At 67.5% G+C, this 110,189-nt stretch carries 110 protein-coding genes, 4 tRNA genes and 2 riboswitches (2 of these 116 only partly in view); of the genes, 65 read left to right on the forward strand and 49 right to left on the reverse strand.

All coding sequences use genetic code 11. From position 1 onward, the window contains the following. A protein-coding gene (locus V2S85_RS00545) for a Flp family type IVb pilin (RefSeq protein ID WP_330700939.1) crosses the window boundary here: on the reverse strand, positions 1-67 show its start. 131 nt of this gene lie to the left of the window's left edge; only the first 67 of its 198 coding nucleotides appear in the window; the start codon lies at positions 65-67; the stop codon falls past the left edge of the window. 121 nt (positions 68-188) lie between these two features. Here V2S85_RS00545 and V2S85_RS00550 point away from each other — a divergent pair, with 121 nt between their 5' ends. From V2S85_RS00550 to V2S85_RS00560, 3 genes are all read left to right on the forward strand, one after another. After that, positions 189-635, forward strand: coding sequence for a (deoxy)nucleoside triphosphate pyrophosphohydrolase (locus tag V2S85_RS00550; RefSeq protein ID WP_330701374.1), 447 nt, complete (start codon positions 189-191; stop codon positions 633-635). Between the two features lie 64 nt (positions 636-699). Further along, positions 700-776 (forward strand) — tRNA-Arg (locus V2S85_RS00555). A 49-nt stretch (positions 777-825) separates the two neighbouring features. Then, positions 826-902 (forward strand) — tRNA-Arg (locus V2S85_RS00560). A gap of 157 nt (positions 903-1,059) precedes the next feature. Here V2S85_RS00560 and V2S85_RS00565 read toward each other — a convergent pair. Further along, the gene (locus tag V2S85_RS00565; protein ID WP_330700940.1) at positions 1,060-1,689 is read right to left on the reverse strand and encodes a hypothetical protein; all 630 of its coding nucleotides are present in this window, start codon (positions 1,687-1,689) and stop codon (positions 1,060-1,062) included. A 370-nt stretch (positions 1,690-2,059) separates the two neighbouring features. Between V2S85_RS00565 and V2S85_RS00570 the strand changes: the two genes are divergently transcribed. The 4 genes from V2S85_RS00570 (at position 2,060) to V2S85_RS00585 (ending at position 6,228) form a co-directional block, all read left to right on the forward strand. Next, positions 2,060-3,595: a phospholipase D-like domain-containing protein gene (locus tag V2S85_RS00570; RefSeq protein WP_330700941.1), complete on the forward strand. Its 1,536-nt coding sequence runs from the start codon at positions 2,060-2,062 to the stop codon at positions 3,593-3,595. Then, positions 3,592-4,212: a GTP cyclohydrolase I FolE gene (gene folE / locus V2S85_RS00575; RefSeq protein WP_330700942.1), complete on the forward strand. Its 621-nt coding sequence runs from the start codon at positions 3,592-3,594 to the stop codon at positions 4,210-4,212. The genes V2S85_RS00570 and folE overlap by 4 nt, the downstream gene beginning before the upstream one ends. A 17-nt stretch (positions 4,213-4,229) precedes the next feature. Beyond that, positions 4,230-4,691 carry a GFA family protein gene (locus V2S85_RS00580; RefSeq protein ID WP_330700943.1) on the forward strand — a complete coding sequence of 154 codons (462 nt, stop codon included), beginning with the start codon at positions 4,230-4,232 and terminating at the stop codon, positions 4,689-4,691. An 88-nt stretch (positions 4,692-4,779) separates the two neighbouring features. Next, positions 4,780-6,228: a hypothetical protein gene (locus V2S85_RS00585; protein ID WP_330700944.1), complete on the forward strand. Its 1,449-nt coding sequence runs from the start codon at positions 4,780-4,782 to the stop codon at positions 6,226-6,228. Here the strand turns inward: V2S85_RS00585 and V2S85_RS00590 are convergent. Both V2S85_RS00590 and V2S85_RS00595 read right to left on the reverse strand, forming a co-directional pair. Beyond that, positions 6,191-6,883, reverse strand: coding sequence for an SDR family NAD(P)-dependent oxidoreductase (locus V2S85_RS00590; RefSeq protein WP_330700945.1), 693 nt, complete (start codon positions 6,881-6,883; stop codon positions 6,191-6,193). The two genes, V2S85_RS00585 and V2S85_RS00590, sit on opposite strands and share 38 nt — an antisense overlap. Before the next feature lie 454 nt (positions 6,884-7,337). Beyond that, positions 7,338-7,817: a peroxiredoxin gene (locus tag V2S85_RS00595; protein WP_330700946.1), complete on the reverse strand. Its 480-nt coding sequence runs from the start codon at positions 7,815-7,817 to the stop codon at positions 7,338-7,340. 354 nt (positions 7,818-8,171) lie between these two features. Between V2S85_RS00595 and V2S85_RS00600 the strand changes: the two genes are divergently transcribed. From V2S85_RS00600 to V2S85_RS00620, 5 genes are all read left to right on the forward strand, one after another. Further along, a complete protein-coding gene (locus V2S85_RS00600) occupies positions 8,172-8,660 on the forward strand; it encodes an S-adenosyl-L-homocysteine hydrolase (RefSeq protein ID WP_330700947.1) in 489 nt (162 codons plus the stop codon). A gap of 253 nt (positions 8,661-8,913) precedes the next feature. Next, positions 8,914-10,323 carry an adenosylhomocysteinase gene (ahcY, locus tag V2S85_RS00605; RefSeq protein ID WP_008829668.1) on the forward strand — a complete coding sequence of 470 codons (1,410 nt, stop codon included), beginning with the start codon at positions 8,914-8,916 and terminating at the stop codon, positions 10,321-10,323. A gap of 193 nt (positions 10,324-10,516) precedes the next feature. Further along, entirely contained in the window at positions 10,517-11,494 is a 978-nt protein-coding gene (locus V2S85_RS00610; protein ID WP_330700948.1) for an ABC transporter ATP-binding protein, read from the forward strand. Beyond that, on the forward strand, positions 11,491-12,276 hold the full coding sequence (locus tag V2S85_RS00615; RefSeq protein WP_330700949.1) for an ABC transporter permease: 786 nt from the start codon (positions 11,491-11,493) through the stop codon (positions 12,274-12,276). The genes V2S85_RS00610 and V2S85_RS00615 overlap by 4 nt, the downstream gene beginning before the upstream one ends. 18 nt (positions 12,277-12,294) lie before the next feature. After that, positions 12,295-13,329: a DUF481 domain-containing protein gene (locus V2S85_RS00620; RefSeq protein ID WP_330700950.1), complete on the forward strand. Its 1,035-nt coding sequence runs from the start codon at positions 12,295-12,297 to the stop codon at positions 13,327-13,329. Positions 13,330-13,336: 7 nt separating this feature from the next. Here V2S85_RS00620 and thiL read toward each other — a convergent pair whose 3' ends face one another. From thiL to V2S85_RS00645, 5 genes are all read right to left on the reverse strand, one after another. Continuing rightward, positions 13,337-14,296 carry a thiamine-phosphate kinase gene (thiL, locus tag V2S85_RS00625; protein WP_330700951.1) on the reverse strand — a complete coding sequence of 320 codons (960 nt, stop codon included), beginning with the start codon at positions 14,294-14,296 and terminating at the stop codon, positions 13,337-13,339. Positions 14,297-14,311: 15 nt separating this feature from the next. After that, complete coding sequence (gene nusB, locus V2S85_RS00630; RefSeq protein ID WP_008829494.1) at positions 14,312-14,755, reverse strand: transcription antitermination factor NusB; 444 nt, start codon at positions 14,753-14,755, stop codon at positions 14,312-14,314. Beyond that, positions 14,752-16,041 carry a histidinol dehydrogenase gene (hisD, locus tag V2S85_RS00635; protein ID WP_330700952.1) on the reverse strand — a complete coding sequence of 430 codons (1,290 nt, stop codon included), beginning with the start codon at positions 16,039-16,041 and terminating at the stop codon, positions 14,752-14,754. The genes nusB and hisD overlap by 4 nt, the downstream gene beginning before the upstream one ends. Then, a complete protein-coding gene (hisG, locus tag V2S85_RS00640) occupies positions 16,041-16,694 on the reverse strand; it encodes an ATP phosphoribosyltransferase (RefSeq protein WP_271183439.1) in 654 nt (217 codons plus the stop codon). The genes hisD and hisG overlap by 1 nt, the downstream gene beginning before the upstream one ends. A 220-nt stretch (positions 16,695-16,914) precedes the next feature. Next, the gene (locus V2S85_RS00645) at positions 16,915-17,187 is read right to left on the reverse strand and encodes a BolA family protein (protein WP_330700953.1); all 273 of its coding nucleotides are present in this window, start codon (positions 17,185-17,187) and stop codon (positions 16,915-16,917) included. A 40-nt stretch (positions 17,188-17,227) separates the two neighbouring features. Between V2S85_RS00645 and V2S85_RS00650 the strand changes: the two genes are divergently transcribed. The 3 genes from V2S85_RS00650 to V2S85_RS00660 all read left to right on the forward strand — a co-directional run bounded on the left by V2S85_RS00650 (position 17,228) and on the right by V2S85_RS00660 (position 19,654). Further along, positions 17,228-17,818 carry a J domain-containing protein gene (locus V2S85_RS00650; protein WP_330700954.1) on the forward strand — a complete coding sequence of 197 codons (591 nt, stop codon included), beginning with the start codon at positions 17,228-17,230 and terminating at the stop codon, positions 17,816-17,818. A 125-nt stretch (positions 17,819-17,943) separates the two neighbouring features. Next, positions 17,944-19,071, forward strand: coding sequence for a dihydropteroate synthase (gene folP / locus V2S85_RS00655; protein ID WP_330700955.1), 1,128 nt, complete (start codon positions 17,944-17,946; stop codon positions 19,069-19,071). A 226-nt stretch (positions 19,072-19,297) separates the two neighbouring features. Continuing rightward, positions 19,298-19,654 carry a hypothetical protein gene (locus V2S85_RS00660; protein WP_330700956.1) on the forward strand — a complete coding sequence of 119 codons (357 nt, stop codon included), beginning with the start codon at positions 19,298-19,300 and terminating at the stop codon, positions 19,652-19,654. A gap of 96 nt (positions 19,655-19,750) precedes the next feature. Here the strand turns inward: V2S85_RS00660 and V2S85_RS00665 are convergent, their stop codons facing one another. After that, complete coding sequence (locus tag V2S85_RS00665; protein ID WP_330700957.1) at positions 19,751-20,503, reverse strand: SDR family NAD(P)-dependent oxidoreductase; 753 nt, start codon at positions 20,501-20,503, stop codon at positions 19,751-19,753. Between the two features lie 129 nt (positions 20,504-20,632). After that, the gene (locus V2S85_RS00670) at positions 20,633-22,051 is read right to left on the reverse strand and encodes a sigma-54 dependent transcriptional regulator (RefSeq protein WP_330700958.1); all 1,419 of its coding nucleotides are present in this window, start codon (positions 22,049-22,051) and stop codon (positions 20,633-20,635) included. A 208-nt stretch (positions 22,052-22,259) separates the two neighbouring features. On the opposite strand from V2S85_RS00670, the gene V2S85_RS00675 reads away from it, so the two are divergent. The 4 genes from V2S85_RS00675 (at position 22,260) to V2S85_RS00690 (ending at position 25,380) form a co-directional block, all read left to right on the forward strand. After that, entirely contained in the window at positions 22,260-22,388 is a 129-nt protein-coding gene (locus tag V2S85_RS00675; protein WP_330700959.1) for an aa3-type cytochrome c oxidase subunit IV, read from the forward strand. A 13-nt stretch (positions 22,389-22,401) separates the two neighbouring features. Then, on the forward strand, positions 22,402-23,535 hold the full coding sequence (locus V2S85_RS00680) for an NAD(P) transhydrogenase subunit alpha (protein WP_330700960.1): 1,134 nt from the start codon (positions 22,402-22,404) through the stop codon (positions 23,533-23,535). Between the two features lie 148 nt (positions 23,536-23,683). After that, positions 23,684-23,968 (forward strand): NAD(P) transhydrogenase subunit alpha, encoded by a 285-nt coding sequence (locus V2S85_RS00685; protein WP_330700961.1) that lies wholly within the window; start codon positions 23,684-23,686, stop codon positions 23,966-23,968. Next, positions 23,968-25,380 (forward strand): NAD(P)(+) transhydrogenase (Re/Si-specific) subunit beta, encoded by a 1,413-nt coding sequence (locus tag V2S85_RS00690; protein ID WP_330700962.1) that lies wholly within the window; start codon positions 23,968-23,970, stop codon positions 25,378-25,380. The genes V2S85_RS00685 and V2S85_RS00690 overlap by 1 nt, the downstream gene beginning before the upstream one ends. A 483-nt stretch (positions 25,381-25,863) precedes the next feature. Here the strand turns inward: V2S85_RS00690 and V2S85_RS00695 are convergent, their stop codons facing one another. Further along, entirely contained in the window at positions 25,864-26,535 is a 672-nt protein-coding gene (locus tag V2S85_RS00695) for a DUF4328 domain-containing protein (RefSeq protein WP_330700963.1), read from the reverse strand. Between the two features lie 114 nt (positions 26,536-26,649). Continuing rightward, entirely contained in the window at positions 26,650-27,567 is a 918-nt protein-coding gene (locus V2S85_RS00700) for an SDR family NAD(P)-dependent oxidoreductase (RefSeq protein ID WP_330700964.1), read from the reverse strand. Positions 27,568-27,703: 136 nt separating this feature from the next. On the opposite strand from V2S85_RS00700, the gene purS reads away from it, so the two are divergent. Continuing rightward, positions 27,704-27,940, forward strand: coding sequence for a phosphoribosylformylglycinamidine synthase subunit PurS (purS, locus tag V2S85_RS00705; RefSeq protein ID WP_330700965.1), 237 nt, complete (start codon positions 27,704-27,706; stop codon positions 27,938-27,940). Then, entirely contained in the window at positions 27,940-28,617 is a 678-nt protein-coding gene (gene purQ, locus V2S85_RS00710; protein WP_330700966.1) for a phosphoribosylformylglycinamidine synthase subunit PurQ, read from the forward strand. Before purS ends, purQ begins: the two co-directional genes overlap by 1 nt. Before the next feature lie 586 nt (positions 28,618-29,203). Here the strand turns inward: purQ and V2S85_RS00715 are convergent. From V2S85_RS00715 to V2S85_RS00725, 3 genes are all read right to left on the reverse strand, one after another. Continuing rightward, positions 29,204-29,725 (reverse strand): nuclear transport factor 2 family protein, encoded by a 522-nt coding sequence (locus tag V2S85_RS00715; protein ID WP_330700967.1) that lies wholly within the window; start codon positions 29,723-29,725, stop codon positions 29,204-29,206. A 13-nt stretch (positions 29,726-29,738) separates the two neighbouring features. Continuing rightward, positions 29,739-30,551, reverse strand: a complete 813-nt coding sequence (locus V2S85_RS00720) for an SDR family NAD(P)-dependent oxidoreductase (protein ID WP_330700968.1) — start codon at positions 30,549-30,551, stop codon at positions 29,739-29,741. 106 nt (positions 30,552-30,657) lie between these two features. Then, the gene (locus V2S85_RS00725) at positions 30,658-31,035 is read right to left on the reverse strand and encodes a hypothetical protein (RefSeq protein WP_330700969.1); all 378 of its coding nucleotides are present in this window, start codon (positions 31,033-31,035) and stop codon (positions 30,658-30,660) included. A 129-nt stretch (positions 31,036-31,164) separates the two neighbouring features. Here V2S85_RS00725 and efp point away from each other — a divergent pair, with 129 nt between their 5' ends. The 4 genes from efp to V2S85_RS00745 all read left to right on the forward strand — a co-directional run bounded on the left by efp (position 31,165) and on the right by V2S85_RS00745 (position 33,154). Continuing rightward, positions 31,165-31,728 carry an elongation factor P gene (efp, locus tag V2S85_RS00730; RefSeq protein WP_008828401.1) on the forward strand — a complete coding sequence of 188 codons (564 nt, stop codon included), beginning with the start codon at positions 31,165-31,167 and terminating at the stop codon, positions 31,726-31,728. A 2-nt stretch (positions 31,729-31,730) separates the two neighbouring features. Beyond that, entirely contained in the window at positions 31,731-32,159 is a 429-nt protein-coding gene (locus tag V2S85_RS00735; protein WP_330700970.1) for a hypothetical protein, read from the forward strand. Between the two features lie 43 nt (positions 32,160-32,202). Beyond that, positions 32,203-33,024 (forward strand): inositol monophosphatase family protein, encoded by an 822-nt coding sequence (locus V2S85_RS00740; RefSeq protein WP_008828399.1) that lies wholly within the window; start codon positions 32,203-32,205, stop codon positions 33,022-33,024. A gap of 46 nt (positions 33,025-33,070) precedes the next feature. Continuing rightward, a tRNA-Leu gene (locus V2S85_RS00745) sits at positions 33,071-33,154 on the forward strand. Positions 33,155-33,199: 45 nt separating this feature from the next. Here V2S85_RS00745 and V2S85_RS00750 read toward each other — a convergent pair. From V2S85_RS00750 to V2S85_RS00760, 3 genes are all read right to left on the reverse strand, one after another. Next, on the reverse strand, positions 33,200-33,466 hold the full coding sequence (locus V2S85_RS00750) for a hypothetical protein (protein WP_330700971.1): 267 nt from the start codon (positions 33,464-33,466) through the stop codon (positions 33,200-33,202). A 133-nt stretch (positions 33,467-33,599) separates the two neighbouring features. After that, positions 33,600-34,535, reverse strand: coding sequence for an AEC family transporter (locus V2S85_RS00755; RefSeq protein ID WP_330700972.1), 936 nt, complete (start codon positions 34,533-34,535; stop codon positions 33,600-33,602). A gap of 254 nt (positions 34,536-34,789) precedes the next feature. Beyond that, positions 34,790-35,257 carry an Hsp20 family protein gene (locus V2S85_RS00760; protein WP_330700973.1) on the reverse strand — a complete coding sequence of 156 codons (468 nt, stop codon included), beginning with the start codon at positions 35,255-35,257 and terminating at the stop codon, positions 34,790-34,792. A 152-nt stretch (positions 35,258-35,409) separates the two neighbouring features. Between V2S85_RS00760 and grxC the strand changes: the two genes are divergently transcribed. From grxC to V2S85_RS00780, 4 genes are all read left to right on the forward strand, one after another. Beyond that, positions 35,410-35,673, forward strand: coding sequence for a glutaredoxin 3 (grxC, locus tag V2S85_RS00765; RefSeq protein WP_330700974.1), 264 nt, complete (start codon positions 35,410-35,412; stop codon positions 35,671-35,673). A 16-nt stretch (positions 35,674-35,689) separates the two neighbouring features. Beyond that, positions 35,690-36,529: a carbon-nitrogen hydrolase family protein gene (locus V2S85_RS00770; RefSeq protein ID WP_330701375.1), complete on the forward strand. Its 840-nt coding sequence runs from the start codon at positions 35,690-35,692 to the stop codon at positions 36,527-36,529. Continuing rightward, entirely contained in the window at positions 36,526-37,023 is a 498-nt protein-coding gene (locus V2S85_RS00775; RefSeq protein ID WP_330700975.1) for a DUF1178 family protein, read from the forward strand. Before V2S85_RS00770 ends, V2S85_RS00775 begins: the two co-directional genes overlap by 4 nt. A 39-nt stretch (positions 37,024-37,062) precedes the next feature. Further along, positions 37,063-37,139, forward strand: a tRNA-Arg gene (locus V2S85_RS00780). Between the two features lie 113 nt (positions 37,140-37,252). Here V2S85_RS00780 and V2S85_RS00785 read toward each other — a convergent pair. Beyond that, on the reverse strand, positions 37,253-38,308 hold the full coding sequence (locus V2S85_RS00785; RefSeq protein ID WP_330700976.1) for an NAD(P)-dependent alcohol dehydrogenase: 1,056 nt from the start codon (positions 38,306-38,308) through the stop codon (positions 37,253-37,255). Positions 38,309-38,576: 268 nt separating this feature from the next. Here V2S85_RS00785 and V2S85_RS00790 point away from each other — a divergent pair, with 268 nt between their 5' ends. From V2S85_RS00790 to V2S85_RS00800, 3 genes are all read left to right on the forward strand, one after another. Then, positions 38,577-39,980 (forward strand): M20/M25/M40 family metallo-hydrolase, encoded by a 1,404-nt coding sequence (locus V2S85_RS00790; protein ID WP_330700977.1) that lies wholly within the window; start codon positions 38,577-38,579, stop codon positions 39,978-39,980. A 5-nt stretch (positions 39,981-39,985) separates the two neighbouring features. Continuing rightward, positions 39,986-41,287: an amidohydrolase family protein gene (locus tag V2S85_RS00795; protein WP_419198156.1), complete on the forward strand. Its 1,302-nt coding sequence runs from the start codon at positions 39,986-39,988 to the stop codon at positions 41,285-41,287. 88 nt (positions 41,288-41,375) lie between these two features. Next, positions 41,376-42,296, forward strand: coding sequence for a calcium-binding protein (locus V2S85_RS00800; protein ID WP_330700978.1), 921 nt, complete (start codon positions 41,376-41,378; stop codon positions 42,294-42,296). A 117-nt stretch (positions 42,297-42,413) separates the two neighbouring features. Here the strand turns inward: V2S85_RS00800 and V2S85_RS00805 are convergent, their stop codons facing one another. Together V2S85_RS00805 and V2S85_RS00810 are read right to left on the reverse strand one after the other, a co-directional pair. Beyond that, a complete protein-coding gene (locus V2S85_RS00805; RefSeq protein WP_330700979.1) occupies positions 42,414-44,027 on the reverse strand; it encodes an NAD(P)/FAD-dependent oxidoreductase in 1,614 nt (537 codons plus the stop codon). Further along, positions 44,024-45,205: an aromatic ring-hydroxylating dioxygenase subunit alpha gene (locus V2S85_RS00810; RefSeq protein WP_330700980.1), complete on the reverse strand. Its 1,182-nt coding sequence runs from the start codon at positions 45,203-45,205 to the stop codon at positions 44,024-44,026. Before V2S85_RS00810 ends, V2S85_RS00805 begins: the two co-directional genes overlap by 4 nt. 36 nt (positions 45,206-45,241) lie before the next feature. On the opposite strand from V2S85_RS00810, the gene V2S85_RS00815 reads away from it, so the two are divergent. After that, on the forward strand, positions 45,242-45,859 hold the full coding sequence (locus V2S85_RS00815; RefSeq protein WP_330700981.1) for a TetR family transcriptional regulator C-terminal domain-containing protein: 618 nt from the start codon (positions 45,242-45,244) through the stop codon (positions 45,857-45,859). Here the strand turns inward: V2S85_RS00815 and V2S85_RS00820 are convergent. The 3 genes from V2S85_RS00820 to V2S85_RS00830 all read right to left on the reverse strand — a co-directional run bounded on the left by V2S85_RS00820 (position 45,856) and on the right by V2S85_RS00830 (position 51,658). Next, positions 45,856-47,130 carry an amino acid permease gene (locus V2S85_RS00820; RefSeq protein WP_330700982.1) on the reverse strand — a complete coding sequence of 425 codons (1,275 nt, stop codon included), beginning with the start codon at positions 47,128-47,130 and terminating at the stop codon, positions 45,856-45,858. The two genes, V2S85_RS00815 and V2S85_RS00820, sit on opposite strands and share 4 nt — an antisense overlap. Positions 47,131-47,149: 19 nt before the next feature. Further along, positions 47,150-49,594 (reverse strand): TonB-dependent receptor, encoded by a 2,445-nt coding sequence (locus V2S85_RS00825; protein WP_330700983.1) that lies wholly within the window; start codon positions 49,592-49,594, stop codon positions 47,150-47,152. 285 nt (positions 49,595-49,879) lie between these two features. Next, on the reverse strand, positions 49,880-51,658 hold the full coding sequence (locus V2S85_RS00830) for a tetratricopeptide repeat-containing sulfotransferase family protein (protein WP_330700984.1): 1,779 nt from the start codon (positions 51,656-51,658) through the stop codon (positions 49,880-49,882). A gap of 177 nt (positions 51,659-51,835) precedes the next feature. Here V2S85_RS00830 and V2S85_RS00835 point away from each other — a divergent pair, with 177 nt between their 5' ends. Beyond that, positions 51,836-52,051 carry a hypothetical protein gene (locus tag V2S85_RS00835; RefSeq protein WP_330700985.1) on the forward strand — a complete coding sequence of 72 codons (216 nt, stop codon included), beginning with the start codon at positions 51,836-51,838 and terminating at the stop codon, positions 52,049-52,051. A gap of 151 nt (positions 52,052-52,202) precedes the next feature. After that, complete coding sequence (locus V2S85_RS00840; RefSeq protein ID WP_330700986.1) at positions 52,203-54,008, forward strand: DEAD/DEAH box helicase; 1,806 nt, start codon at positions 52,203-52,205, stop codon at positions 54,006-54,008. Between the two features lie 226 nt (positions 54,009-54,234). Here V2S85_RS00840 and purL read toward each other — a convergent pair whose 3' ends face one another. Next, positions 54,235-56,394, reverse strand: a complete 2,160-nt coding sequence (gene purL, locus V2S85_RS00845; RefSeq protein WP_330700987.1) for a phosphoribosylformylglycinamidine synthase subunit PurL — start codon at positions 56,392-56,394, stop codon at positions 54,235-54,237. A gap of 170 nt (positions 56,395-56,564) precedes the next feature. Between purL and V2S85_RS00850 the strand changes: the two genes are divergently transcribed. From V2S85_RS00850 to queA, 5 genes are all read left to right on the forward strand, one after another. Beyond that, a complete protein-coding gene (locus V2S85_RS00850; RefSeq protein ID WP_330700988.1) occupies positions 56,565-56,810 on the forward strand; it encodes an exodeoxyribonuclease VII small subunit in 246 nt (81 codons plus the stop codon). Continuing rightward, complete coding sequence (locus tag V2S85_RS00855; RefSeq protein WP_330700989.1) at positions 56,807-57,715, forward strand: farnesyl diphosphate synthase; 909 nt, start codon at positions 56,807-56,809, stop codon at positions 57,713-57,715. The genes V2S85_RS00850 and V2S85_RS00855 overlap by 4 nt, the downstream gene beginning before the upstream one ends. Further along, positions 57,715-58,233, forward strand: a complete 519-nt coding sequence (gene coaD / locus V2S85_RS00860) for a pantetheine-phosphate adenylyltransferase (protein ID WP_330700990.1) — start codon at positions 57,715-57,717, stop codon at positions 58,231-58,233. Before V2S85_RS00855 ends, coaD begins: the two co-directional genes overlap by 1 nt. Positions 58,234-58,345: 112 nt before the next feature. Then, positions 58,346-59,050 carry a peptidylprolyl isomerase gene (locus V2S85_RS00865; protein WP_330700991.1) on the forward strand — a complete coding sequence of 235 codons (705 nt, stop codon included), beginning with the start codon at positions 58,346-58,348 and terminating at the stop codon, positions 59,048-59,050. Positions 59,051-59,179: 129 nt separating this feature from the next. Next, positions 59,180-60,214: a tRNA preQ1(34) S-adenosylmethionine ribosyltransferase-isomerase QueA gene (gene queA / locus V2S85_RS00870; protein WP_330700992.1), complete on the forward strand. Its 1,035-nt coding sequence runs from the start codon at positions 59,180-59,182 to the stop codon at positions 60,212-60,214. A gap of 36 nt (positions 60,215-60,250) precedes the next feature. Here queA and V2S85_RS00875 read toward each other — a convergent pair whose 3' ends face one another. Then, positions 60,251-60,949 (reverse strand): glutamine amidotransferase, encoded by a 699-nt coding sequence (locus V2S85_RS00875; RefSeq protein WP_330700993.1) that lies wholly within the window; start codon positions 60,947-60,949, stop codon positions 60,251-60,253. A gap of 503 nt (positions 60,950-61,452) precedes the next feature. Between V2S85_RS00875 and V2S85_RS00880 the strand changes: the two genes are divergently transcribed. The 5 genes from V2S85_RS00880 (at position 61,453) to V2S85_RS00900 (ending at position 69,568) form a co-directional block, all read left to right on the forward strand. Continuing rightward, positions 61,453-62,769 (forward strand): amidohydrolase, encoded by a 1,317-nt coding sequence (locus V2S85_RS00880; RefSeq protein ID WP_330700994.1) that lies wholly within the window; start codon positions 61,453-61,455, stop codon positions 62,767-62,769. 104 nt (positions 62,770-62,873) lie between these two features. After that, a complete protein-coding gene (locus V2S85_RS00885; protein ID WP_330700995.1) occupies positions 62,874-64,259 on the forward strand; it encodes a TIGR03013 family XrtA/PEP-CTERM system glycosyltransferase in 1,386 nt (461 codons plus the stop codon). Further along, the gene (prsK, locus tag V2S85_RS00890) at positions 64,259-66,358 is read left to right on the forward strand and encodes an XrtA/PEP-CTERM system histidine kinase PrsK (protein ID WP_330700996.1); all 2,100 of its coding nucleotides are present in this window, start codon (positions 64,259-64,261) and stop codon (positions 66,356-66,358) included. The genes V2S85_RS00885 and prsK overlap by 1 nt, the downstream gene beginning before the upstream one ends. Then, positions 66,358-67,737 (forward strand): PEP-CTERM-box response regulator transcription factor, encoded by a 1,380-nt coding sequence (gene prsR, locus V2S85_RS00895; RefSeq protein WP_330700997.1) that lies wholly within the window; start codon positions 66,358-66,360, stop codon positions 67,735-67,737. The genes prsK and prsR overlap by 1 nt, the downstream gene beginning before the upstream one ends. Positions 67,738-67,744: 7 nt before the next feature. Then, a complete protein-coding gene (locus V2S85_RS00900; RefSeq protein WP_330700998.1) occupies positions 67,745-69,568 on the forward strand; it encodes a tetratricopeptide repeat protein in 1,824 nt (607 codons plus the stop codon). Between the two features lie 53 nt (positions 69,569-69,621). Here the strand turns inward: V2S85_RS00900 and panB are convergent, their stop codons facing one another. Then, positions 69,622-70,491 carry a 3-methyl-2-oxobutanoate hydroxymethyltransferase gene (gene panB, locus V2S85_RS00905; protein WP_330700999.1) on the reverse strand — a complete coding sequence of 290 codons (870 nt, stop codon included), beginning with the start codon at positions 70,489-70,491 and terminating at the stop codon, positions 69,622-69,624. Positions 70,492-70,676: 185 nt separating this feature from the next. Here panB and V2S85_RS00910 point away from each other — a divergent pair, with 185 nt between their 5' ends. Continuing rightward, positions 70,677-72,197, forward strand: a complete 1,521-nt coding sequence (locus V2S85_RS00910) for an amino acid permease (RefSeq protein WP_330701000.1) — start codon at positions 70,677-70,679, stop codon at positions 72,195-72,197. A 387-nt stretch (positions 72,198-72,584) separates the two neighbouring features. Here V2S85_RS00910 and V2S85_RS00915 read toward each other — a convergent pair whose 3' ends face one another. The 6 genes from V2S85_RS00915 to V2S85_RS00940 form a co-directional block, all read right to left on the reverse strand. Continuing rightward, positions 72,585-73,265, reverse strand: coding sequence for an inner membrane-spanning protein YciB (locus V2S85_RS00915; protein WP_419198149.1), 681 nt, complete (start codon positions 73,263-73,265; stop codon positions 72,585-72,587). Beyond that, positions 73,262-74,215, reverse strand: a complete 954-nt coding sequence (gene ftsY / locus V2S85_RS00920) for a signal recognition particle-docking protein FtsY (RefSeq protein ID WP_330701002.1) — start codon at positions 74,213-74,215, stop codon at positions 73,262-73,264. Before ftsY ends, V2S85_RS00915 begins: the two co-directional genes overlap by 4 nt. Continuing rightward, complete coding sequence (locus V2S85_RS00925; protein WP_330701003.1) at positions 74,212-75,390, reverse strand: MiaB/RimO family radical SAM methylthiotransferase; 1,179 nt, start codon at positions 75,388-75,390, stop codon at positions 74,212-74,214. Before V2S85_RS00925 ends, ftsY begins: the two co-directional genes overlap by 4 nt. After that, positions 75,387-76,217: a diaminopimelate epimerase gene (dapF, locus tag V2S85_RS00930; RefSeq protein ID WP_330701004.1), complete on the reverse strand. Its 831-nt coding sequence runs from the start codon at positions 76,215-76,217 to the stop codon at positions 75,387-75,389. The genes V2S85_RS00925 and dapF overlap by 4 nt, the downstream gene beginning before the upstream one ends. Before the next feature lie 174 nt (positions 76,218-76,391). Then, entirely contained in the window at positions 76,392-78,011 is a 1,620-nt protein-coding gene (locus V2S85_RS00935; protein WP_330701005.1) for a putative bifunctional diguanylate cyclase/phosphodiesterase, read from the reverse strand. A gap of 139 nt (positions 78,012-78,150) precedes the next feature. Continuing rightward, a complete protein-coding gene (locus tag V2S85_RS00940) occupies positions 78,151-79,086 on the reverse strand; it encodes an isopenicillin N synthase family dioxygenase (protein ID WP_330701006.1) in 936 nt (311 codons plus the stop codon). A 99-nt stretch (positions 79,087-79,185) separates the two neighbouring features. On the opposite strand from V2S85_RS00940, the gene V2S85_RS00945 reads away from it, so the two are divergent. The 3 genes from V2S85_RS00945 (at position 79,186) to V2S85_RS00955 (ending at position 80,308) form a co-directional block, all read left to right on the forward strand. Continuing rightward, positions 79,186-79,593: an EVE domain-containing protein gene (locus V2S85_RS00945; RefSeq protein ID WP_330701007.1), complete on the forward strand. Its 408-nt coding sequence runs from the start codon at positions 79,186-79,188 to the stop codon at positions 79,591-79,593. A gap of 138 nt (positions 79,594-79,731) precedes the next feature. Continuing rightward, positions 79,732-79,914, forward strand: coding sequence for a CsbD family protein (locus V2S85_RS00950; RefSeq protein ID WP_330701008.1), 183 nt, complete (start codon positions 79,732-79,734; stop codon positions 79,912-79,914). Between the two features lie 163 nt (positions 79,915-80,077). Continuing rightward, the gene (locus tag V2S85_RS00955; protein ID WP_330701009.1) at positions 80,078-80,308 is read left to right on the forward strand and encodes a hypothetical protein; all 231 of its coding nucleotides are present in this window, start codon (positions 80,078-80,080) and stop codon (positions 80,306-80,308) included. Positions 80,309-80,327: 19 nt separating this feature from the next. On the opposite strand, the gene V2S85_RS00960 is transcribed toward V2S85_RS00955, so the two are convergent. Beyond that, complete coding sequence (locus V2S85_RS00960) at positions 80,328-81,641, reverse strand: MFS transporter (protein ID WP_330701010.1); 1,314 nt, start codon at positions 81,639-81,641, stop codon at positions 80,328-80,330. A 123-nt stretch (positions 81,642-81,764) separates the two neighbouring features. Here V2S85_RS00960 and pgsA point away from each other — a divergent pair, with 123 nt between their 5' ends. From pgsA to V2S85_RS00980, 4 genes are all read left to right on the forward strand, one after another. Then, positions 81,765-82,358: a CDP-diacylglycerol--glycerol-3-phosphate 3-phosphatidyltransferase gene (gene pgsA, locus V2S85_RS00965; protein WP_330701011.1), complete on the forward strand. Its 594-nt coding sequence runs from the start codon at positions 81,765-81,767 to the stop codon at positions 82,356-82,358. Positions 82,359-82,453: 95 nt separating this feature from the next. Further along, the gene (locus tag V2S85_RS00970; protein ID WP_330701012.1) at positions 82,454-82,936 is read left to right on the forward strand and encodes a hypothetical protein; all 483 of its coding nucleotides are present in this window, start codon (positions 82,454-82,456) and stop codon (positions 82,934-82,936) included. A 17-nt stretch (positions 82,937-82,953) separates the two neighbouring features. Beyond that, positions 82,954-84,063 (forward strand): hypothetical protein, encoded by a 1,110-nt coding sequence (locus V2S85_RS00975; protein WP_330701013.1) that lies wholly within the window; start codon positions 82,954-82,956, stop codon positions 84,061-84,063. A gap of 85 nt (positions 84,064-84,148) precedes the next feature. Further along, positions 84,149-85,360 carry an MFS transporter gene (locus V2S85_RS00980; RefSeq protein ID WP_419198150.1) on the forward strand — a complete coding sequence of 404 codons (1,212 nt, stop codon included), beginning with the start codon at positions 84,149-84,151 and terminating at the stop codon, positions 85,358-85,360. 4 nt (positions 85,361-85,364) lie between these two features. On the opposite strand, the gene V2S85_RS00985 is transcribed toward V2S85_RS00980, so the two are convergent. From V2S85_RS00985 to V2S85_RS00995, 3 genes are all read right to left on the reverse strand, one after another. Beyond that, complete coding sequence (locus tag V2S85_RS00985; protein ID WP_330701014.1) at positions 85,365-86,261, reverse strand: hydrogen peroxide-inducible genes activator; 897 nt, start codon at positions 86,259-86,261, stop codon at positions 85,365-85,367. A gap of 330 nt (positions 86,262-86,591) precedes the next feature. Continuing rightward, positions 86,592-87,788 (reverse strand): ribonuclease D, encoded by a 1,197-nt coding sequence (gene rnd, locus V2S85_RS00990; RefSeq protein ID WP_330701015.1) that lies wholly within the window; start codon positions 87,786-87,788, stop codon positions 86,592-86,594. Positions 87,789-87,853: 65 nt separating this feature from the next. Then, positions 87,854-88,204 (reverse strand): hypothetical protein, encoded by a 351-nt coding sequence (locus V2S85_RS00995; RefSeq protein ID WP_330701016.1) that lies wholly within the window; start codon positions 88,202-88,204, stop codon positions 87,854-87,856. 267 nt (positions 88,205-88,471) lie between these two features. Here V2S85_RS00995 and aspS point away from each other — a divergent pair, with 267 nt between their 5' ends. Next, positions 88,472-90,286 carry an aspartate--tRNA ligase gene (aspS, locus tag V2S85_RS01000; protein ID WP_330701017.1) on the forward strand — a complete coding sequence of 605 codons (1,815 nt, stop codon included), beginning with the start codon at positions 88,472-88,474 and terminating at the stop codon, positions 90,284-90,286. Between the two features lie 37 nt (positions 90,287-90,323). Here aspS and V2S85_RS01005 read toward each other — a convergent pair whose 3' ends face one another. Continuing rightward, positions 90,324-90,821, reverse strand: coding sequence for a hypothetical protein (locus V2S85_RS01005; RefSeq protein ID WP_330701018.1), 498 nt, complete (start codon positions 90,819-90,821; stop codon positions 90,324-90,326). A 297-nt stretch (positions 90,822-91,118) separates the two neighbouring features. Further along, positions 91,119-91,219, forward strand: a riboswitch (glycine riboswitch). Position 91,220: 1 nt separating this feature from the next. Further along, positions 91,221-91,341, forward strand: a riboswitch (glycine riboswitch). A gap of 34 nt (positions 91,342-91,375) precedes the next feature. On the opposite strand from V2S85_RS01005, the gene gcvT reads away from it, so the two are divergent. The 5 genes from gcvT to V2S85_RS01030 all read left to right on the forward strand — a co-directional run bounded on the left by gcvT (position 91,376) and on the right by V2S85_RS01030 (position 96,572). Beyond that, positions 91,376-92,530 (forward strand): glycine cleavage system aminomethyltransferase GcvT, encoded by a 1,155-nt coding sequence (gcvT, locus tag V2S85_RS01010; RefSeq protein WP_330701019.1) that lies wholly within the window; start codon positions 91,376-91,378, stop codon positions 92,528-92,530. An 11-nt stretch (positions 92,531-92,541) separates the two neighbouring features. Further along, entirely contained in the window at positions 92,542-92,913 is a 372-nt protein-coding gene (gene gcvH / locus V2S85_RS01015) for a glycine cleavage system protein GcvH (RefSeq protein ID WP_330701020.1), read from the forward strand. Between the two features lie 160 nt (positions 92,914-93,073). Next, positions 93,074-94,444, forward strand: coding sequence for an aminomethyl-transferring glycine dehydrogenase subunit GcvPA (gene gcvPA / locus V2S85_RS01020; protein ID WP_330701021.1), 1,371 nt, complete (start codon positions 93,074-93,076; stop codon positions 94,442-94,444). Continuing rightward, positions 94,441-96,039, forward strand: a complete 1,599-nt coding sequence (gene gcvPB, locus V2S85_RS01025; protein ID WP_330701022.1) for an aminomethyl-transferring glycine dehydrogenase subunit GcvPB — start codon at positions 94,441-94,443, stop codon at positions 96,037-96,039. The genes gcvPA and gcvPB overlap by 4 nt, the downstream gene beginning before the upstream one ends. A 5-nt stretch (positions 96,040-96,044) precedes the next feature. Then, positions 96,045-96,572 (forward strand): DUF1453 domain-containing protein, encoded by a 528-nt coding sequence (locus V2S85_RS01030; protein ID WP_330701023.1) that lies wholly within the window; start codon positions 96,045-96,047, stop codon positions 96,570-96,572. A 5-nt stretch (positions 96,573-96,577) separates the two neighbouring features. Here V2S85_RS01030 and V2S85_RS01035 read toward each other — a convergent pair whose 3' ends face one another. The 3 genes from V2S85_RS01035 to V2S85_RS01045 form a co-directional block, all read right to left on the reverse strand. Continuing rightward, the gene (locus tag V2S85_RS01035; RefSeq protein ID WP_271183387.1) at positions 96,578-96,709 is read right to left on the reverse strand and encodes an entericidin A/B family lipoprotein; all 132 of its coding nucleotides are present in this window, start codon (positions 96,707-96,709) and stop codon (positions 96,578-96,580) included. A 121-nt stretch (positions 96,710-96,830) separates the two neighbouring features. Beyond that, the gene (locus tag V2S85_RS01040; RefSeq protein ID WP_008833469.1) at positions 96,831-96,962 is read right to left on the reverse strand and encodes an entericidin A/B family lipoprotein; all 132 of its coding nucleotides are present in this window, start codon (positions 96,960-96,962) and stop codon (positions 96,831-96,833) included. Positions 96,963-97,034: 72 nt separating this feature from the next. Continuing rightward, entirely contained in the window at positions 97,035-98,000 is a 966-nt protein-coding gene (locus V2S85_RS01045) for a DMT family transporter (RefSeq protein WP_330701024.1), read from the reverse strand. A gap of 44 nt (positions 98,001-98,044) precedes the next feature. Between V2S85_RS01045 and V2S85_RS01050 the strand changes: the two genes are divergently transcribed. The 3 genes from V2S85_RS01050 to V2S85_RS01060 all read left to right on the forward strand — a co-directional run bounded on the left by V2S85_RS01050 (position 98,045) and on the right by V2S85_RS01060 (position 99,607). After that, entirely contained in the window at positions 98,045-98,251 is a 207-nt protein-coding gene (locus tag V2S85_RS01050) for a hypothetical protein (protein WP_330701025.1), read from the forward strand. A 116-nt stretch (positions 98,252-98,367) separates the two neighbouring features. Then, positions 98,368-98,991, forward strand: a complete 624-nt coding sequence (locus tag V2S85_RS01055) for a YceI family protein (protein WP_330701026.1) — start codon at positions 98,368-98,370, stop codon at positions 98,989-98,991. Positions 98,992-99,178: 187 nt separating this feature from the next. Then, entirely contained in the window at positions 99,179-99,607 is a 429-nt protein-coding gene (locus V2S85_RS01060) for a hypothetical protein (RefSeq protein WP_330701027.1), read from the forward strand. Between the two features lie 64 nt (positions 99,608-99,671). Here V2S85_RS01060 and V2S85_RS01065 read toward each other — a convergent pair whose 3' ends face one another. Then, positions 99,672-101,183 carry a CpaF family protein gene (locus V2S85_RS01065; RefSeq protein ID WP_330701028.1) on the reverse strand — a complete coding sequence of 504 codons (1,512 nt, stop codon included), beginning with the start codon at positions 101,181-101,183 and terminating at the stop codon, positions 99,672-99,674. A 128-nt stretch (positions 101,184-101,311) separates the two neighbouring features. Between V2S85_RS01065 and V2S85_RS01070 the strand changes: the two genes are divergently transcribed. After that, positions 101,312-101,572 carry an HNH endonuclease gene (locus V2S85_RS01070; RefSeq protein WP_330701378.1) on the forward strand — a complete coding sequence of 87 codons (261 nt, stop codon included), beginning with the start codon at positions 101,312-101,314 and terminating at the stop codon, positions 101,570-101,572. Positions 101,573-101,720: 148 nt separating this feature from the next. On the opposite strand, the gene ilvC is transcribed toward V2S85_RS01070, so the two are convergent. The 4 genes from ilvC to miaA form a co-directional block, all read right to left on the reverse strand. Then, the gene (gene ilvC, locus V2S85_RS01075) at positions 101,721-102,740 is read right to left on the reverse strand and encodes a ketol-acid reductoisomerase (RefSeq protein WP_008833476.1); all 1,020 of its coding nucleotides are present in this window, start codon (positions 102,738-102,740) and stop codon (positions 101,721-101,723) included. A gap of 81 nt (positions 102,741-102,821) precedes the next feature. After that, on the reverse strand, positions 102,822-103,340 hold the full coding sequence (ilvN, locus tag V2S85_RS01080) for an acetolactate synthase small subunit (RefSeq protein WP_036524725.1): 519 nt from the start codon (positions 103,338-103,340) through the stop codon (positions 102,822-102,824). Between the two features lie 14 nt (positions 103,341-103,354). Next, on the reverse strand, positions 103,355-105,097 hold the full coding sequence (gene ilvB, locus V2S85_RS01085) for a biosynthetic-type acetolactate synthase large subunit (RefSeq protein ID WP_330701029.1): 1,743 nt from the start codon (positions 105,095-105,097) through the stop codon (positions 103,355-103,357). Between the two features lie 171 nt (positions 105,098-105,268). Then, positions 105,269-106,249, reverse strand: a complete 981-nt coding sequence (gene miaA / locus V2S85_RS01090; protein WP_330701030.1) for a tRNA (adenosine(37)-N6)-dimethylallyltransferase MiaA — start codon at positions 106,247-106,249, stop codon at positions 105,269-105,271. Between the two features lie 61 nt (positions 106,250-106,310). On the opposite strand from miaA, the gene serB reads away from it, so the two are divergent. Beyond that, the gene (gene serB / locus V2S85_RS01095; protein WP_330701031.1) at positions 106,311-107,135 is read left to right on the forward strand and encodes a phosphoserine phosphatase SerB; all 825 of its coding nucleotides are present in this window, start codon (positions 106,311-106,313) and stop codon (positions 107,133-107,135) included. Between the two features lie 101 nt (positions 107,136-107,236). Here serB and V2S85_RS01100 read toward each other — a convergent pair whose 3' ends face one another. Together V2S85_RS01100 and V2S85_RS01105 are read right to left on the reverse strand one after the other, a co-directional pair. Then, positions 107,237-107,698: a GreA/GreB family elongation factor gene (locus tag V2S85_RS01100; RefSeq protein WP_330701032.1), complete on the reverse strand. Its 462-nt coding sequence runs from the start codon at positions 107,696-107,698 to the stop codon at positions 107,237-107,239. Beyond that, positions 107,695-109,578 (reverse strand): ABC-F family ATP-binding cassette domain-containing protein, encoded by a 1,884-nt coding sequence (locus V2S85_RS01105; RefSeq protein ID WP_285018382.1) that lies wholly within the window; start codon positions 109,576-109,578, stop codon positions 107,695-107,697. Before V2S85_RS01105 ends, V2S85_RS01100 begins: the two co-directional genes overlap by 4 nt. A 392-nt stretch (positions 109,579-109,970) precedes the next feature. Between V2S85_RS01105 and V2S85_RS01110 the strand changes: the two genes are divergently transcribed. Further along, on the forward strand, positions 109,971-110,189 hold the 5' portion of the coding sequence (locus V2S85_RS01110; protein WP_330701033.1) for an FtsB family cell division protein. It continues 93 nt past the right edge of the window; 219 of the gene's 312 nt are visible here — the first part of the coding sequence; it begins with the start codon at positions 109,971-109,973; the stop codon falls past the right edge of the window.

The raw sequence follows: 110,189 nt of genomic DNA on the forward strand, positions 1-110,189 counted from the left end.
CCGTCGAGGCGCCCTTGCGGTCCCCGATGATAGTCCTGGCATTCCTGAAGAGGCGATGGATCCGCATATGCACCGTGCTAGTTCGCGCGAGGACCGTCTGATCCCACGGCGGCGTTAATTAGGAATTAAGGCAGGAGGCCATGCTGGAAACCGCACCGACACCCCCGATCGCGCCTTTGCTCGTGCCCCTGATCGTTGTCGCCGTCGCGCTCGTCGCCCCTGAGGGCCACGCGCGCTGCGGCAGCGTGCTTATGCAGCAGCGCGCTTTCGCCGGGGTGCATGGGGGCCTATGGGAATTTCCCGGAGGCAAGGTCGAGCCGGGGGAAAGCCCCGAGGACGCACTCGTGCGCGAACTGGCGGAGGAACTGGGCGTGACCGTCGCCGCCGCCGACCTGGCGCCGGTGGGATTCGCCTCGGGCCGCACCGCGGCGCCGGCGCAGGGCGGGAAGGGGCCGGCGCGCCCGCTCGTGATCCTGCTCTACATGTGCGGCGCCTGGCAGGGCGAGCCGCGCGCGCTCGAGGCGGCCGACGTGGCCTGGACGGCGCCCGATGCGATCGGCGCGCTGTCGATGCCGCCGCTCGACTACCCGCTGGCCGAGGCTCTCAGCCGCCATTTGCAAGCCTGTGGAAAATAATCCGTCCTATGGGAATATAGGCGTTGACCGATCCCGATTCCCCTCCTAGAGGCAGCCCTCCAAGGCGCCCGTAGCTCAGCTGGATAGAGCATCAGACTACGAATCTGAGGGTCGGACGTTCGAATCGTTCCGGGCGCACCACTCTCCCTCCGGGGAGGCGAAGTGGTATCCTTGGGTTGAAAATTGGCATGCGCCCGTAGCTCAGCTGGATAGAGCATCAGACTACGAATCTGAGGGTCGGACGTTCGAATCGTTCCGGGCGCACCATTTTCCCAACGAACACCCCGCCCTGACCGGCGGGGTTTTTCGTATGTGCCGCCGTCGCGGCCATCAGCCGGCTGCAGCATCAAAAAAGCCGGGCACGATCGCATCGCACCCGGCTCGTTTGCGGCCCCGCCCTGCGGCGGGGTGCTATTTCGAAAGCTTACTGGCCTTCGGGGGCAGTGCCCGCAGCGGCAGCGGCGCCGCCGGCGGTCGCGGCGGCATCCGCACCCGGCTGGCCAGCGGCGGCCGACTGGGTCGCCTTGGCGAAGTCGGCGGCAGTCATGCCCAGCGCCAGCGAACCGTCGGCGCCGAGGCCGAGGTAGGACTTCTTGAGCTGCGCGGCCGAGCCGCCGCTGAGCGCCAGAGTGACGTTGTCACCCTCGACCTTGCTGACGGTGCCGAGCACGACGCCGTCACTGCTCTTGATCGGGGCGTCGGCGACGATCGCGGAATCCTTGGCGGCGGTGTTCTCGGCCTTGGCGCCGTTCACGGCCGATTCCAGCTCGGCCTTGGTCATGCCGATGGTCAGGCCCTTGTCGCGCGTCACGAAGGCGTTCTTGGGCAGGCCCGCGCGGGCGGTGCCGGTGGATACGGTGACGATGTCGCCCTGGACGGCCTCGACGGTGCCGACTTCGCCGCCGGCGGCGTCGAAGACCTTGGCGCCGGCGGTCGGATTGGCCGGGGCGCTCGCCGATGCGGCCGGGGCGGCTGCCGGTGCCGCCTGGGCCATCACGGCGGCGGGAGCGAAGGCGGCCGCGGCGATCGCGGCAGTGATGAGGGTTTTCTTCATGGCGTACTCCTTGTTTGCCGGGCGTGGGAGGTCACCCGGAACAAGCCCCCCTGGAGGGGCGAGAAATGCGACCCGGCGAACCGGGTTGGCGACCCCATCCGGCTTGCGCCGGTCCTGCCGCAGGCGATGCCTCTCGATTGCGGCGGGCGGGGTCCGGATAGGTATAGTCAGGCAAATCCGGCACCGGGTGAACGGTTGCGTCAACAAGGGGCGAGTCGAGCCATGGGCGCGATGAACCGGGTTCGCCTTGTGGAAAACTGCGGATTTCCGCCAGTTTCGATCGCGCCATCGTCTTGAGGGCACGTTTCCAGGGAACATCCGCAGGCTTCGCGGCTTGAACCGCGCGGTGGAAGCTCCAGCAGGAATGGCGATGGAAAACGAGCGGGACGGGGGCATTTCGCCCTCGGTGTGGCGCTATGCGAAGGCATCGCGCGCCTATGTGGTGATCGATGCGGCGGACTACTTCAAGGTGATCCGCGAAACCATGGAGGCGGCGCGCCAGCGCATCTTCATGATCGGGTGGGATTTCGATTCCCGGATACTGCTGTCGTCCGGACGGCGCTGGTGGCAGCGCGGGCGGCGGCGCAAGTTCCCGGCGCGGCTCGGCTCGTTCATGCTGTGGCTGGTCCGGCGCAATCCCGATCTCGAGATCAAGCTGCTGAAATGGAACTTCGCCATGGTGAAGTACCTGTTCCGGGGCACCATGCTGTTCGACGTGCTGCGCTGGGCCCGGCATCCGCGCATCGACTTCAAGTTCGATTCGGCGCATCCGGTCGGCTGCAGCCATCACCAGAAGATCGTGGTGATCGACGACAAGGTCGCGGCCTGCGGCGGCATCGACATGACCTCGGACCGCTGGGACACGCCCGATCACCTGCCCCGCGATCCGCGCCGGCGGAGGCCGACCGGGCGGCTCTACGGCCCCTGGCACGACGTGACGATGATGATGGAGGGCGAAGTCGCCGCCACTCTGGGCGAACTGGGGCGCGAGCGCTGGAAGCGCGCGGGCGGAGAGGCGATCGCGCCGTGCCGGGCGCAGGAGGAAAGCCCCTGGCCGCAAGGGCTGGAGGCGGAGTTCGAGGACGTCGAGATCGGCATCGCCCGCACCCGCGCCGAGTACGAGGGCTGCCCGCAGGTCAGCGAGATCGAGCAGTTGTTCGTCGAGCAGATCGCCCGCGTGAAGCGCTTCATGTATGCCGAGACGCAGTACTTCGCCTCGCGCGCGATCGCCGAGGCCATCTGCAGGCGCCTGACCGAGGAGAACCCGCCCGAGTTCTTCATCGTCAACCCGCGCACCGCCGACGGCTGGCTGGAGCAGAAGGCGATGGACACCGCGCGCGTCCAGCTGGTCGAGACCCTGCAGGAGGCCGATCATGCCGGGCGCTTCCGCATCTACAACCCGATCACCACCGCCGGCGAGCCGATCTACGTCCATGCCAAGCTGACGATCATCGACGACGAAATCCTGCGCGTCGGTTCGGCGAACATGAACAACCGCTCGATGGGCCTGGACAGTGAATGCGACGTCTTCATCGACCTCGCCCGGCCGGCCAATGCCCATGTCGATCCCGCGAAGATCACCGCGCTGCGCCTGCGCCTGCTGGCCGAGCACTGCGGCATCGCCGAGGAAGAGGTCGCCGCCGGGATCGAACGGCACGGCGCGATGGCGGCCATGGTCGATGCGCTCAATCGCGACGGTCCCAAGGCCGGAAAGAAATATCTCGAACCCTTGCCCTTGAAGAACTTGTCGGAAGCTGAAAGAGCGCTTGGCGAAAGCGGGGTGCTCGATCCGGAACGCCCCGGCGAAATGTTCGAACCCATCGCGCGACGCGGCTTGTTCCGAAGGAAGGGACACCTGATGCGTATGCGCCTGATGAGGAAGCTGAGAAGGAGCAAGTCGGGATGAGCAGTCTGGTCGGTCCGGACGAGGACAATCCGCGCTACGACCCGTTGCGCAAGCCCGATGTGCCCGAACACGTCCAGGACGCCATCCGCACCCTGATCGAGTGGGCCGGCGACGATCCCACGCGCGAAGGACTGGTCGATACGCCCAAGCGCGTGGCGCGCGCCTGGCTGGAATACTGCCAGGGCTACCAGGAGGATCCGGCGGTCCACCTCAGCCGCATCTTCGAGGAAGTGGGCGGCTACGACGAGGTGGTGCTGCTGAAGGACATTCCCTTCCAGTCGCACTGCGAGCACCACATGGCGCCGATCATCGGCAAGGCCGCGATCGCCTACCTGCCGCGCAACCACGTCGTCGGCATCTCCAAGCTGGCGCGTGTGCTGCACGGCTTCGCGCGCCGCCTGCAGATTCAGGAGCGCCTGACCGCCGAAGTCGCCCAGTGCATCTGGGAGCACCTGAAGCCGCAGGGCGTCGCCGTCGTGATCGAGGCGAACCACGCCTGCATGACCGCGCGCGGCGTGCGCACCCCCGGCGTCGGCATGATCACCAGCCGCATGATGGGCACTTTCCTGGAGGACGAACGTTCCCGCAAGGAAGTGCTCAGCCTGATGGGCTACTGAATACGCGGAGAGGCGTCATGGGTCACGCGCAGGTACTCGAGGGCGGTTGCCGTTGCTCGCGCCTGCGCTTTCGCCTGACCGCGCCTCCGCTGATGGAAAGCCTGTGCCATTGCCATGGCTGCCAGCGGATGACCGCCAGCGCCTTCTCCACGACGATCTCGGTGCCCGAGCACGGCTTCGAGGTCGTCACCGGCGAGACCGAGATCGGCGGCATCCATGGCGACGAGGCGCATCACCACCACTGCATCTGGTGCAAGTCCTGGGTCTTCACCCGGGTCGAGCCGGGGCTCGGCTTCGTCAACGTGCGCGCGACGCTGATCGACGATCCGCACGCCTTCGCGCCTTACGTCGAGATGCAGGCGGCCGAAAAGCTGGCGTGGGTGGAGACGCAGGTGGAGCGTCGCTACGCGCGCTTTCCGGCGCTGGAAGACTATCCCGCGCTGATCGCCGACTATGCCGCGTGGCGGGCAGGGCGCTGAAACCCGAAGATCACGCCCGCGCGAAGATTACGCTTGAACGCCGCCGCGCCTGAGGCAAGAGGCGCTTGATACGGGGCGGGCAGGCGAGATGATCGAGCGCAATCAAGGCAGACAGGACCGGGGCCGGGCAGTCGCGTCGCTGCTGCCGCTGGTTCCGGCCGCCATGCTGCTGGCGCTGTTGCTGCGCCGGGTCTGGGACGTCGACATCTTCTGGCAGCTCAAGCTGGGCGAACTGATCCTCGACCATCATGGTCCGCTGGCGGGCGAGCCGTTCTCGGCGCTGCACCTTGGCGAACCGCTGCCCGCCGTCGCCTGGGCGGGGCAGGCGGTCATGGCGCTGGTGCGGCGGATCGGCGGCTGGGACTTGCTGCGGGTGTTCGACGCGCTGGCCTGGCTCGGCGGCTTCTGGGCCGTCGCCGCCGCCTGCCGCCTGCGCGGGGCGCCGCCGCGCGCGGTAATGCTGGCGCTGGGCCTTGCGTTCCTGGCGGCGCTGCCGACCGCGAGCATCCGCCCGCAGAGCTTCGGGTGCCTGTGCTTCGGGCTGCTGCTGGCGCTGCAGCGGCTGGGTTTGCGGCCGCTGGCGATGATCGCGCTGGGCGCGCCGCTGCTGGTCCTGTGGCAGAACCTGCACCCTTCGGTCAGCATCGGCGTGGCGGCGATGGGGCTGGCCGCGCTGCCGGGCTGGATCGGCTGGCTGCGCGGGCGCGCGGCGCCGCCGCTGGCGGCGACCGCCCTGGCGCTGGCCGGCGTCGCGGCGATCTTCGCGACGCCCGATGCCCTCTCCGTCCTCGCCACGTCCGCCGTCAATGCCGAGGCGAGCATCGCCATCGGTGCCAGCGAGTGGCTGCCGCTGTGGATCCCCGGCAACTGGAGCAACGCCGTGCCGGTGGCGGTGGTGGCGCTGGTCGCCGCCTGGCTGGGGCTGCGCAGCCGCCGCGTCGATGCCGGCGAGCTTGCCGTGGCGCTGGGGCTCGCGGTCATGACGCTGACCGCCTATCGCTTCGTGCTGTTCTGGGCGGTAGCGATGGTGCCGGTGATCGCGCGGGCGGCATCGCCGGCGGGGGAAGGCCCGCATCGGCGCGAAGTCGCCGCAATCCTCGCCGCGATCCTCGCGGTGGCCGTGGCCGCGCCGCTGGCCATGCCGACGCGCTTTGCGGAGACACTGCCGCTGGCGGCGGTCGAGCATTTGCGGCGGCATCACGTACGCGGCACCGTCTATGGCGATTTCCCGTTCGGCGGCGTCATCATCGACACCGGCTATCCCGACTGGAAGGTCGCCTACGACGGGCGCTACTATCGCTATTCGCGGCAGGAATGGCAGTACAACGGCGGCATCGAGAACGGCATCGTCCCGCTGGTCGACGTCGTGCGCAAATGGAACCCCGCCGCCTTCGTGCTGGACGAGACTCACAACGCCCCGCTGGCCGAGGCGCTCGCCCGCAGCCGGGCCTGGCGGCGCGTCTATGCGGACGGCAGGTTCGTCGTCTACGTGCCCCGCATCATCCGCCGCGTGTCACGGGAACCAGCGCGCCGGTGATCGCGCCGCCATCGGCGGAGGCGAGGAAGGCGATGACGCGGGCGATGGCGGCGGGCTGGACCCATGCGGAGAAGTCGGCGCCCGGCATGTCGGCGCGGTTGGTCGGCGTGTCGATGATGCTGGGAAGCACGGCGTTGACGGTTACCCCGGTGCCGCCCAGTTCCTCCGCCAGCGCCTCGGTCAGCCGGTGGACGCCCGACTTGGAGGCGGCGTAGGCGCCCATGCCGGCGCCTGCCTTGATGGCCGCGCCGGCACCGATGTTGACGATCCGCCCGGCGGCCGAGGCCTTGAGCGCGGGCAGGGCGAGCTGGGTGATGGTGGCGGCGGTCAGCAGGTTCATCGCCTGCATCCGTCCCCAGGTGGCGATCGCGCCGCCTTCCAGCATTTCCCAGCTGAAGCCCCCGGCGACGTTGACCAGCACGTCGATCCCGCCATGCGTGCCGAGCACCTGGTCGAGCGCGCGCTGCGTGGCGGCCGCATCGGTCAGGTCGACGCCGCCGATGTCGAGCATGCCCTCCGGAGTCTCGCCGGGCGCATTGGGGGCTTCAGGCGAGAAGTCGATGCGCGCGACCCGGTCGCCGGCCGCCGCGAAAGCCTCGGCCACCGCTTGTCCCAGAACCCCGAAGCCGCCGGTGACGATGATCGAGCGTGCCATGATCTCTCCCTGTCGATATGTGGGCCGATATGTTGCCGGCCGAGTGCTAGGTCGTAAACTCATAAACGGCACCATCGAGGTTTGAGGCAAAATGGCTCAGCGCAAGGAGGCAGGGCGAAGGAATATGTCGATATTTCAAGACCTGCGGACGCAGCGCTGGGCCATTTTGGTCAAATCCCTTCGGGACGCCGGAATGGCTTCCATCTCGAACCGAAGTGCCCTTGGACGGGCAACCAGCCCGTCCGGCGGTCCCTTCGGCCCGAGTTGTTCGCCATTCCGGCGCCTCGATGGTGCCGTTTATGAGTTTACGACCTAACCCTCTCGCCCCGCCGCGCCAAGGGCCGCGCGCATTCCAACGCCGGGCCGATGCCGCGCCAATGCCGTGCCGCCCGTGCCGGACACGAAAAAGGCGGCCCTCCCGAAGGAAGGCCGCCTTTTCGCGCTATGACAACCCTCAGAGCTGGCCGAGCAGGTAGTCGGCCGAGCTTACCTCGAACGTGCCGGGCGCCTCGACGTTGAGCTGCGCGACGACGCCATCGTCGACGACCATCGAGTAGCGCTGGCTGCGCGTGCCCATGCCGAAGCCCGACCCGTCCATGACGAGGTCCACGGCCTTGGCGAAATCGGCATTGCCGTCCGCCAGCAGGGTGACGTTCTCGGCTTCGGTGACCTTGCCCCAGGCGCCCATCACGAAGGCGTCGTTGACCGAGACGCAGGCGATCTCGTCGATGCCCTTGGCCTTGAGGTCGGCGGCCTTCTCCACGAAGCCGGGCAGGTGCTTGGCCGAGCAGGTCGGGGTGAAGGCGCCGGGCACCGCGAACAGCGCGACCTTCCGGCCGGCGAAGTATTCGGCCGACTGCACCGGCTCGGGGCCGCTTTCGCCGACCTTGATGAGCTTTACGTCGGGCAGGGTGTCACCGATGGCGATGGTCATGGCATTGGTCCTTTCATGACGGGAAAACGGTCTTGCCGCACAGATATGGGCGCCGCGCAGATATAGGCCGAGTGGCCGCGCGGGCAACGGCATGGCGGCAGGAATTTCGATTCGCCGCCTGCGAGGTGCACGAAACGCGGCGGGCGTGGCGGGGCGTGGCGCGGGGGTGTCCCCTCGCCGGCGTCCACAAGTGCGCATGGTTGGGGCTCTGATATGTACACTCGTGAACGCGCAAGTCGATATTACGGCCGGGAAATCGCGATTAACGCGCGCTAACCACGGTTCTTCAGACACGGGTAAATGCAATCGATGACATCGTCTTCTCGCGGGGATCGTCTCGCGGGGAAAAGGGCAATGAACAGGATCGGAATCACGCGGCCGTGGCTGGCCGCGCTAATGGCGCTCGCCTTTGGGCTGGGCGGGGCGGGGGTGGCCGAGGCCGCTCCGGCTTCCGCCGCGACCACGCCGAGCGAGGCGCATAAGCTTCGGCGCATGGACATCATGCTGATGGTGACCGGGCTGCGCTGCCGCACCACGGCGGACGACTTCATGGAGGACTACGGCAGGTTCACCAGCAGTCACATGGCCGAACTCAACGAAGCCAATGCCCAGCTCCGCGCCGAGCTGGGCGAAGGCGCCGAGGTTTCGGGCGGGCCGCTCGACCGGATGAGCGTGGTCATGGCGAACGAGTACGGCGCCGGTCACCCCTGGCTCTCGTGCCACCAGCTGCGTTCGATCACGCAGGGGCTGGCCACGGTGCAGGGCCGCGCAACCTTGGTGGAAGTCGCGGGGCAGCTCTTGGAGCGCCAGCCGCCCATCCTCATGGCGCTGGCCATGCGCTGATATCAGATCGAACCACACTCCGTCACTGCGAGCGTAGCGAAGCAATCCACGGATGGCCCACGGCGCTGGATTGCCTCGCTGCGCTCGCAATGACGATCCGAGACAAAGGCATCGTGCGTCAGACAGAACATATAAAGCTATCTTTATATTTGCCTCGCTGATGCGGAGCGGGTAGGGACGCGGCAGTACCGGCGCCGCCTGCGGGGGCTTCCCGCGCGCGGCGCCGGCGTGACGCAATCTTCAGGAGTCCCACGTGGCCACCACCCCCGACTACGCCATCACCGACATCGGCCTTGCCGACTTCGGCCGCACCGAGATCGCCATCGCCGAGACCGAAATGCCGGGCCTGATGGCGCTGCGCGAGGAATTCGGCGCGTCGCAGCCGCTCAAGGGCGCGCGCATCACCGGCTCGCTGCACATGACGATCCAGACCGCCGTGCTGATCGAGACCCTGGTGGCTCTCGGCGCGGAAGTGCGCTGGGCCACCTGCAACATCTTCTCGACGCAGGACCACGCCGCCGCCGCCATCGCCGCCGCCGGTATCCCGGTCTACGCGATCAAGGGTGAATCGCTGGCCGATTACTGGGACTACGTCGGCAAGATCTTCGACTGGTCGAGCGAGGGCAATCCCGACCTCACCGCCAACCTGATCCTCGACGACGGCGGCGACGCCACCATGTTCGCGCTCTGGGGCGCGCGCGTCGAAGCGGGCGAGACGCTGTTCGAGCCTTCGAATGCCGAGGAAATCGAGTTCGTCCGCGCGCTGAACGCTTTCCTCAAGGCCAAGCCGGGCTACCTCACCGCCTCGGTCAAGGCGATCCAGGGCGTCTCGGAAGAGACCACCACCGGCGTCCACCGCCTCTACCACCTCGCCAAGGACGGCAAGCTGCCGTTCCCCGCGATCAACGTGAACGACAGCGTCACCAAGTCGAAGTTCGACAACCTCTACGGTTGCCGTGAATCGCTGGTCGACGCGATCCGCCGCGCCACCGACGTGATGCTGGCCGGCAAGGTCGCCTGCGTCGCCGGCTTCGGCGATGTCGGCAAGGGCTCGGCCGCTTCGCTGCGCAACGGCGGCGCGCGCGTCCTCGTCACCGAGATCGACCCGATCTGCGCGCTGCAGGCCGCGATGGAGGGCTACGAGGTCGTGACCATGGAGGACGCGGTTTCGCGCGCCGACATCTTCGTGACCGCCACCGGCAACGAAGCCGTCATCACCGGCGAGCACATGGCCGCGATGAAGGACAAGGCGATCGTCTCGAACATCGGCCACTTCGACAGCGAGATCCAGATCTCGGCGCTCGACAACTACGAGTGGAAGGAAGTCAAGCCGGGCACCGACCTCGTGACGTTCCCGGACGGCAAGCAGATCATCGTGCTCGCCAAGGGCCGCCTGGTGAACCTGGGCTGCGCCACCGGCCACCCCAGCTTCGTGATGTCGGCCAGCTTCACCAACCAGACGCTGGCGCAGATCGAACTGTTCACCAAGAACGACGCCTACAAGAACGACGTCTACGTGCTGCCCAAGCACCTCGACGAGAAGGTCGCCGCGCTGCACCTCGAAAAGCTGGGCGTGAAGCTCACCAAGCTGTCGAAGAAGCAGGCCGACTACATCGGCGTGCCGGAAGCGGGCCCGTTCAAGCCGGATCACTACCGGTACTGATCTGACGCTACTGATCGGTCCCAAGCTGAACGAAGAGGGCGCTTCCGCGAAGGAGGCGCCCTTTTTCGTGCGCGCGGCGAAGCATCCCTGGTTCGACCCATCGCCAAGGGACGGTCTCGCTCATCGCGGCATTGCATGAAGTTGCACGGGAAAGGGCTTGGAACCTGCGCGATTCATCCCCATTCATGCGCCCATGCAGCCCGTTCTCGAAATCAGCCGCCTGACCAAGACTTATGCAGGCGGGTTCACCGCGCTCAAGGGCGTGGACCTCACCATCAACAAGGGAGAGATTTTCGCCCTGCTGGGCCCCAACGGCGCCGGCAAGACCACGCTGATCGGCGCCGTCTGCGGCATGGTGCGGCCGACCTCCGGCACCATCACCGCGTTCGGCGAGGACATGGGGCGGCACTGGCGCCGTTTGCGTGCCCGCATCGGCCTGGTGCCGCAGGAACTGGCGACCGACATGTTCGAGCCGGTGCTGCGCTCGGTCAATCACTCGCGCGGGCTGTTCGGCCTGCCACCCGACCCCGCCCTGATCGAGGAGATCCTGCGCGCGCTCAGCCTCTGGGAAAAGCGCGACGAGCAGATCCGCAATCTCTCGGGCGGGATGAAGCGGCGCGTGCTGATCGCCAAGGCGCTGGCGCACGAACCCGAATTGCTGTTCCTCGACGAGCCGACGGCGGGCGTCGACGTCGAACTGCGCCGCGACATGTGGAAGCAGATCGCCCTCCTGCGTGAGCGCGGCACTACCGTGATCCTCACCACCCACTACATCGAGGAGGCCGAGGAGATGGCCGACCGCGTCGGCATCATCCGCAAGGGCGAGATCCTGATGGTGGACGAGAAGGCGGCGATGATGGAGCGTCTTGGCCGCACCGAGGCGCTGATCTCGCTCGCGCAGCCGCTGGCCGAGGTGCCGGCCGCGATCGCCGCCTATCCGGTGACGTTGTCGGAGGACGGCGGCATGCTCGTCTATCGCGGCGGCGGCGGGGAGGGCGCCTCGGCCGGCACCGCAGAAGTGGCCGAACTGACCAAGGCACTGACCCGTTCCGGCATCGACTACACCGCGATCGACATCCACGAATCGAGCCTGGAGGACATCTTCGTGAACCTGCTCGAAGGCCCCGATGCGCCGACGTCGGAAACCAGCGCCCAGGAGACCGCGGCATGAGCCTGTTCAACGCGCGCTCCGCCTGGACCATCTACAAGCAGGAACTGATGCGGGCCTTCCGCACGGCGATGCAGTCCATCCTTGCCCCGGTGCTGACCACCACGCTCTATTTCGTCGTCTTCGGCGCCGCCATCGGCGGGCAGATGAGCGCAGGCGGCCACGGCGGCCTGAACGGGGTCAATTACGGCGCCTTCATCGTCCCCGGCCTGCTGCTGCTCACGATCCTGGGCGAAAGCGTCTCGAACGCCAGCTTCGGCATCTACATGCCGCGCTTCACCGGCGCGATCTACGAACTGCTCTCGGCCCCCGTCGGCGTCATCGAGACGCTGCTGGGCTTCGTCGGCGCGGCGGCCACCAAGTCGCTGATCCTCGCCGCGATCATCCTCGCGACCGCAAGCTTCTTCGTCGATTATTCGATCGCGCACCCGGTCTACGCCTTCTTCTATGTCCTGCTGGTCTCGGCCAGCTTCTCGCTGTTCGGCTTCATCCTGGGCATCTGGGCGGACAGTTTCGAGAAGCTGACGATCGTGCCGCTGCTGATCCTCACGCCGCTGACGTTCCTGGGCGGCACGTTCTACTCGATCGACATGCTGCCCGATCCGTGGCGGCAGGTGGCGATGGCCAATCCGGTTGTCTACCTCGTCAACGGGCTGCGTTGGACGTTCTACGGCAGCTCGGACGTGCCGATCGGCCTGTCGCTGGGGCTGACCTTCGCATTCCTCGCGGTCTGCGTCGGTATCATCACCTGGATCTTCCGGAGTGGCTGGCGTTTGCGCACGTAAGCGGTTAGCAATCGCAGCATGACGATGCGCCTCCCGCTCCTCGCCACGCTCCCCCTGCTGTCACTCGCCACGCCTGCGCACGCGCAGGTGTTCGAGTTCGAGCAGCCGCTCGTGCTGATCCCGCTTCCGCCGCCGCCGCTGGTGCTCGACCTGCCGGACTATCCCGAGTACGTGCCTTACGTCAGGGCCGAGCGGCCGCGTCTGCCGCAGGCGGTGCGCACGCTGCTGCAAGCGGCGATGAAGACCGACGACAGCGCCTCGGTCGCCACCCTCGTCAAGTTCGCGATGCAGACGCAGCCGTACGACAAGGACGAGATCCGCGACATGCAGAAGGCGTTCAACGATCGCCGCGCCAAGGAGATCGCCGCCAAGACCGAGGCCGACAATGCCCGCATCCGCGCCTCGGGCGTGCTGGAATTGTGGAAGGGGCAGATCGAGCTGGGCGGTTTCCGCTCCACCGGCAACACCGACAACTTCGGCGTGACCGGAGCGCTGAAGCTCAATCGCAAGGGCCTGAAGTGGGAGCACATCATCACCGCGACGGCGAGCTACCAGGAAGATTCGGGCTCGGTCACGACATCCCAGTACCTCGCCAGCTACCAGCCGCGCTTCACCCTCAACGCCGACTTCTTCAGCTATGGGCGCATCCAGTACGAACGGGACCGCATCCAGGGCTACGAGAACCGCTACACCGCCTCGAGCGGTCTAGGCTACCGGATCGTCAGCCGCCCGAAGATGACCCTGTCGATCGAGGCGGGCCCGGCCGTCCGCCGCACCGACTACGTCGATGACGCTTCGCGCACCGACTGGTCGGCGGCGACGTCGCTGGACTTCGACTGGACCTTGTCCACCGGCATCAAGCTGACCGAGGATGCGACCAGCTACATCGGCTCGGACAACAACACCTTCACGTCGCTCACCGCGGTCGAAGCGGCCATGGCCAAGGGCCTGAAGGCCAAGATATCCTATTCGATCGAGCACGAGACCTCGCCGCCGTCGGGATCGCTCAAGACCGATACGATCTCGCGCTTCTCCTTGGTCTACGGGTTCTGACGGCAACCTAGTGCTGGTAGCCGAGGCTTTCGGGTAGCGGCTGCGGCACGCCGTGATCGTTCAGTGACAAGCCGGCGCCGACTTCGACGGCCCCGATATGCGTGACTTGCGCGCCAAGGGCATGCGCTGCGTCGAGAAGCGAGGCGGTATGCTCCGCAGGCGCCGTGAACAGCAGTTCGTAGTCGTCCCCGGCAGTCATCGCCGCCAGCCGTGCCGCCGGCGTCCTGCCGGCCACCGCGCACAGGGCCGGGGAAAGCGGCAGGGCCTGTGCCTCCAGGGCGATGCGCACTCCGCTCGCCTCGGCCATTCGCGCGGCATCGACCAGTACGCCGTCGGAAACGTCCATCATCGCATGCACGAGCGGGGCGAGCGCCACGCCAAGGCGCGGTTCGGGCGCGGGGCGGCGGTAGCGGGCGATCAGCGCGGCGATGCTGGCGGCATCGCCCGATACCTCGCCAAGGGCCGCCTTCAGGCCGAGCCCGGCGTCGCCGATGGTGCCGCTCACCCAGACCAGGTCTCCCGCCAGCGCCGCCGTGCGCGAGGGCACCGGGCAGTCCGCTGGCCCCGTTCCCAGCGCCGTGAGCGAGAAGCTGCGCGGCGCGCCTTCGGGCATGCGCACGGTGTCGCCGCCCAGCAGGGGAATGGCGAAGCGGCGGCAGGCCTCGTCCAGTCCGGCGAGGAACGCCGTGTCCCAGGCGGCTTCACCCAGCGCGTGCGAATAGAGGCATCCGATCGGTGCCGCGCCCTTGGCGGAAAGGTCGGAGACGTTCACCGCCACCAGCTTCCACGCCACGTCCTGCGGCGGATCGTCGGGGAGGTAATGGACGCCCTCGACGACGGTATCCATCGTCAGCACCAGCGCCTCGCCGCCGATCCGGAGCACGGCGGCATCGTCCGCCAGCCGCCGTGCGGCGGGGTCGGTGGCGATGGCGCGCAGGGCGTGGATGAAGGCGGCTTCGCCGGTCATCCGAGGATCATGCCGTCAGCGGACCGACTTCGCCACCGAATCGAGCACGCCGTTGAGGAACTTCGCCTCGCGCGGGTCGAAGAAGGCATGGCAGACGTCGAGGTATTCGCTGATCGCCGCGCCGGTCGGAATGTCGGCGCGCGCCATGAGTTCGTAGGCGCCCGCGCGCATGATCTGCAGCATCGTCTTGTCGAGACGGCCGAGCGACCAGCCCTCGGTCAGCTTGGAGGCCAGCAGTTCGTCGATCTCGTCGCGGCGGGCGATGGTGCCTTTCACCACGTCGTCGAAGAACGCGACTTCGGCCTGCGCGAACTGCGCGTCGTCGATCTCCATGCCCAGGCGGTGGCGGTGGAATTCGTCGAGCAGGGAGGCCATCGGGGTGCCTTCCATGTCGAACTGGTACAGCGCCTGGACGGCGGCGAGGCGCGCGGCGGCGCGCTTCTGCTTGGGATTGCTCATGGGTTCAGCCTTACGGAAATGGAGCGCGCGTGCGCGGGAAGCCCTTCGGCCTCGGCAAGGGCGACGGCGGCGGGGCCGATGGCCTCCAGCGCCGCGGCGTCAAGCTGGATGAAGCTGGTGCGCTTCATGAAATCGAGGACCGAGAGGCCCGAGGAGAACCGCGCCCGGCGCCCGGTGGGCAGGACGTGGTTGGGACCGGCGACGTAATCACCGACCGCCTCGGGAGTCATGCGGCCGAGGAACACGGACCCTGCGTGCCGGATGCGGCGCATAAGGCTTTCGGGATCGTCAGTGGCGATCTCGACGTGTTCGGCCGCCAGTGCATTGGCGAGCGCGGGGGCTTCGTCGAAGCTGGCGACGTCGATGATGACGCCGTTGACGCTCCAGCTTTCGCGGGCGGTCTTCTCGGTGGCGAGCGCGACAAGTTCGAGTTCGACTGCCTTGGCCACGGCATCGGCATAAGCCGCGTCGTCGGTGATGAGGATCGACTGCGAGGTCGGGTCGTGCTCGGCCTGGCTGAGCAGGTCGGCGGCGATCCGGCGGGGTTCGTTCTTCGCATCGGCGATGACGAGGATTTCGCTGGGGCCAGCGACCATGTCGATGCCGACGACGCCGTAGAGCTGGCGCTTGGCCTCGGCCACCCAGGCGTTGCCGGGGCCGGTCACGACATCGACGGGGGCGATGCGGTCGGTGCCATAGGCCAGCGCGCCGACGGCATGGGCACCGCCCACGCGCCACACTTCGTCCACGCCCGCAAGGTGCGCGGCGGCGAGGACGAGCGGATTGACCTCGCCCTTCGGCGTCGGGGTGACGACGACGAGACGCTCGACCCCGGCGACTTTGGCGGGGATGGCGTTCATCAGCAGCGAGGACGGATAGGCTGCCCGCCCGCCGGGAACGTATAGGCCCGCCGCGTCCACCGCATTCCACGTCGCGCCAAGGCGCACGCCGGCGGCGTCGGTGTAGTCGCGGTTCTCGGGGAGTTGCGCGGCGTGGTAGGCGCGGATGCGCTCGGCGGCGAGTTCCAGCGCCGCGCGCAAGGTCGGATCGAGCGCGTCGAAGGCGGCCTTGCAGGCCTGTGCATCGACATTCCAGCCGGTCTGGTCGAGATCGTGGCCGTCGAACTTCGTGGTGAGTTCAGCCAATGCGGCATCGCCACGCGCGCGCACGTCCCGGAGGATCGCGGCGACGTCAGCGGCCACGTCCACCGCGCTTTCGCGGCGGTCGGACACGACGCGCGCGAAGGCCTCCGCGAAACCGGCGTCCGTGCTGGACAGGCGCAGCATCAGGCGGCTTCCTTCTCGGCCACCAGCGCGCGGAAGGCCTCGACCAGCGCGGCGACGCGCTCGTCGGTCTTGAGGGCGGCGCGGTTGACGATCAGGCGCGCGGAAATGTCGAGAATGCGGCTCGTCTCGACGAGGCCGTTCTCCTTCAGCGTACGGCCGGTGGAGACGAGATCGACGATCCGGCTCGACAAACCGAGGCAGGGCGCCAGTTCCATCGCGCCGTTCAGCTTCACGACTTCGGCCTGCACGCCCAGCTTCTCGAAGTGGCGGCGGGTGAGGTTCGGGTACTTGCTGGCGATCCGCAAGTGCGAGGGCAGCGCGCCGCCGGTCTCGCCCACCTTTTCGGCGACGGAGAGGCGGCAGTGGCCGATGTTCAGGTCCACCGGCGCGTAGAGATCGGAATACGCGAACTCCTCCACCACGTCAGAGCCGACGATGCCGACTTGCGCGGCGCCGTGCGCGACGAAGGTGGCGACGTCGAAGGCGCGCACGCGTATCAGGCGCATGTCGCTGTTTTCGCAGGCGAAGGAGAGCGCGCGCGACTTCTTGTCATGGAATTCCGCCTCGGGAATCACACCGGCGCGCGCCATCAGCGGCAGCGCTTCGTCGAGGATTCGGCCCTTGGGCACGGCGAAAGTCAGAGGTGTCGGCATGGTGCGCGCCTTAGTCGCGCATTCGCGTTTGGGCAACCGGGGTGTTTGCCATGAGGGGGAGGCCAGGCAAAACCCCGTCATCCCGGCGAATGCCGGGACCGCGGGCAATTCTTCAGACGCGAACTCCCGTAAAACTCTTCTCGCCGGGAGGGGGCTGTTCACGGCCCGCGGTCCCGGCATTCGCCGGGATGACGAGAGCGTGTCCCGCCACCCGGTTCACTCATTCCCCCGGCGCACTCGCCTTGATCGCCACGGCATGCACGCGGTTGCCGGGAATGTCGCCCAGCGCCGCATTGACCAGCCGCTGGCGCTGCAGGCGCGAGACACCGGCGAACTGCGCGCTCTCGATCAGGATGGTGAAGTGCGATTCGCCGCTGCCGTCGTCGCCGGTGTGGCCGCGGTGCGTGGCGGAATCGTTGACCACGTCGAGCGACGTGGGGGCGAAGGCAGCGGTCAGCAGTTGCCGCATTTCCTGTTCGAGTGGTCCGGACATGGGCTTCCATTTAGGCGATCGATGTCCCATCTGGAAGCCGGTGAGACAGCATAGATTTCATGGAAGGTTCGAATCGACCGGTCGCGAATGCACCTGGCCGGGCTGCCGGGAGGCGGGGGAGTTCCGCGCGCCCGGCGGCCGCGCCTCGGGTTTCGACGGGCCGGGCGACTACCGCTGGTTCTGCCTCGACCATGTGCGGGAATTCAATTCGGGCTACGACTATTTCGAGGGCATGGAGGCCGAGGAGATCATGCGCGCGCAGTCGCCGCTCCACGGCTGGGAGACGCAGACTCGCGCCTTCCGCCCCGATGCCGGCGTGGACGGGGCGCCGCACTGGGCCAGCTTCTCCGACCCGCTGGAGGCGATCCAGGCGCGGGCGCGGGCTCATGTGAAGCGCCGCCAGGCCGACCTGAAGCCCGAAAACGCCCGCTTCACGCCCAACGAGCGCCGCGCGCTGCAGACGCTCGGACTGGACGGCGACATCGATCGCAAGACCCTGCGCTTTCGCTACACGCGCCTGCTGCGACAGTATCATCCCGATCATAACGGCGGCGATCACGGCCACGCCGAGCGATTGCAGGCAGTGGTGGAGGCCTATCAACTGCTCCGGAACGCGGCAGCCTTCGCTTAGAACGTGATGACTTTGCTTCGCTCGCAATGACGGATGATGGTTCCATCCATGTCATCGCGCTATCAGTCCATAGGACTTCGCGAAAACCGGTTCTGCATCGTCCTTGCCCGCGCTAAGGCGGCGCCATGACCCGCAAGCTCTACATCCGCCCGATCGCCCTTGCCGACAGTCCGCAGAGCGAGGAGGGCGAGGCCGTCCGGCTCGGCGGCGCGATGGTCTGGGCAAGCCGCTTCGCGATCTTGGTGCGCGAGAACGGCCGCGTCATCTCGCGTGAGCGCGTCCCGGCGGCGCGGATGCCCGGCGCGCTGGCCGCGCTTCCCGCCGATCTCGGCGCGGCGGCCGAGGCGCAGTGGGCGAACTTGCGCAAGGTCCGTGCGCCGCTGCGCCTGACCGTGAAAGGTGGCGGCGAGCGGACGATCCGGCTCGACCAGCCGCAGGTCATGGGCATCCTCAACATGACGCCCGACAGCTTTTCCGACGGCGGCCGGTTCCTCGACGACGTCGAGGTCGCCTCGGCCCATGCCGCGGCGATGCTGGAGGCGGGGGCGGCGATCGTCGATCTCGGCGGCGAGTCCACCCGCCCCGGCGCGGCGGCGGTCTGGGAAGGCGACGAACTCAAACGCGTGGTGCCGATGGTCGAGCGCCTGGCCGCGATGGGCGCCGCGATCAGTGTCGATACGCGCCGGCCGGCGGTCATGGAAGCGACGCTGGCGGCGGGGGCGCATATCATCAACGACGTCTCGGCGCTGCGCTACGACCCGCGCAGCCTGGAACTCGCGGCCTCTTCCGGCGCGCCGGTGATGCTGATGCACGCGCCGGGCAAGGCCGACGACCTGCATTCGGGCGCGGTCTTCGACGATGTCGTGCTCGACGTGTTCGACTGGCTGGCAGCGCGCCGCGACGCCTGCCTGGCCGCCGGCATCGCGGCCGATCGGATCATCCTCGACCCCGGTTTCGGCTTCGGCCTCACGCTGGCGCAGAACCTGGCGCTGTTCAACGCGCTGCCGCTGTTCCATGCGCTGGGCCATCCGCTGCTGGTGGGGGTGAGCCGCAAGCGGATGATCGGGGCGCTTTCGAACGAGGCTCCGGCACATGAACGGCTCGGCGGCTCGGTCGCGCTGGCGGTCAAGGCGATCGATGCCGGCGCTCACCTGCTGCGGGTCCACGACGTCGCCGAGACGGTGCAGGCGGTGCGCGTCTGGCGGGGCCTGCGCGATGCGGCGCTGACCGACTTCTCGCAACTGCCGGATTGAGCGATACAAATCTGGACGGCGCATGAACCGCGCATTTCCGCCGGATGAACGCGCAGGCCAGGTTATGTGACCCCGTTCGCACAAGGCCTTGCTGCAGTGCGAAACGTCCTGCGGAGGGCCCGCTTCGTCCCTTTCGCGGACGCCGATCGCGCTCGTGCCCGTTTGTCCTTCCGAGCGCCGGGCAATCCCGCCGGGCGCACTGGAAAGCGACAAAGGGGTTCAGCCCATGAAGCAGACCATGATCTTTCGCGCCGCCGCCGTGGCCCTCGCCATCGTTCCCGTTTCTGCCATGGCCGTTGTGCCGGCGATGTACGAGGAGCGCGTCGCCCGCGTCGAGGAGAACCGCATCATCCAGACGCCGATCGGCGGCATCGAGAACAAGCATTGGTTCAACTACCGCGCCAACGTCAACGAGAGCCAGAAGGAACTCGCGACCGACCTGCGCAAGGCCAGCGACATCGAGGACCAGCGCGACGCATGGGAGGAGTACGGCTCCGAACTGCGCCATGAGCGCGGCTCCTACGTGAAGACCATGGCCAAGCGCGGCTACCGCGTACCGCAGGTCTATATCGAGGATCTGTAACGCGCTGCCCCGCGATACACGTCCAGGCCCCGCGTCAGGACGGTACTCCAGGCCCGGGCCGTGCATCGCGCGCGGCCCGGTTCGCCATGCGGACTCCTAAAGCGAATATCCGCCGTCGGTCACCAGCACCGACCCGGTGATGGTCGCGGCATCGTCCGAAAGCAGGAAGCCGATCTGCGCCGCGATCTCCTCACGGCGGGCAAAGCGGCCGAGCGGCGTCGCCATGCTGCCCATGCTGGCGATGGCTGCGTCGCGGCCCTGCCGCGCGGCCATGTCCGCGAACATCGGCACATCGTCCCAGATCGGCGTATCGACGCCGCCGGGCGCGACCGCGTTGACCCGGATGCCGAGCGGCGCCCCTTCCTTCGCCGCCACTTTCGCAAGCTGGATCACCCCCGCCTTGCTGGCGCCATAGGCCGCCGTGCCCGGCTCTGCCTTGATGCCGCTGGCGGATGCGGTCAGCACCACGCTGCCGCCGTTCTGCCGCATCGCCCGCATCGCGCCGCGCAGCGACAGCACCATGCCGTCGAGATTGGTCGCCATGACCCGCCGCCACTGCGCGAAGTCGAGGTCGATGATGCCGCCCGATGCCGCGATGCCCGCATTGAGCACGGCAAGGTCGAGCCCGTCGCATCGTTCTGCGACATGCTCCCACAACGCCGGGTCCGCCACGTCGCCCGCGCAGGCGATGCGTTCGCAGTCCGGCGCCAGGCTTTCCAACCCGGTCGCGTCGATGTCCACGAGGATGAACCTGCCTATGCCCCTTGCCGCCAGCCATTCGACGCAGGCCGCGCCGATGCCCGATGCCGCGCCGGTGACGAGCGCGGTCTTTCCCTGAAATCCAGGCATGAGAATAGTCCCTGAAAACTTGTGTCCTTGCGGCCATGCATGCAGCCGCTTGCGATCGGCCCGCCGGGGCGGTGTCACTGGACCAAGTCGGGAAACTCCTGTTTGTTGCGCGCCGCCGTTATCGCGGCGTCAGGCCGCGTTGTCGATGCCCAGTTCGGTCAGCTTGCGGTAGAGCGTCGAGCGCCCGATGCCGAGGCGGCGCGCCACTTCGGTCATGCGGCCGCGATAGAGGCCGATGGCGAGGCGAATCACGTCGGCCTCGATCTCGTCCAGCGGGCGCAGGTTGCCGTCGGGCGTATAGAGCATCACGCCGGAGCTTTCCGGCATCTGCGGGGCTGTGGATGTCCCTGTGCCCAGTATGTTGAGAAGCTGTGGAAAATCTTCCGAAGTCAGCGCGTCGCCGTCGCAGAACACCGCCGCGCGGAACAGCACCGCCTGCAACTGGCGCACGTTGCCCGGCCAGTCGTAGGCGGCCAGCAGCGACAGCGCGCCGTCGGTGATCCCCAGTTCGCGCAGGCCCGGCTGTTCGCCGATGCGGGCGAGGAAGAAGCGGGTGAGGGCGGGGATGTCCCCGGTGCGCTCGCGCAGGGGCGGCAGCAGCACTTTGGTGGGCGAGAGCGCGCCGAGCAGTTCGGGCAGGAAGTGGCCCTGGTCGGCAAGGTCGGCGAGCGGCAGGTTGCTGGCCGCGATCACGCGCACGTCGACGCGGAACGAATGGCGCGCCCCGATCGGGCGGCAATCGCCCTTCTTCACCGCTTCGAGCAGGCGCTCCTGCACCGATTCGGGCAGGCGGTCGATCTCGTCGAGCGCCAGCGTGGCGCCGTCGCAGTGCTGCAGGGCGCCGATCTGGCGGTCGAAGGCGCCGGGAAAGGCGCCTTTCTCGTGGCCGAACAGCACCGATTCGATCGAGTTGGCGGGCACGCCGCCGATGTTGATGATCCGCAGCGGCAGGCGCGAGCGCGGCGAAGCGGCGTGCATCGCGCGGATCAGCATTTCCTTGCCCGAGCCGCTCTCCCCCTCGATCAGCACCGGGCCATGGCCGCGCGCGGCCTTGGCGGCGACGGCGAGCGCCTTGCGAAAGTTGGGCGCCGCCCCGATCATCGATTCGAAATCGGGGTTGGACGGCATCTTCTCGGTCAGCGGCGCCAGTTCGTCGCGCGGGGCCTCGCGGGTGGTGGCCGAGCGCAGGGCGTGCATCAGCCGGTCGGGGGCGACGGGTTTGACGAGGTAGTCGGTCGCCCCGGCGCGCATCGCCTCCACCGCCAGCAGCGGCGAGGTGCTGGCGGTCAGCATCAGGATCGGCAGCGCCGGGCGCCGCGCCTTCAACTCGGAAATCAGCGCGCAGGCGTCGTCTCCGGGCACCCACTGGTCGAGGACGATGGCCGAAAGCTGCATGCCCTGGCGCGTGCCGAGGGTGGCGATCGCCGTCTCGGCATCGCGCACGATCAGCGTGCGCCATCCCTCTCGCGCCGCGAGGGCCGAGATGAGCCGGCTCTGCGCGGGCTCGTCGTCGATGAGCATGAGGAGGCGCTGGTCAAGATCCGCCATGATGTTGCCGCTTCGCGTCGCCTCTTCAAATTGAGCGGCCATCGTTAATGGCAACGGGTAAATACGTGCTTAAGGCTGAATGCGAAACACGCGGAGCCGCACTTTCATCATGAGTTAGCACACCGCCATGGATCTTCTTGCCCCTTGAGCCCCGGCCTGCGGGCGGTTAGTGTCTCTCCAAAGCGAACGGTTTTGGGGTACAGAGACAATGGCTTCGGGCAACGACATGAAGGCGGCAACGGAAACCTACAACGGCTTCATCAAGGCGACGACCTGGGGCGCCGGGGTCATCATCGTCATCACCGCGCTCGTCGTCGGCCTGATCGCTTCCGCGTAAAGGACCGGTAGGCTTGGCCTTGCAGCGCCGGATCGCGGTCCTTGCGGAGCGCGCCATCGGCGAGACCCGCGTGGCGGCGACGCCTGAGACCGTAAGGAAGCTCGCCGGGCTCGGCGCACTTGTCGCCGTGGAAGCGGGGGCGGGGCGTGCCGCCAGCATTTCCGACGACGATTATCGCGCCGCCGGGGCGCAAGTCGGCCCGGTCGATGCGGTGCTGGCCGGGGCGGACATCGTCTTCGGGGTACAGGGGCCGGATCCGGCCCTGCTCGGCGGGGTCGCTCCGGGGGCCTGGGTCGTCGCGATTCTCGATCCCTTCGCGCAGCGGTTGCGGGTGGACGCCTATGCCGCCGCCGGGCTGGAGGCGCTGGCGATGGAGTTCATGCCGCGCATCACCCGCGCGCAGTCGATGGACGTGCTCTCCAGCCAGTCCAACCTTGCCGGGTACAAGGCGGTGCTGGTGGCCGCCAACGCCTACGGGCGCGCCTTTCCGATGATGATGACGGCGGCGGGCACGGTCAGTGCGGCCAAGTGCTTTGTCATGGGCGTGGGCGTCGCCGGCCTGCAGGCCATCGCCACCGCGCGGCGCCTGGGCGCGCAAGTCTCTGCCACCGACGTGCGTTCCGCCACGCGCGAACAGATCCAGTCGCTCGGCGCCAAGCCAATCTTCGTCGAGAGCGTCGCGGGGATCGAGGGCGAGGGTTCGGGCGGCTACGCGGGCGAAATGAGCGAGGCCTACCAGCAGGCACAGGCCGAACTGGTCTCGGCCCATATCGCGAAGCAGGACATCGTCATCACCACCGCGCTGATCCCAGGCCGCGCCGCGCCGCGCCTCGTCACCGATGCGCAAGTGGCCTCGATGAAGCCGGGCAGCGTGATCTTCGATCTTGCCGCGCCGCAGGGCGGCAATGTCGAGGGCACCGTGCCGGACCAGGTGGTCGAGCGGCACGGGGTCAGGATCATCGGCTATTCCAACACGCCTGCGCACCTGCCGGCGGATGCCTCGGCGCTGTATTCGCGCAACCTGTTCAACTTCGTCTCGGCGTTCTGGGACAAGGAACTCGGCGGCCCGGTGCTGGACGCGGAGATCGGCGACGCGGTGCGCCTGACGCGCGGCGGTGCGGTGGTGAATGCGAGGCTGACGGGTTGAGCGAGGTGCGCGTACCGGCTTGCGACGTCCTGCGCGATCCCCTGGAGATGGCGCGTCCCATCGCCAGCCACGGCGCCGTGCTTCCCCTTCCGCCAGCGCTGCGCGCTGCCACCTCCCCCGGCGGGGCAGGATTGTCTGGAGTAGACTGATGGACTTCGTCTCGATCCTGTCGATCTTCGTGCTGGCCTGCTTCGTGGGCTACTACGTCGTCTGGTCGGTGACCCCGGCGCTGCATACGCCGCTGATGGCGGTGACCAACGCGATCTCCTCGGTGATCGTCGTCGGCGCCCTGGTGGCGAGCGCGGCACCGGGTTCGCCGGTGGGCAAGTGGCTGGGGCTGGGCGCGGTCGTCCTCGCCAGCGTCAACATCTTCGGCGGCTTCGCCGTCACCGAACGGATGCTGGCGATGTACAAGAAGAAGGACCGCAAGTGATGGCGCCGCACGCGATGAATCCCTGGGTCGCGGTCGCCTATCTGGTCGCGGGCGTCTGCTTCATCCTGGCGCTGCGCGGGCTCTCGTCCCCGGCGACGAGCCGCAGGGGTAATCGCTACGGCATGTTCGGCATGGGGATCGCCGTCGTCACCACGCTGGTCACGCACGAGATCGCCAGCCTGCCGGAGATCCTCGGCGCCATCGCGATCGGCGGCGGCATCGGCTTCGTGATCGCGCGGCGGATCCAGATGACGGCGATGCCGCAGCTCGTCGCCGCGTTCCACTCGCTGGTCGGGCTGGCGGCGGTGCTGGTGGCGGCGGCGGCATTCCTCAACCCCGCCGCGTTCGGAATCCTTGACGATAGCGGTGCGATCCTGGCCGTAAGCCGGGTGGAAATGGCGCTGGGCTCGGCCATCGGCGCGCTGACGTTCTCGGGCTCGGTGATCGCCTTCGCCAAGCTCAACGGCAACATGAGCGGCACGCCGATCCTGCTGCCGGGCCGTCATGCCATCAACGCCGCGATCCTGCTGGCGCTGGTTTTCTTCATCTACGGGTTCTTCGATTCGCAGTCCCCGGTCGACTTCTGGCTGGTGACGGGGCTGGCGTTCCTGATCGGTTTCCTGCTGATCGTGCCCATCGGCGGGGCGGACATGCCGGTCGTCGTCTCGATGCTCAACAGCTACTCGGGCTGGGCGGCGGCGGCGATGGGCTTCACGCTGCACAACACCGCGATGATCGTGACGGGCGCGCTGGTGGGCTCCTCGGGCGCGATCCTGTCCTACATCATGTGCAAGGCGATGAACCGCAGCTTCGTGTCGGTGATCGCCGGCGGCTTCGGCGCCGAGGCCGCCGCGGGCAGCGGCGAGGCCAAGGAACAGCGCCCGTGGAAGCGTGGCTCGGCCGAGGACGCGGCATTCCTGATGAAGGAGGCCGAGAGCGTCATCATCATCCCCGGCTACGGCATGGCGGTGGCGCAGGCCCAGCACGTCCTGCGCGAGATGGCGGACCAGCTCAAGAAGCACGGCGTCGGCGTGAAATACGCGATCCATCCGGTCGCGGGGCGCATGCCGGGCCACATGAACGTGCTGCTGGCGGAGGCCAACGTGCCGTACGACGAGGTCTTCGAGCTTGAGGACATCAACGGCGAGTTCGCGCAGGCCGACGTCGCCTTCATCATCGGCGCCAACGACGTGGTGAACCCGGCCGCGAAGACCGACAAGTCCTCGCCGATCTACGGCATGCCGGTGTTCGACGTGGACAAGGCGAAGACGATCTTCTTCATCAAGCGCTCGATGGGCGGGCAGGGCTATGCGGGCGTCGACAACGACGTGTTCTACATGGACCAGACGATGATGCTCCTCGCCGACGCGAAGAAGATGGTCGAGGACATCAACAAGGCGCTGGCGGAGTAGGCGGGTGAGGGCGTTGGCGGCGGCTTGCGCCTCGTCGTAGTCATACCGCGCCTGCCGGAAAGCCCTGTTCTCAACCCCGCTCAGGCTGAGAGGGGTTGGAGTAAGTACGGGAAGCAAGATGACGTCAGCTTGTGCTCCGTTGTGGATGTTACGGGGAATAAGGAAGAGTGGTTCACGCGAAGGCGCGAAGGTTTCGCTTTGAGCCGCAGGCTCATTGCATCGTCGCACCGTTGGACTGAGCGTAAACCGCAGCTTTGAGGACAACAGGCAGTTTCGCCGCCAGCGCTTATCCTTCGCGGCTTTGCGTCTTCGCGTGATACCTTTTCGTCATCCCGGCGCATGCCGGGACCATGGGCGGTCTTTAGGCGTAACCTCGTCTCAGGTCGCCTCGACGGCAACTATTACCGCAAGACTTGCCCACGGTCCCGGCGTGCGCCGGGATGACGGGACGATCGCAACCCACCCAAACCCGCCGTCACCCTGCTATAGAAATGCCAGTCGGTCGTCGGAGAGGGTCTGCTGGGCGCGGGTTACCTTGCCGACGATGCGGAAGAGGAAGAACGCGGAGAGGCACCATAGCGAGGTGCCGGTGATGTTGAGCGCCTCGTTCACGCCGCGCGGGGTGGTTATTTCCAGGTTTGTCAGGGCGTTGAACACCAGGATGCTGTCGATCAGGACGATCACCAGGGTGCCCGCGACGAAGCCCAGCCACCAGATGCCGACGTCGCCGACGCTGGCTTTCGCCTGCCATTCGTCCTCGCCGTGGCTGCGGTTCCACAATTCCCGCATGGCACCGAACGGCACCCAAAGGCCCACTAACGGCACGAAGAAGCTTCCCACCGACCAGCCCGCGCGCGCCTCCAGCCCCGAAAGGCCCGCATCGTGCAGGTTGGCGATCGCCTTGTGGAACCACAGCAGGAAGAACAGCGCGCTGGGCAGGAAGGCCAGTATGCCGATCGCCGCGGCCAGACCGGTGAGTTGCGCCGCCATGAACATCGCGGCGCCGTAGACGCCGGTGGCGACGAAGCTCAGCGCCCAGATGGCGAGCAGCGTCTGTACCAGCCATACCGCGAGGTAGATGCCGATCGTCACCCTCGCGATGCGCGACAAGGTGCGCAGGCGCCGCGTTTCGCGCTGCGCGAGATAGCCGCTCATGCCAGCACCGCAGCGCGGGCAGCGTTATAGATGTTCCTATGCAAGGCTTTCCCCCGATTGCCTGCCTGCGGTTTGCGGGGCCAACGCGGGGGCGTCAATGGGGATTACGTCTAGTTAATCCTGCGCTTTCAGCAGCATCGAAAGGGCGTGGTGGGCCTGGTCCATTCCGGTCTCGAAGGGATGGTCGCCCGAGCGGTCGGCGATGCGGGGCCAGGCGGCGGCCAGATCCTCGGCGGAGCGGGCGCCTTCGGGCAGCAGCAGGCCGTCGTTCATGGTCAGCCAGGCGCGCTGGAAGACGCCGCCGCCCGCCGCGAGGATCACGTCGGTCGGCGCATCACGCGATGTCAGGAAGATCGCGGCGGGCACCACGTTTTCGGGCTCGAACGCCTTGTAGGCTTCCTCCGGGAAGATGTCGGCGGTCATGCGGGTGCCGGCCGTCGGCACTATCGTATTGACGCGGATGCCGTATTTCGCGCCCTCCAGCCGCAGCGTGCGGGCGAGGCCGAGCACGCCCGCCTTGGCCGCGCCGTAGTTGGCCTGGCCGAAGTTGCCGCCGAGCCCGGTGGACGAACTCGTCATCAGCACGCGGCCGTAGGCCTGCTCGCGCATCATGTCCCACACCGCCTTGGTGGCGAAGGCGCTGCCGAGGAGGTGGACGCGCACGACCTGCTCGAAATCGGCGGGGTCCATCTTGGCGAACGTGCGGTCGCGCAGGATGCCGGCGTTGTTGACGAGGACGTGGACGCCGCCCCAGGCCTGCTTCGCGCGGGCGGCCATGGCCTCCATCTGCGCGTAGTCGGACACGTCGCCGCCATCCGCCATGGCCTCGCCGCCGGCCTCGCGGATTTCCTCCACCACGCTGAGCGCGGCGTCCGATTGCCCCGATCCGTCACGCGCGGCGCCAAGGTCATTGACCACGACTTTGGCGCCGCGCCGCGCCAGTTCGAGCGCATAGGCGCGGCCGAGCCCGGTGCCTGCTCCGGTGACGACGGCGACCTGATCGGCGAAGGACATGGGGAGGGTGCTGGTCATCGCGCGGTGATGGCAGGTCGCGCCGTCCCGTTCAACGGTGCGTGCAGCGCGCGCGTTCAACCTTGCCCCGGCGCGCCCGAAGGGTCATAGGCGCATCCAACGAATCTGCCTGCTGTCCATGCGAAAGGCCCGCCCGATGAAAGTCCGCGTCCACGTCAGCCTCAAGTCCGGTGTCCTCGACCCGCAGGGACGGGCGATCCATCACTCGCTCGAGGGCCTCGGCTTCTCCGGCGTCAACGACGTGCGCGCCGGCCGCCTGTTCGAACTGGACGTCGCCGAGACGGTGACCGACGAGGCGCTCGACGAGATGTGCCGCAAGCTCCTCGCCAACATGGTGATCGAGAACTACCGCATCGAGAAGGTGGCCGCCTGATGTCCTTCACTTCCGCCGTCATCACCTTCCCGGGCTCGAACTGCGACCGCGACATGGCGACGGCGCTGGAGAAGGTTTCGGGCACCGCGCCTCACCGCGTCTGGCATGGCGACAGCGAGCTGCCTTCGGGGCTCGACTTCATCGCGGTTCCGGGCGGCTTCTCTTATGGCGACTATCTGCGCTGCGGCGCGATCGCCTCGCGCTCGCCGATCATGCAGGCGGTGATCGCGGCGGCGGACAAGGGCGTGCCGGTGCTGGGCGTGTGCAACGGCTTCCAGGTCCTGACCGAAAGCGGCTTGCTGCCGGGCGCGCTGCTGCGCAATGCCGGGCTGAACTTCGTATGCCGCGAAGTCGGCCTCGAAGTGGCCAATGCGCAGTCGCTGTTCACCAATGCCTACGAAGCGGGGCAGGTGATCCGCATCCCGGTGGCGCACCACGACGGCAACTATTTCGCCGACGAGGACACGCTGGACCGCCTGGAAGGCGAAGGCCGCGTGGCGTTCCGCTATGCCGAGCAGGTCAACGGTTCGGCGCGTTCGATCGCGGGCGTGCTGAATGCCGCCGGCAACGTGCTGGGCATGATGCCGCACCCCGAGCGCGCGATAGAGACGACGCACGGCGGCACCGACGGGCGCGGCCTGTTCGAGAGCGCCATTCGCGGGCTGGTCGCGGCCTGAGCCCAGGATGATCGTGAATCGGCATTGCGACCCCCGGCGTGTGCCCGGGGCGCAATGGCGAACGATGGTTCAATCCGATGTCATCATGCCCCGTGGCTGCGCGGGCGAAGTCGTCGTTCAAGCACTATCGTCATCCCAGCGAAGGCTGGGACCACTATGGCCATGATGGGTCCTATCGGCAAGGCGGTGCGAGCTTCATCCCGGCCTCGCCGAAACGCGGCGACATGACGATAGCGGTCCCAGCCTTCGCTGGGATGACGATCTGATTTCGGAACGGCGGTTTCCCAGCATTTTAGGCCAAAATCCAGACGGTCGGGAAACGCCCCCTTGCGGAAGTTGAATATCACAGCCATTCTGTTGGCATGAAGATCGCCGAACGCATCCTGTTTGCCTCCGCTGGAGCACATTGCGCAGCCGCTTTCACGGGATTAGCCGTTGATTGGCGAACATTCTATTACGGCTCGTTGATGACTGGCTCACTCGCGGCACTCTTCCTGTCCGTTTCTTGGTTCCGGCAACGTCGAACGGCTTCCAAGGGCAACTAACCACCCAAATCCGCTATTTGATCAGTTCTTGAACGTGCTCGTTAGCGGGCGCCGCGCCGGAACAGCGGTTGCAGGCATTGCGCATAGCTCGGGTCGCGGTCGGCGAGGCCGAGGAGGCCGCCGCCGTCGAAGGGGCGGCGCAGCTTCAGGTCGTATGTGACCACGCGCTTCGCGAAGCGCCAGCGGCCGTCCGGGCAGCGGCGATAGTCGTCGATGTACCGCACCGCCATGAAGTCCTCTTCCCGTCCGCCCCCGCGCGTCGGAATGAGGTGGAGGGCGAGGGCGTAGACTTCGCCTTCGGCGCTGTCTGCATCCACCGCGATGAGGTGGTTGCAGACGTGATGGCCTGAATAGGGCATGTGCGGGAAGGCACCGGCGATGAAGTCGCAATAGTCCTTCGCCGGCCCGTCGAAGGTGTCGCCGTGGGTATCGGTGGCGTCCTCGGTGTAGAGGTCGCGCAGCAGAGCGATGTCCTGCCGGTCGATCGCGCGGGAATATAGCAGCACCAGTTCGCGAATCGCTTCCTTGTCGATGAGCGCCTGCATGGCCGCCTGGTCGATCATGGCCTGTCTCCCGTCACAGCAGCGCGCCCCCGTCCACCGCGTAGACCTGCCCGGTGATGAAGCTGGCCCGCGCCGAGGCGAGGAAGGTGACCATCGCCGCCATTTCCTCCGGCGCCGCGAAAGGGCGGCCGACGAACGTGCGGCGCTGGCGCAAGGCGCGGTCTTCCTCGCCGACGCTGGCGGCACCCTTGGAGAACAGCCCGGTCTCGGGGTTGAAACGGCTACCGCTGCTGAGGCTGGCCGGGTCGGTCGGGATGGTGGCATAAGGCGCGACGGCGTTGACGCGGATGCCGTGCGCGCCGAGTTCCTTGGCGAGCACCGCCGTGAAGCTGTGCACCGCGCCCTTGGCGGCCGAATAGACCGGCAGCATGTAGTCCCCCACCAGCGCCGCCGTCGATCCGACATTGACGATCGCTCCGGTCTTGCGGCCGATCATGCCGGGCAGGACGGCGTGCGTCATGCGCAGCACCGTCCCGAAGTTGAGGTTGATGTCCGCCATCCACTTCGCGGGATCGGAATCGGCGAAAAGCCCCTGGTCGACATTGCCGCCGACATTGTTGACGAGCACCGAGACAGGGCCGAGCATCTCGGCGGCTTCCAGCACTTTCGCGGGCGAGGCGGGATCGAGCATGTCGGCGGCGACGAACACCGCATCGGGCGCGCCGCGCGCCTTGCAGTCGGCCGTCAGCCGCGTGCCGGCGGCATGGTCCCGGCCCACGAGTACGGGAATCGCCCCCTCGGCCGCCAGGTCCAGCGCCACGGCGCGGCCGATGTTGGCGGTCGCGCCGGTGACGATCGCGACTTTGCCCTGCAACTGTAGATCCATCGCCCGCTCCCGCCGTCCCCGGCCTGTCTTCCGCCAAGAGCTAGGGCGCGCATGCGCCGGGGGCAAACCGCGGAGGCGATGGAAGCGGGGCGGCGGCGCAGGGCTTTCAGTGGTGCGAACTGCGCACGCAGCGCATTTCGCCGTCGCTGCCGTTGTCCTCCACCTTGCGCAGGAAGTTGCCCGAGACCTTGTGCAGCTTCAGGCCCTTGAGCTTGCCGCCGGTCATGGTGACGTACTGCCCGGTCAGCAGGTAGCTGCCGCGAATGCCGCCGGCCTTGTAGGCGGAGGCATTGACCACACGGAATTCGTATTCCGGCAGTGGCTTGCCGACGAGCCCGCCGGCATCGCCCGCCATCTCGCAAGTGTAAGTGCCGATCGGCAGGGTCGAGATCAGACCGCCGCGCACAGGGGGCGGCGTCGGCTCGGCGGAGGCGCAGCCGGCGACGAGGGCCAACAGCACGACGGGAAGGGAGGCACGCTTCATGGCATTCGGGTAGCATTGGCGCGAAGCAATTGCCATGCCTCGCGACCTCGTCTAAGGGCGCATCCTTTCGAGGGTCGCGCCTGCTGTGGCCCCGCGATTCAGCTCTTTCCCATCCTGAAGGCCAGAACCATGAAGATCAGTGGCGTCGATATCCGTCCCGGTAACATCCTTGAATATGAAAAGGGCATCTGGAAGGTTGCGAAGACGCAGCACACGCAGCCCGGCAAGGGCGGCGCCTTCATGCAGGTCGAGATGAAGAACCTGATCGACGGCCGCAAGACCAACGTGCGCTTCCGCAGCGCCGACACCGTCGAGCGCGTCCGCCTGGACACCAAGGACTTCCAGTTCCTCTACGCCGAGGGCGACGACCTGGTGTTCATGGATACCGAGAACTACGACCAGATCTCGCTTCCCGCCGATCTGCTGGGCGATGCCGCTGCGTTCCTTCAGGACGGGATGCAGGTCAGCCTGGAAATGTGGGAAGAGCGCCCGATTTCGGTCCAGCTCCCCGAGCAGGTCGAAGCCACCATCGTCGAAGCCGACGCCGTGGTGAAGGGCCAGACCGCCTCGTCCAGCTACAAGCCCGCCGTGCTCGACAACGGCGTGCGCGTGATGGTGCCGCCGCACATCGAAAGCGGCACGCGCATCATCGTGGACGTCTATGAAAAGACTTACGTGAAGAAGGCAGATTGACCATGAACAAGCTTGCCCTGACCACCCTGACCGCCGCCCTGGCGATCGCGGGAACTTCCATGTCCTCCGGCGCTTCGGCGGCCACCAAGGCCGCCGCGAAGCCCGCCGCCAAGCCGGCTGCCGCCGCTGCTCCCGCAGCCGGCGCCAATGGCCCGGCGCAGCACGCGATGCTCTACCTCAAGGTGCTTATCAGCGGGCTGCAGTCGGACAAGGTCGAGGAACCGGTCAAGGGCGCGCTCGTGGGTTGCCTCTACGACAATTCGCTCGGCAAGATCACCGAATCGATGGACAAGGTGATCGCCGAGAATCCCGGCAAGATCAGCCGCGAAAACCCCAGCCAGGTGCTGAGCGTCATGGCGCAGATCTGCGGCTTCAAGCCGACTGCCGCAGCCGGCGCTGCTGCCCCCAAACCCGCGCCGCAGGGCCGTTGATAGTTCGGGCCCGCTGACGGGCCCACAGGAGTGAAGTACAGTCATGGCCGCCATTTCCGGTCTCATCCGCGTCATCGAGAAGGCCGCCCGCAAGGCCGGCAACCGCCTGCGTCGCGACTTCGGCGAAATCGAGCACCTGCAGGTCAGCCGCAAGGGCCCTGCGGACTTCGTGTCGAAGGCCGACCAGGCTTCCGAGCGCACCATCTGGGACGAACTGCGCGCCGCGCGGCCGGACTGGGGCTACCTGTTCGAGGAAGCCGGCGAGATCGAGGGCGACCCGACCAAGCCGCGCTTCATCGTCGATCCGCTCGACGGCACGACCAACTTCCTTCACGGCATCCCGCACTTCGCGATCTCGATCGCGGTGCAGGAGCCGCGTCTGGACGGCAAGGGCTGGGGTGAGGTCACCGCGGGCCTGATCTACAACCCGGTCACCGACGAAAGCTACTGGGCCGAGAAGGCACGCGGTGCGTGGCTGCACGACCGCCGCCTGCGCGTCTCCTCGCGCCGTCACCTCGACGAGAGCCTGATCGCCACCGGCATTCCCTTCGCAGGCCACGGCGATCACGGCGTGTGGACCAAGATCTACCACGGCCTCGCGCCGCAGGTGGCGGGCATCCGCCGCTTCGGATCGGCCGCGCTCGACCTCGCATGGGTGGCCTCGGGCCGCTACGAGGGATTCTGGGAATCGGATCTCAAGCCGTGGGATACCGCAGCGGGCTGCCTGCTCGTGCGTGAGGCCGGCGGTTTCGTGTCGGACTGGAAGGGCCGTTCGAACCCGATCTGCGACACCGAGATTCTGGCCGGCAACGACGTCCTGCACTCGCGTCTCCACAAGATCGTGGCGACTGCGCTCAAAGCATGACTTGAGTACGGAGCGCGGCCCCGCTAAGCCGCGCTTCGAAATGCTTGCCCCTGTGGCGGAATGGTAGACGCGAACGACTCAAAATCGTTTGTCGAAAGGCGTGCCCGTTCGAGTCGGGCCAGGGGCACCATTTCCTTTTTTCGTCGTTCAATGGAGCGACGTTGCGCGTCGCCTTTCACCAGAGCGAAAGGACGACGAGCGCCAGCAGCAGCGCGATCGTCGTTGCGGCTGCCCACCGCGCCGGACGATACCGCGCGATCAGCCGGTCCAGCGCCCATGCCATCGCCGCGCCCAGTCCCGTTCCGGCAAGGATGCCGCCGAGCAGGCCCCATTCGCCGATCGCGAGCAGCAACACCAGTGCGAACACCGCGACCGGGAAGACGCCTGCCAGGGTTCGGGCCAGGGTTCGGGCCAGGGTTCGGGCCAGAGTCCGGACCTGCACCAGCAGCCGGGTGCGCCATGCAGCGGGTCTTCGGTGTCGGATGCCCTCGGCCATGGACGCAAGGTAGCGCTTGCCGCTGCGCGATGCCAGCCGGTGTGCCGCGCGTATCCGTCGGTCCGGCCAGTTCGCGTCTTCAGCCTGTCACGGCGAGATAGGCCGATACCGTCAGGATCGACAGGATGGTGGAGATCAGGATCACCCGCGCGGTCACGCTGGCTTCGCGGCGATAGAATTCGGCCAGCATGAACGGCCCGGTGCCGGTCGGCAGCATCGCCAGCAGCACGGCGGCATGGCGCGCCGGCGGGTCGAGCGGGAACAGCGTGACCGCCAGCAGCCAGGCGAGGGCGGGCTGGACGACCAGCTTGAGCGTGACCAGCCCCGCCGTCAGCAGGCCGGTGCCTTGCGCCGCTTCGCGCTTCTCGCCGAGGAACAGCCCCAGCCCGACCAGCGCGGCCGGCGATGCGGCGGCGCCCAGGAGCTTGAGGAAGGCGCCGAGCGGGGCGGGCACGGCCAGGCCGGTCGCCGGAAAGAAGCAGGCGATGACCGGCGCCACGATCAGCGGGTTCGTCGCCAGCGACCGGCCGACCTTGGCGGCGACCCGCAAGGGGTGGCTGCCGACGTGGAGGCGAATCTCGATCAGCACGATCGCACCCGCGAACAGGACGCAGGCGACGATGATCGTCGCGATCAGCGTCAGCGCTTTGCTGGCGGGCCCGAGCGCGGCGAGCAGCAGGGGAAATCCCAGGAACCCGGTGTTCGGGTATGCCGCAGCCAGCCCGAGCACGGGCCCGTCCGCCTCGAACCCCGCGCGGCGAGCGTGCAGCAGGACGGTCAGGGCGAAGATCGCCAGGGTGCTCACGGTGAACACGGCGACGAAATGGGGCTGCCACAAGGTGCCCCAGTCCGACTTGGCGACGATCTCGAACAGCAGCGCGGGCAGCGCCAGATAGACCACGAAGCGGTTGAGTTCGCCGCTGGCCTGCGGGCCCATCACGCCGATGCGGCGGACCAGCCAGCCGGCGAAGATCAGCGAGAAGATCGGCAGGACGATCCCGAGGATCGCACTCATGGGCAGGCATTCCGGAGCATGACGCATGCGCGTAACGTCCGGGGCGCCACCGGGCGAGCGCTAATTCGGCGCCAGCCGTGCGTTATGCGCAAGCCGCCATGCAAAAGGGGCCGCCATGAAAAAGGGGCCGCCATGAAAAAGGGGCCGCCATGAAAAAGGGGCCGCCATGAAAAAGGGGCTGCCATGCAAAAGGGGCGGCCCGATCGTGCGGGCCGCCCCCCAAGGGACGTATGCGTTAGGGACGATGCCGTAGATCAGGCCGCGGCGGTGCTTTCCCCGTCGCCTTCGACGACGGAAAGGCGATTGCCGCCGATCGCGACCTTCTTGGGCTTCATGGCCTCGGGAACCTCGCGCACGAGGTCGATGACGAGCAGCCCGTCGGCGAGGTCGGCGGCATCGACGCGGACGTAGTCGGCCAGTTCAAAGCGACGCTCGAACCCGCGCTGGGCGATGCCGACGTGCAGCATCTCGCCATCGGCGGCCTCATCGGGCTTGTGGCCCTTGACCACCAGCAGGTTGGCCTGCGCGGTGATGTCGATGTCGGCCGGCTTGAAGCCCGCGACCGCAAGGGTGATGCGATAGGCGTCCTGGCCGCGGCGTTCGATGTTGAAGGGGGGGTACTTGTCGCCCGAAGTGGCACGCGCCTGGTTCTCGATCATGTCGAAAAGGCGGTCGAAGCCGACCATGGTGCGGCGATAGGGCGAGAAATCGATGCGGTTCATGACAAAAATCCTCCAATGAGCAATCTTCGTGGGGTGAGGCCCGAAAAATCCCGGCGCCTCGTCGATGAGTCATGCCCATGGCGGGCCATGACTCGACACACTAGATATGATAGCGAGCCGCCCTTTCAAGGGTCGCCTGAATGGAGTTTGGCATGAGCCAGCCGAAGATCGAGATCTACACCAAGTGGGGCTGCCCCTACTGCGTCGCCGCCAAGTCGCTGCTCGACAAGAAGGGTGTCGCCTACGAGGAATACGACCTGACGATGGGTGGGCCCAGGCGCGCCGAGATGCTCGAGCGCGTCCCCGGCGCCAGCACGGTTCCGCAGATCCTGGTCGATGACAAGGCCTATGGCGGGTTCGACGATATCAACGCGCTCGACCGCGAGGGCAAGCTCGACCCGATCCTCGGCCTGTGATGCGCAGGCGATGACGATGACGCGCGCCGCGCTGTTCCAGATGACCACGGGGATCGACCCGCTGGCGAACGCCGAGGCGATCGCCGCGGCGGCGCGCGCGGCGCGCGGCGGGGGCGCCGCGATGCTGTTCACGCCTGAGATGTCGGGCCTGCTCGATCGCAAGCGCGACCGTGCCCGCGCGGCGATCCGCCAGGAGGGCGACGACGTCGTCCTGGCGGCGGCGCGGGAAGCGGCGCGCCGCGAAGGGCTGTGGATCCACCTCGGCTCGCTCGCCATCGCGCGCGAGGACGGCAAGTGGGCCAACCGCGCCTTCGTGATCGACGACAGCGGCGAGATCCGCGCCCGCTACGACAAGATGCACATGTTCGACGTCGATCTCGCCACGGGCGAAACGTGGCGCGAATCGAATGCCTATACGCCCGGTGACGCGGTGGTGACGGTGGAGACGCCGCTTGGCCGGCTCGGCCTCGCGATCTGCTACGACATCCGCTTTCCCGCGCTGTTCGAGGCGCTGGGCCAGGCGCGCTGCGACCTGATCGCCTGCCCCGCCGCCTTCACCGTGCCGACCGGGCGCGCGCACTGGCACCTCCTCCAGCGCACCCGCGCGGTGGAGGCCAGCGCCTTCGTCCTGTCGGCCGCGCAAGTCGGGCTGCACGAGGACGGGCGCGAGACGTACGGCCACTCGCTCGCGGTCGATCCCTGGGGGGAAGTGCTGCTGGACATGGGCGGCGCCGACGATGGCGGCACGGCGGGCGTGGGCTTCGTCGATATCGATCCCGGCCGGATCGCCGACGTGCGCGCGCAACTGCCGAGCCTGGCCAATCGGCGGCCGATCACCGGACAGGCACGGCCATGATCGTCTACGACCTGGAATGCCGCGACGGCGCCCATCGTTTCGAGGGCTGGTTCAAGTCCTCGGAAGACTTCGCGCGCCAGCACGAACGCGGACTGGTCGCGTGTCCGCATTGCGGTTCGGATCAGGTCGGCAAGGCCGTCCAGGCCCCGCGCCTGTCGCGCAAGGGCAACCAGTTGCCCGATCGCGTTCCTTCTCGGTCGAAGGCGGTCGTTCCGCAGTCTCCCGCACCGGAGGCGCCGAGCGATGGGCCGTCGCCCGCGCAGGCTGCGGAGATGATGCGGGCGCTGGCGACGATGCAGGCGGAGGCTCTCAAATCCTCGCGCTATGTCGGCGGCAGTTTCGTCAAGGATGCCCGCGCGATGCACTACGGCGAAGCCGAGGCGGAGACGATCCACGGCCAGGCGACGGTCGCCGAGGCCAGGGAATTGCTCGAGGAAGGCATCGGCCTGATGCCGCTGCCTTTCCCGGTCGTGCCGCCGGAGCAGGCGAACTGATTGCCAAGCCGCGCGGCAGAGGCTAGGAGGCCCCGGCGTGCGCCCGTAGCTCAGCCGGATAGAGCACCAGATTCCTAATCTGGGGGCCATGGGTTCGAATCCCGTCGGGCGCACCAACCTCCTGCCTCTTGCGGCATGCCCGCCCTGGCGGGAAGCTCCCTTTCACACTGCTTTCGCCGCAAGGGCGCGACTGCGTCGGTGGCAGCCGCGCCCTTCGGCCGGGTCGTCGTCAGGCCGCTTCGAGCGAAGCGCTGTCGATCACGAAGCGATAGCGCACGTCGCTGCGCAGCATGCGTTCGTAGGCTTCGTCGATCTGCTGGATGCGGATCATCTCGATATCCGAGACGATGCCGTGCTCGGCGCAGAAATCGAGCATTTCCTGGGTTTCGGCAATGCCGCCGATGAGCGAGCCTGCGATCGTCTTGCGGCCGAAGATCAGCCCGCCGACGGTGGGCGAGGGGTGGGGATGCTCAGGCACGCCGAGCATGACCAGTGCGCCGTCGCGCTTGAGCAGGTTCACGTAAGTATCGAGATCGTGGCTGGCCGCGACGGTGTCGATGATGAGGTCGAACGTCCCGGCGTGGGCGGCCATTTCCTCGGGCTCGCGGGTGACGACGGCGGCGTCGGCGCCAAGGTCGGTCGCGTCCTTGCGCTTGGCCGGGGTCGAGGTGAAGGCGATCACTTCGGCGCCCATGGCATGCGCGATCTTGATCGCCATGTGGCCGAGGCCGCCGATGCCGACGACGCCGACCTTCTTGCCCGGACCGGCGTTCCAGTGGCGCAGCGGCGAATACGTGGTGATGCCGGCACACAGCAGCGGCGCCACGGCGGCGAGTTGCTCGGCCGGGTGGCTGATCGACAGGACGAAGCCCTCGTCGACGACGATGCCGCGCGCATAGCCGCCCAGGGTGTGCCCCGGCGCATCGGCGCTGGACGCGTTGTAGGTGCCGGTGAAGCCGTTCTCGCAGTACTGCTCCAGATGGTCGTGGCACGAGCCGCAATGCCCGCAGCTGTCGACCATGCAGCCCACGCCGACGGTCTGGCCGACGGTGAAGCGGGTCACTTCGGCGCCGACGCTGCGCACGGTGCCGACGATCTCGTGGCCGGGCACGCAGGGGAACAACGTGCCGCCCCATTCGGCGCGAACCGTGTGCAGGTCCGAATGGCAGACGCCGCAGTAGGTGATCTCGATCTCGACGTCGCGCGGGCCGGGCTCGCGGCGCTCGATGGTCATGGCTTCGAGCGGCTTGTCGCCGGCATGGGCGCCATAGGCTTTGACTTGCATGGGTGTTCCTTGCTGTCGGAGGGGACGAATGGGATCAGTAACCGGCTCGAGCCGGAATGCTGCATCTGCGTGATAGGCGCTTTTTCCCGCCGGTATTAGAGCGCCATGCGTTCATGGAGCGATGAGCCATGTTCATGATTGCGTCCTGCCATGCGGGATGTTCGCATGCCATTGCGCAAGCGGCGCCGGGCGCACAGGATGGCCTTGCCGGTGCCCGGCGATTCTTCGCCCCGGGCCGGTCAAGACGAACATCAGGGGCTTCGACGCGATGCGCTATTCTCTTCCGGTACTGCTGTCGCTCGGCGCGAGCCTGCTGGTCACCACGGGCGCGCAGGCCAAGGGCCATCCCGAGGCGGAGAAGCAGGTGCTGGACTTGTCGAAGCAGGCGATCGCCCTGCGCTCGGTCAGGGGGCCGGGCAACAAGACCGGCGAAGTCGCCGCGCTGTTCCGCGATGCACTACTCAAGGCCGGCTGGCAGCCCGGCGACATCGAGATCGTGCCGCTGGACGACACCGCCTACCTGATTGCGACCTGGCCCGGTTCCGACCCGTCGCTCAAGCCGATCGTCATTTCCGCCCACATGGACGTGGTGGAGGCCAGGCCGGCGGACTGGGAGCGCGATCCGTTCACCCCGGTGGTCGAGAACGGCTACCTCTACGGGCGCGGGGCCAGCGATACCAAGTTCGAGGCCGCGCTGGCGCTGTCCTCGATGATCGAACTGCGGCGCGAGGGGTTCAGGCCGAAGCGCAGCATCGTCATCGCCTATTCCGGTGACGAGGAGACCACCATGGATACCTCCAAGGTGATCGCCCAGCGCCTGAAGAACGCCGAACTCGTGCTCAACGTGGACGGATCTTCGGGATCGCTGTCGGAAAAGACCGGCAAGCCGCTCTACTGGAGCTGGCAGGGGGCCGAGAAGACTTACGTCGACTACACCGTGACGGTGACCAGCGCCGGGGGCCACAGTTCCGCGCCGCGCGCCGAGAACGCGATCGTGCAATTGTCCGAGGCGATGACGCGGATCGGCGCCTATCGCTTCAAGCCGGAACTCAACGACGTCACCCGCGCCTACTGGAGCGGCGCCGCGAAGATCGAGCCCGACGCCGAACTGGCCGCGGCGATGAAGGCCTTCGTCGCCAATCCCGACGATCCGGCCGCGCTCGCGGTGCTGCGCGCCAATCCGGCGACCGTCGGCAAAGTCTCGACGACGTGCGTGCCGACGATGATCTCGGGCGGGCATGCGCAGAACGCGCTGCCGCAGAGCGCGGTCGCCAACATCAACTGCCGCATCTTCCCCGGCCACACCCGCGCGCAGATCATGGCCGAGCTGGAAAAGGTCGCGGCGATGCCGGCGGCGAAGTTCGCCGACGTCACCGGCGACGATTCGATCGAGGCGCCCGCCTCGCCGGTGCGGCCGGACTTCGTGGCGGCGGCCGGCAAGGCGGTGAAGGCGGCGTGGGGGCCGGTACCGATCACCCCGTCGCAGTCCTCGGGCGCGTCGGATTCGATGTGGTATCGCGCGGTCGGCGTGCCCAGCTATGGCGCCAGCGCCTCGATGATAAAGGATTCCGACGAGTTCGCGCACGGTCTCAACGAGCGGATCGGGCTGCTCAACATCGCGCCGGGCGTGGTCTACTACACCACGCTGCTCAAGGATCTGGCGGGCAAGTGAAGCGGCTGGCGCTGCCCGGTCGGTATCTGGGCGCGTGTCTGGCCGCGTGCCTGGGCACGCTTCTCGCCGGGCTCGCGGTGCCGGCTGCGGCGGCCTCGCTCTACGTTCGGGCCGGGCGGCTGGTCGATGTCGAGAGCGGGACGGCGAAGGCGGGGCAATGCGTTCTGGTCGAGGGGGAGCGGATCGCCCGCGTCGAACCCTGCGCGCCGCCGCCGCCGGGCGCGCAAGTGCTCGACTGGTCGGCCTATACGGTGCTGCCGGGGCTGATCGACCTGCACACCCACCTCGCCGACGTGAGCGGGAGCGCCGATGTGGCCGCGCCGCTCAAGACCTCGCCGCAGGCGACGGCGCTGCTGGGGGCTTATCATGCCCGGCAGACGCTGGAGGCCGGCTTCACCACCGTCCGCGACGTCGGCACCTATCGCGGGCTCACCGACGTCGCCTTGCGTGATGCGATCGCGGCAGGGCTGGTCCCGGGGCCGCGCATGTACGTGGCGGGCGCCTACATCACCGTGCCGGGCGGCGGCGGGGAACTCAACGGCGTCGTGCCGAACGACCAGCTTCCGGCCGACATGCGCCTCGGCGTGGTGCGCAATGCCGGCGAGGCGCGCGAGAAGACGCAGTACCTGTTCGACCACGGCGCCGACTTCATCAAGATGATCGCCACCGGCGCGGTGCTGGCGATGGGGACCGAGCCGGGGCAGGTCGAACTCTCGGACGACGAGATGCGCGCTGTGGTCGAGGTCGCGCGGGCGCATGGCAGCTACGCCACCGCCCATGCCCATGGCGCGGAAGGGATCAAGGCGGCGATCCGCGCGGGCGTGCGCAGCATCGAGCATGCCAGCCTCATCGACGACGAGGGGCTGGCGATGGCCAGAAAGGCCGGCGTCTGGCTGGTGATGGACATCTACGACGGCGACTGGATCGACCAGCAGGGCACCCGCGAAGGCTGGCCCGCCGAATACTTGCGCAAGAACCGTGAGACCACGCAGGAACAGCGCGACGCTTTCGCCAAGGCGGTGCGGATGGGCGTGAAGCTGGCTTTCGGCACGGATGCGGGGGTCTATCCGCATGGGCTCAACGCGCGGCAATTCGCCTACATGGTCCGTTATGGAATGACCCCGGCGCAGGCGATCCGCGCCGCCAGCCTCGATGCCGCGACGCTGATCGGGCACGAGAAGGAACTCGGCTCGATCGCGCCGGGCAAGTTCGCCGACATGATCGCGGTCAGCGGTGACCCGCTCGCCGACGTGCGGGTGCTGGAAAGCGTGGCGCATGTGATGAAGGGCGGCGCGGCGGTGAAGTGAGCGAAAGCTCCGGCGCGGATTAAATTTCCGCCACCCCCGGGACTTTCGGCGCGTTGCAGGGCTAACTCCATCGCTGGGAGGCCGCACCATGTTGAACACCCTTTCCCGCAGGCAGGTGATGGCCGGACTGGCCGTGTTGCCGTTCATGCGCGCGCCGGTTCTGGCCGCGACCTTGCGGGTCGAGCGGATCATGGTGCAGGGGCGGCCGCAGGACACCGGCTCACTCTACAAGGTGCGCAACATCGTGCCCGCGCTCGACCAGCTGGGCGGCGTGCGCAGGATGCGCTGCCGGGAGCCGTACTCCGGGACGCCCGGCTGGAACACCTATGTCGGCCTCGCGCGGGAGGGTGTGCGGTTCTGCTTCACGCTTTCGGTGCGGGCGATCGCGACGACGCTGGCGGACCTGAAGGCGTTTCTCGTCGCCGCGCCCGGCTCGATCTGGGCGATCGAGTTTCCCAACGAGCCCGATCTCAACCCGGTGACCTACAAAGGCCAGAGCGATCCCCGGCTGGGCTTTCGCACCGGCGATGCTCCGGCGCTGATGGCCTTCATCGCCGACTTTACCGCCGCCCTGCGCGCCGATCCGGCGCTGGCGGCGATCCCGCTGATCGCCAGCAACGACTACATGCAGGCCGAGCAGGGCGCCTTCGCCGACTTCGGCAACGCGCACGTCTATCCGCGCGCGGCGACGGCGGTGGGCGATCGCCTGACGCGCTTCGGAGAACAGGTGGCGGCGGGCGGCCATGCGCAGGGCGTGCTTACCGAATGGGGCCGCACGACCGGCGGGGACGCGAAGAACGCCACCGCGCCGCCGGTCACGCTTGACCAGCAGGCGACCCTGCTCGCCTCCGATGTCGCGGCGGCGCTGGAGCGTCCTTTCGTCCACACGATCAGCCTCTACGAACTGTTCGCCTGGGGCGGGACGAGCGAGATGAACAACTTCGGCCTGTTCAACGCCGACCTCACGCCCCGCCCCGCCGTCGCGACGATCCGGGCGGTGATCGGCTGATCTTCACTTGGTCATTGCGAGCGCAGCGAAGCAACCCAGGGCAACATAAACCGGCGTGGATTGCTTCGCTGCGCTCGCAATGACGAAAGAAGTTGGCTGCGATGACTGGCAGCCCCGTCAGCGGAATCGCCGGAACGCACCGCCCAGGCCCCGCTTGTCGGCGAGCACCTCGTGCGCGCAGTTGTGCCCCGGCGCACCGGTGACGCCGCCGCCGGGATGGGTGCCCGCGCCGCACATGTAGAGCCCCTTGATCGGCCCGCGATAGGCGCCGTGGCCCAGCACCGGGCGCGCGGACCACATCTGGTCGAGCGTCAGGTTGCCATGCATGATGTCGCCGCCGACGAGGCCGAACTTGCGCTCCAGCCCCTTCGGGCTGAGCACCTGCCGCCCGAGGATCGAGGCGCGGAAGCCCGGCGCATATTCCTCCACCGTATCGATGATGGTGTCCGCGGCCTTGTCCTCCTCGGCGTCCCAGTCGCGGCCATCCGGCAGTTCGGGCGCGAACTGCTGGCAGAACAGGCTGGCGACATGCTGGCCCGGCGGGGCGAGGCTGTCGTCGATGGTCGAGGGGATCAGCATCTCGACGATCGGTTTCCGCGACCAGCCGAGCTGCTTGGCGTCTGTAAAGGCGCGGTCCATGTAGTCGAGCGTCGGCGCGATGATGATGCCCGACTGGTGGTGTTCGCCGGGCTCGGGCAGGCAGGTGAAGCGCGGCAGTTCGGACAGCGCCACGTTCATGCGGAAGGTGCCGCTGCCGGCCTTGAAGCCCTTCATCCGCCGCGCGAAATCGGCGTCGAGGTCGCTTGGCGCGATCATCCTGCCGTAGAGCAGCTTGGGCCCCACGTTGGCGATCACGCGCGGGCCCATGACCTCCTCGCCGCTTTCCAGTCGCACGCCCGCGACCTTGCCGCCATCGACCAGCACTTGCGCGACGGGCGCTTCCAGGCTGATCTCGACGCCGAGGTCGCGGCAGACTTTCGCCATGATCTGCGTGATCGCGCCCATGCCGCCGACCGAGTGACCCCAGGCGCCCTTCTTGCCGTTCACCTCGCCGAAGACATGGTGCAGCAGCACGTAGGCGCTGCCCGGCGTATCGGGCGAGGCATAGTTGCCGACCACCGCATCGAACCCGAAGGCGGCCTTGACCGCCTCGCTCTCGAACCAGCCGTCGAGCAGGCTGCGCGCGGACTTGGTGAACAGGTCCAGCACGTCGCGCTGCGCCGTGATCGAGAGGCCCGCCAGCTTGCGCCCCTGCAGCGCCGCATCGACCAGCGCGCGCCAGCCGCCGCCGGCCTCGGGCGGGGTCTTTAGTGCAAGGTCGCGCAGCACTTCGGCCACGCCTTCGAGCGCGTCGTAATAGGCGGGGAGCACAGCGGCGTCGTGCTCGGAAAAGCGGCGGAATTCCGCCTGCGTGCGCTCCAGCCCGCCGCCCAGCTTGAGGTGGCCGCCATCCTCCTGCGGCAGGAAGTTGCTGATCGGCCGCTCGATCACACGGTAGCCGTGATCGGCCAGGCGCATGTCGGCGATGACCTTGGGCTGCAGCAGGCTGACGGTGTAGCTGGCGACCGAGTTGCGGAAGCCGGGGTGGAATTCCTCGGTCACCGCGGCGCCGCCGACCACGTCGCGCCGTTCCAGAACCCGCACCCGCAGGCCGGCGCGGGCGAGGTAGAAGGCGCAGGTCAGGCCGTTGTGGCCGGCGCCGATGATGATCGCGTCGTAACGGGTGGTCATGCGGTCTTGCTCCAGCCGGGGGCGGGGGAATGTTCGAGGCGTGCGGCCGGGATCAACGCGCGCATGCGCCTGCAGAAGTGGCGCAGGCACACTTCCTTGTCGGACAGCGGCCCGATCGAGAAGCTGCGCGAGGCCATGCCCGCCTGCACGCGGGCGATGAGCGCGGTATCCTCGGCATTGACCTCGCGGTTGATGCGCCAGTTGAGGTAGCGCGCGGCGCGCATCTCGCGGCGGTCATCGTCGAGGACATAGCTGATCTCGCGGATCAGGCTGGTCGTCGGGCTGACCGGCAGCCACTGCATGAAATCGACCTGGTCCGGGTAGATGTCGAAGGCGACGTTGGGCCACAGCTTGAAGTAGAGCCAGTGGCGCTGCCGCTTGGCCGGAAGGTGCGGGACGGGGGGCAGCAGCCGCTGGTACATCCGCTCCGACCAGTTGCGCGAGGGCGCCTCCATCAGGTCGCCCCACATGCGATCGACGTGATCCGTGGCCTCGACGCCGTAGCTGCGGCCGAACAGGCGGGTGAGGCCGGGGTGGGCGACGGGGATGTGCAGGCCGTCGGAATAGTTGTCGCCGATGTTCTTCCAGTTGACCGCGCGCGGGCGCAGGGTGACGCGGCCCAGCGCCTTGAGTTCCTCGAAGCGATAGGGCGCGACCATGGCCTCGTACGGGGCCATCATCCGCGCCACCGAGGGGCCGCCGTCGTCCACCAGCCGCACGAACACGAAGCCGCGCCAGACCTCGCTCTGCACCGGCGAAAGGCCATGGCGGGCCTTGTCGAAGGCGGGGTAGCTGGCGCTGTCGGGCACGCCGGTGAGGGTGCCGTCGAGTTCGTAGACCCAGGCGTGATAGGGGCACACCAGCTTCCGGGCGCAGCCGCTGGCGCCATCGACGATGCGCGAGCCGCGATGGCGGCAGACATTGGTGAAGGCCCGCAAGGCACCGTCGGCACCGCGCACGACGACGACGCTTTCGCCGATGTAGTCGAGCGTGTGCCAGTCGCCGGGCCGGGGCAGGTCGCTTTCGTGGCACACCACCTGCCAACTGGGCGCGAAGACGCGTTCCTTTTCCGCTTCGAAGAATTCGGCGTCGGAATACGTCCAGGCCGGCAGGCTCCAGCCTTCCAGCGGATCGGTCATGGGATGGTCTGCGGCCAGAGACGCCCCTGTGGTTGCCATTTCGCGCTCCTTGCTATACGATCGTATAACAAGCCTATGGACGATCATCAATCCTTCTCTCGGGCCTCGTCCGGGGCCTTCACCCGCGAACATCCCGACGACCGCCGGCGCAGTCTGGTGGAGGCGACCGCGCGGTGCCTTGCGCTGCATGGCGTCGCGGGCACTTCGGTGCGGGCGATCTGCGCGGAGGCGGGGGTCTCGCCGGGGCTGCTGCGGCACTATTTCGGCGGGGTCGGACAGGCGATCGCCGAGGCCTATCGCTGGGCCGGAGGCCGGGTCGAGGCGGCGCTGGCCGAGGCGGTCGCGGCGGCGGGCGAGGATCCGCGCGCGCGGCTGCTCGCGTACTTGGCCGCCAGCTTCCGGCCGCCGATCGCCGATCCGGGGCTGCTGGCGACCTGGCTGGCGTTCTGGAGCATGACCCCGGTGGATGCGGGAATCGGTGCGCTCCACGCCGAAATCTATGCGGAGTTCCGGGGGGGCATCGAGGCGCTGATCCGAGCGCTGCGTCCCGACATCGCCGACGCCCGCCTGCCGGCGGTGGCGCTGACCGCGCTGATCGACGGGCTCTGGCTGGAACTGAGCCTGGGCAAGGCGCCGTTCACGCCGGAGGAAGCCGAGATGCTGGTGGAGAAATGGCTCGACGCGCTGCTCTAGCCGTCGCGGCGCGTCCATAGCCACAGCGGCAGGCCCAGCGCCATGAGGATGAAGCTCAGGCCGCTCGCCCCGATCCCGGCGCCCCACAGGGTCCATAGCGCGTAGGCTGCGCCGATCGCGGCGAACGGGCGGCAGACGCGCAGCTTCCATGCCGCCATCGCGCAGGCGAGGTAGAGCCATAGCGTCGCCGAGGTGGACAGCAGCAACAGGTACTCGAACAGCCCCTGCATCGAGCGCGAGCCGTTCATGACCACGAACAGCGTGGCGATTCCGGTGGAGACCAGCAGCGCGCGCCGGGGCGTGCCGGCCGCATCGGTTGCGGCGAACCAGCGCGGCAGCAGGCGGCGGGCGGCCATGTCGCGCGACATTTCCGCCTCCAGCAAAGTCCAGCCGTTGAGCGCGCCGATGCAACTGACGACCGCGAACACGGTGACCAGCGCCGCCGCCGTGCCGTTCCAGTAGCGCGCCACGAACGTCGCGAACGGCGCTGGCGAGGCGGCGGCGACCGCCATCGGCAGCAGCAGCGCGATCGCCGAGCATACCAGCAGGTAGAGCGCGCCGGTCAGCGCCGTGCCCCACAGCGTGGCGCGGGCGATGTTCACTTCCGGATCGCGCACCCGTGCGGCGGCGATACTGGCGGATTCGAAGCCGAGCAGCGCCCAGAGCGTCAGCGTCGCCGCCGCGTTGACCGAGCCCGGCGTCACCGGGACGGCATCGACGGGCAGGATGTGCGCCTCTCCGCGCCCGAGTAGCAGCGCGGCGATGACGATCACCACCAGCAGCGGCACGACCTTGAGCGCCATCGTCACCACCTGAAAGCCCCCGGCGGCGCGCACCCCGCGCAGGTTCACCAGCGCCGTTAGCCAGACCAGCCCGAGCGCGGCCAGCGCCGGACGGAACGGCGCCCCGGCAAGCCCGGGCGTGATCGCCGAGAGATAGCTGACGGCGGCGACCGCGATGGTCGCCACCGTCGTCCAGATCGAGACGAGGTAGATCCAGCTGATGAAGAAGCCCGCCGTGGCCCCGAACGCGGCCGAGACGAAGCCCGAGGGACTGCCCGCATCCGGCAGCGCCCGCGTCAGCCGTGCGAAGACATAGGCCAGCACCATCGCGCCCGCCGTCGTCACCACCCAGCCGGCCACCGCGTTCCAGCCGAAGGGGGCGAGGCTGGCGGGCAGCAGGAACACGCCCGAGCCGATCATGTTGCCCATGACCAGCGCCATGGCCGCCACGAGGCCGAGGCGGCCGTCCTGTCCTTTGGGCAGGTTCAACCCTTCGGTATCCCGGCGATCAGAAATCCCGGCCGATCTTGAGCCCGATCACCCTCGGCCGGATCACGTAGTCGTAGAAAACGCCGCCGGTACTGCTGGCACCATCGGGATCGCCGCAGGTCGTCTCCAGGCACTGGACCGAGCTGTTGATGACGCCGTTGCTGTCGAACAGGTTGCTCGCGAAGAGTTCCGCCCGCCAGTTGTCGCCCTTGAGCCCGACGCTGAAATCGGCGGTGGTATAAGCGGCGAACTCGCCCTTGATGGCGTTCTCGGCGTTGCGCAGGTCGCTGCGGCGCTTGCCGATGTAGTTGACCGCAAGCTGGACATGGCCCTTCCATTCGCCCGCCGGGAATTCGTAGCGGGCGATGGCGTTGCCCTTGAACCTGGCGGTGATCGGCAGGCGCGTGCCCTTGGGGGCAAGGGTGTCGTTGATCTCGCTGTCGTCGTCGATCGCGCCGCTGCCGTCGAGGTCGACGTTCACCGAGCAGTCGAAGCTCGGCGTCGCGATCTTGCAGAAGTCCTTGCGGATGGTCGCATCGTTGAAGCTGCCGCCGAGGCTCAGCGACAGGCCGTTCCTGCGGTAGCCGAGGTCGAACTCGATGCCCCGGATGCGCGCGACGCCGGCGTTGCGGATCAGCGTCAGCCCGTTTTCGCCCAGGAACGAGAGCTGGATGTCGTTCCAGTCCTCTTGGTAGACCGCGCCGTTGAAGCGGATCGGGCCCAGCATCGTCTTCCAGCCGATCTCGTAGTTGTCGAGCTTGTCCGGGCCATAGGGCGGCAGCGTCGATCGCCGGTTGATGCCGCCGGGCCGGAAGCCGCGCGACCAGGTGGCATAGACCAGCGCGTCGGGCGAGAACTTGTAGGTCAGGTTCAACTTGTGGATGAAGTCGGTGTCCGAGGTCGACTTGTCGAGGTTGGTGCAGGGCGATCCCTTGACCTTGGCCTCGGCGAAGCAGGCGGCGACGCCGGTGCGGCTGGAGAAGCCGTCGCTGTAGCCGAAGAAGCCGACCAGCGAGTTCTTGTAGTTGTAGACGCGCAGGCCCCCGGTGGCGGTCAGCTTGTCGGTGATGTCGAAGCTCAGTTCGCCGAAGGCGGCATAGTCCCGGTCGACGCGCTTCTGCTTGGTCAGCCAGATGTCGCTGTCGGTGCCGGGCACGGTGATGGCATCGGCGATGCCGTCGATGATGTAGTTCTGCGTGATGAGGTGCGACTGGCGCTGCGCGAACAGGCCCGCGATCAGGCGCAGGCGGCTGTCCTGCGGTGAGGAGATGCGCACTTCGCCGAACTGGCGGCGGTATCTGTCGCGCCCCTGGATGTACTGGTTGGGGCTGACGAGATCGCCCGCGTTGTCGTAGAGATAGGCGCCCGAGCCGTAGAGCGCGTCATAGAAGTACGAGTAGTCCGAATAGTCGGATTCGGTGCGGTCCTTGCGGTTGAGGATGCCGCCGGTCGCCACCAGATCCCAGTTGCCCACCTTGCCCTCGACGGTGAGCGCGGCCTGGTACCATTCGTCCTTGCTGCCTTCCGGATTGTACTGGACGGTCTGGAGCTTCCCGCTCACCGCGCTGGAACGTTCCTGCGCGAAGCTGCCGTGGGTCTTCTGGACCTGGCCCATCAGCGTCGGGGTGATCGTCCAGTCGTCGTCCAGTTCAATGCCCAGCGCCATGCGGGCGCCGTAGGTATCGACGTCGTTGTAGTCGCTCTTGACGTACCGCGCATTGTCCTGGGTGATGCCCGAGACCGGGTAGGTACGGCTGCCGGCGACGTTGTCGATATAGCCGCCGTCATGGCGATACCAGCCGACCACGCGCAGCGCCGAGCGGTCCGACAGCCTGAGGTTCACGAACCCCTGCGCGACGCCGCCCATGTCGCCGTGCGCGACCGAATTGATCTCGAAATCGCCGGCGCCGTAAGTACCAGAGTAATCAGGCTTGTTGGTGACGATCTTGATCGTGCCGGCCATCGAACTGGCGCCGTAGAGCGTGCCCTGCGGCCCCGCCAGCGCCTCCACCCGGGCGATGTCGTAGGCGTGGATGTCGAGCGCGCCCTGGATCGTGGTGATCGGCATCTCGTCGAGGTACGTGCCCACCGTCGGCAGCGAGGCCGAGTGGTTGGCGTTCTCGCCCGAGGCGACGCCGCGGAAGTAGACCTGGCTGAAACCGGGCTGGACTGTCTGGATCGTCACCGAGGGGATGTACTTGACCGCGTCCTGCAGTTCCTTGACCTGCAGGTCGCGCAGCTTCTCGGTGCCCAGCGCGGTGATCGCGATCGGCACGTCCTGCAGGTTCTCGGTGCGTTTCTGCGCGGTGACGAGGATGACGTCACCCTCTTCGGACTTGGCGGCCGGAGCACCGGCGGCGGCACTCTGCGCAAGCGCGGGTTGCGCTGCAGCAAGAGCGGACGAACCCAGCAGCGCGACCATGGCGCTGCGACGACAACCCAAACGCGACGTGACCACTCGCATTTCCCCCTGTGCTTGCCCTATGCGGAAGCGGCCACAATTCATGAGCTTTGACAATAGGTCGGGCGGGTAATGCTTATTGTGCAGTGCAATCTATGACATTTTCGCCACAATTCTTCAGGCGCGTGGTGCCGGGCGGGCGCACTGCTTCATAGGGTGGCTTGGCGACGGACTTCGGAAAGCTTGGGTGCGACCCTTCGACAAGCTCAGGATGAGCGAAGGCGGCGCAGACCTCAAATCCCGCTCAGGCTGAGCTTGTCGAAGCCCCCGCCGCACGGCGCTGCGAACCTACCGGTCGTACCGTTCCGGCAGATCCCCCAGTGCTGCCTTGAGCGGACCGAGCCAGGCCTCGTAGGGCCGCCACTGGCCCACTCCGTCGCGATTGATCGGGCGGCGCACCTGTTCGCTCGATGCGGTGCGCACGGCGCGGGTGTTGGTGTGGAACTGCAGGCACGCCTCCTCGAATTCCAGCCCGAGGTGCGCGAGCAGGGCGCGGACCTCGCTTTCGGGATCGTCGAGCAGCCGCTCGTGGATCACCCGGTGGACGCGGCCGGGCATGACCGCGTCGTAATGCGCCATCGCCCGCACATAGTCGGCATAGTAGCGCCCGATGTGCGCCAGGTCGTAGGAGAACGCCTGCCCGCGGGCGAAATGCTGGCGGAAGTTCGAAAAGCAGCAGTCCAGCGGTTCGCGCCGGGCATCGATGATCCGGGCGTTGGGCAGGATCGCCGCGATCAGGCCGAGATAGGCCCAGTTGTTGGGCAGCTTGTCGATGTAGAACGGCTTGTCGGTCTTGCGCTGGATGCGCGTGCGATCGAGGAATTCCGCGCCCAGTTCGGCGCGCCGCGCATCGGACATGGCGGCCACGGCACGCGGCCAGTCGCGCAGCGAGCCGCCATGGGCATGCGCCTCACGCAGGGCGATGGCGGGAATGTCGGGCAGTTCCATCGTGCCCTCGACTTGCGAATGGCTGGCGAGGATCTGCTCGATCAGCGTCGAGCCCGCGCGCGGCAGGCCGAGGATGAAGATCGGCTCGGGCGAGGGGTGTCCCGCCTGCCGCCAGCGCGCCGCCAGTTCGGGCGTGATCGTGGCGATCGCGGCATCGACCTGCGCTGCGATCGCCTCGGGATCGTGGTCCAGTTGCTCGCTCCGGATACGGTTGCCTTGCGCATAGTGCGCGAAGGCGCGCTCCGCCTCGCGCTGGTCGTCGAGCGCCTTGCCGAGCGCGAAATGGAGGTGGAGCCGGTCGTCGTCGGAGAGGTCGTCGCGTTCCAGCGCGGCCTCCATCGCCGCGACGTCGCCGTCCTCGAAGCGCCAGGTCTTGAGGTTCGCAAGGCTCCACCAGACTTCGCCGAGGCCGGGCTCGATGGTGATGGCGCGGCGATAGGCGGCGACGCTGGCGGCCTGTTCGCCCAGCGTCTTGAGGATATGGCCGTGGCTCATCCACAGCTTGGCGTGATCGGGGAAAGTCTCGGTCAGCCGCGCATAGAGGTCGCGTGCCTGCTCGTAGTCGCCGATGCGGCCCAGCGTGGCCGCGCGCAAGTTGAGGTCGCCCGCCTGCGCGCCGCCTGCCGCCAGCACCGCGTCCAGTTCGGCGAGGGCCTCGGCGAAGCGGGCCTGGCGATAGAGCACGATCGCCAAATTGGCGCGCGCCGCCGTGAAGCCGGGCGCCAGTTCGAGGGCGCGGCGCAGCAGTGCCTCGGCGTCGCGGTTGCGGCCGATGCGGCCGGCCAGTTCCGCCATCATCCGGATCGCGGCCACGTCGGTGGGCTGTTCGCGCAGCCTTTGGCGCAGGCCGCTCTCGGCGACCGGGAGGTCTCCGGCGACGAGCGCGCGGGCGATGGCGACGAGTTCGGGATCGCGCGAGGAGGCGCGGATCGCCTCGCCTTCGGCCAGCGCCGCCTCCTCGTCATGGCCGAGGGCGCGCAAGGTCTTGCCGAGCAGGCGATGGGCCGGGGCGTCGTCGGGCCGGCGCAGGATCGCGTCACGCAGCAGGGGCAGGGCGCGCGCGGGGTCGGTGGCGACGAGCGCGCCGATCGAAGGCGCGGCGGGAGCGGAAGGGTTCATGCCGGGGCGAGTATGGGCAAGTGCGCCAGCGTGCTCAAGGGCATCCGGGGCGCATGCAGGGACGGGGCTGGCGATCTTGCGGAATTATGACAAGATCACCGCCGGCTTGATCGCCGCATGACGGATCGTTAGCCGGGCCATCCGCAAGCCGGGCCGGCTTTGCCAAGGGGTGATTTCATGCGCTATGGCGTTGTCCGAAAAGGACTTTTTCGAACCAGCCTGCCAGGGCTCGGCGAGTGCGCGCGGGTCGACATGAGCGCCGGCGACGCCGCCCCGTTCCTCGAACGCGAGATGTACGTCCAGCTCGGCTTCGAACCGAGCTTCGACCAGTTGCCCGAACGAGAGGTGGATGCCCGGTCGTCGCCCCGGTCGCTCTGGGGTCAGGGCGTCTGAGGGGCGAATCGCTCGCAAGTGAATTTGGAGCGCGCATATCTGCGCACTTTGGTCTATGGGGCGCTCAACCGGTGCGCCTGAGGGCGTCCACGCAGCCCTCCCGATGCTCTTTGAAAGCCGCCTTGGTGCGGCAGGACTCGTTGACCTTATAATGACTTTTCCGCAGATTCCCGCGCTTCTCGCCGAAGCTCTCACTGGCCATGGCTATGAGACCCTGACCCCGGTCCAGGCCGCCGTCACCGAGTCGGAGGCCAAGGGCCGCGACCTCGTCGTGTCGGCCCAGACCGGTTCGGGCAAGACCGTCGCCTTCGGCCTCGCCATGGCCGACGAACTGCTCGCCGACGATCAACTGGCCTTCGCCGCCCGGCCGCTGGCGCTGGCGATCGCGCCGACGCGCGAACTGGCGCAGCAGGTCAGCCGCGAGCTGGAATGGCTCTATGCCAAGACCCACGCCCGCATCGTCACTTGCGTCGGCGGCATGGACCCGGTGAAGGAGCGCAAGCAGCTCGAGCGCGGCGCGGCGATCGTCGTCGGCACGCCGGGGCGCCTGCGCGATCACCTCGAGCGCGGCAAGCTCGACCTCTCGGACTTGCGCGCCGTGGTGCTGGACGAAGCCGACGAGATGCTCGACATGGGCTTCCGCGAGGATCTGGAGGAACTGCTCGATGCGACGCCGGAAACCCGCCGCACGCTGCTGTTCTCGGCCACCATGCCGCGCCCGATCGAGGCGCTGGCCCAGCGTTACCAGAAGAACGCGCTGCGCATCTCCACCGTCGGCGAGAACCGCGGCCACGGTGATATCGCCTACAAGGCGGTGACCGTCGCCCCTTCGGACATCGAGCATGCGGTGGTGAACCTGCTGCGCTTCTACGATGCCGAGACCGCGATCCTGTTCTGCGCCACGCGCGACAACGTGAAGCATCTGCACGCCACTTTGGTTGAGCGCGGCTTCTCCGCCGTGGCGCTCTCGGGCGAGCATTCGCAGAACGAGCGCAACAACGCGCTGCAGGCGCTGCGTGACCGCCGCGCCAAGGTCTGCGTCGCCACCGACGTCGCCGCGCGCGGCATCGATCTGCCGTCGCTCAGCCTCGTCGTCCACGTCGAGATCCCGCGCGATGCAGAGACCCTGCAGCACCGTTCGGGCCGTACCGGCCGCGCCGGCAAGAAGGGCACGGCGGTCCTGCTGGTGCCGTATCCGCGCCGCCGCCGCGTCGAGATGATGCTGCGCGGCGCCCGCATCGAGGCCGAGTGGGGTGAGGCCCCGACGCCCGAGGCGATCCGCGCACAGGACCGTGACCGCCTGCTCGAAAAGCTGCTCGCGCCCGTCGAAGTCGAGGACGACGACCGCGAACTGGCGAAGGTCGTGCTGGAAACGCTGAGCGCCGAGGACGTCGCCGCCGCGCTTGTGCGCGCGCACCGCGCCGCGATGCCGCAGCCCGAGGAACTGCTCGGCAATTCGCCCGAATCCCGGCAGAAGCGCGAGCGTCCGGGCTTCGACGACGTCGTCTGGTTCCGCATGAACGTGGGCCGCGACGAGCGTGCCGAAGCGCGCTGGATCCTGCCGGTGCTGTGCCGCCGCGGCCATGTCACCCGCGATGCGGTCGGCCAGATTCGCATCAACGGCGACCAGACCTACTTCCAGATCCCCGTCGCGCAGGCCGAGCAGTTCGAGCGCGCCGTCGCCCGCACCGCGCGCGAGGACGGTGAGTACGAAGCCACCATCCTCATCGAGCGTGCGCCCGATGCGCCGCGTGACGCCGCCCGTCACCGCAGCCGCGACCGCGAAGGCCCGCAGGGTCGTGGCCGCCGTCCGCACGGCAATGGTCCGCGTTCGGACGGTCCCGGCGGCGAAGGTTCCGCCCCGTATCGCGCGCGCCCGACCGGTCCGCGCCAGGACCGTCCGGCGGGTGGCGGCGGCGGCAAGCCGTTCCACAAGAAGCCGAAGAAGAGCTGGTAAGGTACTGAAAACACGGGGGGCGACCCTTCGACAAGCTCAGGGTGAGCGGGGTTGGTGTAAACCGCCCCGTTCCCAAGGTGGCGCGAGTTCGAAGGGAAACCTCCCGTCCCCGCTCAGGTTGAGCTTGTCGAAGCCCCATCGGCCAGACGCGAAGCAAAAGAAAACCCCGGCCGCTCCTTCGAGCGCCGGGGTTTTATTGTGTCCCGAAGGACCGGGGGAAGGGCGCTCAGCCCTCCATCCAGTCCTTGAAGAAGGCCTCGTTGGCTTCACGCAGCGCGGCGATCTCCACGCCCGCGACCGCGGTGCCGCCGACGGTGCCGATCTTCACCGCTTCCGGCAGGACAGTTCCCGCCGGTGCGGTCACGACATAGCGCGACTGGTCCTCGCCGAACGCCTGCGCGGTGGTGAGGTCCGCGTCCAGCGTGCAGCCGAGGCCGCTTGCCAGCGCCATCTCGGCCAGCGCGACGATCAGGCCGCCGTCGCTGACGTCATGGACTGCCGTGACCTTGCCTTCGCCGATCCAGCCGCGGACCATGCCGCCGTTGTGGGCTTCGGCCTTCAGGTCGACCTTCGGTGCATCACCGGCTTCATGGCCTGCGATGTCCTTGAGCCAGAGCGACTGACCAAGGTGCGTTCCTTCGCCGCCGAGCAGGAAGATTTCCTCGCCCTCGGCCTTGAACGCCACTGTTGCCATCTGGTCATGGTCGGCGAGGATGCCGACGCCGCCGATCGCCGGGGTCGGCAGGATCGCAGAGCCGCCGCCGGTGGCCTTCGATTCGTTGTAGAGCGAGACGTTGCCCGAGACGATCGGGTAGTCCAGCGCGCGGCACGCATCGCCCATGCCGTTCAGGCAGCCGACGATCTGCGCCATGATCTCGGGGCGCTGCGGGTTGGCGAAGTTGAGGCAGTTGGTGATCGCCAGCGGCAACCCGCCGACCGCGCTGATGTTGCGGTACGTCTCGGCGACCGCCTGCTTGCCGCCCTCGTAGGGGTCGGCGTAGCAATAGCGCGGGCTACAGTCGGTGCTGATCGCCAGCGCCTTCTGCGTGCCGTGGACGCGCACGACGGCTGCGTCGCCGCCGGACTTCTGCATGGTGTCCGCGCCGACCTGGCTGTCGTACTGCTCCCAGATCCACTTGCGCGACGCGAGGTCCGCGCCGCCCATCAGCTTGATGAGGTCGGCGCCGAGATCGGTGCTTTCCGGCACTTCGCCGAGGGCCGGGACGGCTGCCCAGGCCTTGTATTCCTCAGGCGAGACGTAAGGACGCTCGTACTCCGGCGCATCATCGGCGAGGGGGCCGAGCGGGATGTCGCAGACCACTTCGCCGTTGAATTCCAGCACCATGTGGCCGGTATCGGTGACTTCGCCGATTACCGCGAAGTCCAGTTCCCACTTCTTGAAGATGGCCTCGGCCATGGCTTCCTTGCCGGGCTGGAGCACCATGAGCATGCGCTCCTGGCTTTCGCTGAGCATCATTTCGTAAGGCGTCATCGCCTCTTCGCGGCAGGGCACCTTGTTCATGTTTAGGCGAATGCCGGCGCCGCCCTTGCTGGCCATCTCGACCGACGAGGAGGTGAGGCCGGCCGCGCCCATGTCCTGGATCGCGACGATCGCGTCGGTCGCCATCAGTTCGAGGCAGGCCTCGATCAGCAGCTTCTCGACGAAGGGATCGCCGACCTGCACGGTGGGGCGCTTTTCGTCGATGTCGTCGCCGAAGTCGGCCGAGGCCATGGTGGCGCCGTGGATGCCGTCGCGGCCGGTCTTGGAACCGACGTAAACGATCGGATTACCGAGGCCAGTGGCGGCGCAATAGAAGATCTTGTTCGTATCGGCGACGCCGACGGTCATCGCGTTGACGAGGATGTTGCCGTCGTAAGCCTTGTGGAAGTTCGTCTCGCCGCCCACCGTAGGCACGCCCACGCAGTTGCCGTAGCCGCCGATGCCCGCGACGACGCCCTTGACGAGGTGCTTCATCTTGGGGTGGTCCGGACGGCCGAAGCGCAGGGCGTTCATGTTCGCCACCGGGCGCGCGCCCATCGTGAAGACGTCGCGCAGGATGCCGCCCACGCCGGTCGCAGCGCCTTGATAAGGCTCGATATAGCTGGGGTGGTTGTGGCTTTCCATCTTGAAGATGGCGGCCTGGCCGTCGCCGATGTCGATCACGCCGGCGTTCTCGCCGGGGCCGCAAATCACCCAGGGCGCCTCGGTGGGGAGCTTCTTGAGGTGGAAGCGGCTCGACTTGTACGAGCAGTGCTCCGACCACATCACCGAGAAAATGCCGAGTTCCACGAGGTTCGGCTCGCGGCCCAGCGCATTCAGGACGCGCTCGTATTCTTCGGGATTGAGGCCATGCGCCTCGACGACGTCAGGGGTGATTCCGCTCATGGGGGAGCCCTTAGCCGCGTCTTTCCGGCTGCGCCAGAGCGTATGGACATAACGGCACTCAACGGCACCTAAAGGGGGTCTAGCTATACCAGAGTGGCCGATACTCCCTGGTGACGGGTAAATACCGCCGCCACCTTGACCGTTACTGCGCCGAGCGCCATTGCTTGCCCATGGAATCCGAAACTTCGACCATCGACACGCTCAGCTTCGAGGACTCCCTTCGCGCGCTGGAGACCATCGTGCGCCAGCTCGAAAGCGGCGACGTGCCACTGGAAGATTCGATCTCGCTCTACGAAAAGGGCGAGAAGCTGCGCCAGCATTGCCAGAAGCGCCTCGACGCCGCGCAGGCGCGGATCGAGCGTATCGTCGCCGGGCCGGACGGCGCGGCGGCGGGCACCCAGCCTTTCGACCTGTGACCGAAGTGGCCGCGCCCGATTCGCTGCTGGCCGATGGCCTCGCGCGGATCGCCGAGGAGATCGACGGCGCCTTCGACGCGCTGCTCGCCGTTCCCGACGATGCCCGCGCGAAGCTGGTGGAGGCGATGCGCTATGCCGCGATCGGCGGGGGGAAGCGGCTGCGTCCGCTGCTGCTCGCCAGCGTCGCCGAGATGTACGGCGTCCAGCGCGAAGCCGCGATCCGGGCGGGCATCGCCATCGAATCGATCCACGTCTATTCGCTGATCCACGACGATCTGCCGTGCATGGACGATGACGCCCTGCGGCACGGCAAGCCGACGCTTCATCTGGCGTTCGACGAGGCCACTGCCGTGCTTGCAGGCGATTCGCTGCACGCCTTCGCTTTCGAGGTCCTGTCCGATCCGGCGACCACGCCTGATCCCTTTACCCGCATCGAACTCGTCCGCACGCTTGGCCACGCCAGCGGCGCGCAGGGGATGGCGGGCGGCCAGATGATGGACCTCGTCGCCGAGACCAGCGAGTTCGACCTGCAGACCGTCACCCGCCTCCAGCAGCTCAAGACCGGCGCGCTGCTTGGTGCGGCGGTGGAGATGGGCGCGATCCTCGGCCGCATTCCGCCGGAGGGGCGCACACATCTGCGCGGCTATGCCCGCGACATCGGGCTGGCCTTCCAGATCGCCGATGATCTCATCGACCACGAGGGCGACGCCGCTCTCGCCGGCAAGGCCGTGGGCAAGGACGCGGCGGCGGGCAAGGAAACCTTCGTCTCGCTGCTCGGCCCCGAACGCGCCCGCGAACAGGCGCGCATGCTGGTCGAGCAGGCGATTGGCCACCTGGCCCAGCACGGCCGGGAAGCGGACCTCCTTCGCGCCGTCGCGCGCTATATCATCGAGAGGGATCACTGATGGCTTCGGCTGAGCGTATCGGCGTCTACCCCGGCACTTTCGACCCGATCACGCTGGGCCATGCCGACATCATCCGGCGCGGCGCCAAGCTGGTCGACAAGCTGATCATCGGCGTCACCACCAACCCGTCGAAGAACCCGCTGTTCACGCCGGACGAGCGCATGGCCATGGTCGAGCGCGAGGTCGCGGCGATGGGGATCGACAACGTCAGCGTCGTCGGCTTCAATGCGCTGCTGATGAAGTTCGCCCAGAAGCAGGGTGCCAGCGTGATCGTGCGCGGCCTGCGCGCGGTGGCGGACTTCGAGTACGAATACCAGATGGCCGGGATGAACCAGCAGCTCAATTCCACCATCGAGACAGTGTTCCTGATGGCGGACGTCAGCCTGCAGCCGATCGCGTCCAAGCTGGTCAAGGAAATCGCGATGTTCGGGGGCGACATCGCGAAGTTCGTCAGCCCGGCGGTACGTGAGGACGTCGTCGGGCGGATCGCGCAAAACGGACTATTGGGGGACTACTGAGCTTGCGCGGATGGGCGGGTCCGCGTGGAAATCATTCATTGTGCCGACAGCGGGGGCGCTTTATCGCGTCCGATTACGCGGCTCGGCCGTTCATTGCCCAGGTGACAGATACATGAAGTTTCGCCTTCCCCTGACCGCGCTGATGCTCGGCGCCGCCCTCGTTGCGGCCCCGGCCATCGCGAAGGACAAGGACAAAAAGGACGAGGTGGCGGCCACGCCGACGCCTCCTGCACCTTTGCCGACGGTGATCGACACCGACGTCACCCACGATCCCCAGGACGTCCTGCTGCTCGACCTGTCGGACGGCGGGCGCGTGGCCATCCGCCTCATGCCGAAGTGGGCGCCGCACCATGTCGAGCGCATCAAGACGCTGACCGAGCGCGGCTTCTACAACGGGCTCATCTTCCACCGCGTGATCGATGGCTTCATGGCCCAGACCGGCGATCCCACCGGCACCGGCCAGAGCGGCTCGGACCTGCCGGACCTGCAGTCCGAATTCAATTCGATGCCGCATCTGCGCGGCACCGTGTCGATGGCGCGCACCAACGATCCGAACAGCGCGAACAGCCAGTTCTTCATTGTATTCTATCCGCGCTTCGCGCTTGACCGGAAGTACACCGTGTTCGGCCGCGTGATCGGCGGCATGCAGTACGTCGATGCGATCCAGCGCGGCGAGCCGCCCGAGAACCCGACCAAGATTGTCCAGGCCTCGCTCGCCTCGGACAACAAGCCGGCACCGGCCGCGCCGGTCGCTCCCGCGGCGCCCGCGCTGAAGGCGCCTTCGGTGTCGGACCTGAACAACTCCAAGTCGAACTGAGGGGGCACTCTTCGTCCCGACCACTGCTCGTCATTGCTTCGCTTCGCTCGCAATGACGAAAACAAAGGCAGCAGGGAAGGGGCCGGGCATAGCCTTGCCCCGAACCCCGCTCTGGTCTAGCGCGCCGCCATGCGCGTGGACCTTTTCGACTTCGACCTGCCGACCGACCTGATCGCCCTGCGTCCGGCCCGCCCGCGCGACGCGGCGAAGCTGCTGGTGGCCGATGGCGATGCCCCTTTCGCCGATCATCACGTCCGCGACCTGCCCGGACGGCTTCGCGCGGGCGACGTGCTGGTGTTCAACGATACCCGCGTCATCCCCGCGCAGCTGGAGGGCACGCGCGGCGAGGCCAGGATCGGCGCGACCCTGCACAAGCGCATCGACTTGCGCCGCTGGCAGGCCTTCGTGCGCAATGCCAAGCGCCTGCGCCCCGGCGATCGCATCGCCTTCCCGGCCGAGGTTTCCGCACTGGCCGAGCAGCGGCACGAGGACGGCAGCTGGACGCTGCTGTTCGAGGGTGACGAGCCGGTGGAAGTGCTGCTCGAACGCGCCGGCCGCATGCCGCTGCCCCCTTACATCGCCGGCAAGCGCCCCACCGACGAGGCCGACGCCAGTGATTACCAGACGATGTTCGCGCGTGAGAAGGGGGCCGTCGCCGCCCCCACGGCGGCGCTGCACTTCACGCCCGAGCTGATCGAGGCGCTCGACGCGGCGGGCGTGGTGCGCGAGACGCTGACGCTTCACGTCGGCGCCGGAACCTTCCTGCCGGTCAAGGCCGACGACACCGCCGACCACCGCATGCACGCCGAATTCGGCCGTATCGACGCGGAGACGGCGGACCGGCTCAATGCCGCGCGTGCCGCCGGCGGCCGGGTGATCGCGGTGGGGACGACCTCCCTGCGCCTGCTGGAGAGCGCGACCGGGGAGGACGGCGTGATCCGCCCGTTCGAGGGAGACACCGCGATCTTCATCACGCCGGGCTACCGCTTCCGGGCGATCGACGGGCTGATGACCAACTTCCACCTGCCCAAATCGACCCTGTTCATGCTGGTCTCGGCGCTGATGGGGCTGGACAAGATGCAGGCGGTGTATGCCCACGCGATCGCGGAAGGTTACCGTTTCTACAGCTACGGCGACTCCAGCCTGCTGCTGCCTGAAGGATAATCGGGCGCCGCGGGCGTGATGCCGGCGGCGTCCGGCTCAGTCCAGCTGGGCCAGCCAGTCGGCGATCATCGCGCGTCCGGCCGCGACGGCGCCGGGGCCGAGTTCGTCGTGCGTGCGGCGCAGTGCCCGTGGGCAGCCGCCGGCTTCGACCACCGCTTCGGGCCACTGCTCGATCCAGGCGTCGAAGCGGGGATCCTCGCCCATCTCGGCATGGAACTGCAGGGCGAGCTGCGTGCGGCCGCGCCGGAACGCCTGGTGTTCGTAGAGGCTGGTGGACGCGAGCAGTTCGACGCCCTCGGGCCGGGTGAAGGTATCGCCGTGCCAGTGCAGCACGGGCACCTCGCGGACGTGGCGAAGCGGGCTGTCGGCGGCGTGCCGGTGCACCTGCACGGGGTGGAAGCCGACTTCCTTGGCGGGGCCGGGATAGACTTTGGCGCCCAGTGCCTCGGCCATCATCTGCGCGCCGAAGCACACGCCCAGCGTCGGCCGGTCCGCCTCGAGCCGCAGCGCCAGGCGGCGCAGCTGGCAGGAGATCCAGGGATGGCGATCCTGCTCGTAGACGCCCATGGGCCCGCCCATCATGATGAGCAGGTCCGGTTCGCGCAAGTCGAGCGAGGAGAATCCCGGATCGCTGACGTCGATGCGGCTCACCTCGTAGCCGGCGTCCTCGATGGGCTTGCGATAGCCTGCGACCCCTTCGTGGGGAACGTGGCGGATGATGAGCGCGGTCTTCACGGGGCTTGTCTGGCACAACTCATGTTAACGGGCGACATCGAAATCCGGCTGGAGAGTTGCGGATCCGATGCCGCCCGAGGGGGTCATAGGCCAAGGCGCGACCAGAAGTCGCCCGCGTTGCGGATCGCGGCGGCGCCATCGCCCGGCACCGGCCCGGCGGCGCGCCATGAAGGATGCGGCAGTCGCGAATCAGGAGAGGATGTACGGGAACGAAGCACCCGGGTAGTGATGCGAGGGATCGAATCTAGCATTTCGTATCTCCATCAGGAGGCACGAAGCCGGCGTTGTCGCCTGGGTTTCGTGCGCTTTAGCGGTTGGTGACGCGGAGCAAGCTGACAGCCATCAAATGCCGCGGAAGCACAGGCGGGCCCTGCGCTTCGACATTCAATCTACGTATTCAGTAGAGAATGTCGATCGGGTGTTTCTTTCCGGCCTGCGAGAAAAACTTCATGCCCGTTTGCGGAACCCTTGCGGCGTCGGCGGGAACGGGTAGCCTTCGCATCATGCGCGCGCTTCTCCTTGCTTCCGCCGGTGCCCTTGCGGCTGCCTCGTCGCCCGTTCTGGCCGATCCGATCGCCGACACGGTGGCGCGCGACATGCCGGGCCTGATGGAGACCTATCGCGATCTCCATGCCAATCCGGAACTCAGCTTCCAGGAAGTCCGCAGCGCCGGCATCATGGCGGCCGCCGCGCGCAAGGCGGGCTTCACGGTGACCGAGAAAGTCGGCCGCACCGGCATCGTCGCGGTGCTGCGCAACGGGCCGGGGCCGACGGTGCTGATCCGCGCGGACATGGACGGCCTGCCGGTGATCGAGCAGACCGGACTGCCCTTCGCCTCGACCCGGCGGGGCACTTCGACCGCCGGGGTGGAAAGCGGGATCATGCATGCCTGCGGCCATGATACCCACATGACCGCGTGGATCGAGATGGCCCGGCTCCTGGCGGCGAACAAGGCGCAGTGGTCGGGCACCCTGGTGATGATCGGCCAGCCCGCCGAGGAGATGGGGCTGGGCGCGCTGGAGATGCTCAAGGATGGGCTCTACACCCGGTTTCCCAAGCCGGACTACACGCTGGCCTTCCACGATACGCCCGAGCTTGCCGCCGGTGTCGTCGGCGCGGCGAAGGGCTGGGCGCTGGCCAACGTCGACAGCGTCGACCTGCTGGTGCGCGGCGTCGGCGGGCACGGCGCCTATCCGCAGACCACGCGCGATCCCATCGTGCTGGCCAGCGCGATCGTGATGAAGCTGCAGACGCTGGTGAGCCGGGAGAACAATCCGCTCGATCCGGTGGTGGTGACGGTGGGATCGTTCCACGCCGGCACCAAGCACAACATCATCTCCGACCAGGCGAAGCTGGAACTGACGGTGCGCAGCTATTCGGACGAGACCCGCGCGCGCCTGCTCGACGGCATCGCCCGGGTCGCGCGCGGCGAGGCGATCGCCTCGGGCATTCCCGAGGATCTGATGCCGACGGTCTCGGTGAAGGAGCCGCATACCCGCGCCACCTGGAACACCCCCGAGTTCGCGGAAAGCGCGGTGGCCGATCTCAAGGCGCGGATGGGCGATGACAAGGTCGTCATCACGCCCTCGGTGATGGGGGGAGAGGACTTCGGCGAACTGCGCCGCGCCGACGAGGCGCAAATCAAGTCGGTGATCTTCTGGGTCGGCGGTGCCGATCCGGCCAGGCTCGCGGCGGCGAAGGCGGGCGGGCCGCCGATGCCCTCGCTGCACAGCCCGTTCTGGGCCCCGCAGGCGGACAAGGTGATCGCCTCTGCGTCGCAGGCGCTGACGTATACCGCGCTGAGACTCATGCCGAAATAACGGGGCCTTCCGGTCGGTGTAAGATTTACCGACATTTTACGCCTTTGCCCTAGTCCTTGCGCCGAGTGCCGGAATTCGGCCCGCGAAGGATGGCAAAAGCGACGATGATTCGTCTGTTCAAACACTATATCCCGCATGCGGTGCTGCTGCTCTGGCTGGTGGACGTACTGCTTCTGGCCCTCGCCAACGAGACCTCGTGGCGGCTGCGTGCCGAGCAGATCGGCATCGATCCGGCGCCGCTGGCCGATCGCCTGCTGGCGCACGGCGCCTTCGCGGCGGTGCTCTCGCTGTCGATGGTGGCGGTGGGGGTCTACGGCGCCGAGGCGCTGCGGTCGATGCGGTTCGCCTCGGCCCGGTTGCTGGTGGCGATCTCGCTGGGCGTGATCGCGCTGTCCTTCGTCGATTTCCTCGTCGGCGGACAGAACTTCTGGCGCTCGACCCTGGCCTATTCGATGGCCTTCGCGATCGTGCTGATGATCCTCAACCGGCTCCTGCTCGGCGGTTTCCTCGGCACCACCGCCTTTCGCCGCCGCGTGCTGGTGCTGGGCGCGGGCGAGCGCGCGCAGCGACTGCGGCACCTGGGCGAGCGGCCCGAGAGCGGCTTCGTCATCGTCGGCTACGTCGGCATGAGCGATTCCGCCCACGTCGTCGAGGAAGCGATCCAGCGCTCGGCGATCCACAACCTGACGCGCTATGTCGAGAACCTGGGCGTCAGCGAAGTGGTGCTGGCGCTGGAAGAGCGCCGCAACGCGCTGCCGCTCAAGGATCTGCTGCGCATCAAGACCGCCGGCGTCCACGTCAACGAGTTCTCCAGCTTCCTCGAGCGCGAGACGGGCCGCGTCGATCTCGACACCGTCAACCCGAGCTGGCTGATCTTCTCCGACGGGTTCTCTTCGGGCCGCGCGCTTTCCAGCGGGGCGAAGCGGGTGTTCGACATCGCCGTCAGCCTGCTGCTGCTGCTGGTCACCGCGCCGGTGATCGTGCTGTTCGCGCTGCTGGTGAAGATCGACAGCAAGGGCCCGGCGTTCTACCGCCAGCCGCGTGTCGGCCTGTTCGGGCAGAACTTCGACGTCATCAAGCTGCGCTCGATGCGCACCGATGCCGAGGTGGCGGGCGCGCAGTGGGCGTCCAAGGACGACCCGCGCGTCACCCGGATCGGCAAGTTCATCCGCAAGGTGCGGATCGACGAGCTGCCGCAGGCCTGGACCGTGCTCAAGGGCCAGATGAGCTTCGTCGGCCCCCGCCCCGAGCGTCCCGAATTCGTCGCCGACCTCGAGGACCAGCTGCGCTACTACGCCGAACGGCACATGGTGAAGCCCGGCATCACCGGCTGGGCGCAGATCAATTATCCTTACGGCGCCTCGATCGAGGATTCCCGTCACAAGCTGGAATACGACCTCTACTACGCCAAGAACTACACGCCGTTCCTCGACTTCCTCATCATCCTGCAGACCTTGCGGGTGGTGCTGTGGAGCGAGGGAGCGCGCTGATGCAGGCCATGGGCTTGTGGGCGACGCTGGGCGTCGGCCTCGACCTCACCGGCGCCATCGCGCTGGCGAGCGTGGCGATCTGGCTGTTCCCGCGCCGCGAAAGGTTCGGCGCGGCGGGAACCGCGATGGTGGCGGCGCTGCTGTTCACCGCGCTGTGGAGCCTGGCGAGCGCGGCGGCGATCGCCAGCCCGGCGGTGACTTTCGCCCCGGCGCTGGCCGAGAGCGCCCGCAACCTGGGCTGGCTGGTCGTCGTCTATCGCCTCTTCGCCAGTGACGGGCGCGACGCCAGCGTGGCGCCGATCCGTCCGGTGATCCTGGCGCTGGGCGTGGTCGAGATCGTCCACCTCGCCGTCAATTCGGGCCTCTCGCGGCTGGAGATCGACCGCGAGGTGCTGGCCATCGCCTTCGAGTTCAACGTGATGTTCCGGCTGCTGGTGACGGTGGGCGGGCTGGTGCTGGCGCACAACCTCTATGCCGGTGCGCCGCGCGAATCGCGAGCCGCGCTGCGCTGGCCGGCGATCGGGCTGGCGCTGCTCTGGGCTTTCGACCTCAACCTCTACACCATCGCCTATCTCGCCGGCGGCTGGCCTTACGAGATCGCCGCGCTGCGCGGGCTGCCGGCCGCCGCGCTGGCGCTGTGCATCGCCATCGGCGGCGCAGGCAATCGCGACGACTTGCGCATCCGCCCTTCGCGTGCGGTGACGTTCCAGACGTTCTCGCTGCTCGTCATCGGCATCTATCTGGTGGCGATGGTCGCGGTGGCGCAGTGGCTGTCCTATGCGGGCGGAAACTTCGCGCGGCTGATCGAGCTGGCCTTCCTGACGATGGGCAGCGCCTTCGCGCTGGTGGTGCTGCCGTCACGGCGGGTGCGCGGCTGGTTCAAGGTGATGCTGGCCAAGCACTTCTTCCAGCACCGCTACGACTACCGCGAGGAATGGCTGCGCTTCACCCGCACTATCGGCAGCGACCAGACGGCGCCGCTCGGCGAGCGCGTGGTGCAGTCGATCGCGGACGTCTTCGAAAGCCCGGCAGGCCTGCTGCTGACCCCCGGTGACCTTGGCGAACTGACGCTGGCGGCGCGCTGGAACTGGCGCGAGATCGAAGTGCCCGCGATGGCGATGCCGCCGCAGGATATCGCCTGGTTCGAACGCAGCGGCTTCATCGCCGATCTCGACGACGTGCGCACCGGCCATCAGCGCGGTGCGCAAGTGCCCGGCTGGCTGCTCGACCATCCGCGTGCCTGGGCGCTGATCCCGCTGGTCCATTACGAGCGGCTGGTCGGCATGGTGGTGCTGGCCCGCCCGCAACTGGCGCGCAAGTTCGACTGGGAGGACTTCGACCTCCTGCGCGTCATCGGCCAGCAGGTGGCCAGCTACCTGTCGGAGAACGCCAGCCAGCAGGCGCTGGCCGAAAGCGCCCGCTTCGAGGACTTCCACCGCCGCATCGCCTTCGTGATGCACGATATCAAGAACCTCGCCAGCCAGTTCAGCCTGCTCGCGCGCAATGCCGAGCTGCATGCCGAGAAGCCCGCCTTCCGCGCCGACATGCTGGTGACGCTGCGCAATTCGTCCGACAAGCTCAATGCGCTGCTGGCGCGCCTCTCGCGCTATGGGTCGGGCGGCGTGGACCGGCTCGAACAGGTCGAGACGCGCGACGTGCTGGCCGTGGTCATGGAGCGGTTCAAGGCGGGCGGGCAGGTCGTCCTTGCCGAATCGCGCGACCTGGCGATCACCGCGAGCCGCCATTCGCTCGAACAGGTGCTGGTCCACCTCGTGCAGAACGCCCTCGACGCCAGCGCGCCGGGCAGCCCGGTGTTCCTGACCCTCACCGTCGAAGGCATCAACGCGCGCTTCGAGGTGCTCGACAGCGGCAGCGGGATGAGCGCCGACTTCGTGCGCCACCGCCTGTTCAAGCCGTTCGTCTCGACCAAGTCGGGCGGTTTCGGCATCGGCGCCTTCGAGGCCCGCGAACTGGTGCGGGCGATGCGCGGCCGCCTCGACGTCGAATCGCGCGAGGGGCTGGGCTCGCGCTTCACCGTGCGCCTGCCGCTGGCGGCGGCGAGCGACATCCATCCGAATTACGCCGAAAAGGTCGCCTGATGACTGATGGCCAATCCGTGCAGCTGCCCAAGCTGCTCGTCGTCGAGGACGATGCGGGGCTCCAGGCCCAGCTCAAGTGGGCCTACGAGGACTTCGAGGTCTTCGTCGCGAGCGACCGGGCCAGCGCCATCGCGCTGCTGCGCTCGGAAATGCCCGACGTGGTGACGCTCGACCTCGGCCTGCCGCCCGATCCCGACGGGACGACCGAGGGCTTCGCGGTGCTCGACGAGATCATGGCGCTCAAGCCCGACACCAAGGTCGTCGTCGCCTCGGGGCACGGCGCGCGCGAATCCGCGCTCCAGGCGATCGCGCGCGGGGCCTACGACTTCTACCAGAAGCCGGTCGACATCGACGCGCTTGGCCATATCGTGCGCCGCGCGCTGCACCTGCACCGGCTGGAGGAGGAGAACCGCCGCCTCGCCAGCAAGGTCGAGAAGGACGAGAAGGTGCTGGGCCGCATGCTGACGGCCGCGCCCGAGATGGTGAAGGTCGCCCGCACGATCGAGCGGGTCGCCAACACCAGCGTCTCGGTCATGCTGCTGGGGGCGAGCGGCACCGGCAAGGAACTGCTGGCGCGCGGCCTGCACGAGGCGAGCGGCCGGGCCAAGCGCGAGTTCGTGGCGATCAACTGCGCCGCGATCCCCGAGAACCTCCTCGAAAGCGAGCTGTTCGGGCACGAGAAGGGCGCCTTCACCGGGGCGGTCAAGACGACGCCGGGCAAGATCGAGCAGGCGGCGGGGGGCACGCTGTTCCTTGACGAAGTGGGCGACATTCCGCTGCAACTGCAGGTCAAGCTGCTGCGCTTCCTGCAGGAGCGGGTGATCGAGCGCGTCGGCAGCCGCCAGTCGATCCCGGTCGATACCCGCGTGGTCTGCGCCACCCATCAGAACCTGGAGGGCATGATCGCCGAAGGACGCTTCCGCGAGGATCTGTTCTACCGCCTCGCCGAGATCGTCGTGCGCATTCCCAGCCTGGCGCAGCGGCCGGGCGATCCGACCCTGCTGGCCAAGGCGTTCCTGACCCGTTACGCCAAGGAGATGAACCCGCGCGTGCGCGGTTTCTCGGCCGATGCGCTGGCCGCGATCGACGCCTGGGGGTGGCCGGGCAACGTGCGCGAGCTGGAGAACCGGGTGAAGCGCGCCGTCATCATGGCCGACGAGAAGCTGGTGAGCGCCGTCGATCTCGACCTTGCGGACCCTGACGAACAGGCGCTGGCCGCGCTCAACCTCAAGACCGCGCGCGAGCAGGCCGATCGCAAGGTTATCCGCCATGCGCTGGCGCGCAGCGAGGGCAACATCTCCAGCACCGCCAAGATGCTGGGGATCAGCCGCCCCACGCTCTACGACCTGCTCAAGCAGTACGACCTCCAGCCGACCTGATCGGACGATGCGGGGGGGACATCTGCGAGGCGTATTGCGCTGGTGCGCGGCGATCGTGCCGCCGCTGGCGATTCTGGCGGTGTGCTTCTCGCTGGTGCTGACGACGGCGACCCCGCGCGCCCATGGCGAGGCACCGCGCAGCGAGCGGCTCATCGCACTGGCCCGCAAGGCGCTGGCGCGCGGCGACGGCATCGATGCCGAGGCCAAGCTGCGCGCCGCGCTGGAACAGGGCGCGGCCGGGGCGGAGGTCAACGCCTACATGGGCGAGGCGCTGATGGCGCAGAACCAGCGCGACCGCGCACGGCCCTGGCTGGCGCCGGGGCGGTTCACCGAGACGACCGCCGCCGAGGGATGGCGCGCGCTGGGCCTGCTGGAGCGGCTCGACGGCAACTTGCCGGCATCGGGGCGCGCGTACGACCAAGCGCTGAAGATCACGCCCGACGACGCCTCGCTGTGGGTGGAGGTGGGCCGCCTGCGCTACGCCGGGGGCGAGCACCTGCTGGCGATCGATGCCGCCGAACATGCGCTGAAGCTCGATCCCGGCCATGTCCGCGCGCTTGAGTTCCGGGGGCAGCTGGTGCGCGATCGCTATGGCCTGCTGGCCGCGATTCCCTGGTTCGAGCGCGCCATCATGAGCGCGCCGGACGACGTCTCGGTGCTGCTCGAATATGCCGCGACGCTGGGCGAACTCGGCAATGCCTCCGAGTGTCTGACGGTGACCCGCCGGGTGCTGCAACTGAGCCCGAAGAACCCGCGTGCCTACTATCTCCAGGCGGTGCTGGCGGCGCGTGCGGGCAATTACGGACTTGCGCGCGGGCTGCTGGCGCGCACGAAGGACAAGCTGAACGACCAGCCCGGCGTGCAGATGCTGCGCGGCGTGGTCGAGATCGCCGCCGGCAACCCGGGTGCCGCCGCCGAGGCGCTCGAGGACGTGCTGCGCATGCGCCCGGACGACCTGCGCGCGCGCGAACTGCTGCTGCGCGCGATCACCATGGCGGGGCAGTACCGCTACGCGACCTTGCGCTTCGCCGACGAGGTGAACGACGGCGAAGCCTCGCCCTACATGCTGACGGCGGTGGCGCGGGCCTGGGAAGTGCTGGGCGACCGCCAGCGGGCAGGGGAACTGCTGGACCGCGCCGCGCGTCCGAACCTCGCACGGTTGCGCGTGCTGGGCGATGCCGGACGGATCGGCGAACTGCTCGCACTCGGGCAGGCGGGCACGGCAGCGACGGCGGCCGAGGCGACGCGGCGTTCAGACCCGGGCTTCTACGATGCGCAGGCGCTGGCCGGCGATGTCCAGCTTGCGCTGGGCCACGCAGCCGAGGCGCAGGCCCGCTACGTGCTGGCATCGCAGATCCGGCTGCCGGAGAACCTCTTCGAGCGTCGGTTCGCCGCTTATGCCATGGCCGGCGACCTGCGCGGCGCGCAAGACATGGTCGCGGCCTACCTGCAGCAGAACCCGACCAGCCGCGCGGCGCTGCGGGCCGCCGCCGAACTGGCCGCGGGCACCGGCGATATCGCCCGCGCCCGCGCCATCCTCGTCTGGCTGCGCGACAACGGGGGCAGGGGCGATGTCGAGCTGCTGTCCGATCTCGCGATGGCGCAAGTCGCGGCGGGCGACCTCTCCGCCGCGCAGGACGATGCCCGCGCGGCCTATCGCCTGCAGCGCTCCAGCGCGCTGGCGGCGCAGGCGCTGGGCTCCAGCTACGCGGCCGCCGGAACCCGCCCCGCAGAGGCGCGCGCCCTGCTCGACAAGGCGCAGGCCATGCTGGGGAGCACGCCATTCATCGCCGACGCGCGGCGGCGGATGCCGGGGCGCTCGCTGAATTAGCCGTTGTACTTCCTCGTCATTGCGAGCGCAGCGAAGCGAGATGCTGATCCGGCCTACTTCGGCTGGTAGGTCTGCTCGATGCCGGGGAAGCTGCGATCGCGCACTTCGGCCGCGTAATGCGCCGCCGCTTCGGACACCACCGAGGCCATGTCGGCATAGCGTTTCACGAAGCGGGGCACGCGCTCGAACATGCCCAGCATGTCCTCGGTGACGAGCACCTGCCCGTCGCACTGCGCCGAACCGCCGATGCCGATGCTCGGGCAGGCGATCGCCCGCGTCGCCTCGATCGCGATCGGCTCGACAACGCCCTCGATGACGATCGAGAAGGCACCGGCTTCGTCCAGCGCCCTGGCGTCGGTCACGATCTTCGCGGCTTCGGCATCGCTGCGGCCGCGCGCATTGTAGCCGCCCAGCACGTTCACCGCCTGCGGGGTCAGGCCGATATGGCCCATCACCGGGATGCCGCGCTCATTCAGGAAGCGCACCGTCTCCGCCATCGCCGCGCCGCCTTCCAGCTTCACGCCCGCGCAGCCGGTCTCCTTGAGCAGGCGCGCGGCATTCTCGAAGGCCTGCCTGGGCGACTGTTCATAAGTACCGAAAGGCATGTCGACGATCACCGCCGCGTGATAGCTGCCGCGCACCACCGCCGCGCCGTGCGCGATCATCATGTCGAGCGTCACCGGCACGCTGGACGGCAATCCGTAGATCACCTGGCCCAGGCTGTCGCCGACCAGCAGCAGGTCGCAGTGCGCGTCGAGCAGTTGCGCCTGCCGGGCGGTGTAGGCGGTGAGCATGACGATGGGCTCGGCCGTCACGCCATCCTTCTTGCGGCGGCGAATCGCCGGCACGGTCAGGCGTTTCATCGGCGCCGGGGTGGGATTTGCGCGGCTGGTCGCGGTGTCGAGCTGGAAAGTCGTGGACATGGCGGCGTTCTAGCGGGCGGATTGGCCCCCGGCAAATCTCAAGACTGGGCCGCGCGCCCGGGCTGCATTCCGGTTAGACCGAAATACCGTAAGATTATTACAATGCCGGGGAATTTCCGGCGGAGGGCTCTTGCCAAGCGCCTGCTTGTCGCTAGCCTCCCGCCATTCGCTATATGGGGGTCCACATGTTCGGACGTGTAAAACCGCTCGACGCCATTTTGGCGACGGCGGAAAAGAAATCTCTTCACCGATCTCTGGGCGCCTTCCAACTGACGATGCTGGGCATCGGGGCCGTGATCGGCACCGGCATCTTCGTGCTCACGGCCGAGGCCGCGCAGAAGGCGGGGCCGGGCATGATGCTCTCCTTCGTCATCGCGGGCTTCGTCTGCGGCGTGGCAGCACTGTGTTACGCCGAGATGGCAGCCATGGTCCCGGTTTCGGGCTCCGCCTATACTTATAGCTACGCGGTCATGGGCGAACTGATCGCATGGATGGTCGGCTGGGCGCTGATCCTGGAGTACGCGATCGCGGCGGGCGCCGTCTCTGTCGGCTGGTCGGGTTATTTCGTCGGCTGGCTCAATACCAGCTTCGGGGTGAGCGTACCGCTCGACCTCGTGCGCGGTCCCTTCGACGGCGGCATCATCAACGTGCCGGCGATGCTGATCGCGGCGGCGGTGACGGCGCTGCTCATCAAGGGCACCAAGGAAAGCGCCACCGTCAACGCGGTGCTCGTCGGCGTCAAGATCCTGGCGCTCGCGCTGTTCGTGGTGCTGACCATCCCGATCATCAGGAGCGGCCAGTTCACGCCCTTCGCGCCGCTGGGCTTCACCGGCATCTCGAGCGCGGCGGCCTCGATCTTCTTCGCCTACGTGGGCTTCGACGCGGTTTCGACCGCCGCCGAGGAAACCAAGAACCCGCAGCGCAACATGCCGATCGGCCTGATCGGCAGCCTTGGCATCTGCACCGTGTTCTACATGCTGGTGGCTGCCGGCGTGATCGGCACGGTAGGCGCGCAGCCGGTGCTGGGCGCGGACGGCCTGGGGCTTTCGCCCGGCACGCCGGAACTGTCGCAGGCCTGCGCCGCGATCCACGAGAACGCCGTGGTCTGTTCCAAGGAAGCGCTCGCCTGGACGCTGCGCCAGGTCGGCTACCCGTTCGTCGGCTGGCTGGTCGGCGCGGCGGCGATCATCGCGCTGCCCTCGGTCATCCTGATGATGATGTTCGGCCAGACCCGCATCTTCTTCGTGATGAGCCGTGACGGCCTGTTGCCGGAGTTCTTCTCCAGGGTTCACCCGCGCTTCCACACACCGCACGTCATCACGCTGCTGACGGGCATCTTCGTGACGCTGTTCGCGGCGTTCTTCCCGGTCGGGCTGCTGGCCGACGTGTCGAACTCCGGCACGCTGTTCGCCTTCGCCGCCGTGTCGATCGCGGTCATGGTGCTGCGCCGGACCGACCCGACCCGCAAGCGTCCGTTCCGCACGCCCGCTATCATGGTCACGGCGCCGCTGGCGATCATCGGCTGCATCTACCTGTTCTTCAGCCTCTCGGTGCAGACGATCGCGCTGTTCGTGGGCTGGGCAGCAGTCGGCCTCGTCGTCTACTACGCCTACAGCCGCTCGCGCAGCCATGTCGGACGTGGTCTCGTCGAGGTGCACGAAGCGGACAGCGACGCGCCGCCGCAGCCGGTGCCACCGATCTCCTGACGTCCCGGCGCATCGCAGCAAAAACGAAGGGGAGCGCAGTGCGCTCCCCTTTTTTGCACGGCGTTTGCACCGTTCATGCCCGGCTTATGCCGGGGTTATCCACAGGCATGCCAACATGGCGCACGCGGGCGGCGCGGGCATGCGGATCGCACATTCCATTCGCTGTCTGGTGAGGAGCGGAAGCATCCCTCTCACGTTCAAGGGAGCAAGAACGGGATCACGCGAAGGCGCAAAGGCGCGAAGGATCAGTGGTTGCGGCAAGGCCGCGTCTCGTCTCGACGCTGCGGTTCATGTCCCGTCGGATGGCGGCACAAGCCTGCGGCGCAGAGCTTCACGGCGCCCGCCGACATCCGCGATCGGAGGGCTGCCTCCAGAAGAAGGAGGCCTTCAGTCGTGCGGAGGGTTTTCGGTCAGTTCCGTCGCCGCGCTGTCGCCCATGCCGTGCCGGAGCACCATCGGCAGCTGCGAGAACGTGAACAGGAACGACAGCACCGTGAAGCCCCAGAGCTTGGCCTGCAGCCAGGTCTCGAAGCTGACGGTATAGACCAGCACCGTGTTCAGCACCGCCAGCACCAGGAAGAACCACGCCCAGTTGCGCGAGAGCTTCATCCAGCCTTGCTCGTCCAGCCCCTCGAAGGCGGACTGCAGCAGGAACTTGAGCATCGGCTGGCCGCGCCAGAGCCCGACGAACAGCACCACCGAGAACAGCAGGTAGACGGCGGTGGGCTTGATCTTGATCCAGAACGGGTCGTGCAGGATCACCGTCAGCGCGCCGAAGCCGAGCACCAGGATCGTCGTCAGCCACAGCATCGGCGAGACATGGCCGAGGCGCAGCTTGGACACGATCAGCGCGACCACGGTGGCGATCATGAAGCCGACGGTGGCCTTGGTCACTGCCCCCATGGTGCCCAGCATGTCGCCGTCGTTGGCCGGGGCGAAGTGGCGGTAGACGAGGAAGAACACCAGCAGCGGGCCGAAATCGACCAGCAGGTTGACCCAGGAACTCTTGGGCTTTCCGTCCTGGGGCTTTCCGTCCTGCGGCTTCGGGGCAATCTCGGTCGTCATCATGCAATTCCCGCGATCACCCGCGCGAGCAGGTCGGGGTTGAAGGGGCGCAGGTCGTCGATCTTCTCGCCGACGCCGATGGCATGGATGGGCAACCCGTACTGCTCCGCCGCCGCGACGAGGACGCCGCCGCGCGCGGTGCCGTCCAGCTTGGTCATGATGAGGCCGGAGACGCCCGCCACTTCCTTGAAGATCTCGATCTGCGAGAGCGCGTTCTGGCCGTTGGTGGCGTCCAGCACCAAGACCACGTCATGCGGCGCGGCGGGGTTCAGGCGGCCGAGGACGCGGCGGATCTTGGCCAGTTCGTCCATCAGCTCGCGCTTGTTCTGGAGGCGCCCGGCGGTGTCGACGATCAGTGCGTCGATGCCCTGCTCGGTCGCGGCCTTGAGGCCGTCGAACACGATCGAGGCGGGGTCGCCGCCCTCGGGGCCGGTGACGATGGGGATCGACAGGCGATCCGCCCAGACCTTGAGCTGGCCGATCGCGGCGGCGCGGAAGGTGTCTCCGGCTGCCAGCATGACCGAATAGTCCTGCTCCTGGAACAGGTGCGCCAGCTTGGCGATCGTGGTGGTCTTGCCCGACCCGTTGACGCCGATCACGAGGATCACCTGCGGGCGCGGGAAGGCGATGATGTCGAGCGGCTTGGCGACCGGGCGCAGGATCTCGGCGATCTCGCGCGCGACGACTTCCATGATGGCGCGTTCGTCCGCGTCCCGTTCGAAGCGTTCGTCGGCCAGCCGGTCGCGGATGCGGGCGGCGGCGCGGGGGCCGAGGTCGGACATGATGAGCGCATCTTCCAGCGCATCGAGTTGCGCCGGGGTCAGGCGGGTGCCGCCGCCAAGGCCGGCGAGATTGCCCGCGAGGCGCTGCGAGGTCTGGCGAAAGCCTCCGAAGAGACGGTCGGACCAGTCGCTTGATGCCCCCTCGTTCTGCTGGGGGTCAGGGGTACTCATGCTTCCAGCATTCCTTCGACAATTCGGGTCGGGGTCACTTCCACCAGCGCGCCGGGCGGCGTGCCGGGGGGAACCCGGACGGGCGCGAAGTCGGCCGCGTGGCCGCTCCCGCCCTTTTCGGCGAGCACCCATAGCGGCAAGCCCAGATGCGCGGCAAGCCAGGATGCGCGGGTTTCGGCCACCTTTGCGCGCAACTGCGCGGCGCGGGCGCGGATCGTCGCGTGCTCCACCTGCGGCATGCGCGCGGCGGGAGTGCCGGGGCGCTGCGAGTAGGGGAAGACGTGGCCGTGGACGACGCCCAGCGCCCCGATGATCGACAGGTTGGCGGCGTGCGCCTCGTCGTCCTCGGTGGGGAAACCGGCGATGAGGTCGGCGCCGATGGCGATCTCCGGGCGGCGGGCGCGCAGGGCTGCGACGAGGTCCACCGCATCGGCGCGCGAATGGCGGCGCTTCATACGCTTGAGGATCAGGTCGTGGCCGTGCTGCAGCGAGAGGTGCACATGGGGCATGACCCGCGCCTCGGAGGCGAGGAGGTCGAACAGCCGGTCGTCCACTTCGGCGCCGTCGATCGAGGAAAGGCGCAGGCGCGGCAAATCGGGGAAGCGAGCGAGGATCGCCTCCGCGAGCGCACCGAGACGGGGCTCGCCGGGCAGGTCGCCGCCCCATGAGGTGAGATCGACGCCGGTGAGGATCACTTCCTGAACGCCTGCGTCGAGATGGCGGGCGACGTCGTCCAGCACTTGCGCCACGGTGCGTGAGCGGCTCGGGCCTCGGCCTTGCGGGATGACGCAGAAGGTGCAGGCGTGGTCGCAGCCGTTCTGGACCTGCACGAAGGCGCGGGTGTGGGCGCGGGTTTCGGGCGCTCGGACGGCGAGCGGCACGTTCCAGGCGCGCGGGTCGAGCTTGGCGGTGTTGGCGATGAGGCCGTCCACCTCGGGCATCGCCGCCAGCGCCTCGCGCTCGACTTCGGCCGCGCAGCCGGTGACGAGGAGGCGCGCGTCCGGACGGGCCTTGCGGGCGCGGCGGATGGCCTGACGCGTCTGGCGCACGGCCTCTGCGGTGACCGCGCAGGAGTTGATGACGACGAGGTTCTCGGCCTCACCCAGCATGCCGCGCAGGGACTCGCTCTCGGCGAGGTTCAGGCGGCAGCCGAGCGAATGGACCTCGACGGTCAAACGGCGATCCTGATGTGCGCTCCGAAATCGGCGGCATCGAACGAGCCGCGGAAGGCTTCGGTCGCGGGGCCGGTCATGACGATCTCGTTGTCCTCGCGCCACTCGATGACGAGCGGGCCGCCGGGCAGCGTCACGGTGACGCGGCGATCGACGAGGCCGCGCTTCATCGCGCCGATCGCGGTGGCGCAGGCGCCGGTGCCGCAGGCGCGCGTAAGGCCCGCGCCGCGCTCCCACACGCGCAGGGTGATCGCATCGCGCGCGGTGATGCCCGCGACGTTGACGTTGATGCGCTCGGGGAACAGCGGGTCGGTTTCGATCATCGGGCCGATGCGGGCCATGTCGATGGCGTAGGGATCGGCGACGAAGAAGATGACGTGCGGGTTGCCGACGTTGACCGCGATCGGGTTCACCAGTTCCTCCCACGCCACCGGCATGGAGAAAGTGTCCATGGCGTAGGCGAGGGGGATCGCGTTCCAGTCGAAGCGCGGCTTGCCCATCTGGACGCTGATGCCGCCATCGGTCGGGGTGGAGGAGATCAGGCCGCCGAGCGTCTCGATCCGGGCGGGCTCGCCGTAGAGCAGGCCGACCGCGCGGGTGGCGTTGCCGCAGGCTTCGACCTCGCTGCCGTCGGCGTTGAAGATGCGCATGCGAAAGTCGGCGTCCATCGAGGGTTCGAGGACGATGAGCTGGTCGCAGCCGATGCCGGTGTGCCTGTCCGCGAGCGCCGAGGCGAAGGCGGCATCGATCGCGGGCAGGGGGCGCGTGCGCGCGTCGAGCACGATGAAGTCGTTGCCGAGGCCGTGCATCTTGGTGAAGTCGATCCGCATCGCCGCGATTTAGGTGGTGCGGGGGGGAAGGTCAAATTCCCCCTTTGTATTCGTCATCCCGGACTTGATCCGGAACCGCGGGCAAGTCTTGAGGCGACAACTCGCGGCAGGGCGCCTTGCCGTGAAGGCGTGACTGAAGACGGCCCACGGTCCCGGATCAAGTCCGGGATGACGTCAGGCGCGCTTCACTTCCGGCCTGTCGTCCGGCGCAGCCTCCTGCGCCGCCGTCGCCTCGCCCAGCCATTCGCCGAGATCGCGCGCGGGGCGGGGGCGGCCGTAGAGATAACCCTGGCCGGTGATGCCGCCGTATTGGCGCAAGTGGTCGAGCACGTCCTGCGTCTCGATGCCCTCGGCCGTCACCGGCAGGTGCAGGCCTTCGCCGAGCGTGGCGACGGCCCTGACGATGGCGGCGCTGTCCTTGTCGTCGATCAGGCTGGAGACGAAGCTGCGGTCGATCTTGATACGATCGAACGGCAGCTGGCGCAGCTGCCCGATCGAGCTGTAGCCGGTGCCGAAATCGTCGAGGCTGACGCGGATGCCCTGGTTCTTGAGGCTGGCGATCAGCGCGCGGACCTGCCCCAGGTTCTGGTGCAGGCAGCTTTCGGTGATCTCGATCTCCAGCCGCTGCGGCGGGAAGTTCGCCTCCACCAGCATGCGCAGCAACTTCTGCGCGAACCACGGGTCGCGCAACTGGATGGGCGAGATGTTGACGGCCAGGGTCAGCCTGGCATCCCACATCTTCGCGTCCTCCAGCGCCTGCGCGATGACGCTGCGCGAGAGTTCGGCGATCGCGCCGATCTCTTCGGCGACGGGGATGAAGATGTCGGGCGCGACGATGCCGAATTGCGGCGAATCCCAGCGTGCCAGCATCTCGAAGCCGGTCAGTTCGCCGGTCTTGAGGTCTATCTGCTGTTCGTAGAACGGTACGAATTCGCCGCGCGGGATGCCCTGGCGGATACCGGCCTCGAGATCGGCGCGGAACCGCATCTCGTGCGCCATCTGCGGTTCGAACCAGGTGAACTGGTTACGGCCCTGCCGCTTGGCGTGGTACATCGCGACGTCCGCCATCTCGAGCAGCGCCTGCGCGCTGGTGGCGCGCGATTCGGCGCGGGCGAGGCCGATCGAGGCGGTCACGTCGATCGTCGCCGCACTGCTCTGCGATCCTTCGGCGACGGCCTGGGCGAGGGCGGCGGCGATGTGATCGACGACTTCCGGGCTGTTCCGCGTGAAAGCCAGCGCGACGGCGAACTCGTCCCCGCCGATACGGCCGACGATCGTGCCTTCGGGAACCGCGGCGACGATCCGGCGCGCGCATTCGACCAGCAGCCGGTCGCCGGTCGCGTGGCCGTTGTAGTCGTTGACCTGCTTGAAGTTGTCGAGGTCGATCATCAGCGCCGCGGCCGCCTGCCCGGTATCGACGGCGCGGTCGATCAGCGCCTCGACGCAGCGGTCGAAGCTACGGCGGTTATGGAAGCCGGTGAGCGAATCGGTCTCCGCCAGGCGGCGCGCCTCCTTCTCGGCGACCTTGCGCAGCATGATCTCCTCGCACAGCTCGCGGTAACGGCTCCAGCCGAAGATGATGATCGCCACGTTAAGCAGAAAGGCGTTGAGGATGAAACTGTCGGGCCCTGGCCCCCGGCCTGCCAGCGAGCGCACCACCGCCGGCCCGATCTCGCTTCCCGTCGCGACGAACAGGATGATGGCCGCCGTGACGATGCCGAGCGCGACGACATCGACCGACGCGCGCGCGTCGTCCGTGTCCTTGCCGAGGTTCAGGATACTTGCTGTCTGCACGATGTGCCCCCCCAAGGGCGTCGCTTCCAAGTACCTGTGGCTAGGCGTTTCCTCTGAAAGATAGGTTAACGCACAAACCCCGGCGCACGGTGGCGGCCGGGGTCTGGCGGTGATTACAGAGATTTAATCGGCGTCGAGATCACATCTTCAGGCCGATCTCGCGCAGGCGCTCCTGGAGGTAGTCGTCGGCGGTGATCGAGGCCGGGTAGCGATCCGGGTTCTCGGCGCTCACGCACTGGGCCAGCGTCTCGAAGCGGAAGTCGCTGCGCAGATGGAGGAAGAACGGCATCGAGTAGCGGCTGTGGCCCGCGCGTGCGCCTTCGGGATTGCGCACGCGGTGGGTGGTCGAGGGCAGGACGTGGTTGGTCAGGCGCTGCAGCATGTCGCCGATGTTGACGACGATCGCGCCTTCGGGCGGGGCGACCGACAGCCAGCGGCCGTCCTTGCTGAGCAGTTCGAGGCCCGCTTCCTGCGCGCCGAGCAGCAGGGTGATGAGGTTGATGTCCTCATGCGCGCCGGCACGGATGGCGCCGCCCGCCTCGGCCGAGACCGGCGGGTAGTGCAGCAGGCGCATCACCGAATTGCCGTCCTCGATTCCCGGATCGAACCAGCCGGCATCGAGGCCAAGATCGACCGCGATCGCCGAGAGCACTTTGGCGCCGGCCTCGTCGAACTGGGCATAGAGGGCGCGGAAGGTCTCCTCGAAGCCTTCGACTTCGGTGGGCCAGATGTTGGGCGGCATCGACGCGGCGAGGGGGGACGTGGCGGGAACGTCGCGGCCGACGTGCCAGAACTCCTTGAGATCCTTTTCCTTGGCGCCCTTGGCGACTTCGGTGCGGAAGGGGGTGTAGCCGCGTGCGCCGCCCTGGCCGGCGATGAAGTACTTCTGCTTCGTCTCGGTCGGCAGGGCGAAGAATTCGGCGGTCCTGGCCCAGGCCTGGTCGATCAGGCCCTGGTCGATGCCATGGTCGCGGATCATCGCGAAGCCGAAGGTGCGGAAGCTCTCGCCGATGCGCGCGGGCAGGTCGGCGCGGTCGGCCTCGAGGCTGAGGACGGGAATTTGTGCGAGGTCCATGGTAGTGCAATCCGTAACGAGTCGGTATGCCGCCCCTTTAAAGGCACCGGCCCGAACAGTCTAATCGGTGCCGTCCGTCGGACAGGAAAGGCGCGATCCGTGGCATATTGGCTGTTGAAGTCCGAACCCGATGCCTATGGCTGGAACGATCTGGTCAAGGAAGGCGAGGGCACCTGGGACGGCGTGCGCAACCACCGGGCCGCCAACAACCTGCGCGCGATGCAGGTGGGCGACGAGGCGTTCTTCTACCATTCCAACATCGGCAAGGAGATCGTCGGCATCGCCGTGATCAGCGCGGCGGGCCTTGCCGATCCCAGCGATCCGGAGGGCAAGTGGGCCGCGGTGAAGGTCAGGCCGGTGCGCAAGCTGAGGCGGGCGGTGACGCTCGCACAGGTGAAGGCCGATCCCGAACTGGCGCAGATGGAACTGGTGAAGTTCTCGCGCCTGTCGGTGGCGGTCGTCACGGTGGAGGAATGGGCGCATATCCTCGCGATGGCCGGAGAGTAGGCCGGCGGCGGCATGTCGCCGCTGCGGCACGGTTCGGCGCAGGGGCCGGCAACGTGGGGCTGGCCGGGGTGTTGTGCTTATCGTGAACCGGCGGGCATTTCGCCGGTCGGGAAACCGGAACAGCAAGGAGACAGCACCGTGGGTGAACTCAAGGACACCGTGAAGGGCCTCGCCAACGAAGTCGCCGGCAACGCCAAGCAGGCTGCTGGCCACGTTCGCAACGATCCCGCCCAGAAGGCCGAGGGCAAGGCGCAGGAAAAGAAGGGCGAACTCCAGCAGGGCGTCGGCAAGATCAAGGGCGCGCTCGGCGACCGGGTCTGATCAGACCTTCGATACAGGAACACCGGGAGGGTCGCCGAAAGGCGGCCCTTTCTTGTTGGGTTTTCCGAGGCTTGCCTCCAGCGAATCGTCCCGTTTCGGGAAGCGTCCGCCAACCGCTTTGATGTTTGGTAAATAAATCGTTAACGCGTGTTCCATGCGAAGCATGACACGTCGCGCACTCGTCCTCACTCAGGAGTCGGCCGGGCACTGGTTCCGCCGATCGCTGCCGCCCCACGTCCTTAGCGCCCCGGTCGAGGACGATTCCGGGGATGATCCGGAGGCTGCCGAGAATGCCGAGGCGGCGCGCCTGTGGCGGCTGAGCGGAGGGGACTGGCGCGGTTTCCTGAGCGCCTACTGCGCCAGCTTCGTGGCGATCACGCTGTTCATCGCCTGACGGTCCCCGGGGGACCGACTTACTCGGCGACGGGGGCTTTTTCGGCCTGGAACAGCAGGTAGCCCAGCCAGGCCGAGGCGAGGCAGCACAGCGATACCACCAGCAGCTGCTGCGCGACGGCGACGCCCATCAGCGTCATCACCCCGGTCGCCACCGATCCCAGCACCATCGCGCCGGAATTGACGATGTTGTTCGCGGCGATCGTGCGTGCCGTCTGGGACTTTTCCACGAAAGTCGTCAGGAAGGCGTAGAGCGGCACCACGAACATGCCGCCGCAGATGGCGATGCCCAGCAGCGTGAGCATGAGCGGCGCGGCGAGCGGCTGCACCACGAACACGCCCACGTCCATCAGCTGGTCCGGCCCGCTGTGCGGCGGCCAGATGCGGCAGACCTGCTGGAAGGCGACCAGGAACACGCCCATGCCGATCACCGAGATCGGCGACCAGCGGGCCGAGACGGTGCCCTTGAGCAGCGCGTTGATCGCCACCGAGCCGATCGCCACGCCGACCGAGAAGATCACGAGGAACAGGCTGGACACTTCCTTGCTGGCCATCAGCATGTTCTTGGCGAGCGGGGGGAACTGCACGAAGAGCACGGTGCCGATCGCCCAGAAGAAGCTGATCGCGCAGATCGCCAGGAAGACCCGGCGGTCCTTCATGGTGGTGCGCACCAGCCGCACCGAGGCGCGGATGACGTGGTAGTCGAGCGGCTCGACCTTGCCCAGCGGCGGGGCCGAGGGCACCTGCCGCCCGGCGAACCAGCCCACGCAGGCGACGATGATGACGATCACGGCGGCGGCATCGACGCTGATCCAGCCCGCGACGATGGTGCCGGCGAGCACCGCGATATACGTGCCCGCCTCGACCAGCCCGGTGCCCGAAAGCACTTCGCCGTCCTTGAGGTGCTGCGGGAGGATCGCGTACTTGATCGGCCCGAAGAACGTCGAGTGGACGCCCATCGCGAACAGCGCCACCAGCATCAGCGGGATCGCCACCGCGTCCAGCGAGACGCCCTTCCACGCCAGCGCCAGCCCGGCGCCGCCCACCAGCATGATGACGATCTCGCAGGCCTTGATGATGCGGATCAGCTTCGCCTTGTCGCGCATGTCGGCCAGTTGCCCCGCCAGCGCCGAGAGCAGGAAGAACGGGATGATGAAGATGCCCGATGCCAGCGCGCTGAACCGGGCCTCCTGCGCCTCCGAATGGTACACCTCGTAGACCACGAAGAGGATCATCGCGTTCTTGAACAGGTTGTCGTTGAACGCGCCCAGAAGCTGGGTGACGAAAAGGGGGAGGAATCGTCGCGCCCGGATGAGTTGGGTCGTCGTGGTCATGATCTTGGGTATGCCGCCGGCCTTGCTCTCTGGTCGCCGGGACACTTAATGGCATGAGGCGGGGGCACAAGCCCCGTTCACCACTTTATTCCCTTGCCGATTGCGCGCTATGGAATTGCCATCATGCTGACTCTGCCGAACATCCTGACGCTGTCCCGCATCCTCGCCCTGCCGCTTCTGGGCTTCCTGTTGTGGTGGCCCAAGTGGGAATTCGGCTACGGACTCGCCTTCGGGCTCTACTGCCTGATGGGCATCACCGACTATTTCGACGGCTATCTGGCGCGTTCGAGCGGGACGGTCTCGAAGCTGGGCGTGTTCCTCGATCCGATCGCCGACAAGATCATGGTGGCAACGGTGATCCTGGTCTTGACCGCCCAGGGCATCCTGAGGGGCCCCTACGTGGGCGACATGCACGTCATCGCCGGGCTGGTGATCCTGGTGCGCGAGATCGCGGTATCCGGCCTGCGCGAGTTCCTCGGCGGCCTGCAGGTCTCGGTGCCGGTCAGCCGGCTGGCCAAGTGGAAGACGACTTTCCAGATGATCTCTCTGGGGGCGCTGATCCTGGGCGTGGCGATGCCGTGGTGGAACCTCGATCTCGGCGCCATCGTGGTGAACCTGCCCCATACCGTCGGCCTGACCACGCTGTGGGCGGCGGCGGCGCTGACGCTGGTGACCGGGTGGGACTACCTGCGCGTCGGCCTCAAGCATATGGACTAACGGAATAGTTCACTTGTGCGGCGGTGCGCGATCGGCTTGGATGCCGGCTTCGAGGGTGAAGCGGGCAGGAATGGGATGGCCGGGGTGAGGATGCGATGACGCCGCGCACGATCCTGCTGTCCGCCGCCGTGATGGCATCGGTCTTTCCGCTGCAGCCCGGGTCTCGGGCAGCGGCCCAGGTAGCCGATGCGCCGGCGATCCGCGCCATCGCGGTGCGGCCGTTCTATCCCGATACCGGCGTGCTTGGCCCCGACATCGACGGCGGCGCCGGGCCCGTCGTCAACCAGACCGTCGCCGGGCATGTGGTGCGCGACTATCTGATCGTGGTGACGCTGTCGGCCGCCCCGGATCGCGACATGTCCGCAAGCCGCCTCGACCTGGCGGTGAGCGAGAGCGGGCGGGCGAAACCCTGGCTGCGCGCACGCGGGATCGCGGCCATGGGCGCGGCATCGCCTGCGGGGGAAGTCCACCTTCCCGTTTTGGTGACGCTGCGGCCTTGCGGGACGGTGCGGATCGATGCCGCGCTGCGCGGCGGCGGCAAACTGTCCAGAGAGATCGACTTCGTCTGCCAGAACTGACTCGAGGGGGAAGAGACATGCAGCAGCTGAGCAATTCCGTAGGCACGAACGGGACCAACCTGCCGCACGATTCGGCGCTGGTGCAGGCCATGCTGTTCGCCTCGCGCCGGCCGGCCGTGTTCGATCCGCTGCAGGCGCGCTACGTCTCCATCATCGACGGCAACTTCGGCGCCGGTTCGCGCACGGCGCTGCAGCTCTACCAGAACGAGAACGTCTTCGTGGACCCGCAGAGCGGCCGCTCGATCCAGGTCGCCAACGCGACCGCGGGCACTGTCGCCCCCGGCGATGCCACCAGCGCCGCCTTCGCCCGCACCGTGGAGGGCGACTTTCGCGAGGTGCGGGCGCTGACCGGGTCCAAGGTGCCCTATATCGCGGCGACGGCGGCGACCCGCGATGCGGCGATCCAGGCGGCGCGGGGGGAAGCCTTCCAGGCGACTTTCCTGGAAAGCGTGGTCACGCTCATCAACACGATGTTCGACCGGCATGCCATCGTCCTGTCGGTGTGTCGCCAGGGCGGCCGGCGCACGTTCCAGGAACAGTACGCGCTCTTCACCAATGGCGAGAACGTCACCAACGCCGGCCCGGGCGAGAGCAACCACAACTACGGGCAGGCGGTCGATATCGGCTTTTCCGGCCTGCGCTGGGTTCGGCCGGACGGCACGATCCAGGCCGGTGAGACGAGCTGGCTGCACCGCCTGACCGCCCAGCCGCAGGGCGCGGCCAAGGCGCTCGTCTACTGGGACGAACTGCGCAATGTCGGGATGCACGATCCGGTCAACCTGCATCGCGGCCCGGCCGGCGACCGCCCGCACCTGCAGGCCTGGAACGACGCGGTGGTGAGCATGCGCCGCTCGCTTGCAGAGCACCTCTCGCGGGTGAGCGGAATGCGCTGGGCCGTCGCCCCGGGAGGGTATCGCTGCGACTTCGGGCGGGGGACGATGGTGAGCGTCGGTTCGGCGGCGCAGATCTGGGCGCGCAGCGGGCCGGTGGGCAACGACGTGCTGGCGGCGGCGGGCTTCGGCGGCCCCAATCCCAACACGCTGGCGCATATCACCGAGGTCCGCAATCGCCTGCGCGGCGCCTTCGATACTGCCGAGACACGCTGGGTGGAGTGGCGTCCGGCGTAAGCCGGCGGCGTTGCCGATTGCGCAACCTTCACGAGTGATTGCGTTCCTCGCACTTGGCCAGGGGCGGGCCAGGGCGCAGTCGGCGGTGACAGCGACGAAGGACCAGACCATTTCCACCGCCCCCCGTACCCGGACCCAGGCGCCTGCGGCGGCAGGCGCGCCGCGCCGCTCCGTGGTGTTCTCGCTCGCCGTCGCGGCGGGCCTCACGGTCGCCAACATCTATTACAACCAGCCGATGATCGGGCTCATGGAGCGCGATCTGGCGGGGGCGGCGGCCACGTATGTGCCGACCGCGACCCAGCTCGGCTATGCCGTCGGCCTCGTGGTGCTGGTGCCGCTGGGCGATCTGGTGGAGCGGCGGCGGCTGATCGTGCTCCAGTGCATCGCGCTGTCGGCCGCGCTCGCGCTCGTCGCGCTGGCGCCGAGTGCGGGGCTGGTGCTGACCGCATCGCTGTTCGTCGGCCTGCTCGCATCAGTGGCGCAGCAGGTGGTGCCGTTCGCGGCGAACCTTGCGCCCGATGAGAAGCGGGGGGCGGTGGTCGGCACCGTGATGGCGGGGCTGCTCTGCGGGATCCTGCTCAGCCGGACGCTGGCGGGCTTCGTCGCCGGGGCCCTGGGCTGGCGCGAGATGTTCTGGCTGGCGGTGCCGCTGGCGCTGCTGACGGCGGCGCTGATGGCGCTGCAGCTTCCGCGCAGCCGTCCGCAGCCGACGGGGCTGAGCTATGGCGGTCTGATCGCCTCGCTCTGGGGCCTGTGGCGTGAATTTCCGGCGCTGCGGCTGGCGGCGTTCACGCAGTGCTGCCAGTTCGGCGTGTTCAGCGTGTTCTGGACGATTCTGGCGCTGCGCCTGCAGGAGCACTTCGGGCTTGGTCCGCAGGCGGCCGGGCTGTTCGGTATCGTCGGCGCCGCAGGCGTGCTCGCGGCTCCGGTGGCGGGGCGAATCGCCGATCGCAGTGGCCCGCATCCGGTGATCGTGGGAGCCAGCCTGCTGACGCTGGTGTCCTGGCTGGTGTTCGCCTTCTGGCATTCGATCGCCGGGCTCGTCGTCGGGGTTCTCGCGCTCGACGTGGCAGTGCAGCTCAGCCAGATTTCCAACCAGAGCATCATCTATGCGCTGCGCCCGGAAGCGCGTTCGCGGATCAACACGGTCTACATGGCGCTGATGTTCCTGGCGGGCGCCGCCAGTTCGGGCGCGGCGACGGCGATCTGGCACCAGTGGGGCTGGAGCGGCGTCACCGGCCTCGGCATCGGAATTTCGCTGCTCGGCGTGGCGCTGCAGGCCCTGCGGCGCAAGTAGCGCCTCAGCCCGCCCGCAGCTCGTCCGCGAGCATCCGGAATTCGTCGGAGCGCGGCGAGTTCTTGCGCCACACCAGTGCGATCTCGCGGTTGGCGTTGGGCGATATCAGCGGCCGCGCCACCACGTTGGTGCCGTTCAGGATACCCGCGTCGAGCGCCATTTCCGGCAGCATCGTCAGGCCGAGGCCATTGTCGACCATCTGCACCAGAGTGTGCAGGCTGGTGCCGATCATCGTCGCGCTGGCCCGCAGTTCCGGCCGGTTGCACGCCGCCAGCGCATGATCCTTCAGGCAGTGGCCGTCCTCCAGCAGGAGCAGGCGGTGCTCGTCGATGACGTCGGGGGAGACTTCGGCAGGCGGATCGCGCGGGTCGTCGGCGGGGAAGGCGACGAAGAAGGCGTCCAGCTCGATCGTCTCCTTTTCGACCTCGCCCGTCGTGTAGGGCAGGGCCAGAAGCACGCAGTCGGCACGGCCGTGGTGCAGCGATTCGATCGCGTGCTGGCTGGCCTCCTCGCGCAGGAACAGCTTCAGGCTCGGGCGTTCGCGGCGCAGCCGGGGCAGCATGCGGGGCAGCAGGAACGGCGCGATCGTGGGGATCACGCTCATGCGCACTTCGCCTGAGAGCGGCTTGCCGCTGGACTGGACGAGGTCGGACAGTTCCTCGGTCTCGCGCAGGATGCGGTGCGCCTTGTCGACGACGGCATTGCCCAGCGGCGTGAAGCGGACGGCGCGCTTGGTGCGCTCGACGAGAGTGACCCCGAGCAGCGTTTCCAGATCGCGCAGGCCCGCCGAAAGCGTGGACTGCGAGACGAAGCACGCATCCGCAGCGCGGCCGAAATGGCCGTGCTCGTGAAGCGAGACGAGGTACTGGAGCTGCTTGAGCGTCGGTTGGTAGACGGTCATGGGGCGGCTATCGCACGGCTATGCAGGTTCGCCAAGCGCGGCGTTGTTGCAGTGCGGGAAAGATCGGCGAGCCGCCGCCTCCCGTAAGCGGGAGGGCCATCACATATCGATGACCTCATCCGCCCCGTTCTCCTGCTTCGTCACCCTGAACGTGTTCCAGGGTCCATCGCCCGGTCGTACCCGAGGGTCTGAGCCACCATCGGCACTGCCGGTTTGCTGCGGCAAAGTACCGAGCCTGGGGCACGATGGGCCCTAAAACACGTTCAGGGTGACGGGGCCGGAACGGAAAACGTAATACCTCCCGCTTGCGGGAGGGGCCGGGGTTGGGCTTCAGTCCGCCGCGTCTTCCTCGACAACCACGTCTTCCACGCGCGTCATCTTGAGCTTGCCGTTCTCCACGGCGAAGGCCAGCTTGCCCTCGACGAGGTCGAGCGCGTCGCGGCCGAACACGTCGTAGCGCCAGCCCTGCAGCAGGCTGAGGTTCTTGCGCACGCCCGCCGCCAGCAGTTCCAGTTCGTCGCTGCGGGCAAGCAGCCGGGCCGCCGCGTCGATCTCGCGCGCGCGGATCTTGAGCAGCAGCTTGAGCAGGTCCGCCACCAGCGCACCTTCCTTGCCGAGCGGCGCGCCGCGCGGGGCGCGGGGGGGCATCTCGTCGTCGCCCAGCGGTTCGGCCTTGGCGATTGCGGTCATCAGGCGGCGGCCGATCTCGTTGTCCTTCCAGCCCTGCGACAGGCCGCGCACTTTCGCGAGGTCGGCCTGGGTCTTGGGGGGGTGGCTGGCGATGTCGGCCAGCGTCTCGTCCCGGGCGATGCGGCCGCGGGGGATGTTCTTGCCCTGCGCTTCCAGTTCGCGCCATTCTGCGATCGCGCGCAGGCGGCCGAGCACTTGCGGGTTGCGGCCCGGCGCCTTGATGCGGTGCCAGGCTTCCTTGGGGTCGTTCCGGTAGTTCTCCGGATCGGCCAGCTTCTCCATCTCCTGGTCCAGCCAGGCGCCGCGCCCGGTCTTGATGAGGCGCTTGAGGATCTTGGGGAAGATCTTGGAGAGATACGTGACGTCGCCGATGGCATATTCGATCTGCCGGTCGGTCAGCGGGCGGCGCGACCAGTCGGTGAAGCGCGCGCCCTTGTCGATGGTGACGCCCTGCCACGATTCGACGAGGTTCGAGTAGCCGATCTGCTCGGACTGGCTGATCGCCATCATCGCGATCTGCGTGTCGAAGATCGGATGCGGCGTACGGCCGGTGAAGTTGAAGATGATCTCAACGTCCTGACCGCCCGCGTGGAAGACCTTGAGGACGTCCTCGTTGTCGGTCAGCAGGTCGAACAGGGGCGTCATGTCGAGCCCGTCGGCCAGCGGATCGATCGCCGCGGCTTCCTCGGTGTTGGCGATCTGCACGAGGCAGAGTTCGGGCCAAAAGGTGTTCTCGCGCATGAATTCCGTATCGACGCTCACGAAATCGGATTTCGCGAGGCGCGCGCACAGAGCGGCAAGATCTTCGGTTTTCGTTATCAGCGGATGAATTTTCATTGAACGAGGGCGTTACGCCTAACCGCGCGGGGGATCAACGCCCCGTGTTACCGTTTTGTCGCAGTTTATTTCCTGCCGAGGAGGCGCTGCAACAGGCTGAGCTTCGCGATCGCCGCCAGTTCGGCGATGCTTTCGGGGGTGACGAGGCGGTGGCGCAACTGCGAACCGGTGGTGTGCAGGCCGGGCGGGGGAAGGTGCAGCCCTTCGGGATCGACGCCCGGATCCGCCTCGGGATCGGCGAGTTCGCGCAAGCCCGACATGGCGGTCGAGGCCGTTTCCGGCGCCGATACGGGCGCGTCGGCCCACGTCTGGAACGGCGGTGCCTCTTCGTCATGATCGTGGGCATGGCGTGAGGCATGGTTTGGGCCATCGTCGGAATGGAAAAGTGTCTGGTCCAGCTTGCCCTGAGCAAACATTTGCGATTCCCGGTTTTCTTGTGCGGCGCCCCGTGCGCGCGGAAGTAGCGCGGAAATGGTTTATTTGAGGTTACCGGCGTCATCCCGGCGCCACTCGAGCAACGGCCGGCAGGGTGGACGATTCCGGAACAGGGCTTCCTGTTGCGGCCGAAAGGCGGGCTGCGGCACCGGGCCGGCGGGGATTTTACGCGAATCCCCATCTGGCAATCGCGGCTTCACTCCTTTAGTGGGGCCGCAATTATTCCATTCGACCAAAAAGAGCCCGTCATGACCCATCCCTACCGCTCCCACACCTGCGGCGCCCTGAGCGCGGCCGAGGTCGGCCAGACCGTGCGCCTCTCGGGCTGGGTCCATCGCAAGCGCGACCATGGCGGCGTCCTGTTCGTCGATCTGCGCGACCATTACGGCATCACCCAGGTCGTGACCGACAGCGACAGCCCGGCACTCGCCGTGCTCGATTCGCTGCGCGCGGAGAGCGTCGTGACGATCGAGGGCACCGTGAAGGCGCGCACCGAGGGCACCGTGAACCCGAACCTCGCCACGGGCGAGATCGAGGTCTACGCCCGCGTCGCCACCGTGCTGGGCAAGGCCGAGGAGCTGCCGATGCCGGTCGCCGGCGAGCAGGAGTACCCGGAGGACATCCGCCTCAAGTACCGCTTCCTCGACCTGCGCCGTGAAACGCTGCACGCCAACATCGTCAAGCGCACGCAGATCATCCGCGACATGCGCCGCCGCATGGAAGACACCGGCTTCACCGAATATTCGACGCCGATCCTGACCGCCTCGTCGCCCGAGGGCGCGCGCGACTTCCTGGTGCCGAGCCGCATCCACGCCGGCAAGTTCTACGCGCTGCCGCAGGCGCCGCAGCAGTACAAGCAGCTGCTGATGGTCGCGGGCTTCGACCGCTACTTCCAGATCGCGCCGTGCTTCCGCGACGAAGATCCCCGCGCCGACCGTCTGCCGGGCGAATTCTACCAGCTCGACCTCGAAATGAGCTTCGTGACCCAGGAAGAAGTCTGGGAGACGATGGAGCCGGTGCTGCGCGCCACCTTCGCCGAATTCGCGGGCGACAAGCCCGTCACCCCGGCCGGTGAATTCCGCCGCATTCCGCACGCGCAGGCGATGCTGGACTACGGTTCGGACAAGCCGGATCTGCGCAACCCGCTGCTCATCAAGGACGTGACCGAGCACTTCGTCGAATCGGGCTTCGGCATCTTCGCGGGCATCGTCGCGGGCGGCGGCACCATCCGCGCGATCCCGGCTCCGGGCGCAGGCGCGGGCAGCCGCAAGTTCTTCGACGACACGAACGTCTGGGCGCGGGGCGAGGGCTATTCGGGCCTTGGCTACATCAACATCAAGGACGGCGTCCCCGGCGGCCCGATCGCCAAGAACCACGGTGAGGAAAAGACCGCCGCGCTGATCGAAGCACTCGGCCTTGGCCCCAACGACGGCGTGTTCTTCGCCGCGGGCAAGGAAGAGCAGGCCGCCAAGCTGGCGGGCCTCGCTCGTACCCGCGTGGGCGAGCAGCTCGGCCTGATCGACAAGGACCGCTTCGAGCTGTGCTGGATCGTCGACTTCCCGTTCTACGAATGGGACGAGGACAACAAGAAGGTCGACTTCGCGCACAACCCGTTCTCGATGCCGCAGGGCGGCATGGACGCGCTGGAGAACCAGGATCCGCTGACGATCAAGGCGTACCAGTACGACCTCGTCTGCAACGGCTTCGAGATCGCCTCTGGTTCGATCCGCAATCAGTCGCCCGAACTGATGGTCAAGGCGTTCGAGATGACCGGCCTGACGCAAGCGGACGTGGAAGACCGCTTCGGCGGCCTCTACCGCGCGTTCCAGTACGGCGCCCCGCCGCATGGCGGCATGGCGGCCGGCGTGGACCGCATCGTGATGCTGCTGTGCGGCGCGCAGAACCTGCGCGAGATCACGCTGTTCCCGATGAACCAGCGCGCCGAGGATCTCCTCATGAACGCGCCGAGCCATGCCGAAGCCAAGCAGCTGCGCGAACTGCACTTGCGCGTGGTGGAGCCGGTCAAGCAGGCCGCGCCGGCGCAGGCCAAGCCGGCAGAGTGATGCGAGGGGCGGGGCGCTGCGTCGCGCCCTGCCGCCTTCACGGTTTCAGGCTGGCTTCGCAGTCGCCCGTGCGCCTGACCGTGCTCGACAGGGAGGCGACTTTCGGCGCGGCCGCCTCGACGCCGATGTTCAGCGCCACTTCGACTTCTCCGGGCTTCGCCGAACCCGCCGCGCTCGCCTTCAGCACGGCAGCGCCGCCTTCAAGATTGCATGAGATACCCAGATCGAGTGTCCCCGCGGCTCCGGGAATCACCGTACATGTCTTCCCGGTCGGGCCGACATTGGCGATTCCCTGGAGGATCGCCGAGTAAGGCCGCAGGAAAGACGCGGGCGCGTGTGTTGTCACGCATTCGTCGATGGCCTCGGTTTCGGTAGTGCCTTCGCGCGAATCATATTGCGAGAAAGTGCCGACCCAGCGGCCCGGCGGCGTTGCGGCCTGCAAAGCCTGGGCATAAGCCTCAACCGCAAGGGCCGCTTCCTGCGATGGCGCGGAAATCCCGGCTTGCGGCGCATCGGCCGCGCCGGTCAGCAGCATGCCGCCCGCGAGGATGAAAGGCGCGGCGAGGGTCTTTATCGTAGTCATCGGGTTCTTCCGAAGTGGGGGCATGCGTTTCTGGTAACTGCGGTGCACGCGGCGTCAATGCTCCCCGGTTCCTCCCGCGGCACCTTGCGCTATCCGGGGTTCAGCGGGATATTGCAGATGATATCTCCGTTCCGCCGCCGCGATCCTGAACGTATCGAAGCGTCATGGCCCAATGGGGGAATAGTTCCCATATTACTCAAACCCTGCGTTGACTTACCCCGGCCCGTCACCCAAGGCTCAAGGCACTCGCTGACACGCGCGGGAGAGACCTCGGACCGATTCGTCGGGAAAGAGGCGCCGAAGGAGCAACCGCCCCGGAATCTCTCAGGCAAAAGGACCGCGCAGCGTCTACAGCGAGCCTCTGGAAAGTGCCCCGTCCTTATCGGTCGTGGCCGCCGACGGTGTAACCCGGTCCATCCCTTTGCGGATGACGCCGGGGAAGCTCTCAGGCTTCCGTGACAGAGGGGGCACCTGAAACGGTGTGCCATGTGTCGCGGAGTCGTGTCTTGAGCGAATACCCAGTTACCGATGAAGACGGCCTCGAGCCGATCGAGACCCTGACCCTCCCGCTCGATGCCTGGCATCGCGGGAAGGGCGGCCGCATGGTCGAGTTCGCCGGCTATCACATGCCTGTCCAGTATGAGGGCATCATGGCCGAGCACCTCTGGACCCGCGAGAACGCCGGCCTGTTCGACGTCAGCCACATGGGGCAGGTCTATGTCTCCTCGGAAGAGGGCATCACCCCCGCAGTGGAGGCGGCGCTCGAAGCCGCGCTGCCGATCGACCTCGCCACGCTGAAGATCGGCGCGCCGCGCTACTCGCTGCTGCTGGACGAAGAGGGCGGCATCCTCGATGACCTCATGGTCACGCGCTGGAAGACGGGCTTCTACCTCGTCGTCAACGGCGCGACCAAGTGGGACGATATCGGCACCTTGCGCGAACTGCTGCCCGATGACGTCACCATCAACCATCTGGAAGACAACGCATTGCTCGCGCTGCAGGGGCCGAAAGCCTTCGCCGCGTTGGAGCGGCATGCCAAAGGCGAATACCCGCTCTCGGCACTGACCTTCATGAAGGGCGGTCAGTTCACGCTGGGCGGCGTCGATGCCTGGATCAGCCGTTCGGGCTACACCGGCGAGGACGGTTTCGAGATCGCCATCCCGGGCGAATCCGCCGAGATGGTCGCCGACCTGCTCTGCGGCGAGCCCGAGGTGAAGCCGATCGGCCTCGGCGCACGCGACAGCCTACGCCTCGAAGCAGGCCTGCCGCTCTACGGTCATGACCTGTCGCCTGAAACCAGCGTGATCGACGCCGACCTCAAGTTCGCCGTCAACAAGCGCCGCCGTACCGAAGGCGGTTTCCCCGGTTCGGACCGCGTGCTGAAGGACTTCGTCGAGGGCACGCCGCGCAAGCGCATCGGCCTTGTCATCGAAGGCCGGATGGCCGCGCGTGAGGGCGCCAAGGTTTTCTCCGGCAATCAGGAAGTTGGCCTGGTGACTTCAGGTGGTTTCTCACCATCGCTGCAGCAGCCGATCGCCATGGCTTACGTCGATACCGCCCTCACCGCAGAGGGCACCGCGCTTACCATCGAGATGCGGGGCAAGAAGCTCGACGGCAAGGTCGTGCCAATGCCCTTCGTCCCCCACCGCTATCACCGCTGAGGAGCTTTCCCATGACCCGCTATTTCTCCGAAGACCATGAGTGGATCGAAGTCGAAGGTGACCTCGGCACCGTCGGCATCACCGACTACGCGCAGGGCCAGCTCGGCGACATCACCTTCGTCGAGGTTCCCGCCGAAGGCACCAGCGTCAGCAAGGGCGATTCCGTGTCGGTCGTCGACTCGGTGAAGGCCGCATCCGACGTCTACACCCCGGTCTCGGGCACGATCGCCGCCGTCAACGAAGCGCTGGCCGACCAGCCGGAACTGGTGAACACCGAAGCCGAAACCGGCGGCTGGCTGTTCCGCGTGACCCTCTCCGACGCCGCCGAACTCGGCACGCTGATGGATGAGGCCGCGTACAAGAGCTACGTCGACAGCCTCTGATTTATTCCTCCCCGAGCTTGCCTCGGGGAGGGGGACCGCCCGCGAAGCGGGTGGTGGAGGGGGGCGAGCTACACGCACTCCCCCTCCGTCACCGACTGCGTCGGCGCCACCTCCCCGAGCAAGCTCTGGGAGGAATTAGAAAGACCCAGGAACCCGCCTCATGCGCTACCTTCCCCTGACCCCGGCCGACCGCGCCTCCATGCTGGAGACCATCGGCGCCGCCACGGTCGATGACCTGTTCGTCGACGTGCCCGCCGAGGCCCGGCTTGCCGGTCCCATCGAGGGCCTGCCCGCTCACGCCAGCGAAATGGCCGTCGAGCGCCACATGTCCGCGCTCGCCGCGAAGAACCTGAGCGCGGGGACCGCGCCGTTCTTCCTCGGCGCCGGTGCCTATCGCCATCACGTTCCGGCCTCGGTCGATCACCTGATCCAGCGCGGCGAGTTCCTGACCGCCTACACGCCCTACCAGCCGGAAATCGCGCAAGGCACGCTGCAGGTGCTGTTCGAGTTCCAGACGCAGGTGGCGCGCCTGTTCGGCACCGACATCGCCAATGCCTCGATGTACGACGGCTCGACCGCGTGCTGGGAAGCGATCCTGATGGCCGCGCGCATCACCCGCAAGGGTCGCAGCGTGCTGTCGGGCGGCCTGCACCCGCACTACGGCGAAGTCGTGCGCACCATGGCGAAGTTCACCAAGGACGACATCGTCAGCCTCGCCCCCGAACTGACCGCAGATCCCGATGACGCCGCCGTGATCGCGGCGATCGACGCGACGACCTCGTGCGTCGTCGTCCAGTACCCCGACGTCATGGGCCGCATCCCCGACCTCGCGGCGATTTCCGAGGCCGCCCATGCCGTGGGCGCGCTGGTCATCGCCGTCGTCACCGAGCCGGTGGCCCTCGGCCTGATCGAAGCGCCGGGCACGCTGGGCGCCGATATCGTCGTGGGCGAGGGCCAGTCGCTGGGCGTCGGCCTGCAGTTCGGCGGTCCCTACCTCGGCCTGTTCGGATGTCGCGAGAAGTTCGTGCGCCAGATGCCGGGACGCCTTTGCGGCCAGACCGTCGACGCCGAGGGCAAGCGCGGCTTCGTGCTGACGCTCTCGACCCGCGAGCAGCATATCCGCCGCGAGAAGGCGACGAGCAATATCTGTACCAATTCAGGGCTTTGCGCGCTGGCCTTTAGCATTCACCTGACCCTTCTGGGCGGTGATGGCCTGGCCCGTCTGGCGGCCGTGAACCATGCCCGCGCACAGCAGACCTTCGAGCGTCTCGCTAAGGTTCCGGGCGTCACGATCCTCAACGATGCCTATTTCAACGAAGCGACGGTGATCCTGCCGCGCGATGCGCGCGAAGTGGTCCGTGAACTGGCTGATAGGCAGGTGCTCGGCGGCGTGTCCCTGGGCCGCTTATTCCCGGTGGCCGATGGCCTCCACAACGGGCTCCTGGTCGCCGCGACCGAAACCACCACTGACGAAGACATCGAGGCTTTCGCCGCCGCGCTGGAAGCGGTTCTTGAAGGAGCGAGCGCATGAACGCCCCCAACGCATCCGGCTGGCGCCCGTCCATGGGTGGAGCCGGTGAAGCAAAGTTCGCAACGTCCTCAGGCGATTACGGCCTGATGCTCGAAGAAGCTCTGAGCTTCGAGCTGGGCAGCGCCGACAAGTGCGGCGTCGATATCGACGAGCCGAGCCGCGCCCCCGCTGCGGGACTGAGCAAATTCCTGCGCAAGTCCGCGCCCGCGCTGCCGGGGCTGACCGAGCCGGAGACCGTGCGCCACTACACCCGCCTGTCGCGCCAGAACTACGCGATCGACCTCGGGCCGTTCCCGCTCGGTTCGTGCACGATGAAGCACAACCCGCGCCTCAACGAGAAGATGGCCCGCCTGCCGGGCTTCGCCGACGTTCACCCGATGCAGCCGCAGACGACGGTGCAGGGCGCGCTCGAAGTCATCGAGCAGTTGGCCGACTGGCTCATCACGCTGACCGGCATGGCCTCGGTGGCGATGAGCCCCAAGGCGGGCGCGCATGGCGAACTGTGCGGGTTGCTCTGCATCCGCGCTGCGCTGGACGCGCGCGGTGAGACGCGCGACGTCGTGCTGGTGCCCGAGAGCGCCCACGGCACCAACCCGGCCACCGCCGCCTTCGCGGGGTTCAAGGTGGAATCGATCCCCGCGACCCTGGCGGGCCGCGTGGATGTGGCGGCGCTCAAGGCCAAGCTTGGCCCCAACGTCGCGGGCGTGATGATCACCAACCCGAACACCTGCGGCCTGTTCGAGCCCGACATGCGCGCAATCGCCGATGCGGTCCACGCGGCGGGCGGCTACGTCTACTGCGACGGCGCGAACTTCAACGCCATCGTCGGCAAGGTGCGCCCCGGCGACCTCGGCGTCGATGCCATGCATATCAACCTGCACAAGACCTTCTCCACCCCGCATGGCGGTGGTGGTCCGGGTGCGGGACCAGTGGTGCTGTCCGAAGCACTGGCGCCCTTCGCGCCGCTGCCCTTCGTGACGCGCGGGAGCGACGGCTCGATCCACCTCGTCGAGGAGGAGAACGCCGCCGAGGGCCACGCGCAGGCGTTCGGCCGTATGGTCGCCTTCCACGGCCAGATGGGCATGTTCACCCGCGCGCTGACCTACATCCTCAGCCACGGCGCCGACGGTCTGCGCACGGTGGCCGAGGACGCGGTGCTCAACGCCAACTATGTGCTGCGTTCGTGCGAGGATCTGTTGCCCGCTCCGTTCGCCGACAGCGGCCCGTGCATGCACGAGGCGCTGTTCAGCGACGCCGGGCTGGCCGAGGGCTTCTCGACGCTCGACATCGCCAAGGGCCTGATCGACGAGGGCTTCCACCCGATGACGGTCTACTTCCCGCTGGTGGTGAAGGGCGCGATGCTGGTCGAGCCGACCGAGACCGAGAGCAAGGCGGGCCTCGACCGCTTCATCGCCTCGCTGCGCAGCCTTGCCGAGCGGGCCAAGGCGGGCGACGAGAGCCTGCACTCCGCACCGCACTTCGCGCCGCGCAGGCGGCTTGACGAAACGCTCGCCGCGCGCAAGCCTGTGCTCGTATGGCAGGGTGAACCCGGTGTTCCCGGCACGCCTTCGCTGAGCGAAATCGGAGGAAGCTGACGCATATGGGGGAAGGTGGACGCGGCCTCGTCACGTATCTGCCGCTGGCGATCTTCGTGGGCATCATGGCGCTGCGCATGATGCGGATGAAGAAGGCCCGGCCGCTGCGCCTTCCCCTCTTGTGGATCATGCCGGTGATCGTGGTGCTGGCGGTGTCGCTGGCGCTATGGGGCATGCCGCCGAGCGGGCTGGGCTGGCTATGCCTGGCGACCGGCGTGATCGTCGGCGGCGCAATCGGCGCGCAGCGGGCGCGGCTGATGCACCTGCATATCGACGGCGAGGGTGACAAGGCGCGCGTGATGATGCGCCAGTCGCCGCTGGCGATCCTGCTGATCGTCGCGGTGTTCCTCGTGCGGCGGTTGCTGCTGCCGAGCGGGTTTCAGGGCGGCGTTCAGGCGGGTCACCCGGTCGGCAACGCGCTCCTGATGATGGACGCGACGCTGGGCTTTGCGCTCGGGATGATCGTGGCGCTGCGGCTCGTGCTGTGGCTGCGCGCGCGCGACATGGTGGCGAACCACGTCTTCGACGCCTGAGGCGCTCAGTTTATGGCGTTCGATCCCGCCTGACCGACCGACTCGATGTCGCGGCCGAGGCCCTTGACGGTGTTGCAGGCGGTGGCGGTGAAAAGTACGCCGCCAAGGATGATGGCGGCGAGAATCTTGCTGGTCATCGAACGCATGTCCCTTCGTTGTCCGCAGCGACTAGCGCAGGAAACGGATCCGGAAAAGCGTTCGTGAGACGGATGCAGGCAGGCTCCGGTCGGTGGCTTGGCAGCCTGCCTGCAGAGCACGTTACTTGATGGCGTCTTCGCCGGCCTTGCCGACCGACTCGACGTCGCGGCCGGCACCCTTGACGGTGTTGCAGGCGGCGGCGGAGAAAACGATGCCGCCCGCGACGAGGGCGAGAACGAGCTTCTTGACCATTTTGGGTGTTCCTTCTTATCGGTGCGACGGGTGCTGCCACGCCGCGCATCGGGGTGAACACGCGGGGTGCGGTCAGGTTCCCTGCGGCGGAGCGGATGCCGCTTCTTCCGTGGCGCCTTCGTCGATGGCCGAGGTGGGCGAGACGCGCCTCGCCAGGAAATGCTCGCGCGAGGTGATGATGAGCCCGGCCGCGACGATGACCGGCGCGCCCAGCCACATCGCGGCCGAGGGAACGTGCCCCCAGATCGTCCAGCCGTAGAGCGTGGCCCAGATCAGCGCGGTGTAGTCCATCACCACCACCGTCGCGACCTGCCCCAGGCGCAGGGCCGAGGTGACGAGGAACTGCGCCAGCGTCCCCGCCAGGCCGATGGCGACCAGCAGCAGCCATTCGTAGGCACTGTGCGCCGTGCCGTAGAGCGGCAACAGGATCGCCGCGAACAGCGATCCGAAGAAAGCGAACCAGAAGACGCAGGCGATCGGCGCCTCGGTGCGCGAGAGATCCCGGATCTGAAAGCTGACCACGGCGACGATCAGCCCCGCGCCCAGCCCCGCCGCCAGTCCCGGGAGAGGAATGGGCTCGCCGCCCGGTTGCGTCAGCAGCAGCACGCCGATGAAGCCCAGCACCACCGCCGTCCAGCGCCACGGGCCGACTTTCTCGCGCAGCACGAGCGCCGTTATCAGCACGGCGAAGAGCGGCGTCGTGAAGCCCAGCGTGGTCCCGACCGGCAGTGGCAGCAAGGTCGCGGCGCCGATGTTGCAGCACAGTCCCGCCGTGCCGGTGGTTGCCCGCATGGCGTGGCTTGCCATGCGCCGGGTGCGCAGCAGGCCGAGGCTGCCGGTGGCCGCCAGCCAGCCCAGGATGATCGGTACCGACATCGCCTGGCGCCAGAATACCAGTTCGGGCAGCGAGACGCCTGCCTCTCCCGCCAGCTTCACCAGCATGAACATCGTCGAGAGCATCACCATCGCGGCCAGGCGCAGGCCGATGGCGAGCATCGGCCGGTCCGACCTGCCGGGGGAAGAGGAGGCTGCGATCATGAAACGGCGCTTTAACTCCGCCTTCGGGCAGGGCAAGGCGGGGCATGGACGATTCTCTTCGCGTGACGGTGATTGGCGGATGTCTTGCGGCGCTGCTGGCGGTCGTGGCCTGGCTGGGTGACCACCGGCGCCATCGCCGCAAGCATATCGACCGCGTCGGCTTCATGCCGTGGACGCCGATCTTTTTCTTCTCTCTGTTCGTGGCGGTCCTGCTGCTGGGGCTGTCGGCACGCGAGTGGCTGGCAGGTTGACCGTTCGACAAACCTGAACAAGAGCATCGATTTTATCAGGCTGGTTCGAATGTCCGGCGGATGGGAACAGCGCTTTCGCAAAAGCCTTCCCGCGTCCTCTTCTTCGGAGATATCGAATGAACCGCATTCTCGCTTCCGCGCTCGGCGTTGCCTCGCTTGGCGTGGCGCTGACCCTGGGCGCCGCGCCGATCGTCGCGCAGCAGGCCGATAGCAATGCCGCCGCCGTGCAGGCCGGCAGCTACGCGCTCGACAGTTCGCATACGCTGGTGCGCTTCACCGTCGACCATTTCGGCATCAGCGAGTTCTTCGGCACGCTGCCGGGCGCCAGCGGCACGCTTTCGCTCGATCCCAAGGCGTTGGCCTCGGCCAGGCTGGACGTCTCGGTGCCAGTGGCTTCGGTCTCGACCACCAACAAGACGCTCGACGAGGAGCTGGTGAGCGCGGACTGGTTCGATGCCGCCCAGTACCCGGTGATGCGTTTCGTTTCGACCAAGGTGGTGAAGACCGGCGCCAGCACCGCCGACGTCACCGGCAACCTGACGCTGCACGGCGTGACCAGGTCGGTGACTCTGAAGGCGACCTTCAAGGCTGCCAACGTCAACCCGATGAAGAAGGTCTACACGCTGGGGTTCAACGCGGTGGGCACGATCAAGCGCACCGAGTTCGGCGTCAGCAAGTACGCCCCGCTGGTCAGCGACGAGACGCAGATCGCGATCACGGCGGCGTTCGAGAAGCAGTAAGCGAGAAGGGGAGGCGCTATTTGACGCCTCCCTTCCCGTTCGTCATTGCGAGCGTAGCGAAGGAACCCAGGGCCGCGTAAACCGCCCTGGGTTGCTTCGCTACGCTCGCAATGACGAGGTTTGGGTGCGGGCGTGATATCCCGCCGCGCCCTTTCCTACATCCGCACGATCGCGTTTAACGTGGTGGATGAGCCATCCTCCACACCGCGCCCGCCACATCCGTGTCCCCGCCTTCGCGCCCGTGCCCGTCCGTCCGCGCAAGGACGGGTGGACGCCCGCGCGGCAGGCGGCCTTCCTCGGCGCGCTGGCGCAGGGCGGCGTCGTCGAGGCGGCAGCGCGCTGCGTGGGGCTCTCGCGAGAGAGTGCCTATCGCCTGCGCACGAAGCCCGGCGCGGGCAGCTTCGCCGCCGCCTGGGACAAGGTGACAGGCAAGCCGCCGGCAAAACGAAAGGTCACACCCGAGGAGCGCGCGGTGCGGGCGCGGTTCGGCGTTCTGAAGGTCCGAATCTATCGCGGACGCCACGTCGCGACGGAGCTAAAACCCGATAATCGCGCGCTTTTGTCGTTCCTCGCGCAGCTTGATCGGTCAGGCGGTGGCGATGGCCCGGACGCCTAAGGTGACAGGTGTTTCACTGCCCGTTTCGTGTAAACCCCGGCGTGATCCGCCGGGGCTCACGCCGTCACAGGCAGGCTTCGAGATAGGCCTGGTCGAAGCCGAACTGGCGGGCCTTCTCCAGCGTGTAGGGGCGCAGGCCCGAGGGGCGGAATTCGCCGATGATCTTGCCGTCGTCGGTCTCGTCCAGATACTCGAACTTGAACAGTTCCTGGGTGACGATGACGTCGCCTTCCATGCCGATCACCTCGGTGATGTTGGTGGTGCGGCGCGAACCGTCGCGCAGGCGCTTCACCTGCACGATGAGATCCACCGACTCGGCGATCTGGCGGCTGATCGCTTCCTTGGGGATCTTGATGTCGCCCATCAGGATCATGTTCTCCATACGGCCAAGGCATTCGCGCGGGCTGTTGGCGTGGAGCGTGCACATCGACCCGTCGTGGCCGGTGTTCATGGCGGCGAGCAGGTCGAAGCACTCGGCGCCGCGGATTTCGCCCAGGATGATGCGGTCGGGACGCATACGCAGGGCGTTCTTGACGAGGTCGCCGATGGTGATGGCGCCCTGGCCTTCGAGGTTGGGCGGGCGGGTTTCCAGCGGCAGCCAGTGGGGCTGCTGCAGGCGAAGTTCGGCCGCGTCCTCGATCGTCAGCACGCGCTCGCCGGGATCGATCATCTTCGACAAGGCGTTGAGCATCGTCGTCTTGCCCGAGCCGGTGCCGCCCGAGATGACGATGTTCATGCGGCAGGCACCGGCGATCTTGAGCGCGGTGGCCATCTGCTCGCTCATCGAGCCGAAACCCTTGAGCATGTCGATGGTGATCGGCTTTTCGGAGAACTTACGAATGGAGATCGCGGTGCCGCGCAGGGACAGCGGAGGCACGATGACGTTGACGCGGCTGCCGTCCTTGAGGCGGGCGTCGGCCAGCGGCGTGGTCTGGTCGACGCGGCGGCCGACCTGGTTGACGATGCGCTGGGCGATCTGGAACAGGTGCTGCTCGTCGCGGAACTTGGTCGGCGCGAGCTGCAGCTTGCCCTTCTTTTCGATGTAGGTCTGGTTGGGGCCGTTGACCATGATATCGGAGATATCGGGGTCGTTGAGCAGCTCCTCCAGCGGGCCGAAGCCGAGCAGTTCGTCGATCAGCACCTTTTCCAGCGCGAACTGTTCGCGGCGGTTGAAGGTGATCTTCAGATCGGCGAGCACTTCCATGATGATCGGGCGGAATTCCTCCGACAGCTCGTCCTTGGTGAGCGTGGCGGCGGCTTCCGGATCGACACGCTCCAGCAGGCGCGGAAGAACCTGCTCCTTGATCTTGTGGATCGAGGCTTCGAAGCCGTTCTGCTCGCCCTGGTCGTGGACCGCGTTTGCGCGGTCGGCCAGACGCGACATGGCATCGTCATTGCGCGAAGGGGCGGCGGATTCGCCCGGAAGCGGCGGGAACTGGTCGCCGGGAACGGGCGCGGTGCCGGCGACGGCGGGGGCCTTGTCGGCACCGCCCTTGAGGGGCTTGGCCACCCCGAATGCCGGGCGCGCGCCCTGGCCGATCCCCCCGATGCCGTTACGCCGACCGAATGCCGTCATGAAACCGTTTACCTCAAGCGCGGCCCAATGGGCGCGACCAGTGCCGAATGAAGGCACTGATTAAGGTTGAAACTTTGATAACTTACTAATGGCCTGCACAGGAGGGTGAAGTGGATGACGAGACAGGCATGTGCTGGCTGTGCGGACGGCCGCTGGGCCGCAAGGTGGAGTGGCATCACCCCGTGCCGAAAAGCCGGGGAGGGCGCGAGACGGTGCCGCTTCATCCGATCTGCCACCGCACCGTGCACGCCGCGCTGACCAATGCGCAACTGGCACGGATGAAGCCGGAAGCCGCGGCGCTGCTGGAGGTCGAGGAGATTGGCCGCTTCGTGCGCTGGGTCGCGGGCAAGCCTGCGGATTTTCATGCGCCGACGAAAAGAAAGCGGTGAGCCGATGGGGCTTCGACAAGCTCAGCCTGAGCGGGATTTGGAAACCAGCTCTCAACGCCGCTCAGGCTGAGCTTGTCGAAGCCCCCAACGCAAAACGGGCGGGCGGCCTTTCGACCACCCGCCCGCCGCAAGGATCTGTTTGGGAACCTTAGTTCTTGGTCTTGTCCACCAGCGCGTTGGCGCCGATCCAGGGCATCATGGCGCGCAGCTTGGCGCCGGTTTCCTCGATCGGGTGACGCTTGGCGGCAAGGCGCGAAGCCTTCAGCTCGGGCTGGCCGGCGCGGTTGTCGAGGACGAAGTCCTTCACGAAGCGGCCCGACTGGATGTCTTCCAGAACGCGCTTCATTTCCTTCTTGGTCTCTTCGGTGATGATGCGCGGACCGGTCTTGATGTCGCCGTATTCGGCGGTGTTCGAGATCGAGTAGCGCATGTTGGCGATGCCGCCTTCATACATCAGGTCGACGATCAGCTTCAGCTCGTGGAGGCACTCGAAGTAGGCCATCTCGGGAGCGTAGCCGGCTTCCACCAGCGTCTCGAAGCCGGCCTGGACCAGCGCGGTGGCGCCGCCGCAGAGCACGGCCTGCTCACCGAACAGGTCGGTTTCGCATTCCTCGCGGAAGTTGGTCTCGATGATGCCGCTGCGGCCGCCGCCGACGCCCGAAGCGTAGGCGAGGGCGATGTCCTGCGCGTTGCCGGTGGTGTCCTGGTGGATCGCGATGAGGCAGGGCACGCCGCCGCCGCGCTGGTATTCGCTGCGCACGGTGTGGCCCGGGCCCTTCGGCGCGATCAGGAACACGTCGATGTCGGTGCGCGGCTCGATCAGGCCGAAGTGGACGTTGAGACCGTGCGCGAAGGCAAGCGCGGCGCCGGGCTTCAGGTTCTCATGGATGTCGGCGGCGTAGATGGCGGCCTGATGCTCGTCCGGGGCGAGGATCATGATGACGTCGGCCCATGCGGCGGCGTCCTTGTTCGACATGACCTTGAAGCCGGCGGCTTCGGCCTTCTTGGCGGTGGCCGAACCGTCACGCAGCGCGATGGCGACGTTCTTGACGCCCGAATCGCGCAGGTTCTGGGCATGGGCGTGGCCCTGGCTGCCGTAACCCAGGATCGCGATGTTCTTCTCGGCGATCAGGTTGATGTCGCAATCGGCGTCGTAATAGACCTTCATCGTTCTTCCTTCCGTCATCCCGGCGGACCGGGACGGTTATTGTCCAAGCGCCGCCCGAACGGACCGACGCAATTTTGAAATTCAGGCTTCTTCAGGCCCACGGGCCATGGCGACGATGCCGGTGCGGCCGACCTCGACGAGGCCGAGGTCACGCATCAGCGCCACGAAGCTGTCGATCTTGTCCGGGGCGCCGGTCATCTCGAAGATGAAGCTCTCGGTCGTGGTATCGACGGGGCGAGCGCGGAACACGTCGGCGATACGCAGCGCCTCGACACGCTTCTCGCCGACGCCCGCGACCTTCACCAGCGCGAGTTCACGCGCCACGTGCGGGCCGACTTCGGTGAGATCGACGACCTTGTGGACCGGCACCAGACGCTCGAGCTGCGCGTGGATCTGGTCGATCTGGCTGCGCGGGCCGTGCGTCACGATCGTGATCCGGCTCACCGAGTGGTTGTCGGTGATGTCGGCCACGGTGAGGCTGTCGATGTTGTAGCCGCGCGCGGTGAACAGGCCGGCGATCTTGGCGAGAATGCCCGCCTCGTTGTCGACCGTCACGGTCAGGACGTGCCGTTCCTCGGCTTCATGCTGGATGTGCATCATGGGTTCTCTCGTCCTCAGACCAGCGCTTTGGCTTCGTCGTCCATCGTGCCGGCAACGCTGTCGCCGTAGAGGATCATGTCGGTATGCGCCGCGCCCGAGGGAATCATCGGGAAGCAGTTGGTTTCCTTGTGGACCAGGCAGTCGACGATCACCGGGCCGGGATGGTCGATCATCGCCTGGATGCCGGCATCAAGCTCGCTCTCGTTCTCGATGCGGATACCCTTCCAGCCGTAGGCTTCGGCCAGCTTCACGAAATCGGGCAAGCTATCGGAGTAGGAGTTCGAATAGCGGCTCTCGTACGTCAGTTCCTGCCACTGGCGGACCATGCCCATCCACTCGTTGTTGAGGATGAAGACCTTGACCGGCAGGCGGTACTGCGTGGCGGTGCCCAGTTCCTGGATGTTCATCTGGATCGAGGCGTCACCCGCGATGTCGATGACGAGGCTGTCGGGGTTGCCGCACTGCGCGCCGATCGCGGCGGGCAGGCCGTAGCCCATGGTGCCCAGCCCGCCCGACGTCAGCCACTTGTTGGGCTTGAAGAACGGGAAGTACTGTGCCGCCCACATCTGGTGCTGGCCGACTTCAGTGGAGATCACCGGGTCCTTCGACTTGGTCAGCTCGTACAGGCGCTCGATCGCCAGCTGCGGCATGATCGCCTGCGCGTTAGAGGGATAGGCGAGGCTCTTGCGCTCACGCCAGCCGTCGACGCGGGCCTTCCACGCGGTCAGGTCCTGAGCCTTGCGGGTGCCCCACTCGGTGAGGATCTGTTCGAGCACCACGGCGCAGTCGCCGATGATCGGCAGGTCCACCGGCACGACCTTGTTGATCGATGCGCGGTCGATGTCGATGTGAATCTTCTCGGAATTCGGCGCGAAGGCATCGAGGCGGCCGGTCACGCGGTCGTCGAAGCGAGCGCCGACGCACAGGATGAGGTCGGCCTGGTTCATCGCCATGTTGGCCTCGAACGTGCCGTGCATGCCCAGCATGCCCAGCCAGTCGGCGTGGTCGGCCGGGAACGCGCCGAGGCCCATCAGTGTGGAGGTGACGGGCGCGCCGGTCTTCGCCTGCAGCTCGCGCAGCAGCGCGGTGGCGCGCGGACCCGCGTTGATGACGCCGCCGCCGGTGTAGAACACCGGTGCCTTGGCATTCGCCAGCATCTCGACCGCGCGGGCGATCTCTTCCGAGGCGCCTGCTGTGCGGGGGCTATAGCGCTGCTTGCGCTGGATCGGGCCGTCGCTCCACGTCGCCATGGCGATCTGGACGTCCTTGGGAATGTCGATCAGCACCGGGCCAGGGCGGCCGGTGGTGGCGATCTGGAACGCCTCGTCGACGATCGCGGCGAGGTCGGCCGGGTCCTTCACCAGATAATTGTGCTTGGTGCAGTGGCGCGAGATGCCGACGGTGTCCGCTTCCTGGAACGCATCCGAACCGATCAGCCCGGTCGGGACCTGACCGGTGATGACGACCATCGGAATAGAATCCATGTAGGCGTCGGCAATGCCGGTGATCGCATTGGTCGCGCCCGGACCCGAGGTAACGAGCACGATGCCGGGCTTGCCGGTCGAGCGCGCATAACCTTCAGCGGCGTGTGCCGCACCGGCCTCATGACGGACGAGGATGTGGCGAAGTCGTTCGTCACCGAAGAGAGCGTCGTAGATCGGTAGCACGGCGCCGCCGGGATAGCCGAATACGAACTCGACCCCCTGCTTGACCAGGCTTTCGACCAGGATGCTCGCGCCGCTGCGCTCTTCACTCACAATACATTCCTTCATTAATTCGTTCGGGCGGGAGCACCGGCAATTCCGGCTGCCTCCCTAATGAATCCGACCCGGCACGTCGGCTTGGGCGTACCGGGTCGTCTCCTCTCCTCCCCGCATAACTTCCATCAGCGAGGTAGGATCGGCCTCTAGGCATGTGGATATGTCAGGTCAACCCGGAAAGCGCAATAAAATATCATTTATGGCATTTGAGTTGTAATTTTCACATTGCAGGCGATGCCAATCCGCAGGGGGCTGGTGCCTCAGCCACGTAAATTGGCGCTTGGCGTAGTTGCGCGTCGCCTGCGATCCGCGTTCGATGGCGGTTTCCAGCGGCCATTCGCCCTTTATGACGCCCGCGAGTTCCGGGACGCCGATGGCGCGCATCACCGCGAGGGCGGGGTCGAGATCGCGGGCGAGGAGTGCCTCCACTTCCGCCAGGGCGCCGCGTTCGACCATGCGCTCGAACCGCAGGTCGCAGCGCGCATAAAGCCACTGGCGCTCGGGCAGCAGAATCGCCGGGTGAAGCGCGACCGCGTGGCCGATGCCGCCTTCGGTCTGTGTCTGCCAGTGCGTGAGGCCGTGGCCGGTGGAGCGCACGACCTCCAGCGCGCGTGCGACGCGCGTGGTATCTGCCGGGGAGAGGCGGGCGGCGCGCTCGGGGTCTTCGACGAGGAGGGCAGCGTAGGCCTCGGCGACGGGCAGGGCACGCACCGCCTCGCGGATGTCCGGATCGATCGCGGGGATCGGCGCGATGCCGTCGAGGAGAGTACGAATATAAAAGCCGGTGCCGCCGACGAGGATCGGCACCGCGCCCTCGGAATGAACCTGCGCGATGGTCGCGGCTGCCGCGCGCGCCCAGTCGGCTGCGGAGCAGCTTTGTGCACCGTCCCAGGCACCGAACAGGCGGTGCTCGATGCCGCCCATGTCGTCTTCGGTCGGGCGCGCGCTCAGGACCGTCAGGTCGGCGTAGACTTGCGAGCTGTCGGCATTGACCACCACCGCGCGGCGGCCCCGGCGTTCGAGTTCCTGTGCCAGGGCGACCGCACAATCGCTCTTGCCGCTGGCGGTCGGCCCTGCGATGAGCGCCAGCGGCGGCCGGTCTCCGGCTGAGATATCGTATGGCGCATCAAGGGAATTCGCAGTGCTCATTGCCCGGCTGATAGCAGAACCGGATCATCTTTCGACCAGTCTCGAAGCCGCGAAAGCGCAAATGGCTGAAGGCGGCGTGCGGATCGCGGATGCGACGATGCTCGATTTCTGCGGGCAGACGATGCAGATCGACTCGCCTGATGATAACGCCGAAGTCCTGCGCGCCGCGCTCGACGCGCATTTCGGCACGACCGACGGCCTCGTCACCGCCGATGAACCGGTGGTGCCCAAGGTGTTCATCTCCGACATGGATTCGACCATGATCGGGCAGGAATGCATCGACGAACTCGGCGATTTCGCAGGACTGAAGGAGCGCATCGCCGACATCACCGAGCGAGCCATGCAGGGCGAACTCGACTTCGAGCAGGCGCTGCGCGAGCGTGTCGGGCTGCTGAAGGGGCTCTCCACCAGCGCCATCGACGAATGCCTCGCCACGCGCATCCGGCCGATGCCGGGTGCGAAAGTGCTGGTCGAGACGCTCAAGAAGCTGGGCTGCCGCACCGTGCTGGTGACCGGCGGTTTCCATCACTTCGCCGACCCCGTGGCAGAGATGCTGGGCTTCGAGCATGTCGTCGGCAACCGTCTCGAAGTTGCGGACGGCAAGCTGACCGGCGGCCTCGTCGGCGGGATCGTCGATTCGTCGGTGAAGCAGGCGACGCTGCTGGCCGAACTGGAAGCGCTCGGAAACCTTGGGGGCGAGGGTGTCACCAGTCTCGCCACGGGCGACGGCGCGAACGACATTCCGATGCTGGAGACGGCGACGTACGGCATCGCCTATCACGCCAAGCCCAAGGCGCGCGCGGCCTCGAACGGCTGGATCGATCGCGGCGACCTGACCAGCGTGCTGCGTCTGCTTGGCATCCCCGAGAAGGACTGGGTGCGCTAAGACTATCCCCTCGTCATTGCGAGCGAAGCGAAGCAATCCAGGGCAGCACCACGACGCTCTGGATTGCTTCGCTTCGCTCGCAATGACGAGAAGTTTGCGGGTTATCCCGCGTTGACTTCCAGAACTTCGATCGCCTCTTCCCGGCCGTTGAAGTCCACGAAATCGCCCGCTTCCGCGCCCAGCAACGCCTTGGCGAGCGGGGCGACGAATGCCAGCCGGTCGTGCGCCGGATCGGCCTCGTCATGGCCGACGATGACGATCTCGCGCGCCTTGCCCCCCAGCATGAAGCGCACGCGGCTTCCGAAGCGGACGATGCCGCCCTCCGGCACCGGCTGCACTTGCGCCGTGCCGAGCCGGGCCTGCCAGTAGCGCAGGTCCCGCTTGGCGGCGTTGAGGGCGGTCTCCTCGGTCAGCGCGGCAACGTGCGTCTCCAGTTCCGAGATCTTCCCGGCGATCAGTTCACGGCCGCGCGCGGTGACGAGATTTGGCCCGGGCGGGATCGGCACCTCGAACTTGGGTTCCAGATGCTCCTCGTCCCCGTCGCGCCGGAAGGCGACGCTCATTTCCCGCGGCCCATCAGGGTTTCGAGTTCCTCGTGGACCTCCAGCCATTCGGTCTCGGCCAGTTCGAGGGCCTCTGCCGCCGTGCCGTGCAGCTTGCCCAGCGCGCCTACCGCGAGGCCCTTGAGGTCGCCCTTCGCCGAGGCCGGATCTGCCAGCGCGTCGAGCAGGCTGTCGACGTGAGCTTGCGCCCGCTTCATGCGCGTCTCGGCCGCCGTCACCTTCTTGCGCAGTGCCTTCAGTTCCTCGCGCGCGATGGCGCCGCTCTTCTTGACCGGCGCATCGCCGCCCTTGGCTGAGACCGTCTCGACCTTGGGCTGGTTCCGGCCGAGCACGAAGTCGATGTAGTCCTCCATCGACCCGTCGTAGTTCTCCGCCGTGCCGCCCTCGACCAGCACCAGCCGGTCGGCGGCCAGTTCGACCATGTGACGATCGTGGCTGACGAGGATCACCGCGCCCTCGAACGAGTTGAGCGCCTGCACCAGAGCCTCGCGCGCATCGACGTCGAGGTGGTTGGTCGGCTCGTCGAGGATCAGCATGTGCGGCGCGTCGCGCGTGACCAGCGCCAGCGCCAGGCGCGCGCGCTCACCGCCCGAAAGCGTGCCGGTCACCGCCGTGGCGCGGTTGCCGGAGAAGCCGAAGCGGCCGAGCTGCCCGCGCACCGCGAGCGGCGGCTTGCCCTCCATCGCGCGGGTCATCAGTTCCAGCGGGGTGGAATCGCCCGGCAGTTCCTCGACCTGATACTGCGTGAAGTAGCCGATGCGGATCTTGGGCGAGAAGGTGATCCCGCCCTCCATCGGCTCCAACTGGCGCGCGAGGAGGCGCGCCAGCGTGGTCTTGCCGTTGCCGTTGCGGCCGAGCAGCGCGATGCGGTCCTCGGGATCGATGCGCAAGTTGAGGCGGCGCAGGATCGGCTTGTCCTCGACGTAGCCCACGGCGGCGAGGTCCAGTGTGATCAGCGGCGGGCGCAGTTCGTCGGGGCTGGGGAAGTCGAAGCTGAGCGACGCATCCTCGGCCATGGCCGCGATCGGCTGCATCTTGGCCAGCATCTTGGCGCGCGACTGCGCCTGCTTCGCCGTAGATGCGCGCGCCGAGTTGCGCGCGACGTAATCGGCCAGCTTCTTCTTCTGCGCTTCCTGGTTGGCGCGCGCGGCGGCGGCCTGGGCGGCGCGTTCGGCGCGAATGCGCTCAAAGCTGTCGTAGTCACCGGGATAGAGCGTCAGCTTGCCCTGCTGCAGATGCAGGATGTGGTCGACCACGGTGTTGAGCAGGTCGCGCTCGTGGCTGATAACCAGCAGCGTCTTGGGGTAGCTCTTGAGGAAGTTCTCCAGCCACAGCGTCGCTTCAAGGTCGAGGTGGTTCGACGGTTCGTCGAGCAGCATCACGTCGGGCTCGGAAAACAGCAGCGAGGCGAGCGCGACGCGCATCTTCCAGCCACCCGAGAAACTGTCGAGAGGGCGCGCCTGCATCTCCTCGTCGAAGCCGAGGCCGACGAGGATGCGCGCTGCGCGGGCAGGGGCGGTGTAGGCGTCGATCGCGATCAGCCGCTCGTGCACGTCGCCGAGGCGGTTGGGATCGGTGCACGTCTCGGCCTCGGCCAGAAGTGCGGTGCGCTCGGTGTCGGCTTCTACCACTGCCTCGAATGGGGTTCGGGTGCCGTTGGGTGCCTCCTGGGCAATGTAGCCGAGACGCGCACGGCGCGGCATCTCGACCGAACCGCCGTCGGGATCGAGTTCGCCGATGATGGTCTTCACCAGCGTGGACTTGCCGGCGCCGTTACGGCCGATCAGGCCGATCTTGCCGTTCTGCGGCAGCGTGGCCGACGCGCCGTCTAGGATGGTGCGGCCGCCAAGGCGCACGGTGATATCGCGAATGCTCAACATGGCGCGAGCGCCTAGCAGGCTTGGCGGGAAAGCGGAACAAGATCAACAGAAGGAATCTGGGGCCATCGCCCCAGACCCCCATACCGTCGTCGTTGTGCGTGCGGCCTTGTCAGCCAAGATGACGCCGAAGGCTATTTTGTCTTCCACCTCACCGTCGGGCGTAAGGATGCGTCGCGCGTGACCTCGACGGTATACGGGGTGCAGGGGTGGTAAACCCCTGCATCGTTAGGTGCTCTTAATGTCGTCTAGTTAACACTTGACGCGGCGCCAAACTTATCAACACGAAACTTTGCCGGAACGTTTCGCGCATTTCTCCTCCACCTGTCGCAAACCGCGGGAATCCTTTAGAGTTTGGTCTTGCAACCCCGAATCACTTGTGATTCAAGCGACATATGCGAACCGTGCGACAGGACACCAACATAGCCAAAGAGCGTCTCGTGAAGGGTCTTGCCCTTGCGCTGCTTTTGCTCATGGGACTGTGGTGCGTCGCCGGACCCAGCGGTCTCCTGGCCTGGGGTGAGAACCAGCGTCTCCTCGAGCAGCGTCAGGCGCAGTTGGAAGATCTCAAGGGCGACCGCGACCATCTCAAGAATCGTGTCGCCCTGCTCGAT

It is taken from the genome of Novosphingobium resinovorum (assembly GCF_036352595.1).
Taxonomy (GTDB): Bacteria; Pseudomonadota; Alphaproteobacteria; order Sphingomonadales; family Sphingomonadaceae; genus Novosphingobium; species Novosphingobium resinovorum_B.

Coding starts and splice junctions, on each gene's coding strand:
- V2S85_RS00645 (WP_330700953.1), bottom strand. CDS start 17,187: ATGTCCGGACCACTCGAACAGGAAATGCGGCAACTGCTGACCGCTGCC.
- V2S85_RS01055 (WP_330701026.1), top strand. CDS start 98,368: ATGAACCGCATTCTCGCTTCCGCGCTCGGCGTTGCCTCGCTTGGCGTG.
- panB (WP_330700999.1), bottom strand. CDS start 70,491: ATGTCCACGACTTTCCAGCTCGACACCGCGACCAGCCGCGCAAATCCC.
- V2S85_RS01100 (WP_330701032.1), bottom strand. CDS start 107,698: ATGAGCGTCGCCTTCCGGCGCGACGGGGACGAGGAGCATCTGGAACCC.
- V2S85_RS00985 (WP_330701014.1), bottom strand. CDS start 86,261: ATGACCGTCTACCAACCGACGCTCAAGCAGCTCCAGTACCTCGTCTCG.
- queA (WP_330700992.1), top strand. CDS start 59,180: ATGCGCGTGGACCTTTTCGACTTCGACCTGCCGACCGACCTGATCGCC.
- gcvPB (WP_330701022.1), top strand. CDS start 94,441: ATGAACGCCCCCAACGCATCCGGCTGGCGCCCGTCCATGGGTGGAGCC.
- V2S85_RS00835 (WP_330700985.1), top strand. CDS start 51,836: ATGCGCTATGGCGTTGTCCGAAAAGGACTTTTTCGAACCAGCCTGCCA.
- pgsA (WP_330701011.1), top strand. CDS start 81,765: ATGCTGACTCTGCCGAACATCCTGACGCTGTCCCGCATCCTCGCCCTG.
- grxC (WP_330700974.1), top strand. CDS start 35,410: ATGAGCCAGCCGAAGATCGAGATCTACACCAAGTGGGGCTGCCCCTAC.
- rnd (WP_330701015.1), bottom strand. CDS start 87,788: ATGAAAATTCATCCGCTGATAACGAAAACCGAAGATCTTGCCGCTCTG.
- V2S85_RS01005 (WP_330701018.1), bottom strand. CDS start 90,821: ATGCTGCTGACCGGCGCGGCCGATGCGCCGCAAGCCGGGATTTCCGCG.
- V2S85_RS00785 (WP_330700976.1), bottom strand. CDS start 38,308: ATGCAAGTCAAAGCCTATGGCGCCCATGCCGGCGACAAGCCGCTCGAA.
- V2S85_RS00755 (WP_330700972.1), bottom strand. CDS start 34,535: ATGAGTGCGATCCTCGGGATCGTCCTGCCGATCTTCTCGCTGATCTTC.
- V2S85_RS00885 (WP_330700995.1), top strand. CDS start 62,874: ATGATTCGTCTGTTCAAACACTATATCCCGCATGCGGTGCTGCTGCTC.
- folP (WP_330700955.1), top strand. CDS start 17,944: ATGACCCGCAAGCTCTACATCCGCCCGATCGCCCTTGCCGACAGTCCG.
- V2S85_RS00685 (WP_330700961.1), top strand. CDS start 23,684: ATGGACTTCGTCTCGATCCTGTCGATCTTCGTGCTGGCCTGCTTCGTG.
- V2S85_RS00995 (WP_330701016.1), bottom strand. CDS start 88,204: ATGTTTGCTCAGGGCAAGCTGGACCAGACACTTTTCCATTCCGACGAT.
- purQ (WP_330700966.1), top strand. CDS start 27,940: ATGTCCTTCACTTCCGCCGTCATCACCTTCCCGGGCTCGAACTGCGAC.
- V2S85_RS00805 (WP_330700979.1), bottom strand. CDS start 44,027: ATGACCACCCGTTACGACGCGATCATCATCGGCGCCGGCCACAACGGC.
- V2S85_RS00715 (WP_330700967.1), bottom strand. CDS start 29,725: ATGATCGACCAGGCGGCCATGCAGGCGCTCATCGACAAGGAAGCGATT.
- ilvN (WP_036524725.1), bottom strand. CDS start 103,340: ATGATGCACATCCAGCATGAAGCCGAGGAACGGCACGTCCTGACCGTG.
- V2S85_RS00900 (WP_330700998.1), top strand. CDS start 67,745: ATGCGGGGGGGACATCTGCGAGGCGTATTGCGCTGGTGCGCGGCGATC.
- thiL (WP_330700951.1), bottom strand. CDS start 14,296: ATGACCGGCGAAGCCGCCTTCATCCACGCCCTGCGCGCCATCGCCACC.
- V2S85_RS00595 (WP_330700946.1), bottom strand. CDS start 7,817: ATGACCATCGCCATCGGTGACACCCTGCCCGACGTAAAGCTCATCAAG.
- V2S85_RS00865 (WP_330700991.1), top strand. CDS start 58,346: ATGAAGTTTCGCCTTCCCCTGACCGCGCTGATGCTCGGCGCCGCCCTC.
- V2S85_RS00960 (WP_330701010.1), bottom strand. CDS start 81,641: ATGACCACGACGACCCAACTCATCCGGGCGCGACGATTCCTCCCCCTT.
- V2S85_RS00690 (WP_330700962.1), top strand. CDS start 23,968: ATGGCGCCGCACGCGATGAATCCCTGGGTCGCGGTCGCCTATCTGGTC.
- V2S85_RS00695 (WP_330700963.1), bottom strand. CDS start 26,535: ATGAGCGGCTATCTCGCGCAGCGCGAAACGCGGCGCCTGCGCACCTTG.
- V2S85_RS00910 (WP_330701000.1), top strand. CDS start 70,677: ATGTTCGGACGTGTAAAACCGCTCGACGCCATTTTGGCGACGGCGGAA.
- V2S85_RS00620 (WP_330700950.1), top strand. CDS start 12,295: ATGACGATGCGCCTCCCGCTCCTCGCCACGCTCCCCCTGCTGTCACTC.
- prsR (WP_330700997.1), top strand. CDS start 66,358: ATGACTGATGGCCAATCCGTGCAGCTGCCCAAGCTGCTCGTCGTCGAG.
- V2S85_RS01040 (WP_008833469.1), bottom strand. CDS start 96,962: ATGGTCAAGAAGCTCGTTCTCGCCCTCGTCGCGGGCGGCATCGTTTTC.
- V2S85_RS00590 (WP_330700945.1), bottom strand. CDS start 6,883: ATGGCACGCTCGATCATCGTCACCGGCGGCTTCGGGGTTCTGGGACAA.
- prsK (WP_330700996.1), top strand. CDS start 64,259: ATGCAGGCCATGGGCTTGTGGGCGACGCTGGGCGTCGGCCTCGACCTC.
- V2S85_RS00760 (WP_330700973.1), bottom strand. CDS start 35,257: ATGAACCGCATCGATTTCTCGCCCTATCGCCGCACCATGGTCGGCTTC.
- V2S85_RS00800 (WP_330700978.1), top strand. CDS start 41,376: ATGTTGAACACCCTTTCCCGCAGGCAGGTGATGGCCGGACTGGCCGTG.
- V2S85_RS00940 (WP_330701006.1), bottom strand. CDS start 79,086: ATGGACCTCGCACAAATTCCCGTCCTCAGCCTCGAGGCCGACCGCGCC.
- purS (WP_330700965.1), top strand. CDS start 27,704: ATGAAAGTCCGCGTCCACGTCAGCCTCAAGTCCGGTGTCCTCGACCCG.
- purL (WP_330700987.1), bottom strand. CDS start 56,394: ATGAGCGGAATCACCCCTGACGTCGTCGAGGCGCATGGCCTCAATCCC.
- V2S85_RS00565 (WP_330700940.1), bottom strand. CDS start 1,689: ATGAAGAAAACCCTCATCACTGCCGCGATCGCCGCGGCCGCCTTCGCT.
- V2S85_RS00585 (WP_330700944.1), top strand. CDS start 4,780: ATGATCGAGCGCAATCAAGGCAGACAGGACCGGGGCCGGGCAGTCGCG.
- V2S85_RS00580 (WP_330700943.1), top strand. CDS start 4,230: ATGGGTCACGCGCAGGTACTCGAGGGCGGTTGCCGTTGCTCGCGCCTG.
- gcvPA (WP_330701021.1), top strand. CDS start 93,074: ATGCGCTACCTTCCCCTGACCCCGGCCGACCGCGCCTCCATGCTGGAG.
- V2S85_RS01065 (WP_330701028.1), bottom strand. CDS start 101,183: ATGACGGCATTCGGTCGGCGTAACGGCATCGGGGGGATCGGCCAGGGC.
- hisG (WP_271183439.1), bottom strand. CDS start 16,694: ATGCCGACACCTCTGACTTTCGCCGTGCCCAAGGGCCGAATCCTCGAC.
- V2S85_RS00975 (WP_330701013.1), top strand. CDS start 82,954: ATGCAGCAGCTGAGCAATTCCGTAGGCACGAACGGGACCAACCTGCCG.
- V2S85_RS00825 (WP_330700983.1), bottom strand. CDS start 49,594: ATGCGAGTGGTCACGTCGCGTTTGGGTTGTCGTCGCAGCGCCATGGTC.
- V2S85_RS00700 (WP_330700964.1), bottom strand. CDS start 27,567: ATGACCAGCACCCTCCCCATGTCCTTCGCCGATCAGGTCGCCGTCGTC.
- V2S85_RS00660 (WP_330700956.1), top strand. CDS start 19,298: ATGAAGCAGACCATGATCTTTCGCGCCGCCGCCGTGGCCCTCGCCATC.
- folE (WP_330700942.1), top strand. CDS start 3,592: ATGAGCAGTCTGGTCGGTCCGGACGAGGACAATCCGCGCTACGACCCG.
- gcvH (WP_330701020.1), top strand. CDS start 92,542: ATGACCCGCTATTTCTCCGAAGACCATGAGTGGATCGAAGTCGAAGGT.
- V2S85_RS00615 (WP_330700949.1), top strand. CDS start 11,491: ATGAGCCTGTTCAACGCGCGCTCCGCCTGGACCATCTACAAGCAGGAA.
- V2S85_RS00735 (WP_330700970.1), top strand. CDS start 31,731: ATGAACAAGCTTGCCCTGACCACCCTGACCGCCGCCCTGGCGATCGCG.
- V2S85_RS00790 (WP_330700977.1), top strand. CDS start 38,577: ATGCGCTATTCTCTTCCGGTACTGCTGTCGCTCGGCGCGAGCCTGCTG.
- ilvC (WP_008833476.1), bottom strand. CDS start 102,740: ATGAAGGTCTATTACGACGCCGATTGCGACATCAACCTGATCGCCGAG.
- V2S85_RS00610 (WP_330700948.1), top strand. CDS start 10,517: ATGCAGCCCGTTCTCGAAATCAGCCGCCTGACCAAGACTTATGCAGGC.
- V2S85_RS00830 (WP_330700984.1), bottom strand. CDS start 51,658: ATGAACCCTTCCGCTCCCGCCGCGCCTTCGATCGGCGCGCTCGTCGCC.
- V2S85_RS00600 (WP_330700947.1), top strand. CDS start 8,172: ATGAACAGGATCGGAATCACGCGGCCGTGGCTGGCCGCGCTAATGGCG.
- efp (WP_008828401.1), top strand. CDS start 31,165: ATGAAGATCAGTGGCGTCGATATCCGTCCCGGTAACATCCTTGAATAT.
- hisD (WP_330700952.1), bottom strand. CDS start 16,041: ATGCTGCGCCTGTCCAGCACGGACGCCGGTTTCGCGGAGGCCTTCGCG.
- V2S85_RS00740 (WP_008828399.1), top strand. CDS start 32,203: ATGGCCGCCATTTCCGGTCTCATCCGCGTCATCGAGAAGGCCGCCCGC.
- V2S85_RS00570 (WP_330700941.1), top strand. CDS start 2,060: ATGGAAAACGAGCGGGACGGGGGCATTTCGCCCTCGGTGTGGCGCTAT.
- V2S85_RS00725 (WP_330700969.1), bottom strand. CDS start 31,035: ATGAAGCGTGCCTCCCTTCCCGTCGTGCTGTTGGCCCTCGTCGCCGGC.
- V2S85_RS01030 (WP_330701023.1), top strand. CDS start 96,045: ATGGGGGAAGGTGGACGCGGCCTCGTCACGTATCTGCCGCTGGCGATC.
- V2S85_RS00915 (WP_419198149.1), bottom strand. CDS start 73,265: ATGATGACGACCGAGATTGCCCCGAAGCCGCAGGACGGAAAGCCCCAG.
- V2S85_RS00770 (WP_330701375.1), top strand. CDS start 35,690: ATGACGCGCGCCGCGCTGTTCCAGATGACCACGGGGATCGACCCGCTG.
- ftsY (WP_330701002.1), bottom strand. CDS start 74,215: ATGAGTACCCCTGACCCCCAGCAGAACGAGGGGGCATCAAGCGACTGG.
- V2S85_RS01070 (WP_330701378.1), top strand. CDS start 101,312: ATGTGCTGGCTGTGCGGACGGCCGCTGGGCCGCAAGGTGGAGTGGCAT.
- V2S85_RS00675 (WP_330700959.1), top strand. CDS start 22,260: ATGGCTTCGGGCAACGACATGAAGGCGGCAACGGAAACCTACAACGGC.
- miaA (WP_330701030.1), bottom strand. CDS start 106,249: ATGAGCACTGCGAATTCCCTTGATGCGCCATACGATATCTCAGCCGGA.
- V2S85_RS01060 (WP_330701027.1), top strand. CDS start 99,179: ATGAGCCATCCTCCACACCGCGCCCGCCACATCCGTGTCCCCGCCTTC.
- V2S85_RS00880 (WP_330700994.1), top strand. CDS start 61,453: ATGCGCGCGCTTCTCCTTGCTTCCGCCGGTGCCCTTGCGGCTGCCTCG.
- V2S85_RS00815 (WP_330700981.1), top strand. CDS start 45,242: ATGGACGATCATCAATCCTTCTCTCGGGCCTCGTCCGGGGCCTTCACC.
- V2S85_RS01105 (WP_285018382.1), bottom strand. CDS start 109,578: ATGTTGAGCATTCGCGATATCACCGTGCGCCTTGGCGGCCGCACCATC.
- V2S85_RS00720 (WP_330700968.1), bottom strand. CDS start 30,551: ATGGATCTACAGTTGCAGGGCAAAGTCGCGATCGTCACCGGCGCGACC.
- V2S85_RS00970 (WP_330701012.1), top strand. CDS start 82,454: ATGACGCCGCGCACGATCCTGCTGTCCGCCGCCGTGATGGCATCGGTC.
- coaD (WP_330700990.1), top strand. CDS start 57,715: ATGGCTTCGGCTGAGCGTATCGGCGTCTACCCCGGCACTTTCGACCCG.
- V2S85_RS01045 (WP_330701024.1), bottom strand. CDS start 98,000: ATGATCGCAGCCTCCTCTTCCCCCGGCAGGTCGGACCGGCCGATGCTC.
- V2S85_RS01035 (WP_271183387.1), bottom strand. CDS start 96,709: ATGACCAGCAAGATTCTCGCCGCCATCATCCTTGGCGGCGTACTTTTC.
- V2S85_RS00670 (WP_330700958.1), bottom strand. CDS start 22,051: ATGGCGGATCTTGACCAGCGCCTCCTCATGCTCATCGACGACGAGCCC.
- aspS (WP_330701017.1), top strand. CDS start 88,472: ATGACCCATCCCTACCGCTCCCACACCTGCGGCGCCCTGAGCGCGGCC.
- V2S85_RS01050 (WP_330701025.1), top strand. CDS start 98,045: ATGGACGATTCTCTTCGCGTGACGGTGATTGGCGGATGTCTTGCGGCG.
- V2S85_RS00955 (WP_330701009.1), top strand. CDS start 80,078: ATGACACGTCGCGCACTCGTCCTCACTCAGGAGTCGGCCGGGCACTGG.
- V2S85_RS00775 (WP_330700975.1), top strand. CDS start 36,526: ATGATCGTCTACGACCTGGAATGCCGCGACGGCGCCCATCGTTTCGAG.
- dapF (WP_330701004.1), bottom strand. CDS start 76,217: ATGCGGATCGACTTCACCAAGATGCACGGCCTCGGCAACGACTTCATC.
- serB (WP_330701031.1), top strand. CDS start 106,311: ATGGCTGAAGGCGGCGTGCGGATCGCGGATGCGACGATGCTCGATTTC.
- V2S85_RS00665 (WP_330700957.1), bottom strand. CDS start 20,503: ATGCCTGGATTTCAGGGAAAGACCGCGCTCGTCACCGGCGCGGCATCG.
- nusB (WP_008829494.1), bottom strand. CDS start 14,755: ATGAGCAATCCCAAGCAGAAGCGCGCCGCCGCGCGCCTCGCCGCCGTC.
- V2S85_RS00840 (WP_330700986.1), top strand. CDS start 52,203: ATGACTTTTCCGCAGATTCCCGCGCTTCTCGCCGAAGCTCTCACTGGC.
- V2S85_RS00850 (WP_330700988.1), top strand. CDS start 56,565: ATGGAATCCGAAACTTCGACCATCGACACGCTCAGCTTCGAGGACTCC.
- V2S85_RS00810 (WP_330700980.1), bottom strand. CDS start 45,205: ATGGCAACCACAGGGGCGTCTCTGGCCGCAGACCATCCCATGACCGAT.